The sequence below is a fragment of the Rosenbergiella metrosideri genome (assembly GCF_022602565.1).
Classification (GTDB): domain Bacteria; phylum Pseudomonadota; class Gammaproteobacteria; order Enterobacterales; family Enterobacteriaceae; genus Rosenbergiella; species Rosenbergiella metrosideri.
Window position 1 is genome coordinate 1 of the sequence record NZ_JALBCV010000006.1, and the last position, 115343, is coordinate 115343.

General features: G+C 48.6%; 113 protein-coding genes, 5 tRNA genes, 1 rRNA gene and 2 pseudogenes. 26 read left to right on the forward strand and 95 right to left on the reverse strand.

All coding sequences use genetic code 11. The annotated features are described in order from the left end of the window. The 7 genes from MKR94_RS07535 to ubiD form a co-directional block, all read right to left on the reverse strand. Positions 1–1134: ribosomal RNA gene (locus MKR94_RS07535) — 16S ribosomal RNA — on the reverse strand; the annotation flags it as partial. 377 nt (positions 1135–1511) lie between these two features. After that, complete coding sequence (hemG, locus tag MKR94_RS07540) at positions 1512–2051, reverse strand: menaquinone-dependent protoporphyrinogen IX dehydrogenase (RefSeq protein WP_241646374.1); 540 nt, start codon at positions 2049–2051, stop codon at positions 1512–1514. A 9-nt stretch (positions 2052–2060) separates the two neighbouring features. Continuing rightward, positions 2061–3512, reverse strand: a complete 1452-nt coding sequence (trkH, locus tag MKR94_RS07545; protein WP_241646375.1) for a Trk system potassium transporter TrkH — start codon at positions 3510–3512, stop codon at positions 2061–2063. 34 nt (positions 3513–3546) lie between these two features. Continuing rightward, complete coding sequence (locus tag MKR94_RS07550; protein ID WP_241646376.1) at positions 3547–4158, reverse strand: IMPACT family protein; 612 nt, start codon at positions 4156–4158, stop codon at positions 3547–3549. Next, positions 4158–5489, reverse strand: coding sequence for a Xaa-Pro dipeptidase (gene pepQ / locus MKR94_RS07555; protein ID WP_241646377.1), 1332 nt, complete (start codon positions 5487–5489; stop codon positions 4158–4160). The genes MKR94_RS07550 and pepQ overlap by 1 nt, the downstream gene beginning before the upstream one ends. A 192-nt stretch (positions 5490–5681) precedes the next feature. Then, positions 5682–6383 carry an NAD(P)H-flavin reductase gene (gene fre, locus MKR94_RS07560; RefSeq protein ID WP_241646378.1) on the reverse strand — a complete coding sequence of 234 codons (702 nt, stop codon included), beginning with the start codon at positions 6381–6383 and terminating at the stop codon, positions 5682–5684. Between the two features lie 46 nt (positions 6384–6429). After that, positions 6430–7905 carry a 4-hydroxy-3-polyprenylbenzoate decarboxylase gene (gene ubiD / locus MKR94_RS07565; protein WP_048911255.1) on the reverse strand — a complete coding sequence of 492 codons (1476 nt, stop codon included), beginning with the start codon at positions 7903–7905 and terminating at the stop codon, positions 6430–6432. A gap of 181 nt (positions 7906–8086) precedes the next feature. Here ubiD and rfaH point away from each other — a divergent pair, with 181 nt between their 5' ends. After that, on the forward strand, positions 8087–8581 hold the full coding sequence (gene rfaH / locus MKR94_RS07570) for a transcription/translation regulatory transformer protein RfaH (RefSeq protein ID WP_241646379.1): 495 nt from the start codon (positions 8087–8089) through the stop codon (positions 8579–8581). Here rfaH and tatD read toward each other — a convergent pair. From tatD to MKR94_RS07730, 32 genes are all read right to left on the reverse strand, one after another. Continuing rightward, positions 8576–9364 (reverse strand): 3'-5' ssDNA/RNA exonuclease TatD, encoded by a 789-nt coding sequence (gene tatD, locus MKR94_RS07575; protein ID WP_241646380.1) that lies wholly within the window; start codon positions 9362–9364, stop codon positions 8576–8578. The genes rfaH and tatD overlap by 6 nt on opposite strands. An 85-nt stretch (positions 9365–9449) precedes the next feature. After that, a complete protein-coding gene (gene tatC, locus MKR94_RS07580; RefSeq protein ID WP_099823111.1) occupies positions 9450–10202 on the reverse strand; it encodes a Sec-independent protein translocase subunit TatC in 753 nt (250 codons plus the stop codon). After that, positions 10202–10735, reverse strand: a complete 534-nt coding sequence (gene tatB, locus MKR94_RS07585; RefSeq protein WP_241646381.1) for a Sec-independent protein translocase protein TatB — start codon at positions 10733–10735, stop codon at positions 10202–10204. Before tatB ends, tatC begins: the two co-directional genes overlap by 1 nt. Positions 10736–10738: 3 nt before the next feature. After that, complete coding sequence (gene tatA, locus MKR94_RS07590; RefSeq protein WP_048911250.1) at positions 10739–10981, reverse strand: twin-arginine translocase TatA/TatE family subunit; 243 nt, start codon at positions 10979–10981, stop codon at positions 10739–10741. Between the two features lie 85 nt (positions 10982–11066). Beyond that, complete coding sequence (gene ubiB, locus MKR94_RS07595; RefSeq protein WP_241646382.1) at positions 11067–12704, reverse strand: ubiquinone biosynthesis regulatory protein kinase UbiB; 1638 nt, start codon at positions 12702–12704, stop codon at positions 11067–11069. Beyond that, complete coding sequence (gene ubiJ / locus MKR94_RS07600; protein ID WP_241646383.1) at positions 12701–13306, reverse strand: ubiquinone biosynthesis protein UbiJ; 606 nt, start codon at positions 13304–13306, stop codon at positions 12701–12703. The genes ubiB and ubiJ overlap by 4 nt, the downstream gene beginning before the upstream one ends. After that, a complete protein-coding gene (gene ubiE, locus MKR94_RS07605) occupies positions 13306–14061 on the reverse strand; it encodes a bifunctional demethylmenaquinone methyltransferase/2-methoxy-6-polyprenyl-1,4-benzoquinol methylase UbiE (RefSeq protein WP_048911243.1) in 756 nt (251 codons plus the stop codon). The genes ubiJ and ubiE overlap by 1 nt, the downstream gene beginning before the upstream one ends. Continuing rightward, the gene (rmuC, locus tag MKR94_RS07610; protein WP_241646384.1) at positions 14051–15535 is read right to left on the reverse strand and encodes a DNA recombination protein RmuC; all 1485 of its coding nucleotides are present in this window, start codon (positions 15533–15535) and stop codon (positions 14051–14053) included. Before rmuC ends, ubiE begins: the two co-directional genes overlap by 11 nt. Positions 15536–15561: 26 nt before the next feature. After that, entirely contained in the window at positions 15562–16185 is a 624-nt protein-coding gene (locus tag MKR94_RS07615) for a LysE family translocator (RefSeq protein ID WP_241646504.1), read from the reverse strand. 66 nt (positions 16186–16251) lie between these two features. Beyond that, positions 16252–17013: a uridine phosphorylase gene (gene udp / locus MKR94_RS07620; RefSeq protein WP_099823106.1), complete on the reverse strand. Its 762-nt coding sequence runs from the start codon at positions 17011–17013 to the stop codon at positions 16252–16254. A 107-nt stretch (positions 17014–17120) separates the two neighbouring features. Continuing rightward, positions 17121–17840: a C40 family peptidase gene (locus tag MKR94_RS07625; protein WP_241646385.1), complete on the reverse strand. Its 720-nt coding sequence runs from the start codon at positions 17838–17840 to the stop codon at positions 17121–17123. A 37-nt stretch (positions 17841–17877) separates the two neighbouring features. After that, entirely contained in the window at positions 17878–18765 is an 888-nt protein-coding gene (locus MKR94_RS07630) for a flagellar motor protein MotB (protein ID WP_241646386.1), read from the reverse strand. After that, positions 18762–19631 carry a flagellar motor stator protein MotA gene (gene motA / locus MKR94_RS07635; protein ID WP_214217875.1) on the reverse strand — a complete coding sequence of 290 codons (870 nt, stop codon included), beginning with the start codon at positions 19629–19631 and terminating at the stop codon, positions 18762–18764. Before motA ends, MKR94_RS07630 begins: the two co-directional genes overlap by 4 nt. Next, positions 19625–20344, reverse strand: a complete 720-nt coding sequence (locus tag MKR94_RS07640; RefSeq protein WP_241646387.1) for a FliA/WhiG family RNA polymerase sigma factor — start codon at positions 20342–20344, stop codon at positions 19625–19627. The genes motA and MKR94_RS07640 overlap by 7 nt, the downstream gene beginning before the upstream one ends. Positions 20345–20353: 9 nt before the next feature. Then, the gene (locus tag MKR94_RS07645) at positions 20354–20812 is read right to left on the reverse strand and encodes a flagellar basal body-associated FliL family protein (RefSeq protein ID WP_241646388.1); all 459 of its coding nucleotides are present in this window, start codon (positions 20810–20812) and stop codon (positions 20354–20356) included. Between the two features lie 9 nt (positions 20813–20821). After that, positions 20822–21880, reverse strand: a complete 1059-nt coding sequence (locus MKR94_RS07650; RefSeq protein ID WP_241646389.1) for a flagellar hook-length control protein FliK — start codon at positions 21878–21880, stop codon at positions 20822–20824. A gap of 4 nt (positions 21881–21884) precedes the next feature. Next, positions 21885–22175, reverse strand: a complete 291-nt coding sequence (locus MKR94_RS07655) for a hypothetical protein (RefSeq protein WP_241646390.1) — start codon at positions 22173–22175, stop codon at positions 21885–21887. Position 22176: 1 nt separating this feature from the next. Then, positions 22177–22563 carry a flagellar export chaperone FliS gene (gene fliS / locus MKR94_RS07660; protein WP_241646391.1) on the reverse strand — a complete coding sequence of 129 codons (387 nt, stop codon included), beginning with the start codon at positions 22561–22563 and terminating at the stop codon, positions 22177–22179. Between the two features lie 11 nt (positions 22564–22574). Beyond that, the gene (gene fliD, locus MKR94_RS07665) at positions 22575–23849 is read right to left on the reverse strand and encodes a flagellar filament capping protein FliD (protein ID WP_241646392.1); all 1275 of its coding nucleotides are present in this window, start codon (positions 23847–23849) and stop codon (positions 22575–22577) included. Positions 23850–24038: 189 nt separating this feature from the next. Continuing rightward, positions 24039–24947, reverse strand: a complete 909-nt coding sequence (locus tag MKR94_RS07670) for a flagellin N-terminal helical domain-containing protein (protein ID WP_241646393.1) — start codon at positions 24945–24947, stop codon at positions 24039–24041. A gap of 92 nt (positions 24948–25039) precedes the next feature. Further along, positions 25040–26062 carry a hypothetical protein gene (locus tag MKR94_RS07675; RefSeq protein WP_241646394.1) on the reverse strand — a complete coding sequence of 341 codons (1023 nt, stop codon included), beginning with the start codon at positions 26060–26062 and terminating at the stop codon, positions 25040–25042. A 2-nt stretch (positions 26063–26064) separates the two neighbouring features. After that, a complete protein-coding gene (locus MKR94_RS07680) occupies positions 26065–26964 on the reverse strand; it encodes a hypothetical protein (protein WP_241646395.1) in 900 nt (299 codons plus the stop codon). Between the two features lie 14 nt (positions 26965–26978). Beyond that, positions 26979–28310, reverse strand: a complete 1332-nt coding sequence (gene flgK, locus MKR94_RS07685; protein ID WP_241646396.1) for a flagellar hook-associated protein FlgK — start codon at positions 28308–28310, stop codon at positions 26979–26981. Continuing rightward, on the reverse strand, positions 28310–28681 hold the full coding sequence (locus MKR94_RS07690; RefSeq protein WP_241607451.1) for a rod-binding protein: 372 nt from the start codon (positions 28679–28681) through the stop codon (positions 28310–28312). The genes flgK and MKR94_RS07690 overlap by 1 nt, the downstream gene beginning before the upstream one ends. After that, a complete protein-coding gene (locus MKR94_RS07695; RefSeq protein WP_422047514.1) occupies positions 28678–29778 on the reverse strand; it encodes a flagellar basal body P-ring protein FlgI in 1101 nt (366 codons plus the stop codon). The genes MKR94_RS07690 and MKR94_RS07695 overlap by 4 nt, the downstream gene beginning before the upstream one ends. A gap of 10 nt (positions 29779–29788) precedes the next feature. Next, complete coding sequence (gene flgH / locus MKR94_RS07700; protein WP_241646397.1) at positions 29789–30457, reverse strand: flagellar basal body L-ring protein FlgH; 669 nt, start codon at positions 30455–30457, stop codon at positions 29789–29791. An 8-nt stretch (positions 30458–30465) separates the two neighbouring features. Then, the gene (gene flgG, locus MKR94_RS07705) at positions 30466–31251 is read right to left on the reverse strand and encodes a flagellar basal-body rod protein FlgG (RefSeq protein ID WP_241646398.1); all 786 of its coding nucleotides are present in this window, start codon (positions 31249–31251) and stop codon (positions 30466–30468) included. Between the two features lie 13 nt (positions 31252–31264). Beyond that, positions 31265–31996 (reverse strand): flagellar basal-body rod protein FlgF, encoded by a 732-nt coding sequence (gene flgF / locus MKR94_RS07710; RefSeq protein WP_241646399.1) that lies wholly within the window; start codon positions 31994–31996, stop codon positions 31265–31267. Continuing rightward, a complete protein-coding gene (locus tag MKR94_RS07715) occupies positions 31996–32766 on the reverse strand; it encodes a flagellar hook basal-body protein (RefSeq protein WP_241646400.1) in 771 nt (256 codons plus the stop codon). Before MKR94_RS07715 ends, flgF begins: the two co-directional genes overlap by 1 nt. Positions 32767–32794: 28 nt before the next feature. After that, positions 32795–33454, reverse strand: a complete 660-nt coding sequence (locus MKR94_RS07720) for a flagellar hook capping FlgD N-terminal domain-containing protein (protein WP_241646401.1) — start codon at positions 33452–33454, stop codon at positions 32795–32797. Beyond that, complete coding sequence (gene flgC / locus MKR94_RS07725; protein ID WP_241646506.1) at positions 33454–33873, reverse strand: flagellar basal body rod protein FlgC; 420 nt, start codon at positions 33871–33873, stop codon at positions 33454–33456. Before flgC ends, MKR94_RS07720 begins: the two co-directional genes overlap by 1 nt. Before the next feature lie 15 nt (positions 33874–33888). Then, a complete protein-coding gene (locus MKR94_RS07730; protein ID WP_048911222.1) occupies positions 33889–34239 on the reverse strand; it encodes a flagellar basal body protein in 351 nt (116 codons plus the stop codon). 98 nt (positions 34240–34337) lie between these two features. Here MKR94_RS07730 and flgA point away from each other — a divergent pair, with 98 nt between their 5' ends. The 3 genes from flgA (at position 34338) to flgN (ending at position 35878) form a co-directional block, all read left to right on the forward strand. After that, positions 34338–35093 (forward strand): flagellar basal body P-ring formation chaperone FlgA, encoded by a 756-nt coding sequence (gene flgA, locus MKR94_RS07735; protein WP_241646402.1) that lies wholly within the window; start codon positions 34338–34340, stop codon positions 35091–35093. 66 nt (positions 35094–35159) lie between these two features. Beyond that, positions 35160–35438: a flagellar biosynthesis anti-sigma factor FlgM gene (gene flgM, locus MKR94_RS07740; protein WP_241646403.1), complete on the forward strand. Its 279-nt coding sequence runs from the start codon at positions 35160–35162 to the stop codon at positions 35436–35438. Further along, positions 35435–35878, forward strand: coding sequence for a flagellar protein FlgN (flgN, locus tag MKR94_RS07745; RefSeq protein WP_241646404.1), 444 nt, complete (start codon positions 35435–35437; stop codon positions 35876–35878). Before flgM ends, flgN begins: the two co-directional genes overlap by 4 nt. Here flgN and MKR94_RS07750 read toward each other — a convergent pair. From MKR94_RS07750 to MKR94_RS07780, 7 genes and pseudogenes are all read right to left on the reverse strand, one after another. Then, positions 35875–36300 carry a flagellar FliJ family protein gene (locus MKR94_RS07750; RefSeq protein WP_241646405.1) on the reverse strand — a complete coding sequence of 142 codons (426 nt, stop codon included), beginning with the start codon at positions 36298–36300 and terminating at the stop codon, positions 35875–35877. The genes flgN and MKR94_RS07750 overlap by 4 nt on opposite strands. Then, entirely contained in the window at positions 36297–37613 is a 1317-nt protein-coding gene (locus tag MKR94_RS07755; RefSeq protein WP_241646406.1) for a FliI/YscN family ATPase, read from the reverse strand. Before MKR94_RS07755 ends, MKR94_RS07750 begins: the two co-directional genes overlap by 4 nt. After that, on the reverse strand, positions 37610–38287 hold the full coding sequence (locus MKR94_RS07760; protein ID WP_241646407.1) for a FliH/SctL family protein: 678 nt from the start codon (positions 38285–38287) through the stop codon (positions 37610–37612). The genes MKR94_RS07755 and MKR94_RS07760 overlap by 4 nt, the downstream gene beginning before the upstream one ends. 10 nt (positions 38288–38297) lie before the next feature. Continuing rightward, positions 38298–39329, reverse strand: coding sequence for a FliG C-terminal domain-containing protein (locus tag MKR94_RS07765; protein WP_241646408.1), 1032 nt, complete (start codon positions 39327–39329; stop codon positions 38298–38300). Then, the gene (gene fliF, locus MKR94_RS07770; protein ID WP_241646409.1) at positions 39304–40884 is read right to left on the reverse strand and encodes a flagellar basal-body MS-ring/collar protein FliF; all 1581 of its coding nucleotides are present in this window, start codon (positions 40882–40884) and stop codon (positions 39304–39306) included. Before fliF ends, MKR94_RS07765 begins: the two co-directional genes overlap by 26 nt. 12 nt (positions 40885–40896) lie before the next feature. Further along, positions 40897–41211: a flagellar hook-basal body complex protein FliE gene (gene fliE, locus MKR94_RS07775; protein WP_214217909.1), complete on the reverse strand. Its 315-nt coding sequence runs from the start codon at positions 41209–41211 to the stop codon at positions 40897–40899. 21 nt (positions 41212–41232) lie between these two features. Further along, positions 41233–42225 (reverse strand): annotated as a pseudogene (locus MKR94_RS07780) (sigma-54 interaction domain-containing protein). Between the two features lie 410 nt (positions 42226–42635). Here MKR94_RS07780 and MKR94_RS07785 point away from each other — a divergent pair. The 8 genes from MKR94_RS07785 to MKR94_RS07820 all read left to right on the forward strand — a co-directional run bounded on the left by MKR94_RS07785 (position 42636) and on the right by MKR94_RS07820 (position 49452). Further along, positions 42636–43433, forward strand: coding sequence for a FliM/FliN family flagellar motor switch protein (locus MKR94_RS07785; protein WP_241646410.1), 798 nt, complete (start codon positions 42636–42638; stop codon positions 43431–43433). Between the two features lie 6 nt (positions 43434–43439). Beyond that, the gene (locus tag MKR94_RS07790; protein ID WP_241646411.1) at positions 43440–43820 is read left to right on the forward strand and encodes a FliM/FliN family flagellar motor switch protein; all 381 of its coding nucleotides are present in this window, start codon (positions 43440–43442) and stop codon (positions 43818–43820) included. Beyond that, a complete protein-coding gene (gene fliP, locus MKR94_RS07795) occupies positions 43817–44566 on the forward strand; it encodes a flagellar type III secretion system pore protein FliP (RefSeq protein WP_241646412.1) in 750 nt (249 codons plus the stop codon). The genes MKR94_RS07790 and fliP overlap by 4 nt, the downstream gene beginning before the upstream one ends. A 1-nt stretch (position 44567) precedes the next feature. Continuing rightward, positions 44568–44840, forward strand: a complete 273-nt coding sequence (gene fliQ, locus MKR94_RS07800; protein WP_048911218.1) for a flagellar biosynthesis protein FliQ — start codon at positions 44568–44570, stop codon at positions 44838–44840. Between the two features lie 4 nt (positions 44841–44844). Continuing rightward, a complete protein-coding gene (locus tag MKR94_RS07805; RefSeq protein WP_241646413.1) occupies positions 44845–45630 on the forward strand; it encodes a flagellar biosynthetic protein FliR in 786 nt (261 codons plus the stop codon). After that, on the forward strand, positions 45611–46735 hold the full coding sequence (flhB, locus tag MKR94_RS07810; protein WP_241646414.1) for a flagellar biosynthesis protein FlhB: 1125 nt from the start codon (positions 45611–45613) through the stop codon (positions 46733–46735). The genes MKR94_RS07805 and flhB overlap by 20 nt, the downstream gene beginning before the upstream one ends. Beyond that, positions 46728–48809, forward strand: coding sequence for a flagellar biosynthesis protein FlhA (locus tag MKR94_RS07815; protein ID WP_338328012.1), 2082 nt, complete (start codon positions 46728–46730; stop codon positions 48807–48809). Before flhB ends, MKR94_RS07815 begins: the two co-directional genes overlap by 8 nt. A gap of 133 nt (positions 48810–48942) precedes the next feature. Then, entirely contained in the window at positions 48943–49452 is a 510-nt protein-coding gene (locus tag MKR94_RS07820) for a tetratricopeptide repeat protein (protein WP_241646415.1), read from the forward strand. Between the two features lie 52 nt (positions 49453–49504). Here the strand turns inward: MKR94_RS07820 and MKR94_RS07825 are convergent, their stop codons facing one another. Then, on the reverse strand, positions 49505–49810 hold the full coding sequence (locus tag MKR94_RS07825) for a hypothetical protein (protein ID WP_241646416.1): 306 nt from the start codon (positions 49808–49810) through the stop codon (positions 49505–49507). Between the two features lie 319 nt (positions 49811–50129). Here MKR94_RS07825 and metR point away from each other — a divergent pair, with 319 nt between their 5' ends. The 3 genes from metR to glpQ all read left to right on the forward strand — a co-directional run bounded on the left by metR (position 50130) and on the right by glpQ (position 53604). Continuing rightward, positions 50130–51047 (forward strand): HTH-type transcriptional regulator MetR, encoded by a 918-nt coding sequence (gene metR, locus MKR94_RS07830; protein ID WP_241646417.1) that lies wholly within the window; start codon positions 50130–50132, stop codon positions 51045–51047. Positions 51048–51183: 136 nt separating this feature from the next. Continuing rightward, positions 51184–52533 carry a glycerol-3-phosphate transporter gene (glpT, locus tag MKR94_RS07835; protein ID WP_241646418.1) on the forward strand — a complete coding sequence of 450 codons (1350 nt, stop codon included), beginning with the start codon at positions 51184–51186 and terminating at the stop codon, positions 52531–52533. 6 nt (positions 52534–52539) lie between these two features. After that, a complete protein-coding gene (gene glpQ / locus MKR94_RS07840) occupies positions 52540–53604 on the forward strand; it encodes a glycerophosphodiester phosphodiesterase (RefSeq protein ID WP_422047515.1) in 1065 nt (354 codons plus the stop codon). 39 nt (positions 53605–53643) lie between these two features. Here glpQ and yigL read toward each other — a convergent pair whose 3' ends face one another. The 13 genes from yigL to lptM form a co-directional block, all read right to left on the reverse strand. Then, entirely contained in the window at positions 53644–54450 is an 807-nt protein-coding gene (yigL, locus tag MKR94_RS07845; RefSeq protein WP_241646419.1) for a sugar/pyridoxal phosphate phosphatase YigL, read from the reverse strand. Positions 54451–54498: 48 nt separating this feature from the next. Then, positions 54499–55494: a lysophospholipase L2 gene (gene pldB, locus MKR94_RS07850; RefSeq protein ID WP_241646420.1), complete on the reverse strand. Its 996-nt coding sequence runs from the start codon at positions 55492–55494 to the stop codon at positions 54499–54501. 2 nt (positions 55495–55496) lie between these two features. Continuing rightward, positions 55497–56117, reverse strand: coding sequence for a threonine export protein RhtC (rhtC, locus tag MKR94_RS07855; RefSeq protein WP_241646421.1), 621 nt, complete (start codon positions 56115–56117; stop codon positions 55497–55499). Between the two features lie 35 nt (positions 56118–56152). After that, positions 56153–57976 (reverse strand): ATP-dependent DNA helicase RecQ, encoded by a 1824-nt coding sequence (gene recQ / locus MKR94_RS07860; RefSeq protein ID WP_241646422.1) that lies wholly within the window; start codon positions 57974–57976, stop codon positions 56153–56155. A 16-nt stretch (positions 57977–57992) separates the two neighbouring features. Continuing rightward, positions 57993–58874 (reverse strand): phospholipase A, encoded by an 882-nt coding sequence (pldA, locus tag MKR94_RS07865; RefSeq protein WP_241646423.1) that lies wholly within the window; start codon positions 58872–58874, stop codon positions 57993–57995. Positions 58875–59125: 251 nt separating this feature from the next. Next, complete coding sequence (locus tag MKR94_RS07870) at positions 59126–59362, reverse strand: DUF1471 domain-containing protein (protein WP_241646424.1); 237 nt, start codon at positions 59360–59362, stop codon at positions 59126–59128. Positions 59363–59649: 287 nt separating this feature from the next. Further along, positions 59650–60603: a magnesium/cobalt transporter CorA gene (gene corA, locus MKR94_RS07875; RefSeq protein WP_241646425.1), complete on the reverse strand. Its 954-nt coding sequence runs from the start codon at positions 60601–60603 to the stop codon at positions 59650–59652. A 318-nt stretch (positions 60604–60921) separates the two neighbouring features. Continuing rightward, entirely contained in the window at positions 60922–63084 is a 2163-nt protein-coding gene (uvrD, locus tag MKR94_RS07880; protein WP_241646426.1) for a DNA helicase II, read from the reverse strand. A 46-nt stretch (positions 63085–63130) separates the two neighbouring features. Next, positions 63131–63847 (reverse strand): 5-amino-6-(5-phospho-D-ribitylamino)uracil phosphatase YigB, encoded by a 717-nt coding sequence (yigB, locus tag MKR94_RS07885; RefSeq protein ID WP_241646427.1) that lies wholly within the window; start codon positions 63845–63847, stop codon positions 63131–63133. Continuing rightward, positions 63847–64758, reverse strand: coding sequence for a tyrosine recombinase XerC (gene xerC, locus MKR94_RS07890; RefSeq protein ID WP_241646428.1), 912 nt, complete (start codon positions 64756–64758; stop codon positions 63847–63849). Before xerC ends, yigB begins: the two co-directional genes overlap by 1 nt. Continuing rightward, on the reverse strand, positions 64755–65465 hold the full coding sequence (locus MKR94_RS07895) for a DUF484 domain-containing protein (protein WP_241646429.1): 711 nt from the start codon (positions 65463–65465) through the stop codon (positions 64755–64757). The genes xerC and MKR94_RS07895 overlap by 4 nt, the downstream gene beginning before the upstream one ends. Then, positions 65462–66286: a diaminopimelate epimerase gene (gene dapF / locus MKR94_RS07900; protein WP_214217938.1), complete on the reverse strand. Its 825-nt coding sequence runs from the start codon at positions 66284–66286 to the stop codon at positions 65462–65464. Before dapF ends, MKR94_RS07895 begins: the two co-directional genes overlap by 4 nt. 27 nt (positions 66287–66313) lie before the next feature. Continuing rightward, positions 66314–66478 (reverse strand): LPS translocon maturation chaperone LptM, encoded by a 165-nt coding sequence (lptM, locus tag MKR94_RS07905; protein ID WP_241646430.1) that lies wholly within the window; start codon positions 66476–66478, stop codon positions 66314–66316. Between the two features lie 172 nt (positions 66479–66650). Between lptM and cyaY the strand changes: the two genes are divergently transcribed. Continuing rightward, complete coding sequence (gene cyaY / locus MKR94_RS07910; RefSeq protein WP_241646431.1) at positions 66651–66968, forward strand: iron donor protein CyaY; 318 nt, start codon at positions 66651–66653, stop codon at positions 66966–66968. Positions 66969–66970: 2 nt separating this feature from the next. On the opposite strand, the gene MKR94_RS07915 is transcribed toward cyaY, so the two are convergent. After that, positions 66971–69529, reverse strand: coding sequence for a class I adenylate cyclase (locus tag MKR94_RS07915; protein WP_241646509.1), 2559 nt, complete (start codon positions 69527–69529; stop codon positions 66971–66973). 269 nt (positions 69530–69798) lie between these two features. Between MKR94_RS07915 and hemC the strand changes: the two genes are divergently transcribed. The 5 genes from hemC to MKR94_RS07940 all read left to right on the forward strand — a co-directional run bounded on the left by hemC (position 69799) and on the right by MKR94_RS07940 (position 74786). Continuing rightward, entirely contained in the window at positions 69799–70731 is a 933-nt protein-coding gene (hemC, locus tag MKR94_RS07920) for a hydroxymethylbilane synthase (RefSeq protein WP_241646432.1), read from the forward strand. Between the two features lie 4 nt (positions 70732–70735). Further along, positions 70736–71473, forward strand: coding sequence for a uroporphyrinogen-III synthase (hemD, locus tag MKR94_RS07925; protein ID WP_241646433.1), 738 nt, complete (start codon positions 70736–70738; stop codon positions 71471–71473). A 25-nt stretch (positions 71474–71498) separates the two neighbouring features. Next, positions 71499–72653, forward strand: coding sequence for a uroporphyrinogen-III C-methyltransferase (hemX, locus tag MKR94_RS07930; protein WP_241646434.1), 1155 nt, complete (start codon positions 71499–71501; stop codon positions 72651–72653). 1 nt (position 72654) lies between these two features. Then, the gene (gene hemY / locus MKR94_RS07935; RefSeq protein ID WP_241646435.1) at positions 72655–73851 is read left to right on the forward strand and encodes a protoheme IX biogenesis protein HemY; all 1197 of its coding nucleotides are present in this window, start codon (positions 72655–72657) and stop codon (positions 73849–73851) included. Between the two features lie 110 nt (positions 73852–73961). Continuing rightward, positions 73962–74786, forward strand: a complete 825-nt coding sequence (locus MKR94_RS07940; RefSeq protein WP_241646436.1) for a PhzF family phenazine biosynthesis protein — start codon at positions 73962–73964, stop codon at positions 74784–74786. A gap of 47 nt (positions 74787–74833) precedes the next feature. Here MKR94_RS07940 and MKR94_RS07945 read toward each other — a convergent pair. From MKR94_RS07945 to trxA, 16 genes are all read right to left on the reverse strand, one after another. Next, positions 74834–74910 (reverse strand) — tRNA-Pro (locus tag MKR94_RS07945). Between the two features lie 30 nt (positions 74911–74940). Beyond that, a tRNA-Leu gene (locus MKR94_RS07950) sits at positions 74941–75027 on the reverse strand. Between the two features lie 15 nt (positions 75028–75042). Next, a tRNA-His gene (locus MKR94_RS07955) sits at positions 75043–75118 on the reverse strand. A gap of 83 nt (positions 75119–75201) precedes the next feature. Then, positions 75202–75278 (reverse strand) — tRNA-Arg (locus tag MKR94_RS07960). A 133-nt stretch (positions 75279–75411) separates the two neighbouring features. Then, positions 75412–76164 (reverse strand): lipopolysaccharide N-acetylmannosaminouronosyltransferase, encoded by a 753-nt coding sequence (gene wecG / locus MKR94_RS07965; protein ID WP_422047516.1) that lies wholly within the window; start codon positions 76162–76164, stop codon positions 75412–75414. Next, a complete protein-coding gene (gene wzyE, locus MKR94_RS07970) occupies positions 76151–77530 on the reverse strand; it encodes an ECA oligosaccharide polymerase (RefSeq protein ID WP_241646437.1) in 1380 nt (459 codons plus the stop codon). The genes wecG and wzyE overlap by 14 nt, the downstream gene beginning before the upstream one ends. A gap of 2 nt (positions 77531–77532) precedes the next feature. Continuing rightward, complete coding sequence (gene wecF, locus MKR94_RS07975) at positions 77533–78606, reverse strand: TDP-N-acetylfucosamine:lipid II N-acetylfucosaminyltransferase (protein WP_241646438.1); 1074 nt, start codon at positions 78604–78606, stop codon at positions 77533–77535. Beyond that, on the reverse strand, positions 78606–79853 hold the full coding sequence (wzxE, locus tag MKR94_RS07980) for a lipid III flippase WzxE (protein ID WP_241646439.1): 1248 nt from the start codon (positions 79851–79853) through the stop codon (positions 78606–78608). Before wzxE ends, wecF begins: the two co-directional genes overlap by 1 nt. Then, positions 79853–80983, reverse strand: coding sequence for a dTDP-4-amino-4,6-dideoxygalactose transaminase (gene rffA / locus MKR94_RS07985; protein ID WP_241646440.1), 1131 nt, complete (start codon positions 80981–80983; stop codon positions 79853–79855). The genes wzxE and rffA overlap by 1 nt, the downstream gene beginning before the upstream one ends. Then, entirely contained in the window at positions 80970–81665 is a 696-nt protein-coding gene (gene rffC / locus MKR94_RS07990) for a dTDP-4-amino-4,6-dideoxy-D-galactose acyltransferase (protein WP_241646441.1), read from the reverse strand. Before rffC ends, rffA begins: the two co-directional genes overlap by 14 nt. A 1-nt stretch (position 81666) precedes the next feature. Continuing rightward, complete coding sequence (gene wecC, locus MKR94_RS07995) at positions 81667–82929, reverse strand: UDP-N-acetyl-D-mannosamine dehydrogenase (RefSeq protein ID WP_241646442.1); 1263 nt, start codon at positions 82927–82929, stop codon at positions 81667–81669. Continuing rightward, positions 82919–84055, reverse strand: coding sequence for a non-hydrolyzing UDP-N-acetylglucosamine 2-epimerase (gene wecB, locus MKR94_RS08000; protein WP_338328014.1), 1137 nt, complete (start codon positions 84053–84055; stop codon positions 82919–82921). Before wecB ends, wecC begins: the two co-directional genes overlap by 11 nt. A 6-nt stretch (positions 84056–84061) precedes the next feature. Then, positions 84062–85015 (reverse strand): Wzz/FepE/Etk N-terminal domain-containing protein, encoded by a 954-nt coding sequence (locus tag MKR94_RS08005; RefSeq protein ID WP_241646443.1) that lies wholly within the window; start codon positions 85013–85015, stop codon positions 84062–84064. A gap of 3 nt (positions 85016–85018) precedes the next feature. After that, the gene (gene wecA / locus MKR94_RS08010) at positions 85019–86110 is read right to left on the reverse strand and encodes a UDP-N-acetylglucosamine--undecaprenyl-phosphate N-acetylglucosaminephosphotransferase (protein WP_241646444.1); all 1092 of its coding nucleotides are present in this window, start codon (positions 86108–86110) and stop codon (positions 85019–85021) included. 164 nt (positions 86111–86274) lie between these two features. After that, positions 86275–87534 (reverse strand): transcription termination factor Rho, encoded by a 1260-nt coding sequence (rho, locus tag MKR94_RS08015; protein ID WP_062812156.1) that lies wholly within the window; start codon positions 87532–87534, stop codon positions 86275–86277. Between the two features lie 329 nt (positions 87535–87863). Beyond that, positions 87864–88196: a thioredoxin TrxA gene (trxA, locus tag MKR94_RS08020; RefSeq protein ID WP_048914014.1), complete on the reverse strand. Its 333-nt coding sequence runs from the start codon at positions 88194–88196 to the stop codon at positions 87864–87866. A 116-nt stretch (positions 88197–88312) separates the two neighbouring features. On the opposite strand from trxA, the gene rhlB reads away from it, so the two are divergent. Both rhlB and gppA read left to right on the forward strand, forming a co-directional pair. Beyond that, entirely contained in the window at positions 88313–89608 is a 1296-nt protein-coding gene (gene rhlB, locus MKR94_RS08025) for an ATP-dependent RNA helicase RhlB (RefSeq protein WP_099823046.1), read from the forward strand. A gap of 5 nt (positions 89609–89613) precedes the next feature. Further along, positions 89614–91101: a guanosine-5'-triphosphate,3'-diphosphate diphosphatase gene (gene gppA, locus MKR94_RS08030; protein WP_241646445.1), complete on the forward strand. Its 1488-nt coding sequence runs from the start codon at positions 89614–89616 to the stop codon at positions 91099–91101. Here gppA and rep read toward each other — a convergent pair. Further along, positions 91095–93119 (reverse strand): DNA helicase Rep, encoded by a 2025-nt coding sequence (gene rep / locus MKR94_RS08035; RefSeq protein ID WP_241646446.1) that lies wholly within the window; start codon positions 93117–93119, stop codon positions 91095–91097. The genes gppA and rep overlap by 7 nt on opposite strands. Positions 93120–93201: 82 nt before the next feature. Here rep and ppiC point away from each other — a divergent pair, with 82 nt between their 5' ends. Then, positions 93202–93483, forward strand: coding sequence for a peptidylprolyl isomerase PpiC (ppiC, locus tag MKR94_RS08040; RefSeq protein WP_241646447.1), 282 nt, complete (start codon positions 93202–93204; stop codon positions 93481–93483). Here ppiC and MKR94_RS08045 read toward each other — a convergent pair. The 9 genes from MKR94_RS08045 to eptB all read right to left on the reverse strand — a co-directional run bounded on the left by MKR94_RS08045 (position 93480) and on the right by eptB (position 105253). Continuing rightward, the gene (locus MKR94_RS08045) at positions 93480–94952 is read right to left on the reverse strand and encodes a M16 family metallopeptidase (protein ID WP_241646448.1); all 1473 of its coding nucleotides are present in this window, start codon (positions 94950–94952) and stop codon (positions 93480–93482) included. The genes ppiC and MKR94_RS08045 overlap by 4 nt on opposite strands. A 214-nt stretch (positions 94953–95166) precedes the next feature. Further along, positions 95167–97110, reverse strand: coding sequence for an EAL domain-containing protein (locus tag MKR94_RS08050; protein ID WP_241646449.1), 1944 nt, complete (start codon positions 97108–97110; stop codon positions 95167–95169). Between the two features lie 198 nt (positions 97111–97308). Beyond that, complete coding sequence (locus MKR94_RS08055; protein WP_241646450.1) at positions 97309–98298, reverse strand: peptide ABC transporter ATP-binding protein; 990 nt, start codon at positions 98296–98298, stop codon at positions 97309–97311. Further along, entirely contained in the window at positions 98288–99274 is a 987-nt protein-coding gene (gene dppD / locus MKR94_RS08060) for a dipeptide ABC transporter ATP-binding protein (protein WP_241646451.1), read from the reverse strand. The genes MKR94_RS08055 and dppD overlap by 11 nt, the downstream gene beginning before the upstream one ends. Before the next feature lie 11 nt (positions 99275–99285). Further along, on the reverse strand, positions 99286–100188 hold the full coding sequence (dppC, locus tag MKR94_RS08065; protein WP_241646452.1) for a dipeptide ABC transporter permease DppC: 903 nt from the start codon (positions 100186–100188) through the stop codon (positions 99286–99288). Between the two features lie 9 nt (positions 100189–100197). After that, entirely contained in the window at positions 100198–101217 is a 1020-nt protein-coding gene (dppB, locus tag MKR94_RS08070; RefSeq protein WP_241646453.1) for a dipeptide ABC transporter permease DppB, read from the reverse strand. Positions 101218–101328: 111 nt separating this feature from the next. Next, positions 101329–102942, reverse strand: a complete 1614-nt coding sequence (dppA, locus tag MKR94_RS08075) for a dipeptide ABC transporter periplasmic-binding protein DppA (protein ID WP_338328015.1) — start codon at positions 102940–102942, stop codon at positions 101329–101331. 437 nt (positions 102943–103379) lie between these two features. Beyond that, positions 103380–103456: transfer RNA gene (locus MKR94_RS08080), tRNA-Pro, on the reverse strand. A gap of 87 nt (positions 103457–103543) precedes the next feature. Then, a complete protein-coding gene (eptB, locus tag MKR94_RS08085; RefSeq protein ID WP_241646454.1) occupies positions 103544–105253 on the reverse strand; it encodes a kdo(2)-lipid A phosphoethanolamine 7''-transferase in 1710 nt (569 codons plus the stop codon). Positions 105254–105576: 323 nt separating this feature from the next. Here eptB and MKR94_RS08090 point away from each other — a divergent pair, with 323 nt between their 5' ends. Then, the gene (locus tag MKR94_RS08090) at positions 105577–106281 is read left to right on the forward strand and encodes a DUF3053 domain-containing protein (protein ID WP_241646455.1); all 705 of its coding nucleotides are present in this window, start codon (positions 105577–105579) and stop codon (positions 106279–106281) included. 93 nt (positions 106282–106374) lie between these two features. Beyond that, positions 106375–106737, forward strand: a complete 363-nt coding sequence (locus tag MKR94_RS08095) for a YibL family ribosome-associated protein (RefSeq protein ID WP_048911168.1) — start codon at positions 106375–106377, stop codon at positions 106735–106737. 47 nt (positions 106738–106784) lie between these two features. Here the strand turns inward: MKR94_RS08095 and MKR94_RS08100 are convergent, their stop codons facing one another. From MKR94_RS08100 to MKR94_RS17170, 8 genes and pseudogenes are all read right to left on the reverse strand, one after another. Continuing rightward, positions 106785–107714 (reverse strand): VirK/YbjX family protein, encoded by a 930-nt coding sequence (locus MKR94_RS08100; protein ID WP_241646456.1) that lies wholly within the window; start codon positions 107712–107714, stop codon positions 106785–106787. Between the two features lie 146 nt (positions 107715–107860). Continuing rightward, on the reverse strand, positions 107861–108478 hold the full coding sequence (gene sodA, locus MKR94_RS08105; RefSeq protein WP_241646457.1) for a superoxide dismutase [Mn]: 618 nt from the start codon (positions 108476–108478) through the stop codon (positions 107861–107863). A gap of 238 nt (positions 108479–108716) precedes the next feature. Further along, positions 108717–109517: a formate dehydrogenase accessory sulfurtransferase FdhD gene (fdhD, locus tag MKR94_RS08110; RefSeq protein WP_241646458.1), complete on the reverse strand. Its 801-nt coding sequence runs from the start codon at positions 109515–109517 to the stop codon at positions 108717–108719. Between the two features lie 66 nt (positions 109518–109583). Further along, a complete protein-coding gene (glyS, locus tag MKR94_RS08115) occupies positions 109584–111653 on the reverse strand; it encodes a glycine--tRNA ligase subunit beta (protein WP_241646459.1) in 2070 nt (689 codons plus the stop codon). Between the two features lie 9 nt (positions 111654–111662). Then, complete coding sequence (gene glyQ, locus MKR94_RS08120) at positions 111663–112574, reverse strand: glycine--tRNA ligase subunit alpha (RefSeq protein WP_048911162.1); 912 nt, start codon at positions 112572–112574, stop codon at positions 111663–111665. Positions 112575–112702: 128 nt separating this feature from the next. Beyond that, a complete protein-coding gene (locus MKR94_RS08125; protein WP_241646460.1) occupies positions 112703–113083 on the reverse strand; it encodes a VOC family protein in 381 nt (126 codons plus the stop codon). Between the two features lie 50 nt (positions 113084–113133). Continuing rightward, on the reverse strand, positions 113134–114786 hold the full coding sequence (gene fumA, locus MKR94_RS08130; protein WP_241646461.1) for a class I fumarate hydratase FumA: 1653 nt from the start codon (positions 114784–114786) through the stop codon (positions 113134–113136). Between the two features lie 219 nt (positions 114787–115005). Then, positions 115006–115102: pseudogene (locus MKR94_RS17170) on the reverse strand (winged helix-turn-helix domain-containing protein); the annotation flags it as partial. Between the last annotated feature and the right edge of the window lie 241 nt (positions 115103–115343).

Here is a 115343-nt window from a genome sequence, read left to right on the forward strand (position 1 = left end):
GTGCTGGCAACAAAGGATAAGGGTTGCGCTCGTTGCGGGACTTAACCCAACATTTCACAACACGAGCTGACGACAGCCATGCAGCACCTGTCTCAGAGTTCCCGAAGGCACTAAAGCATCTCTGCTAAATTCTCTGGATGTCAAGAGTAGGTAAGGTTCTTCGCGTTGCATCGAATTAAACCACATGCTCCACCGCTTGTGCGGGCCCCCGTCAATTCATTTGAGTTTTAACCTTGCGGCCGTACTCCCCAGGCGGTCGACTTAACGCGTTAGCTCCGGAAGCCACTCCTCAAGGGAACAGCCTCCAAGTCGACATCGTTTACGGCGTGGACTACCAGGGTATCTAATCCTGTTTGCTCCCCACGCTTTCGCACCTGAGCGTCAGTCTTTGTCCAGGGGGCCGCCTTCGCCACCGGTATTCCTCCAGATCTCTACGCATTTCACCGCTACACCTGGAATTCTACCCCCCTCTACAAGACTCAAGCTTGCCAGTTTCAAATGCAGTTCCCAGGTTGAGCCCGGGGATTTCACATCTGACTTAACAAACCGCCTGCGTGCGCTTTACGCCCAGTAATTCCGATTAACGCTTGCACCCTCCGTATTACCGCGGCTGCTGGCACGGAGTTAGCCGGTGCTTCTTCTGTCAGTAACGTCAATGCATGAAAGTATTAATTTCACACCCTTCCTCCTGACTGAAAGTACTTTACAACCCGAAGGCCTTCTTCATACACGCGGCATGGCTGCATCAGGCTTGCGCCCATTGTGCAATATTCCCCACTGCTGCCTCCCGTAGGAGTCTGGACCGTGTCTCAGTTCCAGTGTGGCTGGTCATCCTCTCAGACCAGCTAGGGATCGTCGCCTAGGTAAGCCATTACCCTACCTACTAGCTAATCCCATCTGGGTTCATCTGATGGTGCGAGGCCCGAAAGTCCCCCGCTTTGGTCTTGCGACATTATGCGGTATTAGCTACCGTTTCCAGTAGTTATCCCCCTCCATCAGGCAGATCCCCAGACATTACTCACCCGTCCGCCACTCGTCAGCAAAGTAGCAAGCTACTTTCTGTTACCGTTCGACTTGCATGTGTTAGGCCTGCCGCCAGCGTTCAATCTGAGCCATGATCAAACTCTTCAATTTAAAGTTTGATGCTCAAAGAAATTATTCTGTTATTCGTAAATGAATTTTCAGTGTCACTCTTCAAGACTTGATACTACAAAGTTTTTTGTGATATCAATCCTGCGAGTGCCCACACAGATTGTCTGATAAATTGTTAAAGAGCATTGCGAATCAACGTTTTAACTCGTTGTCGCGAGGTGGCGTATATTACTCGCTTCACCTCAGGAGTCAATCATTATTTTGATTTTTTCTCCTGGACCGAATCGCTTCAGTCCCTGTCACCGCGCTGCGTATCTCGCTTTGCCGTGTCAGTGGATGCGCATTATAGGGAGTTCCGCTCAGAGCGCAAGGGATTATTTAAAAAAAATTATCGTTCGTTTCTTTTCTAACCTAACCACTCAATTTGCCACCGATTTGCTCTTTTTCTCAGCGATTTTCAGGGCAAATTCGCGAACCTTTTCCCATTGCGTGTATTCAACCTCTTTAGTCTTATCGGTTTCTCCTCCGGTCATCTTCATAATTAATCCGATCATAAAGCGATCAAACCAACGATAACGGGGATAACGTAACGCGCCAGCGAAAACAGCGACCTCATCCGGTACCCAAGAAGAAGCGCTTAAAAACTTATGTGTATAGACATTGGTATCGGGAGACGCTTTGTCGGCTTTCCGCGCCGTAAGGTTTACCGAATAGAATGCACTGTAGCGCTGACCTAATTCGTCAAGATGTGCCTCAACAAACTCTGCCAACTGAGGCGCAAAGCGCCCGTAGCGAATCGACGCTCCGATAATTACTTTATCGTATAGCGACCAATCAATAGGAGGTAACGCCGTTAAATCATAAAGGTCGACCTGTTGCGGAACCATATCCAGCTGGATAGCTTGCGCAATCTTATGAGTCTGCCCATCGCGCGTGGAATAAAGAAGAAGAGTTTTCATTCATATACCTTATTGACGCCAGAAGGTTGGCGTGAAAAGAACGAGTAGCGTAAAAACTTCTAAACGCCCAAACAGCATAGTCGAAATCAGTATCCATTTCGCGGTGTCATTCATTGACGCAAAGTTATCGGCCACTACGCCAAGCCCTGGGCCCAAGTTATTAAGTGTTGCAGCCACCGCGGCAAATGCAGAAAAGTTATCTACGCCCGTTGCAATGATTGCCATCATGCTGACTAAAAAGACCAAAGCATAGGCCGAGAAGAATCCCCATACCGCTTCGATGATTCGCTCAGGTAGAGGGCGATCCCCTAATTTGATGGTGTAGACTGCGTTAGGGTGCACTAGCCGTTTTAGCTCACGGTTACCTTGCTTAAACAGTAAAAGGATACGGATAACTTTAAGCCCCCCCCCTGTCGAACCAGCACACCCACCAATAAACGCGGTACATAATAGAAGGACAGGTAAGAATAACGGCCAATGAGCAATACTGTCTGTAGTGAATCCAGCCGTTGTTGCCATCGAAACAACTTGGAAAAAAGCTTGATCTAATGTCGCCCAAAAGCCGTGATAGACATGGTGCGTCATGAGGATCAAAGTGGCGATGACCACTAAACTTAACTGCACACCAATAAAGACGCGGAACTCCGGATCACGCCAATACACTTTAAGGCTTCTCCCCGAAAGCAGCGAGAAGTGGAGACCATAGTTACAGCCAGAAATCAGAAGGAAGATTGCAATAATACTGTTGATCAGTGGGCTGTTGAAATAACCGACACTCGAGTCATGGGTAGAAAAGCCCCCGATCGATATGGTTGAGAAGCTATGGCTAATCGCGTCAAATAACGGCATACCGGCAAACCAGAGCGCTAATGCGCACGCTATCGTCAGCAATACATAAATCAACCATAAGGTTTTAGCCGTTTCAGCAATCCTAGGCCGCATTTTATTATCTTTTAAAGGGCCCGGCATTTCTGCGCGGTAAAGCTGCATCCCCCCTACCCCTAATATTGGTAGAATGGCTACGGCTAAGACGATAATTCCCATCCCCCCTAACCATTGTAACATTTGCCGATAAAATAGGATTGCCTTAGGTAAGGTATCGAGACCGATGAGCGTTGTCGCGCCAGTAGTGGTGAGGCCGGAGAATGACTCGAAAAAAGCGTCCGTAACAGAAAGATGTGGTCGCTCGGCAAACATAAAAGGTAATGCTCCGACGCTACCAAGCACTATCCAAAATAGGACTACGATAAAAAAACCTTCGCGAGGTTTCAGCTCTCGTCGATGCTTACGGTTAGGCCACCAGAGTAGCGATCCAATCACTAATGCAGTGAGAAAGGTCTGGCTAAATGCTCTTCCTGCCCCATCTCGGTAGATCAGTGCCACAAGCCCCGGCAACATCATGGTGCCTGAGAAGATAATAATTAAAAGACCTACAATACGGGTAAGGGCTCGGAATTGCATGCTGCCTGTCCTATTCGACCTGATTCAGGATTATTTATTGCTGCTGTAAATGGAGTTCACCACGGCTAAATTGACTCAATGCCTCATTGCACTCTGCTAAAAATGCTTCAGGTAAGGCAATATTAACCGTGACGTGTTCGGTGAAACGCGTATCGAGAAGTTCACCTTGATGGCGCTGCACGATACGTTCGATTTCTGCTAACTGGCCATACTGACATTGGAGCCAGTAGGTCTGTTTAGGAATTTTAATCTGCCGCTCGACATGCTTCAGAGCTTGCTGTACCCCACCGCCATAGGCTTTCACTAATCCCCCGGTTCCGAGCATGACGCCACCATAGTAACGCACCACGACAGCGGTGACCTCGCCTAACCCGCTCCCCATCAACTGGGCTAACATAGGTTTACCTGCCGTTCCCGAAGGTTCACCATCATCCGAGAAGCCCAGTTGTTGCGAGTCATTAGGCGCTCCCGCAACAAAAGCCCAGCAATGGTGACGAGCCGTGGGATGTTGTTCTCGAATAACTTGAACAACATTTTTCGCGGCATCAACGCCAACGGTATGCACAATGTAAGTGATGAAACGACTTTTCTTTATCGTCTCTTCAACAATTGTTTCTGCTTGAACAGGGATTGGATAGCTATGCATTAGGGTAGCTGTAAATCACGCGTCATGTTCTCGATACGGTCTGGCCATATAATGACATTATCTTCGATACGAATCCCACCATAGGCTTTTAAATCATCGATTACATTCCAATTAAAGTGTTGGCTGTACGAACTATTACGCCATGGTGCGAGGAGCGACTCAATAAAGTACAAACCCGGTTCGATCGTTAGCACCATACGAGGTTCAATCATTCGCGTGCAACGTAGCCATGGGTATTCAGCCGGGGCAGCAAGGTGTGTTCCCTGCTCATCTTGCATAAAACCTGCAACATCATGAACTTGCAAGCCGAGTGAATGCCCTACCCCGTGTGGCATAAAGGTCGAAGTGATATTTTCACTCACCAGAGCCTCTTCGCTAATACCTTTCATAATACCGGTTTCGCAGAGAATAGAGGCAATACGCTGATTCATTTGCAGATGATAATCGCTGTAATGCTGTCCCACTGTTAGCGTATCAATTAACGCCAGTTCATGTTGATTCACCGCCGCCACCAGTTCGGCATATAACGTGTTCGGTGATGCTGCATAAGAACGTGTTAAATCAGCGGCATAACCATTGAACTCGCTGCCCGCATCTAATAAGAAACTCCGAGGGGTTTTCGGCCGTTGATGATCGAGATGCGTATAGTGTAAGACAGAGGCATGTTCATTGATTGCCACAATATTCCCATAAGGCACATTGGTATCACGCTGTCCTGTCGCCGCGAGATAATCATTGTTGATTTGGAATTCACTTGCTCCCGCGAAAAAACTCTCGCGTGCGGCCAGATGCCCTTTCACCGCACTCTGCTGCGCTTCACGCATGCAATACAGCTCATAATCCGTTTTAAAACTACGGTAATAGTGAAGATAGTCGATGATCTGTTGCGGGTTATGCTGCGAGGCAGGGATCCCAAGCGCTGTTGCGCGATGCGTCGCTGATCCAAGGTAAGCAACATTGCTGCGATCGGTCGGCAGTAAGGTTGCGATATCGTTGGCCTGTTTTAATGCCACAATGGTAAATTCTTGGCTCCAATATGTGTCAGGCAGCGGATCGACTTTGTGCCAATAGTCGGTAGGTGAATAGAAATAGAGTGTCGGGCGTGCCTGGCCATCAATCCATAACCAACAGTTTGCGGTTTCAGTAATGGGCAGCCAGGCTTTGAATAAGGGGTTAACTTTAAATGGATACGCATGGTCATCTTGGAACGCCGTGATGAGCTCTCCAGAATGAATCAATAGTGCATCGCGCTGTGATCGCGCCAGAATAGTGCGTGCGTGAGCGATCAAACTTTCAATATGAGCACGATAGAGTGCGGGTAACGAATTCATTCTGCCTTCTCCAAACGGTTCAAAATCAGCGCATATGGTAGCACAGCTTTTTACTGGAGTGCGCAATGGCTGCTTAGCGGTGCGGGGCAAAATGGCATAGGGTAAAAAGCATCGAATACTAGAAAGAATATCTGTTAAATAAAAAGGCCGATAACGGTAAGTTAATCGGCCTTTGAATACAGAGTCTGCTGCTTATAAGAAAGCGAACGCATCCCCGTAGATATTTTCAGTTTGCGCACCGGCTTCGGCACAGAAACGCTCGCGAGCAATTTTGGCCATTTCGAAGCGGCCGGCAATATAAATATCGTGCTCTGCCAGCGAGACGTGATCGTTAAGCACCGCAGGAAGAACCGTTCCCGTACGCCCTTGCCATTGCGTATCGGGTTGCTCGACTACAGGAATAATTTTGAGCGAAGGGTGACGTACAGCCAAGGCCTCCAGCTCAGTTAAATCATAAAGGTGTTGAGGCTCACGCCCGCCCCAATAAAGCTCAATCTCACGGTCTGGGTTTTCGGCTAAGGCGGTGAGCAGGATTGAACGGGCATAAGAGAACCCGGTCCCCCCAGCAATAAGAATCATTGGTCGTTGACCACCTTCACGTAACCACGCATCACCATGGGGCATGTCGACTTGAATGGTTTTCTGCTGACGGATTTTATCCATAACTGCCATGGCATAAAGGTTCATATCCGAAGCGCCAATATGTAATTCAATAATATCTTTTTCCATTGGCGTTGAGGCCACAGAGAATGGACGTTTGTCTTGATCATCCATCACCACCATTAAGTATTGGCCCGCGCGAAACGTAAATTCGGTTTCAGGAACAATCCTCACCCGATAAACGGTCTCAGTAATGGCTTCTACAGAAATTACGTTACAGCTTAAAATAGTCATTCGTTACCTCTGTCAGGCATTGACAAGTTTATTGTAATGTTCGCCTTCATTGCTTCGGAAAAATCGCTAAGTCATCCCACAGGGCGTCCACTCGAGCGGTGACATCGGGATCTTTGACGATGGGGCGTCCCCACTCACGGTCTGTCTCACCCGGCCATTTGTTGGTTGCATCCATGCCCATTTTGGAACCTAATCCTGAAACTGGCGAGGCAAAATCTAGATAGTCTATGGGTGTATTCTCGACTAGAACCGTATCACGTGCGGGATCCATTCGTGTGGTGATCGCCCAAATAACGTCGTTCCAATCGCGCGCATTGACGTCATCATCACACACTATCACGAATTTGGTATACATAAACTGACGTAAGAAAGACCACACGCCAAACATAACGCGCTTTGCATGCCCTGCATACTGTTTCTTAATAGTCACCACGGCTAAGCGGTATGAACAGCCTTCCGGCGGTAAATAGAAATCGACAATTTCCGGAAACTGTTTGATCAGAATAGGAACCAACACTTCATTCAAGGCCACACCGAGTACAGCAGGCTCATCTGGCGGGCGGCCAGTATAAGTCGAATGATAGATAGGCTTATCACGATGGGTAACATGCGTTACGGTGAAGACGGGGAAATCATCCACTTCATTATAGTAGCCAGTATGGTCACCATAAGGGCCTTCGGGCGCTAAATCCCCGGGTTCGATATAACCCTCCAACACAATTTCCGCGCTGGCGGGGACTTCAAGTTCAGAAGAGAGGCATTTTACGACTTCAGTTTTGGTCCCTCTTAATAACCCCGCAAAGGCATACTCTGACAGGCCATCGGGTACCGGCGTAACCGCGCCTAAAATTGTGGCAGGGTCAGCGCCCAAGGCAACACTGACAGGGAAACGTTCTCCCGGATGAGCTTTACACCACTCTTGAAAATCGAGTGCACCGCCGCGATGGGATAACCAGCGCATAATTAGTCTATTTTTGCCGATGACTTGTAAGCGATAGATACCCAGATTTTGTCGCTCTTTATGCGGTCCACGCGTCACCACTAATCCCCAGGTAATCAGGGGGGCGGCATCTTCTGGCCAGCAGCGCATAACAGGGATTTTATGCAAGTCGACGTCATCACCTTGTGCGACGTGTTGTTGACAAGGCGCTGAACGCAGCCTTTTCGTCGGCATATTTAAGACATTTTTGAAACGCGGGAGTTTATCAAAGAGATCACGAAAGCCACGAGGAGGCTCAGGCTCTTTCAGGAATGCCAGGAGTTCGCCCACTTCACGTAGCGCGCTCACCTCTTCCCGCCCCATACCGAGGGCGACACGACGCGGCGTACCGAACAGGTTACACAATACCGGCATATCGTAACCTTTGGGGTTTTCGAAGAGTAACGCCGGGCCCCCTGCCCTCAAGGTCCGGTCAGCAATTTCAGTCATTTCAAGATTCGGATCGATCGGGAGTGTGATACGTTTTAACTCACCGATGGCTTCCAACTGCTGGATAAAGTCTCTTAAGTCCTGATATTTCATAACGGGTGATATCTACGATTATGATGGGCAATAATGCCATTATATGTATGAATAGCGTCGGGCGCTGCGATTTATTTGGGTCAATTCCAGAATTTACTGAGATCGCTTAGGCTTAACCCACAAGTAAACTATACCAATAAATATCTCTTTGTTATTATTTACCGTTATCTTTGGAGAGATTATGGCTGGTTGGTATTTACTGTATTGCAAGCGTGGTCAGATGGCTCGCGCACAAGAACATTTAGAGAGACAGCAAGTCACCTGTTTTGTCCCGATGATTGAGACGGAAAAGTTGGTGCGGGCAAAGGTGAAAAAAGTCTGTGAGCCACTCTTCCCAAACTATCTCTTTTTACAGTTTGACCCAGAGGTGATTCACACCACTACCATCAGCGCCACGCGCGGCGTTAGCCACTTCGTTCGTTTTGGCTCCACACCTGCCTTGGTTCCCGAGCAGGTCATCGCCCGTTTACAAACTTGCCCTTCAGACAGTGCTTTATGTCCCGCCTTACCGCAAGCCGGTGAAAGTGTCATGATTACTGAGGGAATTTTTGAAGGGATGAGCGCTATTTACCAAGAAACCGATGGTGAAACACGCTCAATCTTATTACTCAATCTGTTAAACAAGACAGTGGCACGCAGCGTAGAGAACGATGCGTTTACCAAACACTCACTATAAACCGCTAAGGCCGAATAACCGGCGGGCATTACTGTCAGTTTGTACCGCCAGACTTTGCGGATCTTCGCCACGCCACGCCGCGACCTGATGGACAATATGCGGAAGATAACAAGGTTCATTACGCCTTGAAGGGGGGCGAGGTCGCATATCTCTTGGAAGCAGATAAGGCGCATCGGTTTCGAGTAATAGACGGTCAGCGGGAATGAGAGGTAAAAGCTCTCGTACTTCAATCCCACGTCGTTCATCACACACCCATCCGGTAATACCCACCATCATGCCTTGTGCAAGATAGTCCTCAAGCTCCTTACGCGTGCCGGTAAAACAGTGCACGACGACCGCAGGAAGCTTATTTAGCCATGGCGTGAGGATCGCCATAAAACGATCATGTGCTTCACGACAATGAAGAAAGACTGGCATGGATAATTCGGCCGCTAATTCAAGCTGCGCGTTGAACGCGTACTCTTGTTGTTCGGGCATTGAGATATTGCGATTGTAGTCCAGACCACACTCACCGATCGCGACTACTTGGGGTTGACTCGCTAACCGGCGAAGAGTACCAGCGGTTTCTTGTGACCATTCACTCGCGTGATGTGGGTGTACGCCGGCAGTAGACCAACAATAGCCCGGGTGCTGAGTAGCGAGAAATTGTGCTTGCTGACTTTCGAGTGCATTCGTGCCAGTAATGAGAATGCCAGTAATACCTGCTTGCTGGGCACGCGTGACGATCTGTTTTCTATCTTTTGCAAACTGCGTACTTGTTAGATTAACACCAATATCAAACATCTTATTTTCCAACGCGAGGCCACCCTAAGGTGGCCTGGTTCAACGTTGTTCCGCAGCATATTCCGCAGAACCTGAGAGTGGGACCTCAGGATTCGCTATCCTGTTCCTTATCCCAACGTCCTTTTCCTACATAATAACGGGAGAAGAATACGCCGACTTCGAATAGGCAGTACATCGGAATAGCGAGTAAAGTTTGAGAAAAAACGTCAGGAGGTGTTAACAGCATTCCCACCACAAATGCACCGACCAAGATATAAGGCCGTTTTTTACGTAGATCGTCAGGCGTGGTTAAACCGGTCCAGCACAACAGAACGATTGCTATAGGTACCTCAAATGCCACACCAAAGGCGAGGAAAATCGCCATAACAAAATCGAGATAGTTACTAATATCCGTAGCAATCTGTACGCCTTGCGGGGCCGTCTTGGCAAAGAAACCGAACGCCAGTGGGAAAACAATAAAATAAGCAAACGCCACCCCAACATAAAACAGCAAGGTACTTGAGAAAAGTAATGGCATTACCAGTTTACGTTCATGGCGATAAAGCGCTGGCGCGATAAATGCCCAGACTTGATAAAGAATGACAGGAACCGCCAAAAACACTGAAACGATGATGGTGAGTTTGATTGGGGTAAAAAAAGGTGACGCGACATCTGTCGCAATCATACTGGCCCCAACAGGCATTTGCCGGATCAGCGGTGCAGCAATCAGTTGATAAATATCATTCGCGAAATAGATTAACGCGAGGAAAATAATAAACACAGCAATAATACAGTTAAGCAGCCGCTTACGTAGCTCGATTAAGTGGCTGATAAGCGGTTGAGTATCTTCGACTTCCATTAACTTTTATCTTCGCTAGGAGTGGAGGTGGCTTCTTTGACGACACCCTGAGCCGGTTCAACCGCTGGGGTTGGCTTGGCGGTAGCAGCCGCCTTTTCGTCTTCTGGGGTCACTAAACGCGAGGAAGTTGCTGTCGACTTAGGCACTTCGCTGGCTGCCTGACTCGACGTCGAGGCTTTCGCTTTTTCGACTGAATCAGTATGAGAGGCTAAATCTTCATCCCGCTCAGTTTCAATCGATTCATGGTAGGTTTGCTTTACAGAATCAGCAGTTTTGCGTAACTCTTCGATCGACTCTTTTAGCTCAGGAGAGAGCATGCCCTTACCGGCTTCTTCCACCTTTTTAACGCTATCCTGCAGTTCTTGCAGCTTTAATTCTTGCGCCAGTTCATGCTGCACGTTCGCAGCCAAAGAACGGATAGCACGGATCCAACCGACGACCGTTTTTACCGCAACAGGCAGTCGCTCTGGGCCGAGTACTACAAGCCCTATCACGAAAACCAACAGTAATTCGCTAAATCCAATATCGAACACGAGTTATACCTGATCTTTATCTTTGTGCTTAACTTCAGATTGCGAAGCGTTTTCGGAATCAGAAAGGGATTTTGTTGAGAAATCGGCATCCTGATCTTTCTTCGTTTCGTCGTCGCTCATTGCTTTTTTGAAACCTTTAATCGATGAGCCTAAATCGGAGCCTAAATTACGTAGCTTTTTCGTTCCGAAGAAAAGGATAACAATAACGGCAATGATGAGGAGTTTGGTAATACTGATCCCAGCCATGATGACCTCAAAATGATAATAGCTTGTTAATTAAAATTAATCATATCAGATGTTCCATTGCAATGCTGTGCTCTGCCATGACTCTTTACGTAGTTTTTCGCCAGCCCGCTATCCAACTAATCAAGGCTCCTGCTAGTAATCCCCCCGACATCCATTTCAATTCCGGATGAACGAGCATTACGGCCGTGCTGCTGAGCAAGCAAATTGCCCCCATTCCCCACAAATATCGCACCTGAGTATGACGGTTATGCTGTTGGTTAAGCTGATCCGCGAGTTTATCGACGCTGTGCTTTAACAGTTTATGATGATGAAGCGTATCAAAAACCAGCTCCGGTAGCTCAGGCAGACGCTCTGCCCACATCGGGGCTTTAGTTTTCACCGTGCGCCACAGCGCAGGCAGCCCCACCTGATCCTTAATCCAGTCCTCAAGGAAAGGCTTCGCCGTTTTCCATAAGTCGAGTTGCGGATAAAGTTGGCGACCAATTCCTTCAATATAAAGCAAGGTTTTCTGTAATAATACCAGTTGCGGCTGGACTTCCATGTTGAAGCGACGCGCGGTGTTGAAGAGATTCAGTAACACATGGCCAAAAGATATTTCAGCCAAAGGCTTTTCAAAAATCGGTTCGCATACCGTTCTGATTGAAAACTCGAAATCCTCGACATTGGTATCTGGTGGTACCCATCCAGAATCGACGTGGAGCTCAGCGACTCGCCGATAATCACGATTGAAAAAGGCGATAAAGTTTTCTGCGAGATAGCGCTTGTCATTTTTATTTAACGAGCCAACAATTCCGCAGTCGATAGCGATATATTGCGGGTCATCAGGATGGTCATGACTCACAAAAATATTCCCTGGGTGCATATCCGCATGGAAGAAGCTGTCACGAAATACTTGGGTAAAGAAGACCTGCACGCCACGCTCGGCGAGGAGTTTCATATTAATGCCCCGCTCTACCAGTGTTTGCGTGTCAGAGATCGGAATACCGTAGATACGTTCCATCACTAACATCGTTTCACTGCCATAATCGGAGTAAACCTCCGGGACGTACAGCAGATTATTGCCTTCAAAATTGCGACGTAACTGAATAGCGTTGGCCCCTTCACGTAGGAGGTTCAGCTCATCAATTAACGTTTTTTCGTAATCTTTAACAACTTCAATCGGGCGAAGACGACGACCATCCGGTAAGATCCTCGGTAACCAGCTTGCTAACCGATAAATCAGTCGCATATCGGCTTTAATAACAGGCAGAATATCCGGACGGATCACCTTAATCACGACATGCTTCTGATTCTCTTTGAGAATAGCCGTGTGTACCTGTGCAATCGATGCCGAAGCTAATGGGTTGATATCAAAATCATCGAAATAGGTTTCAACTGGTCCCCCTAACGATTTTTCAATCTGAGCTTTCGCGCGGACGCCGTCAAAAGGCGGTACACGGTCTTGCAGCGATGCTAACTGGTCGGCAATTTCAGGAGGGAAAAGGTCGCGTCGCGTCGACAACATTTGCCCCAGCTTAATCCAAACTGGACCTAACTGCTCAAGGGCAAGACGCAGACGTAAACCTATCGCCTTATCTTGGTGCTTATTCGGTATCCAAAAAACACCCTTACGCCAAAGCCTAAGCGGTAAGGCTAAACGCGTTCGAGGAATTAACTCATCTAATCCGTAAGTTAAAAATATACGAATAATAAAATAGAGCCGACGCAATTCACCAAACGTCATAGAGTCTCCAATTTCGATAAACGATCTTCTAACACATCACATTGCCGTGCGACCGCTTGTGCTTCTTCACAAAACCACGCTTGTTCTAAAGCACCGGGGACTACGCGCCACTCTTCGATCAGCGTATCACTGACTTGAGACTGACGCCTAAGCAAGGTTCGCTGGACGAAGTGGGCAATATTTTTCCCCGTCTGGGTCACCGATTGGGCGATTAAGTCGCCGACCCAAGGCGCAAGATATTCGGCAGGGTCGAATTCAGCTAAATCGATCAAGGTTGAAAAGAGTTGAATAACTTGGAGATCACCCTCAACGTCAACTTGGCTCGATTTAATCAACGATGTTAGGTTTTTACGATCCTGAAGCTGAGGTAAAACCTTCATGCTGAGCGTAACAGTACAATCACTGTCTGGCGTTGCCGTATTCAATACGTCGATCTGCTGATCGCTAAAGTATAGTACTAGCGGCTGTCCCAGCTCACGAATATTAAGGGTAAGAATTTTCCCTTTTAGGCGCTGCCGAGTACTTTTCGCCCCGCGATCCTGCCAGAGCGTCCGATTGAGCCCTTGCTCAAGAAGCGCCGTGATCATTGGCATGGTTGGCATTAAAATTTATACCCGCGATGCAGTGCAACGATCCCACCGGTTAGGTTGTAATAGGTGCTGTTTTCAAACCCAACGTCTTCCATCATCTGTTTTAAGGTCTCTTGATCCGGATGCATACGAATAGATTCCGCCAGATAGCGATAGCTTTCAGCATCGTTTGCCACCAGCTGACCAATACGGGGAAGAATATGGAAAGAGTAAGCATCGTAAACTTTGCTAAGTGGCTCAAGCAGCGGTTTCGAGAACTCTAGAACTAATAGGCGACCGCCCGGCTTTAAGACACGAAACATCGAGGCTAACGCTTTATCTTTATCGGTAACGTTACGCAGGCCAAAAGAGATAGTAATACAGTCAAAATAATTATCCGGAAAAGGGAGCGCTTCAGCATTTGCTTGTACGTAACTCACATTCCCTGCAATGCCGAGGTTGCGCAGTTTTTCGCGTCCCATTTTTAGCATTGAGCTATTGATATCCGCTAGGACGACTTCACCGGTCTCGCCCACTAAGCGAGAAAATTTTGCCGTTAAATCGCCCGTCCCACCCGCAAGGTCGAGAACGCGTTGACCACGACGCACACCACTGCAATCTATGGTGAAGCGTTTCCATACTCGGTGAATGCCCATCGACATGAGATCATTCATCAAGTCGTATTTTGCTGCGACGGAATGGAATACATCGGCTACTTTGCCGGCCTTTTCATCTTTAGCTACGGTTTGAAAGCCAAAGTGGGTGGTGTCCTTGGAATTATCTGCCATCTGTATTTACCTGCTTAGTCAATGCGTCTGTATCAAGTGTATCAGAGTCCGGCTCATCTGACATGGCTTGTTCGGTTAATTGCTTGTCTATAGGACGTTTTACCTCAACCCCTAACTGTCGGAAGGCTTCGGTTTGTGCCAGCATATTACCACGTCCATGGGTGAGCTTTTTCATCGCTTGATGATAACTGGATTGTGCCTTGTCCAAGGTCCCTCCCAATATCGTCATATCCTCTACGAAGAGTCGCATTTTGTCGTAGAGTTTTGCCGCACGTTCAGCGATTTTTTGCGCGTTCTGGCTTTGATGCTCGTAACGCCAGAGGTTATTAATCGTGCGTAACGCCACCAACAACGTGGTGGGACTGACCAACATAATATTATGAGATAGCGCTTCATTGATCAGCTCGGGTTCCCGGTCCAAGGCCAACAGAAAAGCCGGTTCTACGGGGATAAACATCAAAACGTAATCAAGACTGCGTAAACCCGGTAAGCCTTGATAATCTTTACGACCCAACCCACGGATATGCTGTCGTACTGCCAAAATATGTTCTTGAGCGGCTTGCTGGCGAGCCGCATCGTCCGTGGCATTAAAGTAGCGTTCATAAGCAACCAAGGTCATTTTAGCATCGATAACCACATCTTTCTCTTGAGGTAATCGCACTATGATATCGGGTTGATAGCGCTTTTGTTCACTCTGGATACTGACTTGGGTCTGGTATTCGTAGCCCTCACGTAACCCGGAAGCTTCTAATACGCGTGCTAAGACAACTTCTCCCCAGTTCCCCTGAATTTTGTTATCTCCCTTCAGGGCATTTGTAAGGTTAAGCGCTTCTTGTGCCATTTGGCTATTGAGTTGTTGTAACTGTTTTATTTCATGCGTAAGCGTATGTCTTTCGCGCGCCTCTTGACTGAAGCTCTCACTCACGTGACGACGAAACCCATCCAGTTGCTCACGAAGAGGGGATAGCAATCCGGTGAGGCTTTGGCGATTCTGTTCGTCGACCCGGCGATGGCTCTGCTCGAAAATTCGGCTGGCAAGGTTTTCGAACTGCGTGGTCAGACGCTTTTCACTGTCGGTTAATAGCTGATGCTTCTCTTCCATCGCACGTTGCGACTCTTGCCAACGAGTAGTGACTTCTCTTAGCTCCGCCTCTTGCGCACGATTAAGGTCAAATTGGTGACGTAATTCCTGATTAAGCTGCTCAGTTTGTTGCTGCCAGTAATCCAGTTGTTGAAGCTTTTCCTGTGCGGCCGCAGCTTTCGCATGCCATTCACTTTGCCGTTGCTGTAATAACTGCAGCTGCTGCTGCAGCGCTTGTTCCCGCTGCTCGCTAAGCTGTAGGTTTTGTGAGAGGTGGCCGAATTCTGCCTCACGTACCGCTGTATTCCGCCCTGTACGCAAAATAGCGATTAGCCACCCCACAACAATGCCGCACAACACCAACGCTGCATAGATTACGTTCTGAAAATTCAAGGTTACCCTCTTAATATTTTAATGTATTAGCGCGAACTGAACGCGAGTTTTGCAGCAAACAATATAAATACGCCTGCCGTAACACGATTCATCCACTGAATGATTTTCGGCTGCTGTAAATACCCTGACGCTTTGGCAGCAATATTGATTAGTACCGTTGACCATAAGGTCCCGATCGCGACATGAATAGAGACCAGCAAGAAGGTCCATATCACGGGTGATTGCCCTACCGGGATAAATTGCGGCAGGAAGCTGACGTAAAAAATACCAATTTTAGGGTTTAATACATTCCCCAAACAGCCACGCAAAAACCAATTTGTCGTTTTAAGTTGATGGCTCGCCGGGGTGATCGTCAAGGGTTGGGGGCGGGCAAGAATAAGCTGTATCGCTAACCAGAATAGGTAAGCGGCGCCGATCCATTTTAAACAGTCGTAGGCAACTTGCGAGGCAGTAAGCAGAGCACCCAGCCCTAGCGCCACAATGGTCCCCCAAATATAGCATCCCGCATTAATCCCTAATGCCGCTTTAAAGCCGTTTTTGCGGCCTTCGGCGATAGAGGTTCTGAGTATAAGGGCTGTGTCGAGTCCAGGGGTCAAGGTTAGCAGTATTGCTGCAAGGCTAAACGTTAACAGTGTCGCTATCATTACAATCCACCTCATGGGTTAATTGAGCTAATAGCAACACTATACGTTTTCTACCTAATAAAGCGAGAGCGTTTATAGCAAGCGACGCGCCGCCTCGACGACAATACGTACGGCCATACTTTCCGTATTTTGCATCGTGCTTTCGTCTGGGATCTCTTGCTGTGTCCGGTTGACAATTACGCCTGCGATCATGCCTGCCCGTAGGCCTTGGCTTGCACACTGAGTAAATAGTGTCGCGGATTCCATTTCATAGTTAAGCACCCCCATCAGTTGCCATTCTTGTAGACTCCCTTGAAAAGCACTGACCACTCGACCGGAATAGGTATCGTAGCGCTCTTGGCCGGAGTAGAAGGTATCGGAAGAGGCCGTAATACCAATATGGGTCGAGGCCCCCAAAGCTTTTGCCGCGTCGACTAAAGCGGTGGTACAGCTAAAGTCGGCCACCGCCGGGAATTCTATTGGGGCAAAATGACGGCTTGCGCCGTCAAGTCGGACCGCCCCGGTGGTGACTAATACATCACCCACTTGAATATCCGGTTGTATCGCGCCAGTTGTACCAATACGTAAAAAAGTACGGATGCCCAATTGTGCTAACTCTTCCACCGCAATAGAGGTAGAAGGCCCGCCAATCCCGGTCGAGCAGACGATCACCGCCTGTCCGTCGATTTCTGCCCGCCAAGAGGTGAACTCGCGATGCGAAGCCAGCGGCTGTGGATTGTCCATTAATTCGGCAATTTTCCTGACTCTTTCAGGCGCCCCAGGAACAATGGCTAGTGTCGCGCCCTGTAAATCGGCTTTTGTTAAACCAAGATGAAAAACTTCTGCTTTCGACATACGACCCTCACTTGTGCTGGATATTAATGGCGTTAATTTTATGACACCCTAGCGGAAGGCCAACTAGTGTGACTAGAAAAATCGATAACGTTCTCAAAATTAGTTATTCACTGACTCGCGTTGTCGCCTAACTGGTCACGGAGTGTCCATTCCGTTAAGACACGGCGAGCCCCAGCAAAGTGCTGTTGCCAGAATGGTGCATCAAGCTGACTTATCCGAATCGCTAAGCCGGTGCGTGGCGCTTCAATAAATTGGTGGTTACCTAAATAAACGCCTACGTGGTCGGGAGCGGTTTGTCGATGAATCGTAAAAAACAGTAGATCCCCTCGGCGTAATTGTCCTGGGGCAACGGCGCGCATCCGTCTATCGCTAAATAGCGTACTGGCCGTTCGAGGAAGCGGCCAGTTAACATAGTTTCGGAACGCAAACCAGACCAGCCCACTACAATCAAATCCTTGATTAGGGGTTTGCCCTCCCCAACGATAAGGAAGCCCTATCTGGGCCTGCAAGGTATCGATCACCTTTTCAAGCGTGGCTAATAATTTCGGCGATCCGGTTTCTCGTAGTAACTCATCGGGGGATAATAGTGCCCACCCCAAGCCACTTTCCCCTGGGATAATGCCTCGATTTAACAGCCAAAGTGAGTGCTGCCGACGCCGTTTTTTATCTTCTTCCGCGTCAGGCGCAATCGCGGTGGTATGCATTGCCTGATGATGCGTTACCAGCCGCCACAAGCGCAGCCGATTCCTTTCGCGCTGTTGTTTGTCGGCGCTATGCTGAGGGATACTCGGGGGCATCTCGGCATAAGCCTGGGGGATGACAAGCATTATTATTACAATTAATAAATAACGCACTGCCTACTCACTACTCGTGCGCTGACGATGTCGGAATGGCGTGCGTAGCAGGTATAGCAAAGGAGTTCTCCCAAGCAGATAGCCCCGCCGCAGAGAGAATAATAAATTCTATACGGCGGTTTATCGCATTGGTCGGCTGCTGCGGATCCAGCAGTTTCTGATCGGCCACCCCCGATATCTGGATGATCTTATCGCTTTCAATCCCGGCGCGTAATAGCACCTGCCGTGCAGACTGCGCACGGTTAACGGATAAACTCCAATTATCGTAAAATGGATTTTGCTGATAAGGGGTCGCATCTGTATGGCCGATAATCATTAGATGAGATCCGCTCTGCTTCAATGCTGGCACGAGGCTTGCCAACAGCTGTTGGAAATAGGTCGTCACTTTAGCACTGCCGCGCTCAAACATCATACGGTGCTGGTCATCATTCACCACGACTCGTATACCTTGGGCGAGGCGTTCAATTCGCATATTACTCTGTGCTTGCTTACCTATCATCAGGCTTTGCAGTGCTTGCTGTAAGTGTTGTTGGTCTGCATCCACTTGCTTAGCCGGATCGGTTACCGTACTGGCTACAGGTTGCGGTGAGACACTGGCGTTACCCTCCGCGCTAGGCGTCACTTCTGGCGCATTGGCGGACGCCGGATCGTGAGCAGAAAACGAAATCGGGCTGAAAGAGTGGCTATCGAAGATCGACTGATTATTTAAGGTATACATAATGGCTTTTCGATCTTTCTCTGAGACCTGACCCATAATCCACATCACCATGAACAGAGACATTAACGCTAGCATAAAGTCAGCAAAAGCAACTTTCCATGCCCCGCCATGCCCGCCTGTATGGGCACGGCGTGCACTGCGTTTAATGATCGTCGTGTGACCTTTCTGACGCCCACTCATGCCGCTTGTGCATCCTGACGTGTATCGACCCAGCCTTCCAGCTGCGTGAAAGACGGTTTACTCTCTACAGGTAACATTTTACGCCCCGCATCCACAGCGAGTAGCGGTGGCTTACCCGCCACTTGATTGACCATGATGGTGCGTAAACATTCGAAAGAGGTCATCTTCTTCTTCACCAATTGTTCCATCGCATTGGCTAAGGGATCGATCAGGCAATAGCAGATAAATACGCCGAGGAAGGTACCAATCAAGGCTGCCGCTACTTTTACGCCAATCACAGCAATCGATCCATCAATCGATTGCATTGTGATAACGATACCGAGTACTGCGGCACAGATCCCAAAGCCGGGCATTGCTTCGCCCATTCGTTGTAAGGATCGCGAGGCTTGCAACAGGTTCTCTTCGACCGAGTTAAGCTCTTGCTCTAATAACCCCTCTAGCTCATGTTCATTAATCTTTCCCATCGCCATCATGCGAAAGTTATCCGCAATAAAAGTACAGAGTTCGGGGTCGCTGGCAATAAGGGGATAACGTTGAAACAGCTCGCTATCAGAAGGGTTTTCGATATGGTTATCTAGGCTTCTTAATCCACCATTTTGCACGCTGTCCAGTAGCTCATACATCAGCATCAAGAGTTGTTGCGAATACACCTCGTTGTAGCGGCTCTTACGCATGACCTCTTTGAGTTGTGCGAGGATCTGTTTAAGTACTGAGCCAGAATTGGCAAGCACTAAGGTGCCGATTCCACAGCCCATGATGATCACAATCTCTCCCGGCTGCCAAAAGGCGACGAGGCGACCACCAGAGTGGAGGTATCCCCAAATTAAACAGATAAATACAATAAGTATTCCGCCTATCTTTAACATACTGACTCACTTTGCTTTATATGGGCGACCAATTTATCATTTAATCGCTTGTTTAATTGACAGACACGCGCTTCACTGATTTCCAATACCAAGGCGATCTCTTTAAAATTCATTTCATGATGGTAATAAAGCGTCAGGATTAACTGTTCCCGTGGGTCCAATACCGCTATCGCCTGCGAGAGTTGTTGCTGTCTGGCATAAAAACGTTCAGGGTTATCACGATGCGTACCGAACTGCGCATCGCCCTCCCCCTCCATCACCGCATCGAGGCTTTCTACGCTGGCTAAATATTCGCTTTGAAGATAGTCATGATAGGTTTCTGCATCCAAGGCTAACGCCTGTTGCAGATCGGCAAAATCTGGTTCTCGCCCCAGCTTTTGGGTTATTTGCCGAATTTGATGCGAAAGTTGATGGGTTTTCTGCCTCAACGTTCTGGGCCGCCAGTCGGCCTGACGTAACTCATCAAGAATTGCGCCACGGATCCGGTATTTGGCATAGCCTGGAAATTCCGCATCGGGAATGCCATATCGCCGTAGGGCGGTTAATAGCCCCACTAAGGCAATTTGCTGCAAATCGTGGCTATCGACGACTGTATTGGCGTGATAACTCAGCTGCCGTAAAATTTTATTTACTAATGGCAGATACTGCTGAATATAATCAGCCTCCTGCTGTGCCGTAAGTGCATCAGTTTGCAAATAGCCATTGATTGACATGCTGTCCACTTACTGGAAAACCATCTTACTGATCATGATGTCGTCAAAGGGAAGCGCCTGAAAGCCAAGGTGCGCCGCTTCGTCTTGATAGCGCTTAAGTAATTGATCGTGCAACGACAAAAGCTTACGCGATCGCACCTCTTCGAAAGGCTGATTATTTAACAACGTAACCGTCGCGCTTCTTACTGCCGGTTCAAAGGCCTGAGATTGCGTTGATTGCTCTTCCCCTCGAACCACCAAGACAACATCAAGTAACAGGTAACGTGGGCGGTTCTCTTCCGCCTGTAACGTGATCACTAAGTCTTTTATTTCGATAAAACTGGCTTGAGGGGGCTTACTCTTAAACCAACTGCCCATCCCCTGTGACGCTTTATTTTCCGTTTTATGATCAGCGATTATCCACCATCCCCCTACTCCCATCACGGCAAGCAGGAGAACGATTACGACAATGATCAGGGATTTCTTCATGGTGGACTCTTATAGCGTAATTAAAATGGAGTGGTCGGTCGCCGACGCCTGAGTATCGGTAACGCTAAGGTGATTAGCGGAAATGACCTCGGAATGCTGTGGCTGCGGAGCCTGACGCCGTTGTTGATGTCCCTGCGACGAAACATCGACGGCGACTTGGCCACCTTGGCTCAGGGTTAAGCTCTCTTTCAGGTCATTCACCGTTTGTTGTAACAGTTGCTGGGTTTCAGGTACCTCTGCGTGGATATGCAGTTGTAACGCGCTGGCATTCATATGCAGCGTAATCGTCATCGCCCCGAGTTCAGCTGGGTGCAATTGCAGCTCGACACTCTGCTGTTGTTGAGAAATCTGCCAGGTGATATGACCACTGAGCGCGGTGACTAATGGCTGCGCATACCCCGTTTGATCGAGGTTCAACGTCAGCGGTAAAGTTAACGCGTCCTGTCCGGAGGTTTTCAGCGAAGGATTGTGCGCGGTGTACGCCGTACCCGAAGACGATACAGCCGTTGAGGCCTCGGCTGGCGTATGCTCAACGACCATAGGGGATGGCATACCGTCTGCGCTGAGTAATGGCTGTGAGATATGATCACTTTGGCCCGTTACCGAATGTTCAGCCGGTTGCGGGAAAAAGTAGAGGGCCGGTACAGCGGTTTCATCTAGCGCTTCTGACGTAAGGGCAGCCTCACTCGTGGTTGGATTATCCCTTGTCACCGACTCGTCATTCATTCGACGTTTCACTGTATTCAAGGAAAGGCCCAACACTGGCAAGCTGGCTAGCGGTTGCGTCTCTGTGTCCGCCGCTAAGCGGTCGGTGCTTTGCCTTGGGCCGATGGCCTCACAGTAAGCAAATTGCGCCTGTAAACTGTCCAACAGCGGTTGCGTTTTTTCGACACTCAGGCCACTTTCCGTAACCGGATCAGCCGCATCACGAGGAAGCGAATCTGCCACTGCTGTGGAGAGTAAAAAGGATCCCGCTGACGACTCAGCTTGTCCCGACCCCTCGGAGATCGAGACTACCGGAGCCGAAGACGATATCAAGGTTGCAGAGGCTAACGGAGTTATGTTCATGCAGCTATCCCGAGAAACTCTCGGGATCCCCGAAACAGGCGTATGCAGCCATTGCTTCGCGGTCATCCAGCGTTTTTTGAATTTTCTGCCATAAGGTATCGGCGTGACGTTGGCATTCGGCCAAGCCAATACGATAGAAATGCTGGAGTTGCTGGCGTTGCCGATCCGTCACGCCCTCAGCCTGTAAGCTAGAGGCGAGCCGTTGGTTCGCACAGGACAAGGCATCCCAGTCTTGTATGCGGATAGCCTCGTTTATCGCGAGAACTAACTGTTTCAAGCGCTGATCATCCAACATGTTATACCGCCATCTCGCGCCAACCGGCCTCGATCTCCGCCAATAACGCCTCTACCTCAGTAATTTTTTCAATCGAGAGTTGATGGCTAGCCTCATAGAGGCAACGGACAGCGTAGTCGTACAGGCTGGCCAACGACTTAGCTAATTCGCCCCCCTGTTCAAGATTCAGCGCGCTACTCAGCGCATTGAGAATATCGATGCAACGATTAATACTGTGCGCTTTCTGTTCATAGCGTTTCGCGTGAATATGGCTTTTTGCTCTGACTAACTCATCCATCAGTCCGCTAAACATGATTAGCACGAGCTGATGAGGGGTTGCCGTGGCGACTTGACGCTCCAAATCGGCAGAAAGGTAGTCATAACCATCAAGGGTGTCATTACTGTACATAGTCTGTCTCGTTAACCTAATAAGCTGCTCAGGGTATTGTTCATATCCTGCATCGCGCTCTTTAATTTGGTGAACTGCGTTAAGTAGCGGTTATAGGCATCGTTATAGCGAGTGGTAATTTTCGTTTGCCGATCGGTGACCTCACTCTGCTGCCGATCAAGCACCTCTTGGCGACTTTGTAAGACACCATGACTGGTACTGAGATAGTTATTCATCGATTTATCAATAGTCGAGAGCAGCCCTTGGCTATTAAAAAATTGATTGATCGATTGCGGATTTTTACCCAGTTGTGTTTTCAGCGTATCGCTGTTTAACGTCAACTTGCCGTCTTTATCAGAGGTCACGCCAAAGCGGGTCATATCGAAGCCATTGGCCGTTCCGCGGATCACGCTATTTAACTCAGTATTCAGTGAGGAGACTAAGCCATCGTTACCACCGGTCGCCGAGCCTTGAGTATCTAATACTGTACGTAGACTGTTATAAGCATCGACGAAGCTCTGCAGATTTTTTTGCGTTGTGCTGGTGTCCGTGCCTACGGTAATGGTTAAAGGAGTATCCGTTGCGGTAACCGCTTGTAGATTGATCGTGACACCTTCAATCAGCGAGTCCAATTTGTTAGAACTACTACTCAATGCAAGTGAGCCAATACTGACTTTTGCATCCTTCGCCGCAGAGATCGCTACACCTTGGTTAAGCGCCGCCGCCGTTTGGCTATCCAACTGGTCGGTGGTTAAGGTTAGCGCATTGGCGACACCACTTTCGTCGCTACTCAGCATCAGTTGGACCTTGCCGTCGGTTTTAATTAATGAGGCAGTCACACCCGGGTTATCGGTTGCTTGATTGACGGCATCGGCAAAATCAGCCAACGAGGTTAACTTCCCCATATCAATTGAGATACTTTTATCTTGAATCGCGAGCGTCAAGGATCCACTCCCCTGTTTGACCATCTCGTCGGTTAAGCCGGTATACGCCGTCTGTTGGGCAGAGGCTAGCTGGCTAACGGTCAGTGAGTAGGTCCCGCGATTGGCTTGCGAGGTGGTCGTGACTGTCGCCACGGTTGATTGGCTTAAGGTCGCCGTATTCGCCAACATCCCTTGCGTGGTACTGTTCAAGCTAGCCATACTGCTGCGAAAAGTGGTGAGTGCCGTTTTTAATTTGCTGAGATTATTACTCTGCGTGGTCAGTGACGTTTGCTGCTTAGTGACGGCACTTTGCGACGCTTGAGTATCGTAACCGGCCATTTGCGTCGCGAGGGTTTGCGGATCAAGGGAACTGATATCGGTCATGGTGGTTATACCCGCTTGAAAATCTAATCAACACGCCGTGGCATCGGCTTCACAAGACCATGTTAAGCAAATATCATGCCAACTAGCCAAGCGCCGCACCATGGCTGTTAAGAAACGACAAAGCGGAAGACGATCTTCCGCTTTATTGGCGAGAGGAAAGCCGAGGGTCACTCCCTCTCACTAAAAGTCTTAACCTAAAATACTCATCACTAAGCTCGACATGCTGTTGGACTGCTTAAGCATAGAGGTGCTGGTTTGTGCCAGCATTTGGCTACGAGTCATTTTTGATGCTTCCGATGCAAAGTCGGCATCTTGGATATTACCCAGAGCTTGATCGGTATTGTCTTTCATATTGGTTAAGTTAGCGGAGGCATGGCTAAGGCCATTGATTGAAGCCCCGAACGAAGAACGCAGGCTAGAGACATTATCTAATGCGGTATTTAGAGTATCGATAAGAGCGTTGGCATTAGTTGTACCACTGGTTGTGGAAGTCGTACCATCATCTGCCTTCGTTGTTGTGTCAGAAACTGTCGCCCCAGACAGTGAACTAATGCTTCCCAAAACACTGTTCAATTGACTCGAAACGTCCACTTTAGTGGTTTCACCGCTTTCCGAGCCAGTTTGGAACGTCATCTCTGCGCCCATCTTGGCTGTAGTTGTTTTCCCATCTTTCGTTGTATCGCTAAATAACTTATTACCCGCATAAGAGGTATTGCTCATGATGCTGTTAAGCTCTGTTTTCAGGCTATCCATCTCAGTATCGATCGCTTTACGGCTATCCGCAGTATTGGTATCAGTGGCGCCTTGGGTCGCCAGATCTTTCATGCGATACATGATATTACTGACTTCATCCATCGCCCCTTCCCCAGTCTGCAACATGGTGGACGCATCGGCAATATTACGCTGAGCGACAGCCATACCATTGGTTTGACCTTGCAGACGGGTCGCGACTTGCAGTCCCGCCGCATCATCAGACGCTTTGTTAATACGTTTACCGGTACCTAAATTCTCCATCGCGCTCGACAGGGTCGAGTTCGCTTTTTGTAGTGCATTGCTGGCAGACATCGCGGATGAGTTAGTAAAAAGTGTAATAGCCATCTGACGGCTCCTTCAAAAGTGGACGATAAGTAGTAACAAAAGTTAATAACGACTGGCGTCTCACAAAAATAAAGGGCTAGGCTAAATATTTTCTACTCACCAACAATTAATTGATACACCACAGCGGTCGGTAGATTTGCTTGGCATTGTAAGGCTTGGTTTAAACCTCGAAATCCCCCTTGGCATGCCGAGAGCTGCTGACGAATAAGCTTTGCCATGCGTAAGGCTTGCTGGCCCTCTACCGGGAGGTCGCGTTGTGCAAGCTGTTGATCGACTTGTTGGCGTTGCCGCAGTAATTTTTGCCTTTCCTGCTGTAAGTGTCGAACCGCTTGCTCAGCGTTTAGTCCAGCCGCGGTGGTGTCATTGGTGAGTAGCTGGTGTAGCTGCTGTTCGAAACAGGGGATGGGTTGTGGGCGTAAGACCGTCAAACTGTCGGCCGCGAAACAGTTGCCACCCCCTCGAACGGTCCAAGTTGCCATGGATAACCACTGGCTTTCAGGCAGCGTAAATAATAAACGCTGGGTCGGCAGATCGTAATAACACCAGATCCTAAACTGACCTAACGCACGATTCAGCGCGAAAAGTCGTTGTCCTAACGACATTTCTGCCGTGATTACCAGTGATGCCCAGCGCCGGAATGTCCCTTCGCCCAAGGCAAAAGTGATGATTTCTCGTTGCTCAATCACCAATAAAGGGTCTAACGCCTCGCACTGAAAAATGATCTGTGCTGGACGGTCTAGGCAGGCGGTAAAATTGCGGTCTACCGTCCCACCGGATAACTGTACGCGGCGTTCAACCCATTGACGAGCGCGGTGCAGCTGTCGCTGTCGCTTATCTCGACTCATCGTCTGTGCCAAGCCTCTCAGCGACAGCTCTGCTTCGTTTAAATAGTCGCTGGCGCGCTGTACCGCGGTTATTTGTAGATTTAACTGCGTATTGAAGCGCTGAGGATCACGACTGATCAGCAATTCGTCCGGAAACCGTAGCCCCTGTCGTGATGAAGCAACCCGCTCAAGTACCTCGTGGGTCGTCGGGACAGCGGAAGGTTGGGAGCGCGTCGCCCCTTCACTACTCAGGGGGCGATTGAAGGTTCCAGAAGAGAGTGGTGATAACATGGTTAAATCACGTCAAAGAGAGAAAACTGATTCATGAGACCATACGCCTTACTGCTGTATTCGACCGTCTTCATCCAAGATTGTAATTGCAGCGTCGTTTCAGCAGTGTCCGTGCTTTGCAGATGGTTTAGGACTTCACTGTTCGCTGCGCTCAGATCGGTATACATATCCGAGAGCTGTGTAAGCTGATTTTGCCTGCTACCGATCGATGCTCTGGCACTGCTGACCTTATCCGACGCATCACTGCTCTGTTGAATCAAGGCTGAAAGCGTCGAGCTATCAGGTAAGGACTGGCTCGACGACTGTGTCAGTTTACCGATCTGATTCAACAAGCTCAGCGGGTCGCTCCCCGCAGCAAACAACGAACTCACCGCTGTACCGGCACTCATCCGTTGTTGTTGCCCCACCTGCACGCTTTGCGTTTCATCGTTACCCTGCCATTGGTACTCGCCTTCCACCTTGACCACTGGGGGTTGGGTATTATTGGTACCAGCAAAAATATAGTGTCCCTGGGCATCTTGGCTATTAAGTAGATTGACGATCCCTTCACTCAAACTGGAGAGTTGAGCCATATAACCCGCCGTCTGCGTCGTCGATTGTGTCGCACTATTCATACTGCGCAGCTGATCTTGTAAAGAGAGCACCTGATCACTCATGCTACTGAGTAGTGTATCTTGACGGGTCAAGGCATCGTTTGCCGAGGTAATATTCTGCTGGTACTGCGTGGTTAACGCCTGTTGTTGTGTTACCGCCGCCGTACGCGCGGCATTGAGCGGATCCTCCGAGGGCAGCGTCTGCTTTTGCTGCGTGGCCAACTGATCCTGTAACCTCTGTATCTGAGTATTACTCGCTTCTAAGGTGGCCAACATTCTTTGTGGCTGACTGAGACTGCTGATACGCATAATAATCGCCTCCGCTAGCTAAATAGTGTTAAGAGTTCGCTAAATAGCTGGTTGCCTACTGACATAACCTTCATATTGGCTTGGTAGGATTGTAGGTAGGTTTGCAGGTTCACGGCTTCTTCATCTTCATTCACCGCGCTTAAATTGTCCCGTTGCTGCTGCCACTGCTGGTTGACGGCAGTGGCCACCGCGAGTTGATTACTGCTCTGGCTATTTGCCAAGGCTAAGTGGCTGGTGATCGCCGTGGCCTGATCAGTAACACCGCTTGCCGTTTGCAGCCCGCTTAACGTTGTAAGATTACCGCCGTTTGCGGGCGTTGTTTTATCAAGCGATAGTCCCAACTGTGCGGGAGTTAAGTCGGTGGTCGCAAGTCGAGCCACCCCTGCGCTATCTGTTGAGACAGTGAACAACGCCTTACCTTGATCACCTTGTAAGTCATAGCCGCTAGCCAAGGTGTTATTAACCTGCTCACTCACCGAGTGCATCAAGTCCGTCACCTGCGTTTGTAACGGTGAAAGCACCTGCTGTTGATAGTCATACAAGGCCCCCAGCTGTCCACCCATGGCCGTGGATAAGGTTGATGACGTTTGTCCCATACGGCTCTGTAATTGCGCGTTCCCTTGCGTATCCGTGCTGGAAGAGATCACCGCCGCCTGGTTTCCCGCAACCAATGTCGCCCCTTGAGTGGTTAAGGTATAGCTGCCGGTTTCGCTTTTCTCGACCGATATCGCAATCAATCCACTCAGTGTCTTAACCTGTTGGTCACGCTGGTCCTGTAAACTATTACTCTCGGCGCCATCCCCTAAACGTGCAATCTGCTGGTTAAGGTCCGCAATTTGCGAAGAGAGTTGGTTAACTTGCTGAAGCGTAGACTGCTGTTGTTGGCCAATACTGGTCTGCTGATCAGCAAGATTTTGGCTGGTTTGCGATAAGCCATTAGCTAAACTGGTCGCGCTACTGATCAGCTGCTGCCGATACGCCGTAGAGTCAGGCTGACTAGTTAATGCGCTGACTGAGTTAAAAAAGCTGGTCAATAGCGTTGAGGGCTGTGTGGTGCTGGAGGAGATAACCTTTTCTAATGAGGTTCCCCAACTGTTCAATGACTGGTAATACTCTACCGCACTCTGGGTATGCCATAAGGCTTGATTGAGTGTTTGATCCGTAATACGGCTAGCATCGCTTGTCTTTACCCCGTTGCCAAGGTTGCCCACCACCGATGCGGTTTGCGTGATCGCTTGGCGGGAATAGCCTGCCGTTTGCTGATTAGCAATATTTCCCGCGCTGACAGAGAGCTGGTTCTGGGCGGCTTGTGCACCTTGGGCGGCAATAGTAAAAAGGTTCATCATCAGCGTTGGTCCCTAAATTTCTGTTCTACCGAGTCAGAACGACCGCTCGTGTCGATTTCTGAAGGGGTTATCTTAGGAGAAAGCTGTTTGACGATCATTTCAGCTAAGCCAGTAGAGTGGGTCGCCGCAAGATTGGCACTCAATTGATCATCATAAAAGTCACGCCATAAAGCCTGCTGCTTACTATCCACTGGCGAGTCTTTAACCAGTGCATCCGTTGCATGACGCATCTCTTTAATCATCTGTCTAAGAAATTGATTTTCGAACTGCTCAGCCGCTTGCGATAAGCTGTGTGGCTTTTGCTGGGTACCGATATCGCCAGGTACCAGTGCTTCACCTAGGCCAAGTGATCCCGTTAATGAAATTGTCATATCACCACCAATTCCGCCTCTAACGCACCGGCTTCATGCAAAGCTTGCATAATCGACATAATGTCGTCAGGCGTTGCACCCAGACCATTTAAGGCATTGACAATACTGCGTAGCGTGGTCGCGTTCGGGATCACCACACTATGACCATTGCCTTGGTTAACCCTGAGTTCACTTTGCGGCGTAACTGCCGTGCGACCGTTACTCAATGGTCCCGGTTGGCTAACGGCGTTTGACTCGCGAATGGTCACCGTTAAGCTGCCATGGGAGACCGCCGCAGCGTGGACCACCACATTTTCGCCAATGACGACCGTACCGGTACGCGAATTAAACACGACACGTGGCGACATTTTGCCTGGCGTCACCTCAATATCTTCCAATGCAGACATAAAGGCGACTCGACTACCAGGACTAAGCGGGGCTTTGACGGCGATACGCGTTGCGCTTTCAGCTGTCGCGGTGCCGTAACCAAAGTTTTGATTCAGCGCACTAGCGATATTGTTGGCGGTCTTAAACTCGGGACGATGGAGGTTAAGATAGACCTGATCATTGCTCTGAAAGTCCGTCGCGATCTCCCGCTCGACGGTCGCCCCATTGGGGATCAACCCAGCGGTCGGCGTGTTAATGGTGATGCTTGAGCCGCTATTACCTTGAGCTTGCATCCCGCCGACCACCACACTTCCTTGGGCCAGCGCGTAGATTTCGCCATCTGCTCCCCGTAATTGCGCTAAGAGTAGCGTGCCACCGCGTAAGCTTTTCGCATCGCCGATCGATGAGACGGTCACATCGATCGATTGACCTCGACTGTAACCGGGCGGTAACACCGCACTGACAGCCACTGCCGCGACATTCTTTACCTTAGGATCAATTTTGGCGGGTAACTGTACCCCAAACTGACGCAGCATATTCGTCACAGATTGGTTGGTAAAACGGACTTGGTTTTTATCCCCCGTTCCATCCAGCCCCACCACTAAACTGTAACCAATAAGCTGGTTGCCGCGGATACCTTCCACATCGACCAGATCGCCCAGACGCGCAGCGAAGACGTAGGTGGGAAAGAGTAACGATAGCCAGAACCAGCGTGGAAGTCGATAACGCACTGAAAGCCCCTTACATTGGGAAAAGTGGATGATTAAAGAAGCGCGTAAGCCACCCGGCGCTGTTTGCATCGCTTAATGCCCCACGTCCGGCATAGGAGATACGTGCATTGGCAATACGTTGCGAATTCACAGAGTTATCACGGTCGATATCATCTGCACGGACTAAGCCGGTGATGCGGATATATTCGTCCCCTTGATTGAGGGTCAACCACTTCTCACCGCGTATCACCAACACACCGTTAGCTAGTACCCGGTATACGGCCACCGAAATAAAGCCCTTCAAGCTATTTTGTTGTTGTGAGCTACCATTACCATTGAAAGTTCGATCGCCATCCACTGAGGCTGAAAGACTGTTTACCGAGTGACCGAATACATTCGGGATGCCGAAAGTTGTATCATTTTTCTTATCAAAACCGGTCTTGGCCTGCTTACTGGCTTGTGTCGCTTCATCCAACCTCACCGTCAGAATATCGCCAACGCGATAGGCGCGTCTGTCTTGCGTCAATGACCAATTGAATCCTGTGGAAAATACCCCTCCACCGTGAGTGGTGGGCGTCGGCGCCAAAATTTCATCCGGTGGCGCGTAGGCTTCATCGTCTTTTTTAACTAAATAGGGCGAGCTTTCGCATCCTGAGAGCAAAAAAACCATGGCGATCATCACGAGCAACGGGTAGCGCATTGTCTTTCCTATAGCGTTTGAGTCACAAACTTCAGCATATCGTCCGCTGCAGAGACCATTTTGGCGTTCATCTCGTAGGCACGCTGTACCGTGATCATATCCACCATCTCTTCCACCACTTGTACGTTGGACCCCTCCAGCGCGCCTTGCTCCAACTGCCCCAAGCCATCTTCGCCGGGCGTTCCTTCCGTCGGTTCGCCGCTGGCCGCCGTTTGCTGATAGAGGTTATCGCCTTGCGCCGCTAGCCCGGCGGGATTCATAAAATTAACCAGCGTCAGCTGCCCTAACTCTTCGGGGTCGGTTTGACCGGCAACCGTTGCGCGCACCGTACCATCTTTTCCAATCTGGATATCCGTAGTATTGGCCGGAATATCGATTTGCGGTTGCAGGGGTAATCCTTGTGCTGTAGTGAGTACACCATCTTGATTACGCTGGAAATTTCCCGCACGGGTATAACCGATATCGCCATTGGCGAGTTGCACTTGAAAAAAACCCTCGCCGGTAATGGCGACATCTAATTTTTGTTCGGTATTTTGGATATTCCCGACACTGAACTCTTTTTGAGTGCCTACAATTTTCACCCCTGTCCCGTATTGTGTACCGATGGGGGTATTATCTTGCTGATCGAGTGGACTACCCGGAGCGCGTTGGTTTTGATAGAACAGATCCGCGAATAAGGTACGATCTTTTTTAAACGCCGTAGTATTTACGTTGGCTAAGTTATTGGAAATAGAGGTCAGACGCGCATCTTGAGCACTGAGACCGGTTTTACTTATCCATAATGCTGGATTCATTCTTTACGCTCGCTTAACTATTTCTCAGTAGCTGATTCCCCGCTGACGCTAAATCGTCGGCGGTCTTCATCATTTTGATCTGTGCTTCGAATTGACGGTTGATCGCCATACTCGCCAGCATTTCACCGATTGCCGAGACATTCGAGCCTTCGAGATGCCCTGATGCCAGGCTTATGGTTTCATCCACAGGATTCATACGATTACTGCTCACTAGCAGACCTTGTGCATTTTTCGAAAGACTCGTTGCAGCAGGGCTGGCTAATTTGATCCGATCAACCTCGATTGGCGTGGTATTACCACTCTCTTGCGGCACGATAGAAATGATTCCATCTGCACCGATGCTAACCGAAGAAAAAGGGGGTAAGACGATCGGACCATTGTCACCGGCTACCGGATAGCCATGTGCAAACATTTGCCCTTGTTGGTCAACCATTAGCTGGCCATCTCGCGTATAGGCTTCTCCCGTCGGAGTAACTAACGTGAGATAACCGTGCCCTTGAATGGCCACATCGAGATTACGCCCTGTTGACTGGATTGCTCCCGTCGACAAATCCACCCCAGAAGGCTGCTCTGCACTCAATATACGCGTTTCGTTCTCTCGCTGTGACAACGCTTGCTGCTGTGCCAAGGCATAATCTGCGCGAAATCCTTCCGTGTTGACGTTGGCCAAGTTATTCGCATGGATTTGCTGCTGCTGCTGCGCCACATTCGCCCCGCTGAGCGCGGTATAGAGTAATCTATCCATTAGATGGCTTGGAACAGGGCAGTAAACATGCTGCTGTCGGTACTAATCACTTTGGTATTGGCTTGGTAATTACGCTGCGCACTCATCAAGTTCACCAGTTCACTGGTTATATCAACGTTCGAGGATTCGAGAGAGCCGTTATGTAAGCTACCCAGTACGCCCGTTTGAGCCACCCCAAATTGTGCCGCGCCTGAGCCTTCGGTAGCACGCCATAAGGTACCGTCCTCAGGCTCCAACTGATCCATATTGGCAAAGCTGGCAAGCGCGACTTGACCTACCGTGGCCGTCTCACCGTTACTATAGGTCGCCTGAACATTCCCTTTTTCATCGAGATTAACGTCACTTAAGGAGCCATCATTACGTGTTGAAGGAATCATTATGGACGAGACGGCACCCGTAGTTGTTCCCGCTGGATAGCCTTGATATTTCAGTCCGGCGTTATTAACTAAGTACCCGTCTTTATCGACTTGTACATACCCGGCGCGGCTAAATTTTTGGCTACCATCGGTATCTTGTAAGGCAAAAAAGCCTTTGCCACTGATGGCTAAATCCAAGCTACTGGAACCATTGATCACCGATCCGTTGGTATTTAAGCTTTGCTGAACGCCTTGATCCAGTACACCATCCCCTTTGCCGTTGACGTATAATGCCGAAAAATTTTCGCGACCAGACTTATAGCCAACCGTGTCGGCATTGGCGATGTTGTTTGAGATGGTATCTAGCTGGGCACTGACCGCATTCAGCCCACGAATCGCAATATTAAAACTCATCTTTAGTGTCCTTAAACGGAATCGAAGGCTATGCCATCGTAAATTGGGTGATAGTGCTGTAATCAACGTCGCCAATCCCCTGCAAACTCAAGACTGGATCACTGCCAGACAGCGGAAAACGTACCGCTTTCACCGTCCCTAATAGTTCGGTAGAGAGATTATTTTGATTATTATCTGTCGTAACACTCAGGCTATAAGTGCCCGCCGGAAGCCCGATTGCGTTCGGATCGACAGTAAAACTCATATCACCCGCTGAGGCTGCGCCGAGGGAAAGGGGGTAGCTATTACCGGCCGAATCTTTCAGCGTTAAGGTGACCTGTGATGCGGCATGAGCCAGTGTTAGCCGACCTGTGACCGCGGTGGTACCATCCGTCGATAACTGGTCTGTCGCCACCATCACTTTTTGTCCAGTCAACGCGCCGATGCTCTGTTTTTGTAACGAGCTGACTTGCCGAGAAGTGCTGGTCATTAAACTTGAGATGCTATCCATGGACTGTACTTGGCTTAATTGTGCCAATTGGCTGACATACTCTTTGCCGTCCGTGGGATTAGTCGGGTCTTGGTTTTTTATCTGCGCCACCAGAAGCTGTAAAAACATATCGCTAATTTGACTGTTACCGCTGGTCGAGGTGGTCGTGCCACTGGTGCTGGCGGTGGTCGTTGTCGTTGCGCTATTACTGATATTCATTAGGTCACCTCGCCGAGGCGTAATAAGCTCTGCTGCATACTTTTAACGTTGGTCAGCACATCAACATTAGTCTCGAAGCTACGGCTAGCTGACATCATATCCGCCATCTGATCGACCGTATTGATTGCCGGATAATAGACATAGCCTTGCTCATCCGCTAAAGGATGATTCGGTTCGAAGCGGGCGACAGCACCAGGTTGCTGGCGGATTGCCGTGACAGCAACACTTTCCCCTGCACTCACCTCTGATGAGGCTTGGCTCATCACCGCGCTAAAAACAGGAACGCGCGCCTGATAGACACTGTCTGCCGACGAGGCTGGCGTATCAGCGTTCGCCAAATTACTGGCAACAGTATTTAAGCGAATCATTTGTGCATTCATTGCCGAACCGGCAATTTGATAAATCGCATTAAATCCCATCATCACTCCTCTTCATCAGCTTTTCCCTTCGATGGCCTTTTGTAGGCTCGCTAACTGCATCGAAAGGAACGATAAACTTACCTGAAAACTCTGGCTATTACTGGCAAAGGCCGCTTGCTCGGTATGTAACTCGACCGTGTTGCCGTCCGCCCCGATTTGCTGAGGGACGCGGTACAACACCTGCGCCGGTTGAGAGGTCATCTCTGTACGCTGTCGTTGCATTTCAGCCGAAAAATCAATATCTTTGGCTTGATAATTTGGCGTATCCGTATTCGCTAAATTGCTGCTTAAAATTTCAGACCGTTGTAATCGTAAGTCGATGGCCTGCACGCTATTGCCTAACGCACGGCTGAAAGATATGCTCATTAAAAGAAGCCCTATTCTTAATCCCTAATACCGTTAAGCAATTTCTATGCCAATAAATAAAATATTTTTTTTGGCTTATATTTCAATGGATTAAATCCATGCCAATCAAAAAGAGGAAACGCGACTTCCGCTTTCGCCGCCTCGCCATGATGACGTTCTGCACAAGTCTTATCGGGACATGGGCTAACCTTGCCTGCGCAGCGCTGCCGATCGAGAAGCAAGCGACGCAATGGATCGATCAGCAAATCCAGCAAGTAGGCCAACAGCAAGGGTGGCAATCAGTGAGCAGTAGCGCCAGCGTACAACTGTTCAATGCCAATAACCGATTATCCCCCTGTAGCACTCCTCTCGTCTTCACGGCACCTTTACTTCCTCAGTCGCCTACCCGCTTCCCGCTGGTTATCAGCTGTCACTCGACCAGTGGTTCGTGGAAAATAAGGGCGCAGGCTAATGTCGAAATACATCTGGCTGCCGTGGTAGCAGTCAGCGGTTTGCCAGCCGGGACGACCTTAACAGCCGATGATGTGCAGGTCATGCCGGTGGTACTGAAACCCGGCGCACGGATTGGCGTGATAACGCAAATCGAGGCGGCGCAACAGATGACGCTTAAGCGAGCAGTAACCGCTGGGCAACCCTTGACCGCCCTCCTCCTTAGCTCGCCTACACTCATCCATCGCAATCAAGCGGTTACCCTGGTTATCCAGCAAGAGGGGCTTGAGTTAACGACAGGTGGGGTCGCCTTACAGAATGGCAGCAAAGGTGAGACGATTCGCGTCAAAAATAGTGGCAGCGGCCGAATCATCAGCGGAACGGTGAGGGATGCTCAACAGGTATTGATCCGTATAATTGAATAAAAATGATGAGATGACTTAATTTCTCCGCTCCCCGAGTCGTTGTAAGTCATAAATGGAGATTTTTTTATGATAAAACTAACCCCAACCTTGCCCAATGACAGAGTCAGCATCGCTTCGACTCAGCCGGCGAAAACCGAGAGCAGTGACAACGTTGCGCCGCCAAAAATATCTTCGCCCTCGACAGAACAGACGCTCACGCAGGCGCGTGACCAGTTGGCACAACTGCCTGAGGTCGATCTCGATAAGGTTGCCGAAGTCAAAGCAGCCTTGAGCCGAGGTGAAATTGGACTCGATAGCGAGGCTCTCGCTCGCTCTATGCTCGCGTTCTTTCAGAGGTCGGAATGAAACGGATCGATATTGTTCGCCAGCTAGTGGCCGATTTATTGGATGATCACCAACACTTTCAGCAGATCGAAACCCTGCTCTCCGCGCAGCGTCAGGCTATTATCAGCTTTACGCCTTCGCAGCTTGAAAGCCACACTGAGCAGCTGATGCAACATTATCGACACATTCATCAACACGCTCAGCAACGCATTCGGGGCTTACAACAGCTATCATTGAGTGCCGACCAGCATGGCATGCGCCAGCTACTCGAAGGCCTTGCACCTGCGGCACAGCAGCATTTGCTTACGATCTGGCGTGATCTCCTCACGAAATTACAGCGCTGCCAGCACGCGAATAACGCTAATCAACAACTCCTCGAGATGCAGCACAGCCTCTTTACAGAGTGGTTGCCTGAGAGTGACCCCGCCGCTTGGCTTTATCATCCCGAAAGCCTAGGCTAAGCTTTTCGATTAAAACGTAACGCCGCAACATCGTCACTTACCTTTTGATCCTGCCGCTGTTGTTGCTTCTCCCGAGTCTCGGTTACCCCTTGGCAATACTGCTCAAGTTGTTTTTCTTGACGATGGCTGGCGATAAGCTGAGCTTGTCGTCGCGCTAATTCCTGCTCCGCAGAGTGACATTGTTGCTGTTGCCATTGATATAACCGCCGCAGTTCTTGCACATAATTCTCATGGTTTCGTAACGCGAGACCATTGCTCAGCGAAGGGATGGGAGAATCGATAAAGTGCTGTAAGGTGTTCAACTTAATACGCATCTGCTGTACGTGGTGAAGCTGTGCGTTGACCTGTTGTTGGCACGTTGTTCGGCGCTGCAGCCTTAAGCGCTCTAGCGCCTTGAGCTGGGCTGGAAGGGGGGCACTCATCGCTCACCCTGCATAACAGTGGCGAGTTCCTGCAAACTCTGGCTAAGCGGGCTTAACTGCTGATCCGATTGCTGCAAGAATTGCGTGATCGCCGGGGCGAATTGCATCGCCCGGTCAACGTCGGGATCGGCGCCCGCAACATACCCCCCTAGGGCTATCATCGGCTTGATCTCCAGATAACGACTGTAATGCTGCTTCAAGCTTCGCGCTAAATCACGATGCTCCTTAGTGGCCACTAATCCCATGCAGCGACTTACGGATTGAGCAATGTCGATAGCCGGAAAATGCCCCATTTCCGCCAAGGTTCGCGACAAGACAATATGCCCGTCCAAGACAGCCCGAGCGGCATCGACGATAGGATCTTGCTGATCATCCCCCTCTGCCAATACCGTATAAACCGCCGTTAAGCTCCCCTCACTATCACTATTGCCAGCCGTTTCCACTAAACGTGGGATTAACGAGAAGACAGACGCTGGATAGCCCTTAGTTGCCGGCGCTTCACCAAGAGATAAGGCGATCTCGCGCTGTGCCATGGCATAGCGGGTGAGCGAGTCGATCATCAATAATACATGATAGCCTTGATCGCGAAAAAAGGCGGCGATGGCATGACAAAGTTCCGTCGCTTTTAAGCGCATCAAGGGACTTTCATCGGCAGGAGCAGCCACCACAACGGCCTTTTTTAACCCCTCTTCCCCAAGTGTATGCAACAGGAACTCATTGACTTCTCGCCCGCGCTCACCAATTAATCCAACAACGACTATCTGTGCATCCGTGGCGCGAGCCATCATACCGAGTAACACGCTTTTGCCCACACCGCTTCCGGCCATCAGGCCTACCCGTTGACCACGCCCTAAGGTTAATAAACCATTAATCGCGCGAATCCCGACATCTAGAGGAGCTGAGATGGGGCGACGTCGTAACGCCGAGATGGAAGGTAAGTGGCGGGGAAGCGTCGCACTGCCAGTGACAGGGCCTTTCTCATCGATAGGTTCCCCTAATCCATTGACCACACGCCCCAACCACGCCAGCCCTAGGCTTAACTTTGGATGCTGAGTAGAGGGCAGTACCCTCGCCCCACTCCTTAATCCTGTCAGACTATGAAGCGGCATTAAATACGTAAGTTCACGGTTGAAGCCAACCACTTCAGCGATCACCCTTTTTTTATCGACGGTTTCGACTTCACAACGCTCGCCAATCGCTAAAGGGCAGCCGCTGACTTCCATTAATAACCCAGTGACCCGACATAATTTGCCAAAATCTTGACTTAACGGAATGGCCCCGAGTGAAGAGAGGGCGCGTTCAAGTCCCTTCATCCTTCGTTACTCTTGGGGGTGAGACTCTGTTCAAGCGTGGCTAAACAACTCTCAAGCCGTTGCTGACAGCCCAGATCAAAATGCTGCTCCGCCGTATCGATAACACACTCTCCACGAGGAAGATCCGACTGGGGTTGTAGCTTCCATAGGTCGATTTTCTCTGGGGCCAAACGTTGTAAGGCGTGATAATCCGCCTCAGCCACTCTCACGGTAAAGGTCGCGGCCACCAACTGCTCGTCTGCCACTTTTTCTTCGATCCATGTCAGTAATAGCTCAGGTTGCGTCGCCAACTCGTGTTGGATAACTAGCCCTGCTATACGGGTCACTAAGGCTAAGGTCGCCTCTTTTTGCTGTTGTTCGGCGTGAAGGGTGAAATGGTTGAGTGCCTCGACAAGGTTGGTTATCGGTGAGCTGGCTTGCTCGAATAACGCTTTACTGCTCGCCATGCCTGACGCGTAGCCCTGTTCGTAGCCTTGCTGTGTGCCTTGTTCAAGTCCCTGCGCAACGCCTTGCGCATGCCCTTCTGCCAAACCTTGCTGGAAGCCGGCCTGCTTCGCTTCGTCGATCAGTGAATGACTCTCGACGGTTTCACTCGCCTTATCGGTCTCCTCGACCGAAAACGCCTCATCAGTATGTAACGCGGGAAACCGGTAAGGGATTGGGGTTTTACTCATCGTCTATCCACTATTCGACCGTACGCTCGGCGTACATTTGGATGGTAATTTCACCCTCTTCCGCTAGTTGGCGAAGTGTCGCCATAATATCCCGCCGTACCTGTTCAATTCGGCTGATAGGGATCGGCCCTAATCGCGTTGAGGTTTGTTCCAATTGCCCCACTTGGCGTTTAGGCATGATGCTGAACACTGCATCACGCAGTACCGGCTCGGCACCTTTCAATGCGATGGCCCACTCTTCAAGCGAAACCTCTTCAAACAGACGCTGTAAGGTCTCTTCGCTTTGACGGCTCAAGATGAAGAATTCATACATTTGGTCTTCGAGTGCCTTGAATAAGTCAGCATCCTGCTGTTTCATCTGCGCGAGTAATTGGTTCTGCTGCGCCGGCAGACGATTAATGATATTAGCCGCATGGCGTGCGCCGGTAATGCGGGAGCCATGTTCGGAGATCGTAGTAATCCCGCGTTCGATCAACCGATCCAGTTCGGCAATCACATCGCGGTTAATGTCGTCTAGCCGCGCAATCTTGAACAGGATGTTATCTTGCTGCGCGTGGGGTTGCATCGCCAGAACGTCAGCCGCCACATCGGGGGGAAGAAAGGCTAAAAAGATCGCTTGCAGTTGAACATGTTCTTGGCTAATTAAGGCCGACAGCTGTGAGGTATCTACCCACTGTAACCGTGCCATACGGTAGCGTATCGCATCGCCGTAGATATGGTTCATCACGCTGGTCGCGATCTCTTGGCCCAGTGATTTTTGCAAAATAGTCTGTAAATAAGCGCGCGATCCGCCATGGATACCACTTTGCTGACGGTAATCGTCGAAGAAGTGATTGAGCGCCTGATGGGCCTGCGACACTTTAACACCCTGTAGTCGTGCCATCGTTTCACTCAATACAATCACCTCCTCTCGGGAGAGCTTTTGCATCACCTGCGAAGCGGCATCCTCGCCAATACTCAGCAGAAGGATGGCGGCCTGCTCGACACTGTTACGTTGTCGGGTAAGCAAGGAGACGTTAGACGTTGTCGCGGGATCGGTCATTGCTGTTTATCCACTGTTTGATCACTTCAGCCACGCGGTCAGTTTCATTCGCCGCCAGCTGTTGTAAATAACTTACTTTATCTTCGATGCCCGATGCACGAGGGGGCAGGTCGGCTTCATTTTCAAATTGATGTTTTTCACCTCCCACCGCCGCCGTTTGGTCGGCATTAACGACACTATCCTTGGCTAAGGGCCCTGATCGCGTGCCCACAACGGTTTTCATCACCGGACGTAGAACAAAGAGGATCATCAAAATCACGACGGCGCCGACCCCTCCCCAAATCGCCCAAAATTGGATATCCGGTTGTTGCCACCAGCTTAGGGTGGGAACGGACAGGGGGGCAGGAACGATAAAGGCAAGCTTATCAAGGGTTAAGGTATCACCCCGCTTAGCGTCCAGTCCGGCGGCATTTTCAAGCAAGCTTTTAAGTTGATCCAGCTGGCTTTCCGACATTTTAGCGACCGACTCAGTGCCCGTGTTCAATGCCACCGCAATCTGTAATCTGGCCAATTGTTGAACCGGATAGTTAATATGTTTAATTTGGTGGTCGTAGGCGTATTTACGTTGCGTTTGGCTAACGGAACGTTGGGATTTCTGCGGTTCTGCGCTATTTGATGTCTCAGTGGTGGGGCGATTGCTTAAGGTGCCTGGTACGCCAGTTGCCGCCGCTTGATCGCTGCTATCATTGTTGACTTGCTCTTCGAGTACCTTGGGATCGCCTTGATAGGTCTCTTGGGTTTCTTCAGTACGACGAAAATCGATCTCTGGCATCACCGTGACACGGTAATTCTTTTGCCCGACGGCTGAATCAAGCAGTTGCGTTAAGTTCTGAGTAATAGGTTGGCTAATGCTACGAATACTATCCGGTGAGAGACTGGCGGTATCTTGCGTGGCTTCATTCAGTAGTGCGCCAGTTTGGTCGACAATATGAATATTACTCGCCGTTAATCCTGGAACACTGCCGGCCACCAGCTGAGTTATCGCCCGAACTTGCTGGCCGGTTAAACGAATACCAGGTGCCAAGGTCACCAATACTGAGGCACTGCTTGCCGGTTGAGTGGACAGTACAAAACCGCTTTCGGCTTGAATCCCCAGATGTACCCGAGCCTCCTCAACCCCTTGCAGTGACATAATACTGCGAGCCAACTCTCCCTCTAACCCACGTTGATAGCGGATATTTTGGATATATTGGCTGGCCCCCAGGACTTCATCTTTATCCATTAGCTCGAAACCGGGCGCTACGATCGGCTGGATATTCTTACTCGCCAAAACCATCCTAGCTCGAGCTAACAGTTTATCGGCAACTAGTACTTGGCCATTATCAGGATTAACACGAAAATCGATCTGTTCCGCGGCTAATGCACTGGCGACAGCATCATTGGGGACGCGCTGATGAGCGCCGTACAACGGGACATAATCTACCTGGCCACGCCATAATGTCGCGACGATAATCAGGGTTAACACCCCCCCGGCGCTGGCAAGTACCCACGGTTTTTTTAATAACTCTAGGGTGAGATTGCGTTTTGCAAACCACGCGCTAAATGAATCAAACATGATGGCTCCGCATCAGAGAGGGGTATTTAAGATATCGTCTAGCGCACTCGTCAACTTGTTGCGCACTTGCAATAACGCACTAAAGCTAATATTTGCTTGTTGGCTGGCTACCATTGCCCCCGCCAAATCGTCGCTTTGACCGGCGTTGATCGCTTGCTGCTGTTCACTTGCCGCGACCTGCAATTGATTCACCTGTCCAATCGCGTCAGCCAGTACCGACTGAAAGCTTTCGTTAGTATGATTTGCTGGCATAACCGGGGTTTGCGGGAAACGTTCTCCCCCCTGAAGGGCGGGGGAAAATAGTGAAAAGGTGGGATCAATACTCATTTATCCATTCCTCCAAGGGAATTAACGACATAAACCGGCTTGACGCATTGAGCTAAGGCGGTAACGTAACGCTCGTGGCGTAATGCCAAGCTTTTCGGCGGTCAACGTTTTGTTGCCGTTAAACTGTTTGAGGACATCCAACACATATTGTTGTTCCACCTGCTTACCTAAGTCTCTAATTGCCGGAATACTGTCGACCCCGCTAGTCGATATTGTTTGCGGTGGACACGTCTCAGGTAGTCCAAGATCTTCACTGGTCAGGCTAGCGCCCTGGCAGAGGATCAGACCGCGCTGCACTTAATTTTCCAGTTCTCGAACATTGCCGGGCCAGTCATAGCTCAGTAATGCCTGTCTAACCGAGGCAGGAACCGTAATCTCTGATGAGGTAAATGCCCGATACTTCTGCATAAAATGATTCACTAAAGGCAGAATATCTTCAGGACGTTCGCGTAGCGGCGCAATGGTAATGGGTAAAACGGCGAGTCGATAGAAAAGATCTTGCCGAAACCGCCCTTCTTTCACCGCGAGCGGAATATCTTGATGTGTCGCAGCAATCACTCTGACGTTAAGCTTAATACGCCGAGTGCTTCCCAGCCGCTCGACTTCCTGCTCTTGCAAGACTCTCAGTAGCTTAACTTGCAGTGATAGAGGCATATCCCCAATTTCATCGAGGAGTAAGGTTCCACCGTTCGCTTGTTCGAATTTGCCGGGCATGGTTTGAACAGCCCCCGTAAAGGCGCCCTTCTCATAACCAAACAAGGTAGCTTCTAATAGACTTTCGGGGATGGCCGCACAGTTAACGCCGATATAGGGTGCGGAGGCCGCTGCGCCGAATTGTTGTCGATGGATGTAACGAGCAATACACTCTTTACCGGTGCCCGATTCACCGTAAATCAGAACAGGCACACTCACCTTGGCTATTTTTTCAGCTAGGCGTAAAGTGTCGATACTCTTTGCAGCGCATGAAATAAGATCAGCATCAGCAGTATTTATCCCAGAAGAATAAGTACTCATTGATATTTCCCAAGTGTAAAGTAAATGTTTTGATAATTTTTATTTATATTTGAAATTAACAATGACAAATTTATCTGTTCGATTTATAGGCAAACCCCTACGTGAGAGGACGCTTTTCTTGTTTATAATTTATTATTATTGGCGATATTTTATTCATAAATAGGTCTTATTACCCGATATCGCCGTATTTTTAAGCGAAAACTGATTTTTTTTAGATCAACTTTCAGGAATCTTCTGATACAAATCTAAACAAAACCCTTGCAAGCCGCAACCAATATCTCATAATATTCTTAATAATTCCTTACGAAATGCTTAGTATTGCTTATCAGATACAGCATCAGAACGCCGGACAGAACATGGTTTTCGCTAAAGATACACTGAAAAAACTAAACATTGACGGGGAGGATAATGTGCTGCCTCTGGCGGTCAGTCAGCTCGGCAAGCCTTGGCATAAGCTCGCAGAACATTTTAATAAAAATTATGATAATTTCGATGTGAGCGTCAGTCGTTATTTTTTGAATAAATTCAGAATTAATACTTCGCTAGCTAACATTACTTTTTCTATTGAAGAAAATAAGAAATGCCACCAACTTTATTCCTGCTCTGCCGGAAAAATAGCCTTCGAAATAGACCGATCTTTATTACTAACATTATTAAATGACTTTTATGGCGTCACCGATAGCGCTGACCTGAACGAAACGAATGAGATCACTCAGACAGAGTTACGGTTACAAGAGCGGCTTGGGGATGAGATCAGTCAAATATTTTTAACGCCCGAGGTGGTTGGGTTACCTATTAGCTTACAGCCTCATCATAACCAGCAGCACAGCCATTGGGCTTGGTCTCTCTCCTTTCAACTTCGCGGCTACCCACAAGGTGTCATCACGTTACATTTTGATCATCAACTGATTGATCAGATGTTAAGTGGTTTACGCCAAGAAAATGGACAGCCTGTGCACACGACGCTATCCGGCGACCAGTTGGAGCGGCAATTACGGCGGGTTCCCTTTACCTTAACGGCTCAGCTGGCCAGTGTTGAAACAACGCTGGAACGTCTACTGGCCTTACAGGTTGAAGAGGTTTTGCCTATTTTTCTGAATGAGTCAGTGCCAGTTATTTTGGGTGATGAAGTCCTCTTCCAAGCTAAAGTTTCTGAGCATCAAGGTCAGCTCGTCTTGTCAGATTTTATTGATCATTACACCAGGTAACGCAGTATGAACTACGACAATAATACGACGCCGTCCGCGTTTAATTTGGACGATATTCACTTGGACGATCTTGGCCCGCAAGTGGCAGATCCCGCCTCAACTGCCGACTACGCACAACAAAAAGCAGATGAGCGTAAACGGCAGCTTTTTAACCGAATTCCCCTCACCTTAACGCTTGAAGTGGCCTCGGTGAATGTCTCCCTCGCCGAGTTATTGGCGATCGATAACAGTTCAGTCATTGAATTAAATAAGATGGCAGGAGAGCCGCTTGATTTAAAAGTTAACGGCGTGCTGTTTGGTAAAGCCGAGGTCGTGGTGGTAAATGACAAGTATGGCCTACGTATTATCGAGTTTACTGGACAATCGTTGAGTGATCTGACCTCATGAAGCTGACTGCCAAAGCTGGTTGCTTTATAGCCAGTATCGGGCTGTTAGCCTCTGCCACACTCTTTGCCGCCGAACCGGGATTAACCCTGTTCGGTACACAAGCGGCCAATGGTTCACAGCAATATAGTGTCAATATTGAAGTGCTAGTGCTGATGACCCTGCTCGGTTTATTGCCGATCATGGTGTTGATGATGACCAGTTTTACCCGCTTTATTATTGTGTTAGCGATTTTGCGCCAAGCATTAGGGTTACAGCAAACGCCGCCAAACAAAGTCCTCACGGGTATCGCATTATGTCTTACCTTGTTGGTGATGCGTCCGGTTTGGACCACCATCAATCAACAGGCCTTTCAGCCTTATCAAGCACAACAGATTTCATTAACCGATGCCCTGCAGCGCGCCAGTGACCCTTTGAAGAAATTTATGCTCGCGCAGACCAGTAAACCGGCGCTCGCGCAGATTATGAGTATCGCAAAAGTAAGCGGTAATCCCGAAGATCAAGATCTTACAATCATCACCCCCGCTTATCTGCTGAGTGAGCTTAAAACCGCCTTCCAGATTGGTTTTATGATCTATCTGCCTTTCTTGGTTATCGATCTGATCGTCTCGAGTATTTTGATGGCGATGGGGATGATGATGCTATCGCCTATGGTCGTCTCCTTACCCTTTAAACTGCTGCTGTTTGTTTTATGTGATGGGTGGACATTAATTACCGGTACGCTTACACACAGTATTCAGGGGTTTTAAGATGTTTACGCTGGATAGTATTAGCGATCAGATGGGAGGTGCCATTCAACTGGTTCTGCTCATTTCAGCCGTCATTATCTTGCCCGGTCTCGTCGTCGGCCTCTGTGTCAGTATCTTTCAAGCGGCGACACAAATTAACGAACAGACGCTGAGTTTTCTACCGCGCTTAGTGGTGACACTCCTAGTATTAATCGTCGCGGGGAAGTGGATATTGATCAAATTGATCGATTTTACTGAGTTATTGTTCCATCAAGCGGGTTCCCTGACTGGATAGCAGCATGTTGGACTTAACGGGCTTCTACAGTCATCTCCTTACCCTATTATTGCCTTGGGTGCGCATACTCGCCTTTTTACAGTTCAGCCCCCTCGCCGAAAGCGCGCTGATCTCGCGAAAAGTTCGGTTGCTCCTCTCTCTCGTGCTCACCGCGCTTATCGGCCCATTACTCACGCTCCCCCCTTTACCCCCACTACTTTCGACCACTCTGTTGATACTTGTCGCAGAACAGATCGGCTGGGGGGCGATTTTTGGTCAACTGCTGCAGTTCGCCTTCTCGTCGTTACAAACGGCAGGGCAAATTATTGCGATGAATATGGGCTTATCGATGGCAGTGCAGAACGATCCGGTGAATGGCACAAGTAATACCTTGGTCGCACAATTATTCAACTTAACGGCGATCCTGATTTTCTTCGCGGCAAACGGGCACTTACTGCTGATCACTCTCTTATACAAAGGCTTTATCTATTGGCCTATCGGCGCTGCCTTAAGTTGGCCCAGCTTACAGGTGCTGATCAGTAGTTTTGGCTGGATTATCTCTGCAGCGGTAATTATTGCACTACCTTCGACGATCATTATGTTGCTCATCCAAGGCGTATTTGGCTTACTCAACAAGGTTTCGCCAAGCCTTAATTTATTCTCGCTAGGCTTTCCGCTCGCAACCTTGGCCGGTATTGTCAGTATTGTTTTATTGATCCCATCCTTGTCTGAACATTACCTATCGTTGACCAACCAAATTATTCACCAGTTCGATCTGTTGCGAGGGGCCAATGTCTCAAACCAGCGATAAAACGGAAAAAGCGACCCCGAACAAACTCAAAAAGGCACGTGAAAAAGGGGATACTGGCCGTGCGAAAGAGCTCTCCTCTGCGGCGTCCTTAGCGGTCGCCTTCGCCACCTTAATACTGTTAACGCCATGGTATTGGCACCTGATTGCTGAATTATTTCAGCGCCTCCCCCAGTACCGGGTCGCCCCGTATTCAAACGAGGAATTACTCTCCTTAGTGGGTAGCGGCCTGCATACCGTACTAATGATAGTGCTCAGTTTTTGTATCGTGCCCTTGGCCGGAAGCGTAATCGCGCTCTTTAGCGGCGGGTGGATCTTTAGCCTGCCTAAGCTACTGCCCGATATTAAACGCCTCAATCCCCTTACGGGGATTGCACGCCTTGTCGCCTTAGATAACCTGATCGAGTTAAGTAAGGTGATGGTGAAGAGTATCATCATCTTGGTGATGTTAGTCATCCTGCTGCGCCATGCCCTGCCTGAGATCATGTTGCTGTCTCGCCTAAGCTGGCCAACGGTACTCTCCACGGGACTGCTGTTAGCAGTGAAGCTTTTTGGTTATTTTGTGGTACTGATGGTGGGCTTTGCGCTGGTTGAGTGGCCATTAAGCCGCTACCAATTCCAGCGTAAGATGCGCATGAGCCGCCAAGAAGTCAAAGACGAATTTAAAAACACAGAAGGTAACCCGCAGATTAAAGGGCGTTTACGCCAGCTACAGCGGCAGATAGCCCAAGGTCAATTACGTCAAAGCGTCCCGCAAGCCAATGTAATTATTACGAATCCTACTCATTATGCTGTGGCGTTAAAATATGATCCGCAAGCCGCCGCCGCCCCCTATGTCGTCGCGAAAGGTATCGATGATCTCGCGCTGTTTATCCGGCAGTTGGGGCAAGAGCATGCGATTGAGGTGGTCGAGTTTCCGCCATTGGCTCGTGCGGTATACGCCTCAACACGAGTGAATCAACAAATTCCCCATCAGCTCTATCAGGCCATCGCCCATGTCTTGACCTATGTCATGCAGTTACGCCGTTGGCGGGAAGATCACACATTACAAAAACCAAAAATAAATAAAACCTTAACGCTGCCAGCCGAAGGACAATTTAGTGAATAAATTCCAACTCACGCCATGGATAAACGCTGCCAAAAAGTTTCCATTAGGCCTACCGATCCTGCTTTTATCGGTACTGTCGATGGTAATTTTGCCTTTAAGTCCTTTGGTTCTCGATTGCCTATTTACCTTCAATATCGTGCTGGCCATCCTGATACTGCTCGTGTCAGTCAATGCGCAACGGCCGCTCGATTTTAGTATCTTCCCGACCTTACTGTTAATCACTACCTTGCTACGGCTATCATTGAACGTTGCCTCGACTCGGGTGGTCTTGCTGCACGGGCATGAGGGAGAAGGTGCAGCCGGTAAAGTGATCGAGGCCTTCGGTCAAGTGGTGATCGGCGGCGATTTTGTGGTCGGTTTAGTGGTTTTCATTATTCTGATGATTGTTAACTTTGTGGTCATCACCAAAGGGGCTGAACGGATTTCTGAGGTATCGGCTCGTTTTACCCTCGATGCCATGCCCGGAAAACAGATGGCTATCGATGCCGAATTGAATGCCGGAGCCATCACGCAAACACAGGCTCGTGAGCGACGCGCGGAAGTGACCCGAGAGGCTGATTTTTACGGTTCGATGGACGGTGCGTCGAAGTTTGTCCGCGGTGACGCTATAGCAGGGATGTTAATACTGCTGATTAACATGGTCGGCGGGATCATGATTGGGATGGTGAAATACCATCTCGATGCCAGCCAAGCGTTCCAACAATATGTGTTACTGACCATCGGTGATGGCCTGGTTGCACAGCTTCCTTCGCTACTTCTCTCGACGGCGGCTGCAATCATCGTTACCCGTGTGAGTGATGGGCAAGATATACGCCACGAAGTTCGCGAGCAGCTACTCGCCCAACCCACAGTTCTTTATACGGTAGCCGGCATCATGTTTGTCATGGCCTTGGTGCCCGGCATGCCGCATATCGCTTTTTTAAGTTTCACCCTCTTATTGGCCTTTACTGCATGGCGTCAGTCGAAACGTATCGCGGCGGCGAAGGTCATGCCCACCGCCGAGATTGACCGTCATCTTGAGGTTCAGCCTCCGTCAGTCGATTGGGAGAGTCTTACCCAGACCGAGGCGCTCGGCCTAAACTTGGGGTATAAGCTGGTGACGCTGATTGATCCAGCACAGGGGAGCTTGCTCTCGCAACGTATTACCGGGGTACGGCAGATTCTATCTGAAAACAGTGGCATGTTGCTTCCTGAAATTCAGGTAAGAGAAAACTTCCGCTTAAAACCCACCCAATACAGCATTACAGTGCAAGGCATCCAGGCCGCGACGGGGGAAGTCTATGCCGATAAGCTCATGGCGCTGGCCAGTAATGAAATTTACGGTGAGCTTGACGGCATTCTCGGCACTGATCCCGCTTATGGGATGTCCGCTGTCTGGATTGACCCAACACAAAAAAGCCAAGCCTTACGCTTTGGCTATCAAGTGGTTGACTGTGCCAGTGTCATTGCTACCCATGTCAATAAAGTGGCGAAACTTCACCTGCCAGAACTGTTTCAATATGACGATATTACCCAACTGCATAAACGTTTAGCCGCACAAGCCCCTCGTTTGAGCGATGACCTGCAGCAAGCCCTCAGCTATGCGCAACAACTACGTATTTACCGTACGCTACTTCTTGATGGCGTGAGTTTAAAAGATATTGTGACCATCGCCACAGCGTTGTTACTGGGTCATCAAGTTACTAAAGACCCACTCCTTCTCGCCGCCGATGTGCGATATGCATTGCGTCGACAGATTATGCAAGGGATCAACAAAAATCGGCCACAACTCGCGGTATTCACGCTTAGTGATGAGCTGGAGAATCTCCTATTAAGGGCGCAGCAAGCCTCGGGAAATAAAGAGTTAGATAACATTCCTCTCGATCCGCATTTGTTATCTCAGCTACAAACCAATATGCCGTTGATTACTCAGCAAATGAAGGCCGAAAACTTACCGCCTGTATTGATCGTACCGCCAGCATTGCGTCCCCTGCTCGCCCGCTATGCGCGTTCTTTTTCAACCGAACTGTTCGTCCTGTCCTATAATGAAGTGCCTGAAGACCGAGAAGTCACGATACGTGGGCACTTAACGTAAAATGTCCTTTTACAGCGATAAGCCGCTCTTTCGGAGTTAGGCGCAAAGCCCCCAAGTGATTATCGGCGTACACTCTTTTCACTTTCCCTCAGGGAGTCACTCTTTGAGGGCACTATATTGAATGAGAGGGCCTATGAAAGTATTGATTCCTGCCACTCTGGCAGCATTGGCATTAACCCTGTCGGGCTGCAGCACTTACCATCGATTTGTGGATTATTTTTCCTCATCCTCGCCAGCCACCCCTTATGCACAGCAAGCGGAACTCGACCAACATATTAAGGGCTGTGAGTCTCAACAGGGGGAAGCCTGTTTGGCCGCGGGAACGATGTATGAAATGCGCGGTAGCAACTATTACTCGCAAGCCTTGCGTTACTACCAGTTAGGAACGGGGTTGAAACAGCCTGCTGCCTACAGCGCACTGGGGCATATGTTTGAGAACGGTTATGCGGTCCCGCAAGATCTCACGCGCGCGCGCGAGCTTTATCAACAAGGGGCTGACCTGGGCGATGCAACCTCTTATCTTTACTTATCGAACCTTTATCGGTATGGGCGTGGGGTAGATAAAAATCTGCCTAAAGCGCGCCAGTACGCCACACTTGCCTGTAAGAAAGGAAATGTCATGGCATGCAGCACCCGCCGCTAGAGCGACTTATCCTCGCTAACCAGGATGCCCCGCATTAAGCTAAGGTGGGGTATTACAGTACCTTATCCAACCGATCGGCCATCCAATCGATATCGGCGAGACACGCCCCATGGATATCATACACACTGGGACCTATCTCATTAGGGTACTCGTACTCTTCAAAGGATTCGAGCTGTTCGAGGTCATCATGGGCGACGTGTGGCGATACTACCTGAATCAACTTGGCAAGGGCGTTACCTTCCAACCGAGTCGCGTTATGGTTCAGCTTAAAGCTATCCGCCGCCCACATAAGATAGGTTTCCCACTCTAAGTGATGGGCTCGTGCGGCTTGACCGAGTAAGACATCATTCTTTTTCATCGTGCAGTCACTGCTCCTTCGTTCTGATTACCTTGCTGAGGTCCTGTCGAAGCGCCCTTCCCAGCATCCTTATTAATACACTCATTAAAATCTAGGTAATCAATGACTCAACGTCAAGATCAGTAAGGCGTTCGGCGAAGCAATTCTACGCAGCCACGCTAAGTCGCCATCCATTTATTAGGTGATGAAAAAAATGCGTGATCAAATTGAAGAAAAATAACATAGATGTTTAGCCATCCAGATGTTTACACGCCTGATAATAATCAGTACATTACCTGCTAAATAAATAAAGTGATGATTTCTCCCCTTAAGGCACACCATGATTGAGATTAAGCATCTGAAAACACTGCAGGCATTGAAGCAGACGGGATCATTAGCCGCGGCAGCCGCTTATTTGCATCAAACTCAGTCAGCCCTCTCCCATCAGTTTAGTGATATCGAGCAGCGTTTAGGCTTTAAGCTTTTTATACGTAAGAGTCAGCCGCTACGTTTTACGCGGCAGGGCGAAGTATTATTACAACTGGCTGATAGCGTACTACCGCAGGTGCACCAGGCGCTACAAGCGTGCCAAGCCCCACAGCAAACGACGTTACGCATTGCGATAGAATGTCACAGCTGTATTCAATGGATGACTCCAGCGTTAAACAGCTTTCGCGAACAGTGGCCACAGGTTTCCGTCGAATTCGCATCAGGGGTGACTTTCGATCCACAACCGGCTTTACAGCAAGGTGAATTAGACCTCGTATTAACCTCCGATATTTTGCCAAAGAGTGGACTACACTACACCCCACTCTTTGATTTTGAGGTAAGACTGGTCGTTGCCGTGGGTCATCCTTTAGCGACCAAGGCGGTGATATTACCGGAAGATTTGACCGATGAGACGCTGCTTATCTATCCCGTACAGCGCCAGCGTATGGATATCTGGCGGCATTTTCTGCAACCGGCTGGCGTGAGTCCATCCTTAAAAACCGTCGACAATACCCTACTACTGATCCAGATGGTTTCTGCCAATATGGGGATTGCGGCCTTACCGCACTGGGTGGTCGAAAATGTTGAGCGGCAAAAGTTAGTGGTGACACGAACGCTAGACAACGGTATCTGGAGCCGTCTATATGCAGCAACGCGGGAAGGTGAGAATCGCCAACCGATGTTGGATGCCTTTATTACACATGCCCAGCAACACGCGCGACAATTACCTTTCGTGAGGGACGCCTCGGGCGCTTTGGTCACCGCTTAGCCCTCCAATACAATTATTTAAATATTTTGTAACATTTGTGTGATAGGTCAACGTTGTTGGACCCAATAATCGTTACCCTTGCGGCCTACACACACGGAAGCCTTACTTTCGTGTCCATCCGATTAGGGAGAAGACGATGTTTAATCTATTTAGACCGGCTGCACATGCCGTACCACTCGCTGATAAGCTTATTGACCCCACCTATCGCCGACTACGTTGGCAGATTTTTATCGGTATCTTCTTCGGTTATGCCGCTTATTATTTAGTCAGAAAAAATTTCGCTTTGGCTATCCCCTCGCTGGTTGAACAAGGCTTCAGCCGTGGCGACCTAGGCTTTGCCCTCTCTGGGATCTCTATCGCCTACGGTTTCTCCAAATTTATTATGGGCTCGGTCTCTGACCGTTCGAATCCGCGCTATTTTTTGCCAGCGGGGCTAATCTTAGCCGCACTGGTAATGCTAATGATGGGCTTTATCCCTTGGGCTACTTCAAGCATTATGGTGATGTTTTTCTTACTGTTTCTATGTGGCTGGTTCCAAGGTATGGGCTGGCCACCCTGTGGCAGGACCATGGTGCATTGGTGGTCACAAAAAGAGCGTGGCGGTATCGTTTCGGTATGGAACTGTGCGCATAACGTCGGGGGCGGTATTCCCCCCTTACTCTTTTTATTGGGCATGATGTGGTTCGGTGATTGGAAAGCCGCGTTTTATATGCCGGCTTTCTTGGCGATCATCATCGCCCTGATCGCCTTCGTTCTGATGCGAGATACCCCACAATCCTGCGGATTACCCCCCATTGAAGCCTATAAAAATGATTACCCTGCAAACTACAGTGCGGAGAGTGAAACTGAATTAACCACCAAACAGATTTTTTGCCAATATATCCTGCCTAATAAGCTTCTATGGTACATCGCGTTAGCGAACGTTTTCGTCTATTTGCTGCGTTACGGTATTCTCGATTGGTCACCCACTTATCTGAAAGAAGTCAAACATTTCGCCTTAGATAAGTCGTCTTGGGCCTACTTCTTTTATGAGTATGCTGGCATTCCGGGAACGCTATTGTGCGGATGGGTTTCCGATAAAGTCTTTAAGGGGAATAGGGGGATCACCGGCGTTATCTTTATGAGTTTGGTCACCCTAGCCACCATCGTTTACTGGCTTAATCCCGCAGGTAATCCGAGCGTAGACATGGCGTGTATGACCGTGATTGGCTTCCTCATCTACGGCCCAGTGATGCTAATCGGTTTACATGCACTGGAACTGGCACCGAAAAAAGCCGCTGGCACCGCTGCAGGATTTACCGGCCTATTCGGCTACTTAGGAGGCTCAGTTGCTGCCAGTGCTATCGTGGGCTACACCGTTGATTACTTTGGCTGGGACGGTGGATTCCTCGTCATGATAGTCGGGTCAGTGTTAGCCGTGCTCCTGCTGCTGCTGACAACGATCAGTGAAAAGAAACACAAACGCATACTGCTGCAGAATGACTAGGAGAAGATAGTGAAATATTTATTAACTGGACTGGCATTATTTACCTGCAGCGTTATGACGCATGCCAGCGAGGATAAGCTGGTCATTGCGCATCGCGGAGCAAGCGGCTATCTCCCCGAACACACGCTACCTGCTAAAGCGATGGCTTACGCGCAAGGTGCCGATTATCTTGAACAAGATGTGGTGATGACACGCGACGACCAACTCGTCGTACTGCACGACCACTTTTTAGATCGCGTCACCGATGTCGCTCAGCAGTTCCCAAACCGCCATCGAGCAGATGGCCGTTATTACGCTATCGACTTTACTCTCGCGGAAATCAGGCAGTTACACTTTACCGAAGGTTTTCATCTCGAAGGTAAAAAACAGGTTCAGAATTACCCTGGCCGCTTTACGATGAATCGCTCGGAATTCCGCGTCCATACCCTGGCAGAAGAGCTGGAGTTTATTCAAGGCCTTAACCACTCCACGGGTAAAAATATTGGTATCTATACCGAGATAAAATCACCGTGGTTTCATCGCAAAGAGGGAAAAGATATCAGTAAAGCCGTGCTAATCACCCTAAAACAGTATGGTTATACTAAACCGACGGATAAAGCGTGGTTACAGTGTTTTGATTATGATGAGCTTCAACGGATAAAACAGACGCTGGAGCCGCAACTGGGTATGGATCTCAAACGGGTACAGTTAATCGCTTACACCAAGGATAACGAGACGCAGACCTTACAAAATGGCCATTGGCGTAATTACGATTACGATTGGATGATGACTCCTGAGGGGATCGAGAAGTTATCGAAAACAGTGGATGGCATTGGCCCTGATTATCATATGCTTATCGATGCACAGTCGACACCAGGCCATATCCGCTTAACCCCGATGGTTGCCGCAGCGCATCGCTACAAGCTCCCCATCCATCCTTATACCGTTCGCGCGGATCAGCTGCCGAGCTATGTCAGCAACGTCGACGAGTTATACCAAATTCTTTACCAACAAGCCGATGTTCCGGGGTTATTCACAGACTTCCCCGATAAAGCCGTCTCATGGTTAGCCCGTCATCCACAGGCTGAGTAACCTTAGCAGGCTGCTGATCCCTCAGCAGCCTTTACCCGATTACTCCGTAACGGCAAACAGTTCACGAAGATAATGTGGCACAGCATCTTGACCATTAGTGCCGATAACGGCGAGCTCCGGTAATAGGTCTTTCAGTCGCTGTTGACCGTTTTCCATGATACAGCCTTTACCCGCCATACTGAGCATCTCTTTATCGTTCATGCCATCACCAAAGGCGATACAGTCTTCAAGGCGGTAACCTAAGCGGCGCGAGACACTGTCTAGCGCATGACCTTTCGACACCCCACCGGCCATTACTTCTAGGCATATTGGTAATGAGAAACTGACGTTAACGCGATCGCCAAAACGGGACACTAGTGCTTCTTCAAGTTGAACGAGATGCTGGTGGTCATTACAGGTGAAAAAGACTTTACTGACCCCCTCAACAGAGAAATCCGCTGGGTTGTAGAGCTGATAGCGGAAGTCTGATTCCATAAAGAATGAGGCCTCATCACGGCTTTCCCGGGCGATAAACCACTCATCATCTCGATAAATTTGTGTGAGGATCTCAGGATCGTTATAGCGGAGCGAGATTAACTCTTCGGCGATCGCAGTTTCGAGATTGTGTGCAAACACGAGATTGCCTTCCATATCGTGGACACGTGCGCCATTTGACGTGATCATATAAGCCTCTATCCCGAGTTTCTCACGGATTTGTCCCACATCCACATGGTGGCGGCCGGTCGCAAAGACGAAGGAAACGCCTTGTTCGGTAACGCGTTGTAATGTTTTAGCGGCAAAGTCAGTCAGGGAGTGCTCTGGCGAGAGCAACGTCCCATCAAGATCAGAAGCAACGATTTGGTACATGATGACCTCTCAAGGGGACAGGTTGAAAACCCTTTCGAACCTGTAAAATTAACGACTAAAGGTTGAAAAATATTCCGTGATCTTCTGTAAGGCTTCGGCACGGATCTCATCTTTTTCAAATAAAATTTCATGGCGCGCCCCTTCCATCACCTGTGGATGGTCGCCATAACAGGGGAAGCCCGCTAAGCTTCTCGCAAGCGAAAATCGGTCCTGAGCTTGGTTATCCACCACTTGATCCTCGCTGGCTTGCAGCAGCAGTACAGGATGGTGTAACTCTGGGGCAATGCTCTCGATATATCGGCCGGTTAAAATTGCCTCTCGCACCCAGTGCGTGGTGGGTCCACCCAGCTGTAATCCTGGCTGATCGGCATAACACCGTAGACTACGTTGGTAACGCACTCGGCTGTGAGTCAGCGTATTTATGCCGAACGGCGTCGCATGCCAGCGCCCCGTCCCAAAGGCAAAACCTTCCCGTAGATGCGGTCGTGTGGCGGTCCAATTTAGGATCCGCTCAACCACCCATTCGGGCATCGGTAGGACAATACCGAACATCGGGGCAACCAGCGCCGTTGCGGTGAATAGGGAAGGATGTCGCTGAGACAACAGGGTCGCAATAGCCCCGCCCATGGAGTGGGCGAGCGCAAAGGTCTGCTGATAACGTCCCCCTGACAACTCCAACTCACATAACGTTTCTAAATCGTCTACGTAATCCGAGAACTGTGCCACATGCCCTAGCTGTGGATCGTCCAATAGTCTTCCCGATAGGCCTTGTCCACGATGGTCTATCACAAAAATATCGTAGCCACAGTTGAACAGATCCCATACCACTTCTGGGTATTTGCTATAGCTTTCCGAGCGGCCCGGTACAATAAAGATCGCCTTCTTATGCGAGGCGGCAGTCATGCGCATGTAGCGAATAACCACCCCATCTTTACCGACGAATTGGCGCTCTTGTCGCTGACGCCAAAACGACAATAAGGGACCGGTAACGAACGCGGAGAAAGATTTCTCTCGATGCGTCCACTGTGACGGGTGCTTTTTCATTTTTATCGTGAAAAGATCAGGTGTAAGCCAAAGGCGACAAATAACGTTCCTGCGATACCATCAATCCATTTCGCCAGTTTCTGATATTTTGCCTTGACCCAAGGAAGTGAGAAGAGTGTGGCAACCAAGCTAAACCAAATCAATGTTTCCGCCACGATGAGGATAAAGATTGCGGTACGGGTCGCATTGCTCACATCATCGCCGACAATTAACGAGAAGATACTACCAAAATAGATAATCGCCTTCGGATTAGAGAGGTTGGTTAATAAGCCTCGAAGAAAGATATTTTTCTTACGCGATGGGTTGACCGAGGTAACCTCTGCGCAGGCAGGTTGCGGTTGACGCGCTGACTTAATCATTTGAATTCCCATCCACATCAAGTAAGCCCCTCCAGCCAACAGGATCAATTGATGTAACCAAGCCATCTGTTTCAGAATGAGGTTCAAGCCGAGCAGAGCGACCGCCGCCCAAATCGCGACGGCAAGCGTAATACCGATCACGCCTTTAAACGCATCACGTCGTGATTGGCTCGCCGCCGTCTGTGAAATAAAGAAAAAGTCAGGACCGGGACTGGCCAGAGCCACGATCTGAACAACGGCAACGGTAACAAAAAGGGATATCATGATAACTCCTTGTTTAGGCCTCGCGGCAGAATGAATTACTCATCGTCTAAATGTTGCTTAATCAACTGCATAAAAGGACGTCCAAAACGTTCCAATTTACGTTGCCCAATACCATTTATCCCTAACATTTCAGAGGGCGATATCGGTTGAATCTCCGATAATTCAATCAGTGTTGCATCGTTGAACACCACGTAAGGAGGAATATTCTCCTCATCGGCAATCGCCTTACGTAACTTGCGCAGTTTAGCGAAGAGCTTTTTATCATAATGGCTTCCCGACAAACGACTCACCACCGGACGAGTCTTGGTAACGATAATGCGAGGTACCGCTAGTTGTAAGGGTGACTCACTGCGTAATACCGGTCGAGCACTCTCTGTGAGTTGCAGTGCGGAATGCTGACTAATATTTTGCGTCACTAATCCGAGGTGAATCAGTTGCCGTAATACGTTAACCCAATGTTCATGACTCTGGTCGCGGCCAATCGCATAGACCGGTAACTTATCGTGCCCGAACTCTTTTATCCGCTGATTCGCGGCACCTCTTAGCACTTCGACAATATAGCCCATGCCGAAGCGTTGGCCTACGCGGTAAATGGTAGAGAGCGCTTTTTGTGCATCGACTAAACCGTCGTAGCGGCGAGGCGGATCCAAACAAATATCGCAGTTACCACAGGCTGCTTGACGATTTTCGCCAAAGTAATTGAGAAGCACTAGGCGTCGACAGGTTTGGGCTTCGGCAAAGGCGCCCATAGCATTCAGCTTATGCCGCTCAATATCTTGGCTTAATCCGGGACTTTTCTCATCCAGGCAGCGACGCAACCAGCCCATGTCTGCGGGATCGTACAACATCATCGCCTCCGCAGGTAATCCGTCGCGCCCCGCCCTTCCCGTTTCCTGATAATAGGATTCGATATTACGCGGGATATCGAGATGGAAAACAAAGCGGACGTTCGGTTTGTTAATTCCCATACCAAAGGCAACGGTCGCCACAACGATTTGCAGATCATCGCGTTGGAAGGCTTCTTGTACCCGTGCTCGCTCAGCTGCGTCAAGGCCTGCATGATAGGCGCCGACACTCCACCCGCGACTCTGTAATCGGGCGGTGATATCTTCCACTTTTGCACGGCTGTTGCAGTAAATAATCCCACACTTACCTCGCTGGTCGCGTAAGTAAGTGAGCAACTGGTCCGTGGGTTTGTACTTATCGACCAGCGTATAGCGAATATTAGGGCGGTCGAAACTACTTACCTGAATAAAGGGGTCATGAAGCTGAAGACGCTGCAAGATATCTTGGCGAGTGGTACTGTCTGCCGTTGCCGTTAAGGCCATGATCGGCAGTGTGGGAAATCTTTCTCGTAGGCGGCCTATTGCGCCATATTCGGGACGAAAATCATGTCCCCACTGTGAAATACAGTGTGCCTCGTCGACTGCAATCAGTGCGGGATGCCAACTGCTCAAGGTGTCGAGAAAGCTCTCCATCATCAAACGCTCTGGCGCAACGTATAGAAGCTTAACCTTACCTTCTCGACAGGCTTGATAAATCTGTTGCTGAATCTCTTTCGGTTGGCTCGAATTTAGGCTCTCGGCGCTGACACCGTTCGCGCGCAGCTGGTCGACCTGATCTTTCATCAGGGAAATCAGAGGGGAAACCACCAGCGTTAGTCCGCTACGCACTAACGCGGGTATTTGGTAACACAGTGACTTACCACCGCCAGTAGGCATTACCACAAGACAGTCTTGTCCAGAGATCGCCGCTTGTATAATACTGTCTTGACCGGGACGGAACTGCTGGTAACCGAACGTTTCCTGCAATACCTGAATGGCGTCAGCCTCCCGGTCCGCTTCTAGCACTGTTGCCACACGCTACCTGTTTTAATCAGAGAACATCATTAAGAGTTAGACCAATACCAACCCGCGTTTGACGGTGGTTATAATCGATCAACGATTCACCATAACCACTGTAGACTTGGGTGTAAAATCTGACGTTATGAGTGATTGGATAACTCCAGCCGAGTTGAGCGCCACCGTAACCGGAATTCCAGTTATATTGCCCTTCCACGCTGAAGACACTTTCGCCCCACTTATAGCCTAATTTAGCACGATAATGCCCCATATATTTGATGATATCTGGGTTATCGTCGTCACCACCGCCCGTATCAAGACGCACCCAAGGCTTGATTTCGGCTGTCATGTTACCATTTTCCGCCATTAAACGCAGGTAGCCACGGTTCCAACTACGGGAGGTCGGATCGCTGCGCCCATTGGATTCATGGTTAAAGCCGGTTTCGACATCGCGTAAGGTCCAGTCACCGAGTGAGTAATCTGTCGCCCAGCCAACGAAGAGTTGTGGTTCATAATTTGTTTCGCGGAAGGGGGAAGACTCTTTGCTGTTCGAGATTTGCCACCAAGAACGCTGAGTATAAGATGCCGCTAAGACTGAGTTATCACCCAAGATACCTCGCCAGATTGGGAAGGCTAAACTTAATTGGAATTTTAGCTCATCCTTACGGGCATTATTGCCCCAGTTATAGCTCTCAATCGCGGTCTTGTTGATATTACTGGTGTAGGTATACAACACATAGTTACTTTCGTAAGGATAGAGAACGAAAGTGCTATCGTGAGGTTGTAATAGATTGGAGATGATGCTGCCATGAACTGGCGGGTTATTTTGAACGCCCACATCATACCCACTACTTTCTGCATTAGCCCCTAGAGGTAACGCCAGCGCTGCCGCTAATACCAAACACTTTCGTTGCATAGTTGTCCCTATCACCCGTAATTGATCAAATTCGTCAGATATGACTAAAAAAAATTTCGATTAAGGGCGTAATTTTGACCTGAAATGGCTTTTTATGACAGCAGAATATGATGATAAAACAGAACTTCGCTGCGCTAAGTGAAATTGAGACTTATTTAAGCAGAAACCGAAAGTAAGCGAGAAAGGTGACAGGGTAGAAGAAAGGATTACAGTGGAGGATGAAAACGTGTATCACCCCCCAAAACGATTGATTAATTCTTACGGCCTAATCCTGAAACATCTTGGATATTGTGTAACACAGCCGTCATTCTGACGAAGTTACCAGAGCTCGCACCGGTAATTTTGTAATCAGCATCGTGGTTATCGGCAATCTTCATAATTTTATTCTCAGCGCCTTGTAACGAGATATCGGTTACGGAGATGCTTTTTGCAAAAGAAGCAGCCGGTAGTGCAAGTAAAGCGAGCATAGCGATAGTTGTTTTTTTCATAATTAGACTCCCTTGGTGTGAGTCCTAAAGGTACATCTTTGGTCGTAATTAAGCGTTTCGTTTTGTAAAAAACTGAATTAAATATTATCAATTATGAATAATGTTTTTGACAATATGTGGATTGAATCACATTAAAAATCGACTTTTGAATTAGAAAGTTGATTCATGTCAATAAGTTAAACTATTTATGATTAATTGTATTTATGTAAATAAGACGATGTCTTGGCCAGTGTTACACCATTACGCGAATCCCCATAAAAACGGCGCCTTGGGCGCCGTAGTGAAGGTTATAACCAGTTTTTACGTTTAAAGTAAAGATAAGGTGCCAAGCCTGCCACTATCATCAATAAGATAGCGCCGGGGTAACCAAAACTCCACTTCAGTTCTGGCATAAACTCAAAGTTCATCCCATAGCTGGATGCCACCAGTGTTGGCGGCAGGAAGACGACTGAGACGACCGAGAATATTTTGATGATACGGTTTTGCTCAATACTGATAAAACCCATCGCCGCTTGCATCAAAAAGTTAACTTTTTGAAAAAGCGATTCATTGTGTGGCAGTAATGAATCGATATCGCGTAGTACCTCACGGGCTTGTTCTAATTGATTGGCCGGTAAGCGAGCTTTACGGATTAAGAAGTTTAAGGCACGTTGAGTATCCATCAGACAAAGGCGAACTTTCCAACCAATATCCTCTAATTCTGCCAGACGAGAGAGCGCGGCATCATACTCTTCCCCCTGCTGCCCTTCCATGATCACGCGGCTTAATTTTTCTAAGGCGCTGTAAATATTCTCTATTTCGTCGGCCAGCTGCTCGATTTTGGTCTCGAACAGGTCCAACAACACTTCGAAAACATTCCCATCGATTAAGGTTTGGCTGCGGGCACGCATCCGGTATAAGCGGAAAGCGGGAAGCTCACGTTCACGTAGGGTGAAAAGACGTCCATCACGGATAGTAAAAGCAACTGTCGCATTACCCGCGTGATCGTCAGCGTCTTCATAAAAGAAAAATGAGTGGATATGTAGCCCGTCTTCATCTTCGAAAAAACGTGCCGAGGCTTCAATATCTTCAAGTTCAGGCCGTGTTGCCAAACCTTGACCTAGGGTTTGTTGTACCAGATCGCGTTCATCTTCTTCTGGTTCGATTAAATCGACCCAAACGGCATTGGAGAGTGCAACATTGCTCTCTTCAGGTTCCATCCGGCTTAAGCGATTTTCTTCGAGTTTGAAAGCACTTAACATAGCAGTATGACTCCCCTTGCTTTATCGGCAGGGACAAGACAAAGCCATTCCTCACTTATCTTAGTGAGTAAAGTAGCGTTACTTGAACACGGGGCTCACAGATTGTGAAAATATCAGTGCTGACGATCATGATGACGGGAAATAATCACCGGTAAACAGCTAAGTTCACCGGCCAAAGAACGGTAACCTTAGCAGTTTTTCCTAATCAGTAGGAAATTGATCCAGCATCGACTGGGTGTGTCCAAGGTCATTGTCCTCTAAGAATTATAGTGCGCGCATGGTACGACGAGACGAAAATATCGTCAAGAACCCTAACAATTAAACTGTTTCTAAACGTGCATAAGCCGCAACAAGCCATTTTACGCCTTGTCCTTGAAAAGCGATTTGTAAGCGACAATGTTCGCCACTGCCCTCAAGATTGATGATAGTCCCTTCCCCAAACTTACTATGACGCACTCGCTGCCCTAACGTCCAGCCGCTGTCATTGGCTAGCACGGGCGCGCCCATTCGTTTAGTGTCGACTGGGCGCGTAATATTCGCACGAGATCTCACCTCTTCGACGCACTCTTCCGGTAACTCACCAATGAACCGTGATGGACGATGACTGACTTCCTTACCATATAAACGTCGGCTTTCGGCAAATGTTAGCGTCAGTTTTTTCATCGCTCGAGTGACCCCAACATAGGCCAGGCGACGCTCTTCCTCCAAGCGGCCACTCTCTTCAATAGACATCTGGCTCGGGAACATCCCCTCTTCCATCCCGACAATGAAGACTTGGCTAAATTCTAAACCTTTCGCCGAGTGCAGAGTCATCAGTTGGACCGCATCTTGCCATCTATCCGCTTGCCCTTCGCCAGCTTCCAGCGCAGCATGAGAGAGGAAAGCTTGCAGTGGCATCAAATCTTCATTTTCGTCTTGATAACTGAATTGACGCGTTGCGGTGACGAGTTCTTCTAAGTTCTCTATCCGGGCTTGACCTTTTTCCCCTTTCTCCTGCTCGTACATTATCCATAGTCCGGAATCTTTAATCACCCGATCGGTTTGAACGTGCAGCGGCATTTCTCCGGTTTCGTAGACTAAGGACTCAATCAGTTCGATAAAGCGTTGTAAGGCAGATGCCGCGCGACCCGCCAACACTCTCTCTTGCAGCAGTTCACGGGCACTTTGCCAAAGGGTCATTTGTCGGTCGCGTGCGAATTGGCGAACAACATCCAGCGTCCGGTCGCCAATGCCCCGCGTAGGGGTATTAACGACGCGTTCAAACGCCGCATCATCATTACGGTTCGCCATCAACCGTAGATAGGCTAAGGCATCTTTAATTTCTTGTCGCTCGAAGAAGCGCATCCCCCCATAAATACGGTAAGGCAAAGTACTTTGTAGTAAGGCTTCTTCCAACACCCGTGACTGGGCATTACTGCGATAAAGTATTGCACAATCGGCCAGTGCACCGCCCTGCTCATGCCATTGACGAATACGGTTAACGACAAAACGAGACTCGTCCAACTCGTTAAAGGCACAATACAGCGAAATCGGCTCACCGGAATCATCTTCCGTCCAAAGCTCTTTACCGAGTCGTCCCGAGTTGTTAGCAATCAGAATATTTGCGGCTTGTAGGATATTGCGCGTAGATCGATAGTTTTGTTCCAAGCGAATGGTCTGTGCGCCAGGAAAATCGCTAAGAAAGCGTTGGATATTTTCGACTTGTGCACCGCGCCACCCATAAATCGATTGGTCATCATCGCCGACAATCATCACTTTGCTACTGTCGCCCGCTAGCATGCGGATCCAAGCATATTGAATATTATTAGTATCTTGGAATTCGTCGACCAACAGATTCGTGAAACGTTCGCGGTAGTGATTCAGTAAATGAGGTTTGTTAAGCCATAACTCATGGGCGCGCAGCAGCAGTTCGGCAAAATCCACCAGCCCTGCCCGGTCACAGGCTTCTTGGTAGGCTTGATAGATGGATAACCAGGTTTTTTCGACCGGATTGCCATAACTATCGATATGCTTTGGCCGTAAACCTTCATCTTTTTTGCCATTGATGTACCACATGGCTTGCCGCGCTGGCCACTGCTTATCATCGAGGTTTAATGCTTTGATCAAGCGTTTTAGAAGACGTAACTGATCTTCACTGTCGAGAATTTGGAAGTCGGCGGGTAAGCCAGCGTCAAGCGGGTGTGCACGCAGTAGACGATGCGCCAAGCCATGGAACGTGCCGATCCACATCCCGCCTTGGCTTGTTCCCACCACTTCCTCGATCCGATGACGCATCTCCGCAGCGGCTTTATTGGTAAAGGTTACCGCCATGATGGAATATGGAGAACAGCGTTCAACCGTGAGTAACCAAGCGATACGATGGACTAGTACCCGGGTTTTACCACTGCCTGCGCCAGCTAGAACCAATAAGTTACTCCGCGGGGCGGCTACCGCCTCGCGCTGTTTATCATTTAAGCCGTCGAGCAGTTCAGAAACGTCCATAAGCACCGTTGCATTAGTAAGAGGAGGCTGTATATATCTACAGCCATTATAGCAAGCTGGTCAGTGAATCCAACCGCGAAATTTCGAGATGAGGGAGAAGCCGCGCCGAGCCAGCAGAGAGCAGGTTCTGCTGACGATCATTGATCCAGCAGGCTTGAAATCCTGCCACCAGTGCACCTTGTACATCAGTAATCAGATCATCGCCGACATGTAGAACTGTATTAGGCGCTAGGGAGAGATGCGTTGCAGCAACCTGATAGAGGTCACCATAAGGTTTCGCTTTACCGTCAGGCCCCGCCCGTAGCACTAAGGTAAAATAGTGGGCGATACCCAACAACTCTGCATCGGCATTACCATTGGTGATGGCAACTAATGGGATTTTAGCCGCTAATTCCGCCAACACTCGGTGGGTCATTTCGGGAATATGCGCCGCACTGCGCCATCGATGGAAGACAGTCATGACTTCAGCAGCACCCGCTTGGGCCTGTTCGAGGGTTAATCCTACGCTCTGGATAAGGCTCACTAAGGTTGCGTGGCGCCACGCTGTGACATCATGAACAATCTCTGGATATTGCAGCTCAACCGACAGCCGTACGCGGTCATAATCTTGTGGCGTAATCGTCGCCAAGCTAGGATGCCACGCTTGCAGTGCCTGATGGGTTTTTTCAACTGTGGTGAGGATGACTTGGCGATTGTCATAAAGCGTATCATCCAAGTCGAATGTCATTGCCTGCGGGCGGTTAATCGGTCGATAGAAGCGCATTAGGGTTTACCTCGTTTAGCACGGGGGTGGGCGGCATCATAGACCGAGGCTAGATGCTGGAAGTCTAAGTGCGTATAGATCTGCGTTGTCGAGAGATTCGCATGACCTAAAAGCTCTTGCACGGCGCGTAAATCTCCGCTCGATTCTAACATATGCGTGGCGAAAGAGTGGCGCAGCTTATGCGGATGGATATGCGTTGTGATGCCTTGCAAGACGCCCCACTGGGCAAACCGTTTTTGAACGTTACGCGCCGAGATACGCTTCCCCTGTTGCGAGATAAAGACCGCCTGATCTTCTGGCAGAAAGAGTTCACGCATCGCGAGCCAGCGCTCCAGCCACTCTATCGCCGTGCGACCAATGGGTAGGCGTCGTTCTTTATTCCCTTTCCCCATCACCCATACTTCGCCCGATTCTAACTCGAGGTGCTGGCAGTCTAAGTTCACTAATTCGGAAAGACGCAGTCCTCCGCCATACATCACCTCAAGCATGGTGCGATCGCGAACCGATAGCGGATCATTGAGATCAATTGACAGTAACTGATTTACGGAATCGACATCAATATTCTTGGGTAACGGACGCCCCGCCCGAGGCGTCGCGATCCCTTTAGCAGGATTCGCCACTAACAAGCCCTGTGAGACTTGCCAATCAAGAAAACTCCGTAATGAAGAGAGCCGAAGGGCAAGACTCGAGGCTTTTAACCCTTCTCGCCGCGATGCCGCTGCCATAGAACGAATATAGACTGGGGTAAGCTGCGACCAATCACTTAAGGATGCCGCCGTAAAGAAATCACAGATGACCTGTAACTGCCGCTGATAATTGGAAATGGTCAAGGGACTGAGCTGGCGCTCGACCTGTAAATAACGCAAATACGCTTCACAGCGTTGAAACAATACGTTGGCTTCGCCCGTCATGATCGACTAATCCAACGCGTCAGTAAATGGGGAAGAAAGCCTGCGATACAATCCAATAATTCCGTCCCCATGCCTGGATGATAGTGATCTTTATTACGGCTACTAAAGATCAAAACGCCGACATCTCGCCCTTTGTCCGTCAGTAAAGAGAGTGCCACCGAGCCAATCGCTTTCGCTTCAGGGATCAGCAACAGCAGTTCTGGGCCTTGTAAGCGTCCAAGATAGTGGTTGTCGTGAGTAAAGCGTTGCAACTGTAATGGCGTGAAAGCGTTGCGATCTAACCCCAAATGGTGGAATCCAGAGGGGGCGGCCAACTGCCAGCTGTCATTAAATAAACGAAAGGTTGCCCCTGCTAAACCCAGTCCCCTCGCCCAATAGTGTAAACGGCTTTGTAATTCAGCGAGATCGCTAGCGGTAGCAAGGTGCGATTGCAAATGGAGCAGCTGCCCAAACAGATGCTGATTCGCTTGCGCTTGTTCCATTAACAGCGTGATTTCTTGCTCTAGATTCACTATTTGTTGGCGTTGACGGGTCAACTGCCATTCGACCAAAGACACACTGCCTTTTACCGGATGAGGAATAACCATCTGTTCGACTTGACGCGCATTATGAATAAAAAAATCGGGGTGCTCGCGAAGGTACTCGCTCACCCGCTCATCATCTAGCGGTTGACTCGGTAGGGCCGTCTGTTCTTGGTGATTGGTCATAAGTGAATAAATCCATCATAAACGTGAGTGGCTGGTCCGGTCATAAACAGCGGCGTTCCCGGTCCCTGCCAGGCAATATGCAGGGTACCACCCGGCAGATCAACCCGAACATTCTGACTCAGCAATCCTTGTTGAATTCCGCTCGCTACCGCCGCACATGCACCACTGCCACAGGCTTGTGTCTCGCCTGCGCCACGCTCATAGACGCGTAACCGAATATGTTCGCGGTTGACCACTTCCATAAAACCGACGTTGACCCGCTCCGGAAAGCGGTCATGGCTTTCAAGAATAGGTCCGAGGACTTCCACTTCTGCGGTCGCGGTCGCTTGAACTTGAATCACGCAGTGGGGGTTACCCATCGAGACCGCGCCAAACATCACGGTTCTCTCTTCAACACGTAACAGGTAGAGACTTTCTGCCTTATTGGCCCTAAACGGTACCTCTGACGGTTCAAACTTGGGTTCCCCCATGTTGACCTGCACCAACTCGTCGCGGTTAACCGTAAGCACCATCTGTCCAGCTTGTGTACTGACCCGAATACTGTTCTTGTTGGTCAACCCTTTTAACCGAACAAAACGGGCAAAACAGCGCGCTCCATTTCCACACTGTGCCACTTCACTGCCATCCGCATTATAAATGCGGTAGTGGAAATCAAGGTCTGGGTCATAGGGCGGCTCTACCACCAATAATTGATCGAAACCAATCCCTAAATGGCGATCAGCTAAGCGTCGTATCAGTTCTGGAGAAAAAAACACATTCTGAGTAACGGCATCAACCACCATGAAATCGTTACCTAGGCCATGCATTTTAGAAAACTGCATGCTTCACCCCATTGCCAAGTTGGCTAACTATAAGTTATTGGATTTTTTATTCGATTTTTTGAAAATACTTTGGTCGTAACCGGTATTTTGACCCTGTTGCTTACCCGCACTATCTTTTGGGAAATAGAGAGGGCCTTTTAATCCACAGCCTGTTAACGCAATAACGGCAATAAACAGAGTATATTTAGCCACAGCATTCTTCATTGTTATTTACTCACTTAACTTTCTATTCTACGTATCATCGCAGTTGAAACGGGAAAAGCAACAGAAAATCGTGGAATTCAAGGATGAACCCCTCTACTCGCTAAAACTCAGATGATCCATTGTTAAGCAATCGTTATACTAGTCAAAAAGAGGAGCGAGCATGAACGACAGCGAATTTCATCAACAAGCAGATCAACTATTATTAACTATCGAAGAGCGCTTAGACGAGCACGATGGGGATACCGATATTGATTACGAAACCCATGGGAATGTGATGACCCTGAGCTTCGAAAATGGCACCAAAATCATTGTCAATCGCCAAGAGCCATTACATCAAGTCTGGTTAGCCACTAAAGCAGGTGGCTATCATTTTTCTTTTAATGATGGGAAATGGGTGTGTGATCGCACTGGCAACGAATTTTGGGCGTTACTCGCCGAAGCCTGTACGGTACAAGCGGGGGAGTCTGTTTCGTTCTAATGCTAAGGACGATAAGGCGACCGCGGAAGAATATTTTGGCCGAGTTGCGGGGATACTCTCTCCGTAACTTCATCTTGACTTGGGGAGTGGAAATTGATGATCGTTGAGCGCCCTTGTTGTTCCACGACCTGATAAAATTGCGGTAAATTGAAATTAATCGATGACGTCCCGAACGTTAAACGATCGTGAGACGAAGAGTAAAATCGGCACACGTCACGCATCAGTTCTTCTTTACTCCCTTCGCAGTGCTGATAAACCTCTGCATGATTCTGTTCATCGAGGACATAAATACTAAAGCTTTCTGCAGGCGCATGGTCTTCGAAGAAAAACTGGATAATGCCTTCACTGGCATAATTTTTGACTACCGTAGGAAGATTCGCCTGTTTCGAGTCCATCTGGATCGATAAGCCTTGTAATTTGTTATTTGAAATCGCACCATAAAACTCTACCGCATTTTTGAGCTTCTGCACGGAGACTCCCATCCGCTCAAAGAAAAGTCCCCAAGTATCACTCGCTAATTTCAATGCTTTGAAACGCCCGGTTTCTTGACGATTACTGGAAAGGCGTAAATCGATACACTCTGAAACCAGCTGCAAGACTCGAGTCCGAATGAGCGCACGTAAATACGGGCTGTAACAGAATACTTCGACCGCCTCCGGCGGCAGTGCTTCTTGATGCATTTTGCCTAAGATAGTCTTTAACGCTTCAATCATCGCGGACTCACCTTCGAAATGCAGCGTTCTTACCTCGTTCCACGAGTTACGGTAGAGGAGATCGACACTGCCAATCAGGCACTGCTGCTGCTGACCGAAGCTGAAAACATCCATCTTACGAAAATCAAACAACACCACTTGATCGCGTAATGCCTGAGTCGGATCAGACTCTACGTTCACCATCAATGCCAGATGTCGTATTTCGCAAGGGCTGTAAAGCGCTTTGGGCGTTGGAGCGGGGAGACGTATCGGGAAATGCATCGTAATATCATGAACCAGTTCTTGCAGACGAGACAGATCACACAGACTCGTCCCTTTAATATGGAGATGTGTCTTTTCCGTCAATAAGCCATTAAACCACGCCCATGCCACCAGCTTATTTAAATAGCGGTTATATTCGAGCGGTTGATGGCTAATTATCGCATTCATCTCAGGAGCCTGGTTATACAAATACCATCCACGACGGTTAGCGCGCCCTTCGGCCACATAAATAAACGTGAGATGGTCTTCTGAAAGGTCTGGAGAGATTTGCGGGTTAAGCAGCGCCACCTTACCGGGTAAGGCCTCAAAGGCAGCATACAGCTTACGCGTAAGGACACCAATGTCTTGCGGGCTTGCACTGACACTCAGGTTATTACGGCGTGCAAAACGAATCAGGTTTCGATAGCTTTGCATCATCGCATCGAGTAGCTCGTTATGGGCAATACGGACCTGTTCTATCTTCCAGTGCGCGCGCTCATCCAGTTGAGCGAGCAAGTCACTCTGCCATCCCCAGCGAGTCACCAACTGTGCCAGAATTTCTCGTCGCCAAGGCATCAGCTCGCCATGGCTCTCTGACGTCAACTTTTCAGAGACTTTCAAGTAAAAACAGCGGCGGACTAAATCTAGCCGAGCGGTATCATTGATGGCTTCTAAATAGGTAGTCACGCGTTCCAGCATCATACAATAAGGGTCGAGACCAAAATGAATAATCTCCCCATCATGTAAGCACTGTTTAATTTCTGTCGCTAACAGGCGCGTATTAGGGTACTCCCAGCTATAAGCTTCCAATAAGAGGGTTTTCAGCACGGCCTTATAGGGGGAGTCGATACTTTTATACAGCTGCCACAAGCTGGCCCCGAAATACTCTTCCGCAGACAGTGTCCCTAAACCGCCGAGGTCGATCCATTCGTTTGGTACCAGTGCCCCTTTGGCGTAAAGCTCCATCACGTACTCATCGTAATGTGCCTCGTGCTCACTGGGGACCATATTCCAAAGAATACGCTTACCCGCCAAGCGAACCGCACTACGGTAAAACTCATCCAGCAGCAGAATATGTTGAGTAGTGCCACAATCCTCTTTGCCAAGCGCACCGCTCTCGTTCATCCGAAAACGGTTTTCGTCAATCAGAAAGAAGCTGATCTCAACTCCCTGCTGTTTACACCATAGCTGGAGTTGATGACATTTATTCTGTAGGGCCTGACGTTCAGCACTATCCAACCAGGATTGGTGACAGACCCAGATATCGAGATCAGAGTCACTGCTCTGACCGATAGAAGAGGTACTGCCCATAGAATAAAGCCCCAGAATGGGGGCATTTTCCGGCGGGGGCGTCAGTATATAGGTTCTCTCTGGAAAAAGTGTTGCGAGTAGCGACTGTTGGGTCTCATCCGGCGTGAAGAAACTAATACCATACGGGGTGTTATGAGAAAGGTAACCTGGCATATCAGGGTGATGGTAATGCAAGAGCACAGGAAGCAAACTATAGATGTGACGAAACGCCGCGCCCATCGCCGCGGTGGCACGATCAGTGCGTAACTGATTAATCGCATCCAATCGTTGTTTCAGTGTCTCTATATAAAGGTACAAGGCATCACACCCGAACTCATGACAAGAAGTTGATAAAGGTTCCGCGCGGCGGTGCTGCATTCTCTACCACGGTCGGTCAATCTAACACTGCCACCCTGTCCGGTAAAGCGTGTTAGTACCTCCACCCTAGCATGTCTGCGTGGTCAACATTGAACAATCTATGTGTTGTGATTAAAAAATAAGCGATAGGGGTTTTCGTTGGTGGAAAGTGCCACATCCTAAGTTTAAATGTTAGGATAATAGATAAACGTAAAAGCATGGTTACGAGTATGACTGACAAAACAATCCGAATTGCCACCCGTAAAAGCCCGCTCGCCCTATGGCAAGCGGAATATGTGCAGCAACAATTAATCGCTCATCATCCAGGTTTACGTGTTGAGTTAGTCACTATGGTGACAAAAGGCGACATACTGCTGGATAGCCCGCTATCGAAAGTGGGCGGGAAAGGATTGTTTGTCAAAGAACTCGAATCGGCGATGCTGGAAGGTCGTGCTGATCTGGCGGTCCACTCAATGAAAGATGTCCCCGTCGCATTTCCTGAAGGATTGGGGCTTGTGGCCATCTGCCCACGAGAAAATCCTTTGGATGCCTTTGTCTCTAATCACTACGACAGCATTGATGCACTGCCACAAGGCGCAGTCGTCGGTACCTCCAGCCTACGCCGTCAATGCCAGTTGAGCGCACTGCGCCCCGATCTGATTATTCGTTCATTACGTGGTAACGTGGGGACTCGTCTGTCTAAGCTGGATGCAGGGGAATACGATGCGATCATCCTCGCCTCAGCCGGTCTTATTCGTTTAGGGTTAACTTCCCGGATCCGTTACTCACTGCCTCCGGAAGTCTCTCTCCCGGCCGTTGGCCAAGGTGCGGTAGGCATTGAGTGCCGTAATGACGATACGGCGTTACATCAATTACTCGCGCCGCTTAACGACTCGGCGACGGCAGTGCGTGTCATGGCTGAACGCGCAATGAATACTCGCCTAGAAGGCGGATGTCAGGTACCGATTGCAAGCTATGCACTGCTTGAAGACGGTAAGTTATGGCTTAGAGGGCTGGTCGGCACACCAGAGGGGGACGTCATCATCGCAGGAGAACGTCACGGTACGGCTGAAGAAGCTGAAGCGCTAGGAATTTCACTGGCCGACGAGCTATTGGCACGCGGGGCTGGCGATATCCTTCGCAAAGTTTACCAAGGGCAGTAATACGATGAGTATTCTGGTCACTCGGCCTGCCCCTGAAGGACAACAGCTCGTTGAACGGTTACGCTGGACCGGACGTCAGGCGTGGCATCTGCCCCTTATCGAGTTTCATCCAGGCCGGCAGTTATCAGAGTTCTGCTCATATCTCGCCACACTCACTCCCGGTGATCGGATCATCGCGGTATCGGCGCGGGCCCTCACGTATGTCGGCCCTTTTTTGCAGGCAGCGGATACATCTTGGCCCGCCGAGGTACACTATTTCGCTATCGGTAAAAATAGCGCCTTAGCGTTACACCACTATTGTCAACAACTGGTTGAATTCCCTGAATATTCAATTAGTGAAGAACTAGTAGACCTGCCCTTATTAGAGAATATTGCTGGTAAAAACTGTGTCATATTGCGGGGAAATACTGGCCGAGAACACCTCGGAAAAACCTTGCAGTCTCGCGGCGCGAACGTAACCTATTTCGAATGTTATCAACGAGTCGCTATAAATTATCATGGCGCAGAGCAGGCTTTTCGCTGGCGACAAAAGGGGATATCAACCATAATTGTGACAAGTGGTGAGATGTTGAACCTACTCTATGAATTGATTCCCGCTCTCGATCGGAACGAATGGTTACTCCACTGTCGGCTAGTTGTCGTCAGTAAACGCTTGGCAACGCTTGCCACCGATTTTGGTTGGCGAGATATTATTGTTGCTGATGGTGCGGATAACGATGCGTTATTGCGCGCATTACGCTGAAATTAAACTTATGGGATAAGCCTCTATGACGGAACACAAAGCCCCCTCCGCCATGCCGGAAGAAGTGAAAGAAGATAACACAGCAACACCTTCTCCGAAGTCGACTCGCACAGCTGACAATGGTAAAGCACTGGCGAGCCTCGCAATTGTTATTGCGTTAGCATCAGGCCTAGGTAGCGCTTGGTATATCACGCATACTCATCACGCACAATTGAGTTCAAATCAAGCGTTACGCGAACAACTTTCGCAAGCTCAGCAACAAAATGGTAAAGATCAACAGCAGCTGGTTCAACAGCTGTCTACTACCGAACAAGCATTAAAAGACTCACAGTCCCAGCTGCAAGAGACTGAAAAAGATCTACAGGGCCTGCGCGATAAAGTAAATTCCCTGACCGGGAATGATGCCAGTGTCTGGTTAGTCTCCCAAGCCGATTACCTCGTGAAACTGGCGGGAAGAAAGCTATGGAGCGATCAAGACGTCACTACAGCACTGGCCTTACTGAAAAGTGCTGACCGTAGTCTGGCGCAGATGGATGACCCAAGTATCATCAATGTACGCCGTGCGTTAAACCAAGATATCTCTACCCTAGCCAATATCAATCAAGTTGATTATGACGGCATTATCTTACAAGTCAGCCAATTGGCGAATAGTGTTGATAATCTGCGGTTAGCCGACGATAGCGATAACGATTCACCAATGGATAGAGATAGCAATGATATTTCAGGCTCCTTATCCGAGTGGCGCCATAACTTAGTGGCGAGCTGGCACGACTTTATGGATAACTTCATTACTGTTCGTCGTCGGGATAATAGCGCACAGCCATTATTGGCCCCTAATCAAGATATCTATTTACGCGAAAACATCCGCTCGCGCCTGCTTATTGCTTCGCAAGCCATCCCTCGCCATCAAGAAGATATCTATAAACAATCCCTCGAAGCGGTATCGACTTGGGTACGGGCTTGGTACAACACGGATGACCCAACGACTAAAGCTTTCTTAACGCAGATAGATCAACTTTCACAAACCCCTATTGCGATGGATCTTCCTGAGTCGCTCTCTAGCCAAGGGTTGATCGATAAATTAATGCAGAATCGCGTCCGTGGTTTAATGAGTAGCCCAAGCAATAACGATCCACAGCCTGCGCCAACACCGGCTACTACACCGCAACAAGGAGGTTAAGGTGATTAAAGTCTTAGCACTCTTTATTTTACTGATTGCCGGTATCGTTTTAGGCCCGGTTTTCGCGGGTAAGCAAGGCTACGTGCTGATCCAAACCTCTCAATGGAATATCGAAACCTCCGTGACAGGATTGGTGATCATCCTGCTGGTCGCACTGATCGTGATTCTCCTCATCGAGTGGGTGATACGTCGTCTGTTTAGAACCGGCTCACGAGCTCGTCGCTGGTTTGCTGGCCGAAAACACCGCTTGGCGCAGAAACATACCAGTACAGCATTGATTAAGTTAGCAGAGGGCGATTATCAGCAAGTTGAAAAGCTGATGACGAAGAATGCTGACCATTCTGATACGCCTGTCGCTAACTACTTACTCGCAGCAGAAGCGGCCCAACAACGGGGTGATGAAATCCGCGCGAATCAACACCTTGAACGCGCATCAGAGCTGAGTACCGATAATCAAATCCCTGTGGAAATTGCACGTGCACGCATCCTCTTAGCCCGGGAAGAGAATCATGCTGCCCGCCACACGATCGACCGTTTACTGGATGTTGCCCCGCGTCACCCGGAAGTGCTGCGTTTGGCACAAACGGCGTATCAACGCACGGGTGCCTGGTCGGCGTTACTGGATATCATGCCTTCGCTTGAGAAAGACCAAGTCGTCAGCAAAGAGGAAGCAGAAACGCTCACACAGAAAGCGTGGTTAGGCCTAATGGAACAAGCTATGGCGTCTGGCGGTAGCGAGGGTTTAAAACAATGGTGGGGCCATCAAGCCCGTAAAACACGTCAAGACTCACGTTTACAGGCCGCAATAGTGACACACTTAATCGAGTGTGACGATCATGAGATGGCACAGGCCATCGCGATGGAGGGGCTTAAACGCCACTACAACGAAAGTTTAGTGCTCTCTATTCCAAAGATTAAAACGGCAAACAGTGATGATTCCGAGAAGTTAGTCCGTCAGCTGATCAAACAGCATGGATCAACGCCACTTTTAGAAAGTACCTTGGGACAATTACTGATGCGTCGGGGCGAATGGCAGCAGGCTGCAGACGCGTTTAAGTCAGCCTTAGCACAACGTCCAGACAGTTTTGATTACGCTTGGTTAGCGGACGTTTACGATAAAATGCGTCGTCCAGAAGAAGCGGCGAAAATGCGCCGTGAAGGACTCCATCTCACGCTAACAAAATATCCTGATCAGTAATCTCTCCTACCTTTAGGCGGCTGTTTGCAGCCGCCCATTCCTAACACTTATTGCTAAGAACGCCAAACCGTGATGTTATCAGGGATCCCCACCCCTTAGGTATTAACGTTATGAAATCGCGTTTTGAACAAATCAATGTCTTTGCTAACCATTCCTTGAAAGGTAATCCTTTGGCCGTTGTCCATTGCCAAGAGGGAGACTACTCCACAGAGACCATGCAGGCGTTGGCACGCTGGACCCAGCTTAGCGAGACTGTCTTTATTACGCCATCAACAGAGGCCGCTGCGGACTATAAGGTGCGTATTTTCACGCCCGTCGAAGAACTTCCTTTTGCTGGACATCCAACATTAGGGTCCTGCCACAGTTGGTTGAATGGGCGTAAGCAGGCCGTAGTCCATCAGCAATCCGCGATAGGTATTGTTGAGATCCGCCAAGAGAACGACCTATTATTTTTTGAAGCTCCCCCTTTAGTGGTGCAACGTCCTTTCTCCGCACAAGAACAACAACAGCTTATCGCCTCCACTGGACTGCTTGCCGAAACAATCACCGCTACCCAAGTATTGAGTAATGGTCCGGTATGGCACTGCGTTCGAGTAGATTCAGTGGAAACGCTACTCAGTATCACGCCAGATTATTCCGCGATGGGCGATCTTAAGTTAGGGATCTGTAGCCTTAATCCGGAGGGAGATGGTTTGATGGTCCGCGCCCTGATGGGCTTAGAAGCCACTGAAGACCCGGTGACGGGTAGCTTACAAGCTGTGTTAGCGCAATGGCTGATTGAAACAGGTGAGTTACCAGAGCATTACCGTGCTCAACAGGGGATTTGTGTGGGTGCTGAAGGGGAAGTCACGATAAAAAAAATAGACGGGAAGATCTTTGTCGGTGGACATTCAACCACGGTAATAAGGGGGGACATCACACTGCCAACGGAGTAAAAATGACAAAAACAAAAAACCCCGCCGAAGCGGGGTTTCTCAAAATTTGGTCGGCGAGAGAGGATTCGAACCTCCGACCCACTGGTCCCAAACCAGTTGCGCTACCAAGCTGCGCTACTCGCCGAAATACTGCGGTACTACTTTATTTTTTACCTGGTGCGAGGGGGGGGACTTGAACCCCCACGTCCGTTAGGACACTAACACCTGAAGCTAGCGCGTCTACCAATTCCGCCACCGTCGCTCATCAGATAAAAATTGGGGTGGCTAATGGGACTCGAACCCACGACAACTGGAATCACAATCCAGGGCTCTACCAACTGAGCTATAGCCACCACCCCTAACTTCTTACTACCACTGATGTTAACACATCAGCCTAACGCGGTAAAACACCACCGCAGCTCGACACCTAAAAAACTGGTGCGCCCGACAGGATTCGAACCTGAGACCTCTGCCTCCGGAGGGCAGCGCTCTATCCAGCTGAGCTACGGGCGCTTAGCGCCGTTGCGGATGCGGATATTACGGTAGTGTTGCCTAGCTGTCTAGTGGTTTTTTAAATTAAATTATCGTTTGCTTACGCTTTGTTCACTTTGCGTGAAGTTTCGGCGATTTAGCCTCTTTTGGGGCCTTATAGCTCACCGCGCCAGTGGTAACCTTGATACTTAAGCAACTTTAGTTGACGCTTTAATCGAGAAGGTTGCTTAATCAGTCGATACAGCCACTCAAGCCCAAGTTTCTGCCACAGCAATGGTGCACGCTTCACTTTACCAATAAAGACGTCGTACGTGCCACCTACCCCCATATATAGCGCATCCGGGTATTTCTCATAACATCGCTGAATAAAAAGCTCCTGTCGTGGCGATCCCATCGCCACAGTAACCACTTTCGCCTGGCTCGCTTTAATCCGTTGGATCAGCGACTCGACCTCAGCTTCCGTAAAGTAACCATCTTGTTGGCCCACAACCGGCACCTGCCATTGTTGCTTAAGTTTATGGGTGGTCTGCACCAACACATCGGGTTGACTTCCAACCAAATAAACGGGAACAGATAATGCGCCGGCACGTTGCATTAATGACTGCCATAAATCCGCCCCCGCGATGCGCGTGACTTGGCTGTCGGGGTACTTTTTACGGATCGAACGGACGATACTAATGCCATCAGGATAGTTAATTCCGCCGCTGGTCAGGATTTGGTGCAATAGCGCATTATGTTCTGCCGTTAAAATCTTTTCAGCATTCAACGCAATTAGACGCCCAGTGTGTACCCGCAGCCCATCAGGCAGCAGGAAATCGGTAAACGCTTGCATTGAAGGAAAGCCATATACCGGAATCTGGCGAATAGTAAAACTTGGCAGCGTTATCGGACGGTTACTCACAGATATCCTTTTGTTTTGAGTAGAAGGGAGTGACGGAAGGCACTGATGTTGCCCCTACTCGTGATTTGACGAGCCCTGCGCGTTGTAAGAACCAAAATAAGAGTTTTGTCACCAGTAGACACAGCAGAAAAATAATCGCGAAAAAAACCACTCGCGAGCCAAAAGCGTCGAGTCCTTCACGCGCTAAGACAATCATGTTAAACACTGCACCGAAACAAAAACTATTGATTAAGGCTGCGGTATAACGATTTGGCTCTTGGCGAGCGCGATAATAGAGGCTATCGAATCCTTTAATGATCAGGCCGACTAACAATGCGCCAGGCAGCAAAGCCCCTACCCCACCCATGACGAGTAACGAACCGATTAGCGTCGGAGATATCGCTAACCCTGAATGGTTATCTAAAATCTGCCAAGTAAAATAATTTGCGCTATTCAAGATGGCAGAAGGACGTTCTGGCCATAACCAACTTGGAATGAAGACATAAAAGTCTCGCCACATCGGGGCCGGACCTTGGAAGTCGAGCTGCGAATAATGGCTGAAGATCAAACCCAAATTTTCCCAAGGCGAAAACGTATCGCGTGTCAGATAGAGAAAGGTATACCAAGCCTCTGGACCCGCCACATTCAGATTATAGCGCCGCAACGCTAACCAAAACATTCCCACAATCGACATCGCCCCAGCACCAAGTAACATCGATAACGTAATCCAGCCACGACTAATACCAATAAATAAAAATAGCGCAAATGCAATGATGATATTGGCGCGTGTTCCCCCCACCACCATGTAAGTAATCAGACCAAAAGTCACTGTCACCACAAGAAATAGGCACCACTGCCGTAACGTGGGCTTAAGGAAATACACCACCAACATGCCAGGGATAAAAAAGTAAAAGAAGCGTTTTAAAGCAACACCAGAAACCTGACTGGAAAAAATTTGGCTATAGGAGGTCAGTCGAAAGAGTAATAGCCCATTGTGCGCAAAGAAGATCCCTAGGCTAACCAGCGCAACCAGGACTAACAATCCTGAAAAGAGATGAGTCTCTAAGCGAGTCATGGTAAAAAAGCCGCTGACGGGTGCCACGGGTTTACGGGTTAATCGAACCTTATACGTCACATAATAGATGGCATAAAATCCTGTAGCCGATAACAAGGCTTGTAACAGATAGAGAGGATCAACCACCGGCTCTTGGAAACCAAAGACTAATATCGAGGTTAGCGGAAAACCAAAATAGAACGTCAGTACAAAGAGTAAGGAAAAGAACAGATGAAAATTAAAGCGTTCACGACGGAACTCTTTCACCATTACCGTTAAGATAAAGCAAAGCGAAAGCACATATACCAAGGCTAAGCCTGTAAACTGCCCACCCGTCATGATCACTCCATCCCTTCCAATCGCTGTAACATGTCACGCCAGCCTTGCAGATAGCCGGGTGAGAAAAACTCAATAGTCGCTTTATCGTGGTGGACTAATTGCTGGCGAGCACGCTGAATAATCTCTCTATCCAGTGGGTCTTCATCAAATAAGACCGGTAAGTGTTGTTCAGCCAGATCGCGCCAAAACGGATTTTTTCGACTAATCACAAATGGAATATTTTTATCAATCAGTATACTGAGCGTGCCAATACCTTGTTGCCGAGCAAAGATAAAGTAGCCCAGATGACAACGATCAACCACCTTCAAATAGGCATCGAAGTTGAGCTTTTCTGTGACTATCTCGACCTGTCCGGAGCTAAAGAGCTGTGAGGCATGTGCACTTACCTTGGCAATATACTCTTGATTATTATCAGGATAGCCCATAGGAACGATCACCTTGACCGCTTGGCCAAAGCGGTGCGCGATATGTGTTAACGCCTGACAGTGTCGATTAGAGGGATCGCCCGAATTCCCCACCAATAGGGTCAACGGTTGGTTTGCAGGCTCCCCTACCGTGGTTTGCGGAGTTGTCGCCATTTTGGTCGGGAAATAAAGCTTATGCCCGGGGACCTTCGGGTATTTTTGCTGATAAACACTGAGGTCACCCAAGGTGGCATAGACCGCCGCAACGCGTCTCTGCGCGCGACGTCTTAGCGTATAAAAAAGCCGAAATTTCAGCGACCGTGACGCCTCATATAAATCAGCCCCCCAGATATGCCAATGTAACTGGTGCCTTCTTATCCGGCCACTGAGTAAGGCCAACCATAAAAGAGGATTAAATTGACCATGACAGAAAAATAAAGTTTGTCGATTTTGGGCCAATCCGATAACTTCTTGCGCTAATTGCTTCTTCGACCCTACACAGTCGATTGATAGGTTCGGAAACTGCTCAGCGAGTGCCATATCCTGAGTGACCACAATAAACTTCCTCGCTTGTGAGCAGGGAACCTCTGTGGTCAACACCTCATTAAAAAAGGCTAATAACGTCTTGTTGTGGTGAGGGATATCGGCCCCCAGTACATGAATAATCGCCATTATTTTCGATACCAATAAAAAAATGCTGCAATAACCAACAGTAAATAACAGACGTAGGTGATGCAATATGCTTGTACTGCCCCTAATACGCCGTGCTCAGCAATAAGCCAGTGGCTGGTGGCTAGCAGTAAACAAAATTGTGTGATTTCCGTCAGGACATAGGCACGTAGACTGCCGCGAGCAATCACCAGATAACCAAATACATAAGCAGCTACTTTGCAGATATCACCCGGAAGTTGCCAAGCAAAGAGGTCTCGCATCGCGGTGAATTGGTGAGAAAAAAGCAGAGCGATCACCTGATCGCGCAATAACCATACGCCGAAACTCAAGACGGCCACAGCGGGGATAACGCGCAAGAGTGTCCGGCGGATCTCTCCCGCAATCGCCTTCTTTTCCTTTAACCGACTCAATGCTGGCAGTAACCACACACTAAAGGTCGCCGTAATGAACTGTAAGTAAGCATCGGAAACGCTTGCCACGCCCTGCCACAGCCCCACCGCTTGCCAATCATTATAATCTGCTAACTGATGACGCATCACGACCCAGGCAAGGGGGAGTGTTACCGCGGTAATCCCGGTCATTAACGTATACTTTAATAAGCGGCCGGCCATTTCGCTATCCCAGCCGAAACGTAGCGGCCCCAAGCGCTCGGACGTCGAGCGTTGATAGAAATAGGCCGCGGGTAACAGCGCGATCGCCGGTACCACTGCCAACCCCACCAAAGCGCCTGTAAATCCCCCTATCGCCCAGCACGCTAAGTAACCTGGCACAGCGAGCAGACATCCGACTATGATAATCAGGGCGTTACTCCGCGCGTCCTTAATTCCCTTCAATTTTGCCTGTAAGAGATTTGCCCAACCGATTCCACACTGTAAGAAGGCGAGATAACGAATCACTGGGGCATAATCAGAATGGCCAAAAAGCCCTTGGCTGATAGGGTCTGCACACAGTAAGAGAACGAGGGCAATCAGCATCCCCGCCCCCACTACTAGGGTCGAGGCAGTGGCAGAGAGCTGCTGCAACGGGTGGGGAGCGTCTTGGTATTCCGCCACGTAACGCGTGACACCGTTGAAGATACCGGCCCCCGCCATTACGCTGAGGACAGTAATTAATTGCCGATAATTACTTGCCAGCCCGATACCTTCGGGCCCGTAAGTGACCGCCAGCAATTTGATAATCACCAAGCCGCACAGGATCTTGGTGAGGGTAGAACTCGCGGTCCAGACAGAGGCTCGAGCAAATGACATTAGGAGAAGAAACTCAGTAGCGACCCTATAACAATTTTTTGCTGGTTATCCGTCAAATTGTAATACATAGGCAACCTAACTAAACGCTCGCTCTCAACGGTGGTATAGCGATCCTCGCCATTGAACTCACCGAACTGCAGACCTGCGGGTGAGCTATGCAGAGGGATGTAGTGGAACACGCTGAGGATCTCGGCTTCTTTTAACCAGGTAATCAGTTGGTCGCGGTCCTGTTGATCACGCAATTTAAGATAGAACATGTGCGCATTATGCTGACAGTCCGTCGGGATCGTCGGTAGAGTGATCCGCCCCTGAGCAGCAAAAGGCTGTAATGCCTGATAATAATTTTGCCATAACGCCAAGCGTCGCTGATTAATCTGGTCGGCATTTTCTAATTGCGCCCAGAGATAGGCGGCTTGGAGATCAGACATCAGGTAACTGGATCCCAAATCACGCCATGTATACTTGTCGACTTGCCCACGGAAAAATTGGCTACGATTCGTCCCTTTCTCGCGAATTATCTCCGCCCGCTCGATCAAGGTAGGATCATTAATGAGTGTCGCCCCTCCTTCACCGCCTGCCGTATAGTTTTTGGTTTCATGAAAACTAAAGCAGCCGATATGACCAATCGAGCCCAGGGCGCGTCCCTTCCAGTAACTCATCACACCTTGCGCGGCATCTTCAATCACATACAGCTTATATTTCTCCGCTAACGCCATGATTTTATCCATATCACAGGCAACTCCGGCGTAATGAACCGGTACGATGGCGCGCGTTTTCTCGGTAATCGCTGTTTCGATTAATGTTTCATTGATATTCATAGTATCTGGACGAATATCAACGAAGATAATTTTCGCCCCACGCAACACAAAGGCATTAGCCGTCGACACAAAGGTATAGCTTGGCATAATGACTTCATCACCCGGCTGAATATTAATCAGCAAGGCCGCCATTTCGAGTGAAGCGGTACAGGAAGGGGTGAGTAAGACCTTGGGCACATGACAACGTTGCTCAAACCATTGCTGCACGCGACGGGTAAAGCCCCCATCACCACATAGTTTGCCGCTTGCCATGGCTGAGTGCATGTAATCGGCTTCACTTCCCGTTACCGGAGGAGCATTAAACGGAATCATCTCTTTTCCTATAGAGCCAATAACTCGTAGACGTTAAACGTGCACCGTGACGCAGGTAGAGACGCATCGCGGAGACATTACTGAGTTGGGTCGTGATATGCAGTTCCGACAGGCCTTTGCTCCGCGCCCAATCGGTCGCGGCAAGCAATAGCTGCTGACCGAGCCCTGCCCCTTGGTGAGTGCTCGCCACCCCTAATAGACCAATGCGAGCAATGTGCGCGGAGTGTCTTAAGCTCACAAAGCCCGACACGCCACCCTGCTCATCGAGGGTGAGTAAACATTGATCGTCGAAGGTACCTTGAACTGCGTTTTCAATCCACTGCGCATAAAACTGTTGAGTAAGAGAGTGATCAAACCATGGCGCGCGAAAACGGCTTCCGGTAAATAGGCTCCCTGCCAGATGACGTAAGGCATCGATATGGGCCGGACGCGCAATACGTATCCCCGGTTGTCGCGTTGTCTCAGTGATAGGGATAACCAGTTCAGCTTCCCCTTCCACTAACGCAAAGCCTTTGCCAGTCAAGGTATCTAGAGATTGATAATCTGTACTGGATACCTTGGCCTGAACCATGTCCCAGTCAGCACACTCCTCCACGCTCAAGCGATCGAGCTCAGCGAGATCGACCTTACCTATTCGCTGAGAGAAAAAATCACTTTCCCATGCTAAGAGATCAATAGTCATTTCAGTTACGCCAAACGCCGCGAGTGTCGATCACAAAGTCGGTCGTTAACTGTGACCTATCCAGTGCTTTAAACACCTTATGGTCGGTCAGGAGCACGACAATCTCTGCAGATTGCAAGGCTTCATCCACACTGGCTAAAGTGGCTTTACCTGTGAATGTCTGAGGTAACTGGCGAATATGCGGCTCGACTAATAACGTCTCGCCTTGGTGCCATTCACTAATCAACTTCGCCACCTGCATCGCTGGGCTTTCTCGAAGATCATCAATATCGGGTTTGAAGGCCAGGCCAAAGCAGGCAATTTTTATCGCCGACGCGGTCTTACCGTTCGCCATCAAGCAATCAGCGACCGCTTGTTTTACCTGGTCGAGTACCCAGAAGGGTTTACTGTCATTCACCTCACGGGCCGTACGGATTAAGCGGGCGAGTTCCGGCGTCTGCGACACGATAAACCACGGATCAACCGCAATGCAGTGCCCACCCACACCTGGGCCAGGTTGTAAGATGTTCACGCGAGGGTGGTGGTTGGCGAGCTGAATCAGCTCCCACACATCGATATCCAGTTCATGACAGATTAACGAGAGTTCATTGGCGAACGCAATGTTCACATCACGAAAGCTGTTTTCGGTAAGCTTACACATTTCTGCGGTACGCGCGTTAGTTGTCACGCACTCACCCTGTAAGAATAGCTGATAAAGCTGACTCGCCCGTAGCGAACAGTCAGGCGTAATTCCACCGACTACCCGGTCATTACTCACTAATTCTGCCATGACTTTGCCAGGTAGCACGCGCTCAGGGCAGTATGCGATAGCGATATTAGGCTGGTCGCTGTGTCCAGGAACTTGCAGCTCTGGTCGCAGTTCAGCAATCCAAGCAGCCACTTGTTCGGTTGCCCCGACAGGTGAAGTGGATTCTAAAATAACTAAGTCTCCCGCTTTCAGCTGTGACGCGATGGCGAGTGTAGCGCTCTTGACATAGCTAAGGTCTGGCTGATGTTCCGCCTCAAACGGGGTCGGTACCGTAATGATAAAGGCGTCAGCTGGCTCCGGGGTTAACGTTGCCCTCAATCGTCCTGCCGCGACATTACGCGCCACCACATTGGCCAATTCGGGTTCAATAATATGGATTTCACCCCGGTTAATGGTCTCGACTGCCACTGGATTAACATCAACACCTATGACTTGGCATCCCGCATCAGCCAAAATCGCGGCGGTAGGTAATCCTATATATCCAAGACCAAAAATGGAGACTGTTTTACTGTGCATGCTCAACCCATGAGTGTTTAATAAATTCGATAATTTTCTGACAACTTTGACCCGTGCCGTAAGGATTTTTGACCTGACTCATTGCTTGCCACGCTTGCTCATCATCCAGCAGTCGCGCTGCTTCCTTAACAATGGTGTCACTCTCAGTGCCGACTAAGCGCACGCTTCCCGCCTCCACGGCCTCGGGGCGCTCAGTAGTCTCGCGCATCACCAACACTGGCTTACCGAGTGAAGGTGCCTCCTCTTGGATGCCACCTGAATCGGTAAGGACCAAGTAAGCACGATTCATCAACCATACAAAAGGTAAATACTCTTTCGGCTGAATAAGATGGATATTTTCAACGCCCTGTAATAAGCGTTTCACTGGCTCACGGACATTAGGGTTCATGTGCACAGGGTAAACAATATCGACGTGTGGATAACGTTTTGCCAGTGCCACCAGTGCCTGACAGATACGCTCAAATCCGCCGCCAAAACTCTCCCGACGATGTCCCGTCACGAGGATCATCCGGCGTCCATGCATTAAATAGGGGAATTCTGCGGCAAGACGCTGTTCTAACGCCTTATCGTCGACGATTTTATCGCGTACCCATAACAAGGCGTCAATAACGGTATTTCCGGTAACAGTAATAGCGCTCTCGCGGATATTCTCCGCAAGCAGGTTACGCTTTGCATGGTCGGTTGGCGCAAAGTGCCAGTGAGCTAAATGCGTGGCAACTTTACGATTTCCCTCTTCAGGCCAAGGAGAAAATAGGTTGCCGGTGCGTAAGCCAGCTTCAATGTGTCCAACTTTTATCTGATGATAATACGCGGCTAAGCTCACGGCCAAGGTCGTGGTGGTATCACCATGGATCAGGACCAAGTCAGGTTGGTAATCATTGAAAATATCAGCCATCCCCACCAAGATACGGCTCGTAATGTCACTGAGCGATTGACCGGGCTGCATAATATTTAAATCGAAATCAGGAACCAACTGAAAGACATGTAGCACTTGGTCAAGCATTTCACGATGTTGTGCGGTAACACAGAGTCGAGACTCGATTTCCGTGGTGTTCTGTAACGCTTGCACCAGAGGCGCCATCTTAATTGCTTCAGGTCGAGTACCAAAGACTGTTAATACCTTCACGCTTTCCTATTCCTTTTTCTTTACACACTGAGTGAGGGCAACACCTGCACCAATAAGAATACCCACTAAGCCCCACATCACCATCAGTAGCGGTAAACGAGGACTTTGTCGGCTGATAGGTGGCTCGGGTGATTGCAACATTGTCCAGCTTGTGAAAGGTTTAAGAGAAGCTGGGCCGCTTTGAAGTGCGGCGAGTCGAGCTTGCTCATGCAGTAAGTTATCGGAAGCCACGGGACCAGTTTGCTCAATCACATTAATAGCAGTTTTGGTTTGATTATCGTCGGACTGTGCCGCTTCGTTTTTCAGCTGCTTAACCTGTTGGTCATAAGCTGCCTGCGCGACCGATTTTTCAAAAGCAATTTGCTGTGCGATCTTCGTCATTTCAGATTGCCACGCTGCGGATAATTGCTGTTGGACTTGAGCCATCACCTGCTGGTCAGTGAAGGTAAGATAGCGCTTAAGCAATTGGCTACTGGTCGCTGCACTTTCTGCGGTCAAGCTCAAGGTATCAACCGTTCCATGCAGTTTATCACCCGCAGTGAATTGAATACTGGCGACTCTTCGGTCCAACAGTGTTGGCGTCAGAGAAGTTCCTCTATCAGCTTTTTCTTGCTCCAACCAGAATCGACGGCGATTATCGACAGAAGCCAGCTGTTGTAAGAAAGTTTGGTACACCGCATCTAATACGGTGTCTACATCATCGTTATTGGCTGTCGACGCTGGGTCAGAATTGGTGCTGAGCTGATTTAATTTTGAGAGTTCTTGGTAATAACGCGTCACTTTCGATAAATCGGGGCGGCTAAATTGTGCCACGGCAACCCACTTTTGCGTGGCAAACATCGTGTAAGCCCATGCAAGCAGAATCCCTAAGATCAGGCCTAGACCGATCCATTTTTTACCGCGCCACAAACGCTGCACACAGCTTTCGACATCAAGCTCATTATCAATAGAAGAATGCATGATTTAATCCTGTGTTTGTTCATCACGTGCTTTACGGCGTAACTGCCATGCGCGTTTATTACGACGAATACGTCGAGCCACACGCCATGCGTGCTTTAAACAGTACCCATAAACGAAGAAGGCCATGAGAAACAGTACCATCATGAACCACTCTGGAATAAAGCTGAAAAATTCGCCCACCATTCCAATTCCCGCCAAGATCGCTGCCGCGAGGGTAATCAGGACAAAGGCTTGGCGAGAAGTGAAGCCAGCTCGCATGATCAAGTGATGAATATGCTGGCGATCGGCGGTGAAAGGGCTTTGCCCTTTACGTAATCGACGATACATGATGGCGACCATATCCATTAGCGGAATAGCAATCAACCATAGTGCTGTCACGGGACGTAACGGGTGATATTCCCCTTGGCTTGCATCCAGTAATACCCAAATCACTGTAAAACCAATCATGGTACTGCCGGCATCACCCATAAAGACTTTATAGCGCCGTCCGAGCATGCCGAGGTTGAGTAAAATATAGGGGATGATTGCCGCTATCATCGCAAAACACCAGAAGGCCAGACTGGGCTGACCTTGGTTATAAAGAATGAGTCCTAACGCGCCAAAGGTGACACAGGAGAGGCCGCCCAAAAGCCCGTCGATACCATCGACCATATTGAAAGCATTAATCGCCGCCCATACCGCAAACAGTGTAATGACATAGCCAAATGGCCCAACGCGAAGTTCGATGGGGCCAATAATAAATCCTAAGGAGTGCAGATACAGGTTCGCAACAGCCATCATGATTATCGCAATGGCAGCTTGTACCGCAGCGCGGATTTTAACGCTTATATCGAATTTGTCATCGATTACCCCGACCAGCACCAATACCCCAGCACAAGAGAGGTATAACATATCATTTGGTTGATAATAATTGGTGATCAAGAAAGCAAAGCAAACTCCGGCATACACCGAGATGCCTCCCACTAATGGTACTGTTCCCTGATGGCGTTTTCGAAAATTAGGCTTATCAACTAATCCGACTTTTTTAGCCACTTTGCGGGCCAAGAAAAGAAAGGTTAGAGAAAAGAGAAATGTAAGTCCTAATTCAACACTCATATTGAGCATATTCACATTCAAGCTCTCTATCGTAACACTTGCGGAGTAAATCCATTTCAGATTGTTAATGCTATATGCATTAAAAAAAAAACGCCACGTAAACACGTGACGTTTCTTAACTTTACAATAAATCTGACCTTAACGCGCGGTTAAGCTTCTCAGAATTACGAACGTTTCATCATATCGAAGAATTCATCGTTGGTTTTGGTCATCGCCAACTTATTGATGAGGAATTCCATCGCATCAATTTCACCCATCGGATGGATAATTTTACGCAGGATCCACATTTTTTGAAGTTCTTCAGAAGAGGTGAGCAGTTCTTCTTTACGTGTACCTGAACGATTGTAATCAATCGCTGGGAATACACGCTTCTCTGCGATTTTACGCGAGAGATGTAATTCCATGTTGCCGGTACCTTTAAACTCTTCATAGATAACTTCATCCATCTTCGAGCCGGTATCGACCAGAGCGGTGGCAATAATCGTTAAGCTACCACCTTCTTCAACGTTACGCGCCGCACCAAAGAAACGCTTAGGACGATGTAATGCGTTGGCATCCACCCCTCCTGTCAGCACTTTACCTGATGCAGGCACAACGGTGTTGTACGCACGGGCTAAACGCGTAATGGAATCGAGCAGAATGATAACGTCTTTTTTATGCTCGACCAGACGTTTCGCTTTTTCGATAACCATTTCAGCGACCTGAACGTGGCGAGAAGCTGGCTCATCAAAGGTAGAAGCAATAACTTCACCCTTCACCAAACGTTGCATTTCTGTCACTTCTTCAGGACGCTCATCAATCAGCAGGACCATTAAGACACAGTCGGGGTGATTATAAGCGATGCTTTGCGCGATATTTTGTAACAGCATCGTTTTACCCGCTTTAGGCGGCGCAACGATTAGGCCACGCTGGCCACGCCCAATTGGCGACGCGAGATCTAAAACACGTGCGGTTAAGTCTTCGGTCGAACCGTTTCCTCGCTCCATGCGTAAACGACTGTTTGCATGCAGAGGCGTAAGGTTTTCAAAGAGGATTTTATTACGGGCGTTTTCAGGTTTATCGAAGTTAACTTCGTTGACTTTCAACAGGGCAAAATAGCGCTCACCTTCTTTAGGCGGACGAATTTTACCGGCGATGGTATCACCTGTTCTTAAGTTGAAACGTCGAATTTGGCTTGGAGAAACGTAGATATCATCGGGACCGGCGAGGTAGGAACTGTCTGCAGAGCGGAGAAAACCAAATCCATCCTGCAGTATCTCCAGCACACCATCACCGAAGATGTCTTCGCCACTTTTCGCATGCTGTTTCAAAATTGCGAAAATAATATCTTGTTTGCGCATGCGCGCGAGGTTTTCTAACCCCATATTTTCACCCAGTGAAATTAATTCAGACACTGGAGTATTTTTTAATTCGGTAAGATTCATAGTGATGGGTTCTTGACTTGGGGTACTTCTTGAAATGTTAGTCATGAGTGGTCGGAAACGTCCCACGCCTGTTATAGATAATATCGTTTAGGTATCAGCCCTAGTCATTCATAGGAAGAAATGAGGCTGCGTAATTTATTAATTAAAGTGGAGATTCCACTGATGTTACCAAACCTGTTAATTGGGTAGTGATGGACAACAAGTTCGATTAGAAATCTAGATTCTGACTACAGGTAAGATCGTAATGCAGTGTTTATAACTTAGCACGCCACTTATGAGACGTCCAGTGATAGCGCAAAAATAAACCATCACTGGCATCTCTAAGAGTATTAACCGAGGTTAGCGTTTAAAAACTCTTTCAGTTGACCCTTAGACAGTGCACCGACTTTCGTTGCAACCACTTCGCCTGCTTTAAACAGCAGTAACGTTGGGATGCCACGGATACCGTATTTCGGTGCAGTTTCTGGGTTATCGTCAATGTTCAATTTGGCGATAGTCAGTTTGCCTTCGTATTCGTCCGCGATTTCATCAAGAATCGGGGCAATCATTTTACAAGGGCCACACCACTCTGCCCAGAAATCGACCAGGGTAACGCCTTCAGCTTTAAGTACATCAGTATCAAAGCTACTGTCGGTTAGGTGAACAATTTTTTCGCTGCTCATAGTTGGCTCCACAAATTTATGCCTGGTGATTCGGCTTCTATTAAATCAATATAGTTAACTTTATTTCAATTTATACGCTTTCGTAAAGCGCCAATAAGCTGATATTCTACCACACTATGAGCAAAACACACTTAACAGAAAAGAAGTTTTCCGACTTCGCCCTGCACCCTACGGTGATTAAAGCCCTTGATACCAAAGGCTTTACGCAATGTACGCCTATCCAGGCGTTAACATTGCCTTATGCTCTTGCTGGGCATGACATCGCAGGTCAGGCGCAAACCGGTACCGGAAAAACGATGGCGTTCCTAACGTCAACGTTTCATTATCTCTTATCTCGACCTGCTGCCGAAGGGCGTCAAGTCAACCAACCTCGCGCCTTGATCATGGCCCCTACGCGTGAATTAGCGGTACAAATTCACGCCGATGCGGAGCCATTAGCGCAGGAAACAGGTTTAAAAATTGGTCTCGCTTACGGTGGCGACGGCTACGATAAACAACTGAAAGTGCTGGCCCAAGGCGTTGATATCCTGATCGGCACCACTGGCCGTATCATCGATTACGTCAAACAAAACCACGTCGACCTCGGCGCTTTACAAGTATTAGTTCTTGATGAAGCTGACCGTATGTTTGACCTCGGCTTTATCAAAGATATTCGTTGGCTGATTCGTAAAATGCCACCGGCGACAGAACGCCTAAGCATGTTGTTCTCTGCAACCTTATCTTACCGTGTGCGTGAACTGGCTTTTGAACATATGAACAATGCTGAGTATGTCGAAGTCGAACCCGAGCAAAAGACCGGACATCGCATTAAAGAAGAGCTGTTCTACCCTTCTAATGAAGAAAAGATGCGTCTGCTTCAGACCTTGATTGAAGAAGAGTGGCCTGATCGTGCGGTAATCTTTGCTAACACTAAATATCGTTGTGAAGATATTTGGGGCCATTTAGTCGCTGATGGTCATCGCGTTGGGCTACTGACCGGTGATGTCCCGCAGAAAAAACGTCTGCGTATTTTGGAAGACTTCACTCAAGGTAATATCGATATTCTGGTTGCAACGGACGTTGCCGCACGGGGGTTACATATCCCGGAAGTTACCCACGTCTTCAACTATGACTTGCCTGATGACCGTGAAGACTATGTGCACCGTATTGGCCGTACAGGCCGTGCTGGCGCGAGCGGACACTCTATCAGCTTAGCTTGCGAAGAGTACTCGCTAAATCTTCCCGGCATCGAAGAGTATATTGGCCACAGCATTCCTGTGAGTAAATATAATAGCGATGCATTGATGACGGACTTACCGGCGCCAAAACGTTTCTCACGCCCTCGTTCACAAAATAACCAGCGCCGTGGAAACAATAATAATCGCCGTGGTAATCAACCACGTAATAACAACCGTAACAAACGTACAGGTTAACCACCATGCGAAGCGCATCATCACTCCATGCTGCCATTGATTTGGGTTCAAACAGTTTCCACCTGTTGGTGGTGCGCGAGATTTCAGGGTCGCTGCAGACAGTGGCCAGAATAAAACGTAAGGTACGTTTGGCCGCAGGATTAAATGCGGATAATCAGCTCTCTGAAGAGGCGATGCAGCGTGGCCTTAACTGCCTAGCACTCTTCGCTGAGCAGCTGGAGCACATCCCCCTCTCACAAATTCGGGCTGTCGCAACCGCGACACTGCGTATTGCCAACAATGCCGATGCCTTCCTTTGCCGTGCTCACGAGGTGTTAGGACTTCCTATCGAGGTGATCTCCGGTGAGGAAGAGGCAACGTTGATCTATCAAGGGGTGGCACAAACCACCAGCGGATCAGATCAGCGTTTAGTGGTGGATATTGGCGGAGGGAGTACAGAGTTAGTGACCGGTATCGGCACCGACGCTACCGCTCTCTTCAGCCTGTCCATGGGCTGTGTGACTTGGTTAGAGCGCTATTTTACCGACCGTTATCTTACTCGGGAAAATTTTGACCGTGCTGAAGCCGCTGCCCGCGCTGAAATCAGTAAAGTGAAAGCGACCTTACTGGCTAAAGGCTGGCAGATCTGTGTCGGGGCCTCAGGAACGGTGCAAGCGTTACAAGAGATTATGGTTGCACAAGGAATGGACGAGCAAATCACCCTCGCCAAACTTGAACAGCTTAAACAGCGGGCGATTCAATGTGGCAAACTCGAAGAGTTGGAAATTGAGGGGTTAACCCTTGAACGCGCCCTGGTTTTTCCTAGCGGCCTTTCGATTCTTCTCGCGATCTTCCACGAGCTGTCCATTACTCGTATGAGCTTGGCTGGGGGGGCATTACGCGAAGGCCTTATCTATGGCATGATCACCCTTCCGGTGGATAAAGACATCCGTAAAAGAACGCTAGAAACGACTCAACAGCGTTTTGCCGTCGATCTCGAACAAGCCGAACGTGTCAAAGCGACCTGCGCTGTCCTTATTCAACAGGTCAACGACAGTTGGGGATTAAGTGAGTATTGCCAACAGCTACTGTCTAGTGCGGCGGCTTTACATGAGCTAGGTTTGGCGATCAATTATCGCCATGGTGCAGAAAACGGCGCCTATTTAATTAGGCAGCTTGAGTTACCTGGATTTACTCCAGCACAGAAACAGCTGGTCGCGGCGATCGTGATGAATCAGAAAGGGAACATCGATCTGCCAAGCTTAAGCCAGCAGAGTGCACTGCCGTTGCAACAAGCCGAGCAACTCTGTCGACTTTTCCGTTTAGCCGTCATCCTTTGTAGCACGCGTTCACCGAGTGAAGTGACGTCCTTTCACCTCTTGGCAAAAGGGAACAATCTGGCGTTACAGATTGATAATCAGTGGGCAATCCACCACCCTTATCGCTTAGAGTTACTGCAACAAGAAGAACATCTGCAAAGTTATGTTCACTGGGGATTTACACTGAATTATTGAGAAGACTTAGCGCGATTTAACATATCTCTTAGCCCTGCGACACGACTCTGACTGTTCACCATTCGCTGCTCGCTGCTCATCGCTTTTTTCTGGTCTTCGTACTGCAAGTCGTCCTGTGGCAGTTCAAATAAGAAACGGCTTGGTTCAGGGCGATTAATCTCACCATACTGCCGACGTTCACGGCATAAGGTAAAGGTGAGTTCTTTCTGAGCGCGCGTGATCCCTACATAAGCTAATCGGCGTTCTTCATCAATATTATTTTCATCAATACTACTTTGGTGTGGAAGTAACCCCTCTTCCATCCCCACTAAATAGACGTAAGGAAATTCCAGCCCTTTCGATGCATGTAAGGTCATCAACTGAACTTGGTCAAGCTCTTCCTCACTCTCCCCTCGCTCCATCATATCGCGCAGAGTGAAGCGCGTGACCACTTGAGTTAAGGTCATTGGCTCGTCTAGCTCAGACCCTGAAAGCATTTCCGTCATCCACTGAAACAGGGTATTGACGTTTTTCATTCGCATTTCGGCCGCTTTGGTGCTGGCGGAGCTTTCGTATAACCAACTCTCGTAATCGATACCACGGATTAAATCTCGGACCGCATCAATCGGTTCGCGCTCACTTAAAGTAATAAGCGAGGCAAACCACTCGGTGAAGCCTTGTAAGCTTTTCAGCCCTCGTCCCGAGAGAGTCTCGGCTAAACCGAGATCAAAACTGGCGCGAAATAAACTCTTATTGCGTAAATTCGCCCATTCTCCGAGTTTCTGTAGCGTTGCTGACCCAATCTCACGCCGTGGCGTATTAACGATACGTAAGAAGGCGCTGTCATCGTCGACATTGGTCATCAGCCGTAAGTAGGACAAAATATCTTTGATTTCGGGACGAGAAAAAAAGGAATTTCCGCCGGAGATTCGATAGGGAATACGGTTTTGCATTAACAGCTTTTCGAAAACCCGCGATTGATGGTTACCACGATATAAGATCGCATAGTCACGATAAGCTGTCTTATTAATAAAATGGTGTGCGATTAACTCTCCGGCAACACGCTCGGCCTCGTGATCTTCATTATTGGTATGGATCACTTTTAATTTATCGCCTTCTCCTAATTGAGAAAAAAGTTTCTTCTCAAATACGTGGGGATTATTGGCGATAAGTATATTAGCGGCACGCAAGATACGTTGTGAGGAACGATAATTCTGCTCGAGCTTAATCACTTCCAATTGTGGGAAGTCTTCTTTCAGTAATACCAGATTTTGCGGTCTCGCTCCCCGCCAAGAATAAATTGATTGGTCATCATCGCCGACCACGGTGAAGCGCGCTCGGGTACCCACCAATAACTTTACCAGTTGGTATTGACTGGTGTTGGTATCCTGATATTCATCAACCAATAAGTAGCGTATACGTTGCTGCCAACGCTCCCGTACCTCAGCATTATCCCGCAGCAATAACGTCGGTTTTAGAATGAGGTCATCGAAATCCAACACATTACAGGCACGTAAATGTTGCTCATACAGATGGTAGCATTTCGCAAAAATTTGATCGCGCTCTGACCGTGCTCTAGCAGTCGCTTGCACTGGGTCAATCAGATCGTTTTTCCAGTTTGAGATAGTCGAGGTGAGTTGTTGTAACAGGTCCTTATCTTCCTGTAGCCAAGGTTGGGTCAGCTCTTTTAATAAAGCGAGCTGATCCTGATCGTCAAAGAGCGAAAAGTTCGCTTTCATCCCTAACGCACTGACTTCACGCTTGATAATCTCCAATCCTAACGTATGGAAGGTAGAGATTTGTAGCCCCCGAGCCTCTTTACGGCCGAGCGTCTGTGCAACACGCTCTTTCATCTCACGAGCAGCTTTATTGGTAAAGGTCACTGCAGCGATATGTCGAGCTTGGTAACCACTTTGTCTGATCAACCAAGCAATTTTATTAGTGATCACGCGCGTTTTACCGGATCCTGCGCCAGCTAAAACTAAACAAGGTCCGGTGACGGCTTCTACCGCGTGCTGCTGGCTGGGATTAAGACGCATAAAAAAAATCGCTCAGTGAACTGTGAAGAAAGTGGTATATAAGGCAGCAAGTATACACTCACGACGCTTAGGAAAAAATGTTATGGCGAAAACAGCAGCGGCCTTGCACATCTTAGTCAAACAGAAGGCGCAAGCCGAAAAAGTATTAGCCGACTTGGAGAAAGGCGCTCATTTTCAGACGCTGGCAAAGAAATATTCTACCTGCCCCTCAGGGAAACAAGGTGGCGATCTCGGCGAGTTTCGACGTGGACAGATGGTACCTGCTTTTGATAAGGCAGCCTTTAGCTGTCCGCTATTAATACCTTACGGACCGGTAAAAACTGCCTTTGGCTACCACATTATCAAGGTATTATGGCGTAATTAATTGCTCTCTGACGAGGGAGCGATAGCGGTATCGTTCGCGCCCTCTTCACCCTCGGTAATCAAATCATTATATTGCGCTTGTAATTGCTCAACGCTTGGCCCTTGCGTCGTCTCTGGATGCAGTAAGATAAAGCTCGCGGGTTGAGAGAGCAGCTGGCGTAACTCATGGTTTACGGCATCAAGCGTTAGGTTAGCTAAAAACTCCTGGCGTAGCTTCTGATATTGCTCAGGCGCAATATCGACCATCCCATTTTGCTGAGAACGTAAGCGCTGCATCATTAACATCTCTGTAGGAGTACGCGCATAGGTCGCGAACAGGCCACTCAGTTCAGTGGTTTTTTTCGTCAGCAATTGATCGAATTCACTTTGCGTTAATCCTTGATCCCGTAGTCGAACAATCTCATTCGCCACCGAGGTCAACTGTTTTATTAACGCCTCACCTCGCGCGTCAATTTTCAACCCACATTGCGCACGAGAAAATAACACTTGGCATTGAAGATCCACTGGCTCCAGAGCGGCTTGTTTTGAATCAGCCCCGGATTGCAGGTGCCAATATAAGGCTTCTCGAGTTAAGTCAGAGAGCCAGTAATGCTCAAGGCTTTGTGAGTCTTGGATCGGTAACCACATCGCATCCCAGTTCATCACTAAACGTGGGGTGTGTAAGCTATTATCCACTAGGTTGGTAGGTTGAGTTGGCAACGGCGACAGAACGGGTACGGGCGTTGGCAACTTACGTTTACCCTTAAGCGTACTGAAGGTTTTAGTAATCTGCTCGATGATGGCACGGTTTTCGACGTTACCAACGACGTAAAGGGTCATCGCATCCGGGGTATACCACTGATGATAATACTGTGCGAGAGGCTGAGGATTAGTCATCTCCGTCGGCTGCTCACTCGGATCATGATTTAACAGTGCCGAATTCTGTAAGCGATAACGCCACAATTGATCTTGGGTGTTATCCGGCCAGGTTGCCGTCGGATCCGTGGCTTTCAGTGCGGTCGCGATAGTCGTTGGCGTGACTTGCATATCGCCCGCCGTTGCCGCTAACCACTCCAGCGCCGACTTGATCAGTTCTGGCCGATTGATAGGCAGACTCAGATTATATTGCGTGTAATCGTATGACGTAATAACCGGCGGTAAGGCCCCGGACTTTGACATATCCGCATGCCAAAGCGTTCGTTGTTGTTCAGGCGTCAGCGCAAGATTATGTACCATGGCTAGACGAGCGATAAGATGGCTGAAACCTTTCTGTGCCGGCGTTTCACTTAACGACCCTGTCTTGACAACAAGTCGTAATTCAACGCGATCGGAGGGGCGCTGGGGCGTCGTCAGCACTTGCCAACCAAAACCATTACTCAACTGACCTTGTTGCCAAGCCGGATCAGGATGTAAAGGTTCTGCTTTGACCGTTAGGCTAAGTGTTGAAAAAAACACTCCACCAACCCAAAGCAGTGATTTAATGCCCGGCATGAAGACCTCTGAGAGTAGTAGTGAAATTAGGAATAGATAATGCTTAAGACCACAGAAAACGCCAAATATCCACCGGCGAATAAGAATAGTGTGTGTCTCTCGCCATTATCCTAATCTCAGCCATGAGGGCAAGCCTCATGCGTCGCAATAAACATCTTTTAACGAAAAAACTGCAAAAGCGGACAAAAAAACGTCTATCGCCAAGTATCAAACATCAGGATAGCCAATGTTGCGCAAATTCAGCTTCCGGAAGTGCGGGAGAATAGAGGTATCCCTGTGCGATACGAATACCACGCTCGAGTAACCAATCACGTTGTGCTTCGGTTTCTACCCCTTCGGCGACGACATCGACGTTGATAATGTCTGATATTGCGGCAATCACCCGTACCATTTTATCGTCAACCGGCAGTTCCGAGACGAAGCTGCGATCCAGTTTAATCCGACGCACGGGCAACGATCGGAATTGGTGAAGGTAATGCAGATTTGAGTAACCCATCCCAAAATCGTCGAGTACCATTGATACCCCTGCTTGCTCAATGGGACGCAACACTTTCATTACCCATGCAGTGTTGGTAATCTGTGCCGTTTCCGTCAGTTCAAGAACTAAGGTCCCTGGTTGGATATGGTATTCCGTCAGGAGTTGCTTTAAAAACTCGACCGTGGAGCTATCTCGTAGCTGCGCCGCAGAAAGGTTCACGCTTAGAGGAAGAGTAATCCCTTTTTCTTGCCAACTGGCCAACATACGGCAGGCTTCTTGGAAGACCCAGCGTCCGATTTCCGGCATCGCCCCAATCTCTTCGGCTGTAGTGATAAAGTTTTCAGGAAGTGAGTAACGGCCATCGTCGCGACAAACGCGTAATAAGGCTTCGGCACCACTGAGTTTGCCCGTTTGCATATCAATTTGCGGTTGAAGAAACAGCGCATACTGTTTCTGCTGAATCCCCTTCAAAATCTCTTTTATCTGTACCAAGCGTTTGTGTGAATTCTCGGTCATTTCCTGATCAAAAAAGAGTGCCTGATTTGCCCCTTTCGCGACCGCGCTTTGCATGGCTGCCACGCCGGATTCTAGTAACGACTCTGCGCTCATCTCCTCGGGCGTTGTGTAAGCAATACCGATATGAGCCTGCGCCTGTAAATAAAGATTTTCAATATGAAAGGGCTCAATCAGTGCTTCAATATAAGCCTCGGCATATCCCATCAAGGCGATGGGCGTTGGGGCATATTTGAAAAAGAGAATGAACTGATTATCCGCGAGTTGGCCAACCAAAATATCGTCGTGCACCAGTTGGCTAATTTTCTTGGCGAAGAGCCGTTTTACTTCACGTTGGTGTTCAGATCCCAACAGACTATCCAGCGGCGCAACTTTTACAGCCATCAATGCCACATGGCTTGATTGCGAAGCCATGTGTTGTTCCATGATGCCTAATAACAAGGCCTGCGAGGGTAGCTTAGTTAACGCATCGTGCGTGGTTGCCTGTTCTAGCTGCTCATAGATTGTGCCGCTCATCCGCTGGCGATGGTTGATACCGCGAACCAGCACACCAATTTCATCACCTCGGTGTCCTTCTGGCAGGGGGACTTCGACATCCGCCCCGCAATAAGGCAGGCTTTGTAAAGAACGCGCAACATGACGTAATGGATAGACCACTAAGCGGTTAATAAACCAACTAATTGATATAGAGAGCACGAGTGCCAGCAACAGATAGGTCACCACCATTGTGCCAATCGTTGAACGAATAAACTGATAGACCCGAGTCGAGTCAGCCTCAAGCACTAAGGAAGCCAGAGGTTTAGGCATCACGGTGTGCTCAGGGGAATAGAGTGGCAGCGAAATAATTACCGGCAGATTAAAAAGCCGCGCAATCACTTCGGGGACAGTATCGTAATCGGTAAAATCGACCTGCAGTGCCTGAAAGCCATCGGGAAGTGTAATTTCGGCTTTTCCCAAAACACCCGCTGGTTTAAGCGAGTTTAGTAAGCGTTGAGCATCTTCGATATTTCCACGCAAGACAGCATCCGACAAAGGTTGACGAATTGTATGTGCAATATTTTCCATTTGTTGTGCGTATTCAATACGACGCTGGCCAACAAAATGAAAGAGCTGAATAAGGGTAAAAATACAGACAACCACAATGACAACAGAGGAAACTGTCGCCATTTGTTTAATTGTCAGTGAGCGATGCACGCGCAATGGATAGCCGTCCTTCTCAAATTGCAGAAATTTTTCGATATTGAGTATATCTCAGCCTTTTACCTTAATTGTCAGGAATTATCCATTAATCTGGATATTTTGATTAAATTTTTTTAAATGATAAGCGATAAACCAGCATCCTTGCTTTATGGTTAATCCTTATATTCACGTCTCAGCTTGCTGTACGTAAAAGCAGGCCACTTGTTGACCATTGTATGACGTCAGAGGCGGCGATGCTTGCTCACACTTCGGCATTTTATAACGACAACGCGCAGCGAAAGCACAGCCCATTGGTGGGTTTAACGGGCTGGGTAACTCTCCACTAAGCTTGATACGTTCTTGCTTAGTCTGACTGTTCAACCGCGGCGTTGCTGAGAGTAATGCTTGAGTATAGGGGTGTTTAGGTTGGTTGAATATTGCCTGCTTGGTGCCCTTTTCAACACAACGTCCTAAGTACATGACCATCACCTCATCGGCGATATGTTCGACCACAGACAGGTCATGAGAAATAAACACATAGGATAATCCGAGTTCCTGTTGCAGCTCCATCATTAGGTTAAGCACTTGCGCTCTCACCGAAACGTCCAACGCCGAAACAGGTTCATCTGCAATGAGAACCTCAGGGTTTAACATTAATCCCCGGGCAATCGCGATACGTTGCCGCTGCCCACCCGAAAACATATGTGGATAGCGATCATAATGCTCCGCTTTAAGTCCTACCCTACTCATAATCGCCAAAACTTTTTCGCGACGCTGCACTTTGGATAGATCGGTATTAATAATTAAGGGTTCTTCTAAAATTTGACTGATCTTCTTACGTGGATTGAGAGAAGCATAAGGGTTTTGGAAAATAATCTGGATTTTTTTTCGACGAAGGGCTTCTGCTTGTCGGTCCGCTTCAAGCAAATTCTTTCCATTCCAATAAAGCTCGCCCGCGGTAGGTGTTTCAATCATTGTCAGCAAACGCCCAAGTGTAGACTTTCCGCATCCTGACTCGCCTACCACTGCTAATGTTTTCCCTCGCGCGAGGGTAAAGGTAATACCATCCAGCGCTTTAACGTTGGCAGTTTTGCCCCATAAGCCTTTCTTGACTGAATAATGCTTTTTAAGATCCCTTGCATCAATTAGCAACGGCTGTTCAAGGTTATGCGTCATAGCTTGGTCTCCCTGAAGCATTCAACGGGTAATGACATTTCACTTGCCGGCCTTCAAACTCAACAATATCCGGTTCTTGCTGGCGACAAGTCTCTGTTACGTAGGGACAACGAGGGCTTAATAGACAGCCTGCTGGTCGGTCGTATTTCCCCGGTACCACACCCGGTAATGAAGCTAACTTCGCTTTATCCGTCGAAAACTCAGGTAAAGCGTTGAGGAGCGCTTGGGTATACGGATGACGTGGGGTAGAAAAGATTTCCGAGGCCTGACCGATTTCCACGACTTGTCCGGCATACATAACAATGATTTGATGGGCCGACTGAGCGACTAACGCTAAATCATGTGTGATGAGAATCAGCGCCATATCCTCTTGCTGCTGCAACGCTAGCAGTAGCTCGATAATTTGTGCTTGGATGGTGACATCAAGCGCTGTCGTTGGCTCATCCGCAATTAATAATTTTGGCTTACACGCGATCGCCATCGCGATCATAATTCGCTGGCTCATCCCTCCCGAAAGCTGATGGGGGTACACGTTCATTCGTGAGGCTGGATCAGGAATTCCAACGCGCTCTAGCAATGTTATCGCCTGTTGCCGTCTTGTTCGACGACTGCCACCTTGATGGACCTTAATGGCTTCCATTATTTGATAGCCGACGGTAAAACAGGGATTCAAGCTCGTCATTGGGTCTTGGAAGATCATCGCGATATCTGACCCTACGATCTTACGACGCTGCTTAGCCGAGATTTGCTGTAGATCACTCTCAGCAAAATGAAGATCTTCCGCGATGACTTTACCCGGAAAATCAATTAATCCCATGATAGCAAGTGAGCTGACAGATTTCCCTGACCCAGACTCCCCAACAATACCAACGACTTGCCCGGCGTGAATGCTGTAGCTAATACGGTCTACGGCTTTGAATGGAGAAAGGGGATCGCCAAACTGCACCGATAGCTTATTTACGTTTAATAATGCCATGTCGATGCCTCTTATTGTTTAAGTTTTGGATCAAGGGCGTCACGTAAACCATCACCCACCAAATTGAACGCAAGGACAGTCAGGAGAATGACAATACCCGGGAACGTCACGACCCACCAAGCGCTGGCCGCATACTGCAACACATCTGAAAGCATCGTTCCCCATTCTGGTGTAGGGGGTTGCGCCCCCATACCGAGAAAGCCTAATGCCGCCATATCTAATATCGCGTTTGAAAACCCCAAGGAGGCTTGCACAATCAGTGGCGCTAAGCAGTTGGGGAGAATATTAATAAACATTTGACGACTGGCACTCGCCCCCGCAACCCTTGAGGCGATGACGTAGTCTCGCTGAGATTCGACTAATACTGCCGAACGCGTCAATCGAATATAATGGGGTAACGCAACGAAGGTTAATGCTAGAGAAGCATTCCAAATCGACGGACCAAAAATCGCCACTAATACTAAGGCGAGTAGCAAACTGGGCAACGCCAACATGATATCGACGATACGCATAATCGCCGCATCGACCGCGCCACCAAAATAGCCTGCTATCAAGCCAAATACCACACCAAATAAAAGAGAGAGTACGACGACAAGGCAGCCCACTAATAAGGACAAACGTGCGCCATACATAAGCCGGCTAAGAATATCGCGTCCGACATCATCGGTTCCTAAGATAAACTTCCACGTCCCCCCCTCTTGCCAAACGGGTGGATGCAAGAGTGCATCACGAAATTGTTCAGCAGGACCATGAGGTGCAAGAAAATTGGCAAATACCGCCACTACTAGCATGATGCCGATAAATATTGCGCCGACCACTGCCCCGCGGTTTTGGCAGAAATAAACACGAAACTCCTGAAGAGGGGTCAGAGGCTTAGACGGCATTATTTTACTGCGAGTATCTTGAATAGACATAAATGCCCCCTATTTCTTATGTCTAATACGGGGATTAACCACCCCATATAAAATATCGACAATAAAATTCACTACGATAATTAATATTGCGATCAACAATACCCCTCCCTGAACGACCGGATAATCTCGGCGTTGTAGGGCCTCAATCAGCCAACGGCCTAATCCTGGCCATGAGAAAATAGTTTCGGTCAGAATTGCTCCCGCCAATAAGGAACCCACTTGTAAACCGATAATGGTGATAACGGGTAACATCGCATTGCGCAATGCATGAACTAAAATCACGCGAAACGGCGTCAAACCTTTGGCCCTCGCCGTGCGGATATAGTCCTCACCCAATACCTCTAACATGGCGCTACGGGTCATACGCACTATTACGGCGAGAGGGATGGTTCCTAGCACAATGGCTGGTAAGATTAAATGTTGGATAGCGTCTTTGAAGTCCCCTGGTTCACCCCATAGTAAGGTATCAACCAACATGAAGCCGGTCAGTGGTTTACTATCATCCAAAAAGACAACATCGCTAATACGGCCCGAGACGGGCAGAAGATTAAGCTTTACCGACACAAACATAATTAACATTATTCCCCACCAAAAAATCGGCATGGAATAACCCGCTAAAGAGATACTAACGGCAGTGTGATCGAAAATAGACCCGCGCTTCACCGCAGCAATGATTCCCACTGGAATACCGACGACAATCGCAAATAGCATCGCGCAGATACCGAGTTCTAAGGTTGCTTGGAACCGGGGAACAAACTCATTCCATACAGGCGTGCGGCTACTCAACGATATACCTAAATCCCCATGCAGTACCCCTTGGATATAAATAAAATATTGTTTCCATATCGGAAGGTCTAGGCCGAATTGATGCATTAATAAGGCATGACGTTCTGGAGAAATTCCCCGCTCGCCAGCCATGATCATGATCGGATCACCGGGAATAAGATGCACAAAAGCAAACGTCAGTAAGGTAATACCGATAAAGGTAGGAATAACCAACCCCAATCGTCGAAATATAAATTGCAGCATTTGAAATCTCGTTCAATTCCCAATCGTCACGTTGGGTTATCGCTCATCTTGCTCAAAAACAGATAGTGGTCGAGAGATGCACCTGACATAAGGTTGCCAGGTGCAGGATGATTAATCTTTTAGATCGACTTCTTCGAAGTGATGTTTACCGAGAGGATCAACACGATAGCCAATCACTTTATTACTGACTGGCTCATACACCGTTGAGTGGGCAATAATAATGGCAGGAGCTTGATCATGCATAATGACTTGCGCCTGTTGGTAGTAAGCAATTCGCTTTTGATGATCGCTTTCTGAGCGCGCTGGCTGAATCTGATCTTCGAAAGGCTTATAACACCAACGTGAGTAATTTGACCCATCCTTCGCCGCCGCACAGCTGAATAAGGTTGCGAAGAAATTATCCGGATCCCCATTATCTCCCGTCCAGCCCATCATGACGGTTTGATGTTCTCCAGCCTTGGCTCTCTTGAGATATTCTCCCCATTCATAGGTCACAATGTTGGCTTTCACCCCAACTTTTGCCCAGTCAGCTTGAATCATCTCCGCCATACGTCTTGCATTCGGGTTATAAGGACGCTGCACGGGCATTGCCCAGAGATCAATGGTAAATCCTTTTTCTAAGCCCGCCGCTTTGAGAAGCGCTTTCGCTTTTTCAGGATCATATCCATAATCTTTGATTGTAGGATTGTATCCCCACATAGTCGGTGGAATTAAGTTCTTAGCTGCCTCGCCAGCCCCTTGGTAAACCGCTTTAATAATTGCTTCTTTATTTACCGCATAATTTAATGCTTGGCGAACTTGCACGTTATCCAGCGGTTTTTTCTCCGTATTAAAAGAGAGATAACCGACATTTAATCCCGGCTGCTGCAACAAATTAATCGCTTTATTTTGCTTCATACTGGCCAGATCGGCAGGATTAGGGAAAGCCATCACTTGGCATTCGCCTTTCTGTAATTTTGCATACCGTACTGAGGCATCTGGCGTAATAGAGAAAACTAAACGTTCAATTTTAGGATGAGGTCCCCAATAGCTTGGGTTTGCTTTATACAGAATGCGGGAGTCTTTTTGATACTGTTGTAAAACAAATGGCCCTGTCCCTACCGGATTAAGATCCACTTTCTGTGGCGTCCCAGCTTTTAGCATTGCATCCGCGTACTCTTTTGACAGGATAGAAGCAAAATCCATTCCTAAATCGGCTAAGAAAGGGGATTCTGGGCGATTTAGCGTTATTTTTACCGTTAAATCATCCACTTTTTCAACACTTTTGATTAATTTAGGCATATCCATACCTTCAAAGTATTCGTAGCTGCCACCCGAAACATTGTGGTACGGATTATTTTTATCCAGCTGCCGCTCGAATGAGAACACAACATCGTCGGCGTTCAGAGTGCGACTAGGCGTAAAATCTTTAGTCGTTTGCCACTTAACTCCTGGACGAAGGTGGAAAGTATAGGTTTTACCGTCCGTGCTGACTTCCCAACGTTCAGCTAGCGAAGGTTGGAGCTCAGTGGTGCCCACTTTAAAGTCGACTAAGCGGTTATACAGAGGAACAGAACTCGCATCGTAAGTGGTTCCACTGGTGAATAATTGGGGGTTAAATCCTTCGGGTGAGGCTTCTGAGCAATAAACCAAGGTTTTGGCACTGACTCCTCCACTCACCATTAGCGCGCCGGTTAACATACTGAGTGTGGATAACTTACGAAGATGAGACCGAGTCTTTTTCATTGTCACTCCATGGATCATAAATGTTGTGTGCATAAGTCAGCAAGAAGTTCTGCTTGATAAATTATTTTTATTATTGCGCAGGCTCAACGAGTGAGATGCCATCAGCCAAATGGTGGCTGAGTAGCTCAATGTGATGAAAGAGAGGGGAGGAAGTCAATATATCTTCTATCGTTAGAAGCCCAGATTTGGCCGAAAAGATAGTGGGTTTCGCTTATATATAACACCACTTGAGTAGCATTAACCTCATTATGAATAAATACCAGCTTACCTATCTCAAAATTGGCGATTATTCAGTTTAAAGCTTTTATAACAAAAAATTCTATCGATGAGGTGGAGACGACTAGAGATTAACCAAATTGAGTTGATTGAAGGATGTGGTAACGTGACTATTTACAGACAAAAAAAAACCTGAACAGAATGTTCAGGTTTCTTAAATTTGGTCGGCGAGAGAGGATTCGAACCTCCGACCCACTGGTCCCAAACCAGTTGCGCTACCAAGCTGCGCTACTCGCCGATGGGGGCGCATATTACTGCGCTCCCCGCTCAACGTCAACCGCTTTTTAAGCCCCTCGGTTGCGAGTGCCTAAAAACCCAGCAAGCCTTAATGCTGTGCAGTCGCGGCCTTAATCGCCGCATCGGAGGTTGCACGGTCACACCAATTATTTTTTGCTTCAATCCCACCATCGTCAGAATGGTAGCCTAAGCATCCCATTAACGAGTCGAAGATTTCAGTGTGTTTATGCATAACACCGGCTTTAGCCTGCTGTTGTAGCAAGCTAAAGCGCTGTTTATTATCGCTATCTGCCAAGAAAGGTGTAGAGGCCCAGACAATCATCGGCACGCGGAATTGCTCGGGAGGAGCCATCTCTCGGGGTGTGCCATGGAAATGCATATTGTCACTGATCGACTCACCATGATCCGCTACATAAAATACTATCGCTTTCTTATCGCGCAGCTGATCGTAAATCGCCGCTAGAGTGTGGTCGACATATCTCACGGAGTTATCATACGCGTTGATCAATTGGTCTTTAGAGCAGAAATCGTTACTGCCAATACACTCTGGTGTGTATTGGGCAAAACTTCTCGGATAACGCTGCGAATATAAATAATGAGACCCTTTAGTATGTAAGATGATCAGGTGCTTTCCTTTTGGAAAATGACTGACTGATTGGGCAACTTTAGGGACCAGCAACATATCATCCACAGTTTTACCGCGGTTTTCAGGTTCTGAGCCAATTTGTTCACGGAACTCGATATTGTTGGCATCAGTCTTACTGTAGAACCAGACTTCACCCTGCATCGCATACAGCTCTGAGGTAAACCCTAGCTCGCGTAGGACTGAGAAGACATTTTCCTCTTTAAGGGTACGGCCTGGGTCATTGGCTGCCCCGCCCTCACGTACAAACATACAACGTAACGACAACTTCGTTGCTGTATCGCAAGACTCACCTCTAAACGCCGCTAAATTAGGCTCTTTTGCTAAATTTGGCGTGGTATCACGGCCGTAACCAAAAATCCCCATATGGTCCCAGCGAGTGGTCTCACCGATGACGAACACTACGTAGGTATCATCAAGACTTTTAGGGGCGCTGTAATGAAAACGCTCAGCGGGGTCGAGAAGTTCCTCAGAAAAAACATCTTCGTTTAATCGTGACCATGCAAAAATACCCAATGAAGATAACCAGTTTGCAGGCAGATAGGTATGGGCGACAGTGCCCCCATAACTTGGCATATCACGATTCGTTTGATGTTCTTGCACTTTATAGGCTTTATCGAGAGTTCGGATGGGTAACCAGGCTAACGCCACCGCTAAGCATAACGTCCCCCAACTTACTAGTGCTGATTTCACCTGACGTGACTGTACCGCCAAACTTGCACGGCACTGGTTTACCCAGATTAAAAACAGTGGTGGTAAGCCTAAAAGAATCAACCAAAGATAAAACCATACGCCGACAACTTCAGTTGTTAAGTCTGTATCAGTCGTGGTGAGTACCGAAGCGATAATCCCGTAACCAATAATGACATTGAACATAAACATATAGTAGGCACTGGCAACAGAGACCAGGGCAATAATGGAGGAGAGTATTTTAAAACACCACCTTCCTCCCAACGAGGTCAAACGTAAGAGCAGAAAAGTCGCGAAGAAAGTCGCCAGAAACTCGGCGAGAATGGAACACCAAGTCAGCATAGAGGGTTGCTGAAACGCTAATTTGATATGTCTGTAAAAGATTACACTGTTTAGAAACCATCCCACATATATCGCGAGAAAGAGAGATACTTGAGTTTGACTCAATGTACGAACTTTTATCATTACACCCAACTTGTAAAAAAATATGCCATCTATCAGGACAAGACTGAGAGTATTAGAATAAAAATGAGTTCGAAAAAAAAGAAAAAAAGCACAAAAAAATAAGAAAAAGTCACAAATTAAGATTAAGCGACTGCTATTTTCTTAGGTTAGCGGGGGAATACGGCGACGTAACTTTAACGCGACACCTCATCTTTACCCCCTACTTTTTAGCGTAATTTTCGTATTGCCCCGTTGGCGTTGGACGCTGTTTGCTCTATTCTACTGATCACGCGCTTGAGATATCTCATAGGCTGCAAACCGATTTAATACAGGAGTTGTAATCAATGGCATCAGGACTTTCACAAATGATGAAAAAAGTAGGTGGGTTAATTGCGTTACTGATGGTGATGTGTCAACTCACTGCGTGTGGCGATAAAGATGCGGACCAACGTAAAGCATTTAGTGATTTCTTACAAAATACGGTTATGCGTAGCGGAACGCAATTACCAGCACTCAGCGAGAACCAAAAGAAATCGTTCGGTAATTATGTGGGCGACTATGCCATCCTTTATGGGTTCTCACAACAGCTTACTCGCGCGTTAAACGATGGTATCCGCCCAGTCACTGATCAACTTTCCATAATTCACACTCCACAGGATTACCTAGCCCAGCGTGATGCGTTACGTCAGGCAGGTGGTGCGCTCAATGTCGTCTCTCAACAAGTACAAAATGCGCGTAACTTAGCCGATAGCAGTAAAAGCTCGTTAAAACTGCCAGAAGATCTACAAAAAGTGTATGAAGACGCGTATAAAAAGACGGTAACCACCCCAGCGGATAACTTACAGCCGATTTTACCGGAGCTGCAAGCATTAACCCAGGCGGTATTGGACACTGCTGACTTTTTACAAGCACAAGACTCTCGTCTGAGCTTCAATAACAATGCAGTGCAATTCCCTACCCAAGATCAAGTCAATCAATACAACACCTTAGTCGGCAATATTAGCAGCCATGCTAACTCTTTAAGCCAAGCTAAAGGTTTACTCCAGTAATAAAGCGTTCTCCGTAGGTGGATTCTGCTCCACCTACGCTGCTCCCATCACATTTTTCGTGTATCCTATCTCTAAGCAGAAAGGAGCCCAATTATGAAAGATCCCATCAAGGCTGAAATTAAACGTCTCAGCGATCAACTCGACAGCATCAACCACAAATCACAGCCTCTATTAGAAAGCGGTAATGTGGAAAAGCTTGGCGAGTTAATGAAAGAAAAAGTCACGATTGAAGAAGAACTTCAACGTCTTCGTGAAGCTCATACCGCTAGTTTGAGTAAAGAAGCGCAGAAACTACAGAAACTCGGTTTTCAGCGGGCAATCACCAAGAAAGAGCAAGCAGATATGGGGGCACTGAAGAAACGTGTTCGCGGGATTATCGTTGTTCACCCGATGACAGCACTAGGCCGTGAAATGGGCTTAGAAGCTGTAACAGGCTTTGCACGCGAGAAGTTTTAATGCGTTCACGAGGAGATCGTCGCTCGCCGACGTCTCCTCATGCGTAGTCATACAGATTTTTGCTCGATTTGCTGCTGCAAATCATCCAGCAATTGATAACGTCTACGGTATTCAGCCCGCTTTTTACTCGCAATATCTTCAATATTTTTTCTTGGTTGAGTTAAAGGCAATAAGAACAGTTTATTAGCTTGCTCTTCCCCACCTAAGGTTGTCCAAAACTCGTTATATCGCGCATGTATCAATTCCCGCTTGCTTAAGCGGTAGCGCAACTCTTTAACGAAGATATGAGATTCATCGCCTACTGCGCAGATTTGGGTAAGATGACAAGCCTTTGCTATCAACATCAGCGTTTCGACAAGCAAACGCTTCGGAAAAATCCCTTCACAAGCTTTGGTTGCGTCCCGAATAATATTCTGGTCAAGATGGCGCCCTGGCCCCTGCAGGCCAGCAATGATAATACTTGGCTTATCCTGATAATCGGCTAAGGAGAAACTGAGACTCGTAATGGCTTCGTTACGGAAGTGAAATATGAGTGTCAGTTCGCCCTCACGATCAAATATTGCCGGCACGCAATAGATAGTAATCGGTTCATCGTTTTTGCCTAACCAGCTCAAGAGAGGGATTTCACGCCGTTGCCCTGATAAAAATGCACTCAATTCACTTGGGTGAAGATGTTCAATACGCTGATAGTGAGAAAGAATTTTCTCCGCTCGTTGTGACGCTTTCAATCCGCCAATTAAATAGGGGCGATGAATTTTTGCCGGCACGATGCCGTGAGTGTCTAAAATAAGCGGTAAATTTTTTAATCGCGTTAGCGCGGAAAAATAGCGGTAGCTCACAAGTGGCGCGCAAGCGCTACGAAAAACAAACTTTCTATAAAAGCGCCCACGTTTCCAAGCTCGGTGCGGCTTGTATTTACGCTTCAGCAAATCAACGAGTAGTTGCTTATGAGTCAAAGACTCGTTCGAAGTAGACATAGGTCTCTCTGGACTAAATAATGTGTGTTGAGTCGATTTTATGCCTTATTAAATAAACTTGTGCTAAATAAAATGCGATAACAACTAAAAATACAAAACCTCATGCAAATCTCTCAATCTGCATGAGGTTAAATCGAACCTTACCGTTATTTTGCGTTAGCAAAACGGGCTGCAGCTTCGTCCCAGTTCACAACATTCCAGAATGCTTTAATGTAGTCAGGGCGCTTATTTTGATATTTCAGGTAGTAAGCGTGCTCCCACACATCTAAGCCAACAATTGGGTAGCCTGATGCGCCAGAGATTGCTTCACCCATTAATGGGCTATCTTGGTTAGCCGTAGAAACTACCGCTAATTTGCCACCTTTTTTAACCAGCCATGCCCAGCCAGAACCAAAACGAGTCGCCGCGGCTTTTTCGAATTCTTCTTGGAATTTTTCGACGCTACCGAAATCTTTTTCGATCGCTGCTTTTAATTCACCTTGCAGAGTGGTGCCGGTTTTCAAACCTTTCCAGAAGAAGCTATGGTTAGCGTGACCGCCCGCGTTGTTACGTAAGACAACCTTTTTATCAGCAGGAACGTTGTCTAATTGAGTGATCAGCTCTTCAACGGGCAGATCCGCAAATGGCGTCCCTTCGAGGGCAGCATTAGCGTTATTTACATAAGTCTGGTGATGTTTAGTATGATGAATTTCCATTGTTTCTTTATCGAAATGTGGTTCCAACGCATCATAAGCATACGGCAGGGATGGCAGTGAATAACTCATGTTCAACCTCTCCAATTAAGTGTTTATCATACAGCGTCAATTGAGTGACACTGTTCAGACTGTCCTTTCATTATAGTTAAATAATTGATCTGGAAAAGAAGAAACAATGCCCTACGTTGAGTAGGGGTTTTGCGGGTTTTCGAGTAGTTGGCTAATATTGACCGATGTTCGTGCTATTTCACCGCAAATGGTGACGAGCTACCGCGCTAATCTCTTTTTTTGACTAAGCTTATCGTAGTTAATCGCCGGACTGACTGATTACTCTCTGAGCATGGGTATAGATGATTGCTCGATGTCCTCGACTAAAGCCCACTAGGGTTAAGCCCTGTGACTGCGCCAGATCGACGGCACGCTGGGTCGCGGCAGAAGCCGCGCACAGCACTTCAACGCCACAGCTAATTGCCTTCTGTACAATTTCGTAACTGGCTCGACTGGAGATCAGCACGCATCCCTCTTTTCCCCACTCGGCTTTGGACCGAGCACCCAACAATTTATCCAGTGCGACGTGACGACCAATATCTTCATAGCCTGCGCAAACCCGGCCTTGGCCATCAACCCAAGCTGCAATATGGGTGCAAGCGGTCTGCTGGCCAATGGGTTGCATCGCCTTGAGTTGGTCCAATGCCGAGGCGAGGTGGGATAACGCAAACTGCTGGGTAAAGGAAAGAGGCCGTAGGGGATGCTCGACCATCGCCAACTGCTCCGTTCCACATAGGCCACACCCGGTACGCCCTACCAGGGCGCGGCGACGCTGTTTTAGAGCCATAAAGCAGCCACTGGCTAATTCAATATGCACCTCTATCCCTAAGGCTTGTGGGCAGAGGGTAATACCATAAATCTGTTCGACTCGTTCGATTATCCCTTCTGACAGTGAAAACCCCCGCGCAAAGTCCTCTAAATTCTGCGGGGTACACATCATGACGACATGAGAGATACCATTATAGACTAAGGCCACCGCCACTTCTTCGGCGAGGGTATCGTCATGATACTTCACCCCCTGAGCAGACCATTCGACGATGGAAAAGCGTTTCACTGTCATGCTGTTACCCTATTAAAAAAAAAGCCCGAAGAGTTTCTCCGGGCTTTATTGATAGACGTCTAATGCCTATTGAAGCAGTGAAATATCCGCGACTTGTAGGAACAACTCACGTAATTTGACTAACAGGGTTAGACGGTTAACCCGTACTGCCTGGTCTTCAGCATTGACCATCACTTGCTCGAAGAAGTTATCGACGGCTTCACGAAGTTGTGCCAGGTCGATTAGCGCTTCTTGGTAGCGGCCTTGCTCGAAATAAGGCTGTAACTTACTGTTCAACGCGCTGACGTAGGTGGCGAGTTTAATTTCAGCATTCTCTTTTAATAGAGAAGCTTGAACTGCTGTATCAACCTCAACATCCGACTTAGCAAGAATATTGGAAACACGTTTATTTGCTGCCGCTAAGCTTTCCGCTTCAGGCAAGGTACGGAAGTGAGAAACGGCCTTCATTCGCGCATCAAAATCCGCAGGGCGGGTAGGACGACGCGCTAATACGGCTTGGATGGTATCAACGCTATGACCCTCTTCCAGATACCAGCTTCTAAAACGTCCCAGCATGAAGTCAACCACATCCGTGGTAACCGCGGTATTCGTCAGTTTATCGCCATAGAGTTTCACGGCTTCTTCGGTCAGCGACTGCAGATCTAAGTTTAGATCTTTCTCGACGATAATCCGTAATACACCCAGCGCCGCGCGACGCAATGCAAAGGGATCTTTATCCCCTTTTGGATGCTGACCAATACCGAAAATTCCCGCTAACGTATCCATTTTATCAGCGATAGCCAACGCACACGCGACAAGACTAGAAGGTAAGGCATCGCCAGCGAAACGCGGTTGATACTGTTCATTCAACGCGACGGCCACGTCTTCGGCTTCTCCGTCGTGACGGGCATAGTGCATGCCCATGATGCCTTGCGTATCAGTAAACTCGCACACCATGTTCGTCATCAAATCACACTTAGAGAGCAACCCTGCTCGCGTCGCATGGCTGACGTCGGCTCCAATTTGTCCTGCAATCCAGCCTGCAAGAGCTTGAATCCGATCAGTTTTATCCCGTAATGTCCCCAATTGTTTTTGGAACAGCACAGTTTCGAGACGTGGAAGTTGGTCTTCTAAGCGTAACTTACGGTCAGCATTAAAGAAAAATTCAGCATCGGCCAAGCGTGGACGCACCACTTTCTCATTACCAGAGATAATTTGCTGCGGATCGCTAGACTCAATGTTGGTGACGAAAATAAAGTGAGATAAAAGCTCGCCCTGTGCAGAATAGACGGGGAAGTATTTCTGATCGCCTTTCATCGTGTAGACCAAGGCTTCTTTCGGCACCGTAAGGAATTTCTCTTCAAATTGTGCCGTCAGAACAATGGGCCACTCGACAAGCGAGGTAACTTCTTCCAATAGGCTATCGCTCAGGTCCGCAATACCTCCGACCTGCAAGGCGGCCGCCTTAGCATCGGCCTCGATCTTCGCTTTACGCTCAGCGTAATCCGCCATGACCTTACCACGTTCGGCAAGAATGGTTGGGTACTCATCGGCATGAGCAATGTCAAAAGCGCTCTCGCCCATAAAGCGGTGCCCGCGTAGCGTTCGTCCAGACGCCACGCCAAGAATGGTCGCAGATAAGACTTCCGCCCCTAGCAGTAGGGTGACTGTATGCACTGGGCGAACAAATTGCTCGCTACTCGCTCCCCAACGCATGAGTTTCGGTACGGGTAATTTGGCTAAGACTTTAGCAACCATATCCGGTAATAGCGCGGCCGCGGATTCACCCGGCACCTGCGCACGGTAAACCAGCCACTCGCCTTTGTCGGTCGCCAGGCGCTCGGCTTGATCAACAGTGATCCCGTTGCCACGCGCCCACCCCTCAGCGGCCTTGGTCGGCTGACCTTCGCTGTCGTAGGCCGCTGCGATAGCGGGACCACGCTTTTCAACGATACGATCGTCTTGTTTGTCACTAAGACTCAGCACTTTGACGGCTAAACGACGAGGGGTCGCATACCACTCTACGGTTTGATATGAAAGTCCGGCTTGGTCAATCTCTTGCGTTAATTGATCGGCAAAGGCCTGCGCGAGTTGGCGCAACGCTTTAGGTGGTAACTCTTCAGTTCCAATTTCCACCAGAAAAGTATTTTCGCTCATCCCCATCCCTTATTTGGTTTTATGACACATTGGGAAGCCCAAGGCTTCACGAGAAGCGTAATACGCTTCAGCAACTGCTTTTGTCAGGGTACGGATACGCAGAATGTAGCGTTGACGCTCTGTCACCGAAATCGCCTTACGGGCGTCTAACAAGTTAAAGCAGTGTGCGGCTTTCAGGATCCGCTCATAGGCAGGGAGAGGTAACGGCGTTTCTAACGCCAGAAGCTGTTGCGCTTCTTTCTCGTGTTGCTCAAAGCAGGTGAACAGAAAGTCAACGTCGGCATACTCGAAGTTGTACGTCGATTGCTCCACTTCGTTTTGATGGAAGACATCCCCATAGGTGGTTTTACCCAGCGGACCGTCACTCCAAACGAGGTCGTAAACACTGTCAACGCCTTGGATATACATGGCCAGACGTTCTAAACCGTAAGTAATTTCACCGGTAACAGGCTTGCATTCGAGTCCACCTACTTGTTGGAAATAGGTAAACTGTGTGACTTCCATTCCGTTTAACCAGATTTCCCAGCCTAAGCCCCACGCACCGAGCGTTGGGTTTTCCCAGTTATCTTCAACAAAACGGATATCGTGTACGGTAGGGTCCAGACCGAGTGCTTTTAACGATCCTAAATAGAGTTCTTGGATGTTTTCAGGCGACGGTTTGATGACCACTTGGAATTGGTAATAGTGTTGCAGGCGGTTAGGGTTTTCACCGTAGCGGCCGTCAGTCGGGCGACGAGAGGGTTGCACATAGGCAGACGCCATAGGCTCTGGCCCTAACGCGCGCAGACAAGTCATTGGATGAGAGGTGCCGGCGCCGACTTCCATATCCAAAGGCTGGATAATAGTACAGCCCTGGTTTGCCCAGTAGTCCTGCAATGTCAGGATCAGTCCTTGAAAGGTTTTGGTATCAAACTTTTGCATTATGAGTTCCGCACGCGATACGCTAAAAAAAGTGAAGGCTAGTATACCCTCTGGCTGTCAGATATGCAGCCGTAAATCCTTAGCAAATACGAACGAAACTCAACAATAAGGCAACCTTGGGTCAGTTATTATACCTTACTGTACAATGCGCAAAGCTTATTACCGAACGGATCGCGCAGATAGGCAAGGTAAAGCTCACGTTCACCCACGGTTCTTATACCAGGAGGGGATTCGATTGCCGTTCCCCCTGCCTGCGCACCAACTTGATGCCATTGATTGACCGCTTCTTCGTTGGGCAGCGCCCAGCCGATCGTGCCACCGTTCGCTCCACTTGCGGACTCACCATTGATTGGACGCGTCACTAAGAACATTTGCTGCCCTTTGATGTAATAGAGACGTCCTTTATCATCGATACCTTGCGCGTCAGCACCAATCACGGTGAATAACGCGTCATAAAATTTTTGCGATACAGCGATATCATCAGAACCTAGCATAACGTGACTGAACATTTTATCCTCTCTCTGCATAATGAAGGCGTGTCGACACACGCCTTTTGGGGCTACCCTTTTATCGCGCATCCTTGGCATTTACTGTTCTGGATGTTTTGGAAGAAATCATTACCTTTATCGTCAACTAAAATAAAAGCAGGGAAATCGGTGACCTCGATCTTCCAGATTGCTTCCATACCTAATTCAGGATAGGCGACACACTCTAATTTGGTAATGCTTTGTTGGGCAAGTACTGCGGCCGGTCCACCAATACTTCCCAAATAGAACCCGCCGTGTTGATGGCACGCATCCGTCACTTGTTGGCTTCGGTTCCCCTTCGCTAACATAATCATACTGCCACCATTCGCTTGCAGCTGATCGACATAGGAGTCCATACGACCGGCGGTGGTCGGTCCTAGTGAGCCTGAGGCATACCCCTCCGGTGTTTTAGCTGGCCCTGCATAATAAATCGGATGGTCTTTGACATATTGCGGCAGCGGTTCACCGCTATCCAATAACTCTTTTAATTTGGCATGCGCGATATCGCGGGCAACGATGATGGTGCCAGATAAGGATAGGCGAGTAGAGACCGGATAATGTGAGAGCTGTGCTAAGATTTCGGTCATCGGACGATTCAGATCGATACTGACCACATCCCCTTCGCCCTGTTGACGCATCGCTTCAGGAATATAGCGACCAGGATTAGCTTCAAGCTTCTCAATCCAAATCCCTTTACGGTTAATTTTCGCTTTGATATTGCGGTCGGCCGAGCACGAGACGCCCATGCCGATAGGACAGGATGCGCCGTGTCGGGGTAAACGAATAACGCGAATATCATGCGCAAAATATTTACCGCCAAATTGCGCACCAATCCCTAAATTCTGTGCTGCATCTAACAGCTCTTGCTCTAATTGATGATCCCGGAAAGCTTGTCCATGCTCGTTACCACTCGACGGTAAGTTATCGTAATAGTGGGCTGATGCCAATTTCACCGTTTTGAGTGTCGCTTCCGCAGACGTTCCTCCAATCACAAAAGCAATATGATACGGCGGGCACGCAGAGGTGCCTAAACTGCGCATCTTTTCGACTAAATACTCTTTAAGTTTTCCCGGCGAGAGTAAAGCTTTGGTTTCTTGAAAGAGGTAGGTTTTATTGGCTGAGCCTCCGCCTTTCGCCATACAGAGAAACTTATACTCGTCTCCCTCTACGCTGTATAAATCAATCTGAGCTGGAAGGTTGGTGCCGGTGTTGACCTCTTTGTACATATCCAACGGCGCATTCTGCGAGTAACGTAAGTTATCTTCGGTATAAGTGTTGTAGACGCCTTGTGCCAGCGCAGCTTCATCCCCGCCCCCGGTCCACACTGCTTGCCCTTTTTTCCCAACAATGATCGCCGTTCCCGTATCTTGACAGGTTGGCAAGATGCCACGCGCCGCAATTTCAGAGTTACGCAGGAACTGAAGCGCAACGTAGCGATCGTTTTCACTGGCATCGGGATCATCGAGGATCGCAGCAACTTGTTGCTGGTGTGAGGCGCGTAATAAAAATGACGCATCGTGAAAAGCGTGTTGGGCGAGTAACGTTAGCGCAGCAGGATCAACCTTTAGTACCGATTGTCCTTCAAATTCAGTGACAGAAACATGGTCAGTGCTCAGTAAGTAATATTCAGTTTTATCTTCAGATAGGGGGAAAGGTTCTTGGAAAAAAAACGGTTTATTCGACATTCTTCAGCTCACTTGACTTTTTATTAGGACAGCCCGTTGCGCTCCTCATCATTGAGACGTTAGGGCAAACTTACTGGGAAAACATTTATGGAGTGATTATTAACATATTTATTACAAATGTCATCCCTGCTCTCCTCTCACTTAATCACACTCCTTACCCTCGGATAGTGATCTCCGTCGATAAAAACAGCGATTAGCCAGAGTCTGCTCAGGGTAGTGCTATTCAACAAAGCGATACCCGATACCATATTCGGTAATGAAGTGTTGCGGCCGTCGCCGATCGGGTTCGAGTTTTTTTACGTAGATGACCAATATAGGCTCACAAGTTTTGTGATAGTCCGCGTATTGGCGGCCGCGACACAACGACAGGATAAAATATTACGCGAGCACTTTTTCAGAAGGGTACACCATTAACGCGATTAACGTATATCCCTCACGGTAAAGTAAACAATTATCGATACTTCGTTATAGGTAATAAAAAGCGAGTGGCAGTAGTAGGCTTTCTACAACATCTATTTAACATGAATTAATAATATGTTTTTTACGTAAAAATGATA

What these genes read in the sequence shown, in the direction of transcription:
- hemG (WP_241646374.1), bottom strand. Translation starts at nt 2,051, where the DNA reads ATGAAAACTCTTCTTCTTTATTCCACGCGCGATGGGCAGACTCATAAG.
- trkH (WP_241646375.1), bottom strand. Translation starts at nt 3,512, where the DNA reads ATGCAATTCCGAGCCCTTACCCGTATTGTAGGTCTTTTAATTATTATC.
- MKR94_RS07550 (WP_241646376.1), bottom strand. Translation starts at nt 4,158, where the DNA reads ATGCATAGCTATCCAATCCCTGTTCAAGCAGAAACAATTGTTGAAGAG.
- pepQ (WP_241646377.1), bottom strand. Translation starts at nt 5,489, where the DNA reads ATGAATTCGTTACCCGCACTCTATCGTGCTCATATTGAAAGTTTGATC.
- fre (WP_241646378.1), bottom strand. Translation starts at nt 6,383, where the DNA reads ATGACTATTTTAAGCTGTAACGTAATTTCTGTAGAAGCCATTACTGAG.
- ubiD (WP_048911255.1), bottom strand. Translation starts at nt 7,905, where the DNA reads ATGAAATATCAGGACTTAAGAGACTTTATCCAGCAGTTGGAAGCCATC.
- rfaH (WP_241646379.1), top strand. Translation starts at nt 8,087, where the DNA reads ATGGCTGGTTGGTATTTACTGTATTGCAAGCGTGGTCAGATGGCTCGC.
- tatD (WP_241646380.1), bottom strand. Translation starts at nt 9,364, where the DNA reads ATGTTTGATATTGGTGTTAATCTAACAAGTACGCAGTTTGCAAAAGAT.
- tatC (WP_099823111.1), bottom strand. Translation starts at nt 10,202, where the DNA reads ATGGAAGTCGAAGATACTCAACCGCTTATCAGCCACTTAATCGAGCTA.
- tatA (WP_048911250.1), bottom strand. Translation starts at nt 10,981, where the DNA reads ATGGCTGGGATCAGTATTACCAAACTCCTCATCATTGCCGTTATTGTT.
- ubiB (WP_241646382.1), bottom strand. Translation starts at nt 12,704, where the DNA reads ATGACGTTTGGTGAATTGCGTCGGCTCTATTTTATTATTCGTATATTT.
- ubiJ (WP_241646383.1), bottom strand. Translation starts at nt 13,306, where the DNA reads ATGCCAACCATGCCAATGATCACGGCGCTTCTTGAGCAAGGGCTCAAT.
- ubiE (WP_048911243.1), bottom strand. Translation starts at nt 14,061, where the DNA reads ATGGCAGATAATTCCAAGGACACCACCCACTTTGGCTTTCAAACCGTA.
- udp (WP_099823106.1), bottom strand. Translation starts at nt 17,013, where the DNA reads ATGTCGAAAGCAGAAGTTTTTCATCTTGGTTTAACAAAAGCCGATTTA.
- MKR94_RS07625 (WP_241646385.1), bottom strand. Translation starts at nt 17,840, where the DNA reads ATGCTTGTCATCCCCCAGGCTTATGCCGAGATGCCCCCGAGTATCCCT.
- MKR94_RS07630 (WP_241646386.1), bottom strand. Translation starts at nt 18,765, where the DNA reads ATGAGTGGGCGTCAGAAAGGTCACACGACGATCATTAAACGCAGTGCA.
- motA (WP_214217875.1), bottom strand. Translation starts at nt 19,631, where the DNA reads ATGTTAAAGATAGGCGGAATACTTATTGTATTTATCTGTTTAATTTGG.
- MKR94_RS07640 (WP_241646387.1), bottom strand. Translation starts at nt 20,344, where the DNA reads ATGTCAATCAATGGCTATTTGCAAACTGATGCACTTACGGCACAGCAG.
- MKR94_RS07645 (WP_241646388.1), bottom strand. Translation starts at nt 20,812, where the DNA reads ATGAAGAAATCCCTGATCATTGTCGTAATCGTTCTCCTGCTTGCCGTG.
- MKR94_RS07650 (WP_241646389.1), bottom strand. Translation starts at nt 21,880, where the DNA reads ATGAACATAACTCCGTTAGCCTCTGCAACCTTGATATCGTCTTCGGCT.
- MKR94_RS07655 (WP_241646390.1), bottom strand. Translation starts at nt 22,175, where the DNA reads ATGTTGGATGATCAGCGCTTGAAACAGTTAGTTCTCGCGATAAACGAG.
- fliS (WP_241646391.1), bottom strand. Translation starts at nt 22,563, where the DNA reads ATGTACAGTAATGACACCCTTGATGGTTATGACTACCTTTCTGCCGAT.
- fliD (WP_241646392.1), bottom strand. Translation starts at nt 23,849, where the DNA reads ATGACCGATATCAGTTCCCTTGATCCGCAAACCCTCGCGACGCAAATG.
- MKR94_RS07670 (WP_241646393.1), bottom strand. Translation starts at nt 24,947, where the DNA reads ATGGCTATTACACTTTTTACTAACTCATCCGCGATGTCTGCCAGCAAT.
- MKR94_RS07675 (WP_241646394.1), bottom strand. Translation starts at nt 26,062, where the DNA reads ATGTTATCACCACTCTCTTCTGGAACCTTCAATCGCCCCCTGAGTAGT.
- MKR94_RS07680 (WP_241646395.1), bottom strand. Translation starts at nt 26,964, where the DNA reads ATGCGTATCAGCAGTCTCAGTCAGCCACAAAGAATGTTGGCCACCTTA.
- flgK (WP_241646396.1), bottom strand. Translation starts at nt 28,310, where the DNA reads ATGATGAACCTTTTTACTATTGCCGCCCAAGGTGCACAAGCCGCCCAG.
- MKR94_RS07690 (WP_241607451.1), bottom strand. Translation starts at nt 28,681, where the DNA reads ATGACAATTTCATTAACGGGATCACTTGGCCTAGGTGAAGCACTGGTA.
- flgH (WP_241646397.1), bottom strand. Translation starts at nt 30,457, where the DNA reads ATGCGCTACCCGTTGCTCGTGATGATCGCCATGGTTTTTTTGCTCTCA.
- flgG (WP_241646398.1), bottom strand. Translation starts at nt 31,251, where the DNA reads ATGAATCCAGCATTATGGATAAGTAAAACCGGTCTCAGTGCTCAAGAT.
- flgF (WP_241646399.1), bottom strand. Translation starts at nt 31,996, where the DNA reads ATGGATAGATTACTCTATACCGCGCTCAGCGGGGCGAATGTGGCGCAG.
- MKR94_RS07715 (WP_241646400.1), bottom strand. Translation starts at nt 32,766, where the DNA reads ATGAGTTTTAATATTGCGATTCGTGGGCTGAATGCGGTCAGTGCCCAG.
- MKR94_RS07720 (WP_241646401.1), bottom strand. Translation starts at nt 33,454, where the DNA reads ATGAATATCAGTAATAGCGCAACGACAACGACCACCGCCAGCACCAGT.
- flgC (WP_241646506.1), bottom strand. Translation starts at nt 33,873, where the DNA reads ATGGGATTTAATGCGATTTATCAAATTGCCGGTTCGGCAATGAATGCA.
- MKR94_RS07730 (WP_048911222.1), bottom strand. Translation starts at nt 34,239, where the DNA reads ATGAGCATATCTTTCAGCCGTGCGTTAGGCAATAGCGTGCAGGCCATC.
- flgA (WP_241646402.1), top strand. Translation starts at nt 34,338, where the DNA reads ATGCCAATCAAAAAGAGGAAACGCGACTTCCGCTTTCGCCGCCTCGCC.
- flgM (WP_241646403.1), top strand. Translation starts at nt 35,160, where the DNA reads ATGATAAAACTAACCCCAACCTTGCCCAATGACAGAGTCAGCATCGCT.
- flgN (WP_241646404.1), top strand. Translation starts at nt 35,435, where the DNA reads ATGAAACGGATCGATATTGTTCGCCAGCTAGTGGCCGATTTATTGGAT.
- MKR94_RS07750 (WP_241646405.1), bottom strand. Translation starts at nt 36,300, where the DNA reads ATGAGTGCCCCCCTTCCAGCCCAGCTCAAGGCGCTAGAGCGCTTAAGG.
- MKR94_RS07755 (WP_241646406.1), bottom strand. Translation starts at nt 37,613, where the DNA reads ATGAAGGGACTTGAACGCGCCCTCTCTTCACTCGGGGCCATTCCGTTA.
- MKR94_RS07760 (WP_241646407.1), bottom strand. Translation starts at nt 38,287, where the DNA reads ATGAGTAAAACCCCAATCCCTTACCGGTTTCCCGCGTTACATACTGAT.
- MKR94_RS07765 (WP_241646408.1), bottom strand. Translation starts at nt 39,329, where the DNA reads ATGACCGATCCCGCGACAACGTCTAACGTCTCCTTGCTTACCCGACAA.
- fliF (WP_241646409.1), bottom strand. Translation starts at nt 40,884, where the DNA reads ATGTTTGATTCATTTAGCGCGTGGTTTGCAAAACGCAATCTCACCCTA.
- fliE (WP_214217909.1), bottom strand. Translation starts at nt 41,211, where the DNA reads ATGAGTATTGATCCCACCTTTTCACTATTTTCCCCCGCCCTTCAGGGG.
- MKR94_RS07790 (WP_241646411.1), top strand. Translation starts at nt 43,440, where the DNA reads ATGAACTACGACAATAATACGACGCCGTCCGCGTTTAATTTGGACGAT.
- fliP (WP_241646412.1), top strand. Translation starts at nt 43,817, where the DNA reads ATGAAGCTGACTGCCAAAGCTGGTTGCTTTATAGCCAGTATCGGGCTG.
- fliQ (WP_048911218.1), top strand. Translation starts at nt 44,568, where the DNA reads ATGTTTACGCTGGATAGTATTAGCGATCAGATGGGAGGTGCCATTCAA.
- MKR94_RS07805 (WP_241646413.1), top strand. Translation starts at nt 44,845, where the DNA reads ATGTTGGACTTAACGGGCTTCTACAGTCATCTCCTTACCCTATTATTG.
- flhB (WP_241646414.1), top strand. Translation starts at nt 45,611, where the DNA reads ATGTCTCAAACCAGCGATAAAACGGAAAAAGCGACCCCGAACAAACTC.
- MKR94_RS07820 (WP_241646415.1), top strand. Translation starts at nt 48,943, where the DNA reads ATGAAAGTATTGATTCCTGCCACTCTGGCAGCATTGGCATTAACCCTG.
- MKR94_RS07825 (WP_241646416.1), bottom strand. Translation starts at nt 49,810, where the DNA reads ATGAAAAAGAATGATGTCTTACTCGGTCAAGCCGCACGAGCCCATCAC.
- metR (WP_241646417.1), top strand. Translation starts at nt 50,130, where the DNA reads ATGATTGAGATTAAGCATCTGAAAACACTGCAGGCATTGAAGCAGACG.
- glpT (WP_241646418.1), top strand. Translation starts at nt 51,184, where the DNA reads ATGTTTAATCTATTTAGACCGGCTGCACATGCCGTACCACTCGCTGAT.
- yigL (WP_241646419.1), bottom strand. Translation starts at nt 54,450, where the DNA reads ATGTACCAAATCGTTGCTTCTGATCTTGATGGGACGTTGCTCTCGCCA.
- pldB (WP_241646420.1), bottom strand. Translation starts at nt 55,494, where the DNA reads ATGAAAAAGCACCCGTCACAGTGGACGCATCGAGAGAAATCTTTCTCC.
- rhtC (WP_241646421.1), bottom strand. Translation starts at nt 56,117, where the DNA reads ATGATATCCCTTTTTGTTACCGTTGCCGTTGTTCAGATCGTGGCTCTG.
- pldA (WP_241646423.1), bottom strand. Translation starts at nt 58,874, where the DNA reads ATGCAACGAAAGTGTTTGGTATTAGCGGCAGCGCTGGCGTTACCTCTA.
- MKR94_RS07870 (WP_241646424.1), bottom strand. Translation starts at nt 59,362, where the DNA reads ATGAAAAAAACAACTATCGCTATGCTCGCTTTACTTGCACTACCGGCT.
- corA (WP_241646425.1), bottom strand. Translation starts at nt 60,603, where the DNA reads ATGTTAAGTGCTTTCAAACTCGAAGAAAATCGCTTAAGCCGGATGGAA.
- uvrD (WP_241646426.1), bottom strand. Translation starts at nt 63,084, where the DNA reads ATGGACGTTTCTGAACTGCTCGACGGCTTAAATGATAAACAGCGCGAG.
- yigB (WP_241646427.1), bottom strand. Translation starts at nt 63,847, where the DNA reads ATGCGCTTCTATCGACCGATTAACCGCCCGCAGGCAATGACATTCGAC.
- xerC (WP_241646428.1), bottom strand. Translation starts at nt 64,758, where the DNA reads ATGACGGGCGAAGCCAACGTATTGTTTCAACGCTGTGAAGCGTATTTG.
- MKR94_RS07895 (WP_241646429.1), bottom strand. Translation starts at nt 65,465, where the DNA reads ATGACCAATCACCAAGAACAGACGGCCCTACCGAGTCAACCGCTAGAT.
- dapF (WP_214217938.1), bottom strand. Translation starts at nt 66,286, where the DNA reads ATGCAGTTTTCTAAAATGCATGGCCTAGGTAACGATTTCATGGTGGTT.
- cyaY (WP_241646431.1), top strand. Translation starts at nt 66,651, where the DNA reads ATGAACGACAGCGAATTTCATCAACAAGCAGATCAACTATTATTAACT.
- hemC (WP_241646432.1), top strand. Translation starts at nt 69,799, where the DNA reads ATGACTGACAAAACAATCCGAATTGCCACCCGTAAAAGCCCGCTCGCC.
- hemD (WP_241646433.1), top strand. Translation starts at nt 70,736, where the DNA reads ATGAGTATTCTGGTCACTCGGCCTGCCCCTGAAGGACAACAGCTCGTT.
- hemX (WP_241646434.1), top strand. Translation starts at nt 71,499, where the DNA reads ATGACGGAACACAAAGCCCCCTCCGCCATGCCGGAAGAAGTGAAAGAA.
- MKR94_RS07940 (WP_241646436.1), top strand. Translation starts at nt 73,962, where the DNA reads ATGAAATCGCGTTTTGAACAAATCAATGTCTTTGCTAACCATTCCTTG.
- wzyE (WP_241646437.1), bottom strand. Translation starts at nt 77,530, where the DNA reads ATGACGGGTGGGCAGTTTACAGGCTTAGCCTTGGTATATGTGCTTTCG.
- wecF (WP_241646438.1), bottom strand. Translation starts at nt 78,606, where the DNA reads ATGGCGATTATTCATGTACTGGGGGCCGATATCCCTCACCACAACAAG.
- wzxE (WP_241646439.1), bottom strand. Translation starts at nt 79,853, where the DNA reads ATGTCATTTGCTCGAGCCTCTGTCTGGACCGCGAGTTCTACCCTCACC.
- rffA (WP_241646440.1), bottom strand. Translation starts at nt 80,983, where the DNA reads ATGATTCCGTTTAATGCTCCTCCGGTAACGGGAAGTGAAGCCGATTAC.
- rffC (WP_241646441.1), bottom strand. Translation starts at nt 81,665, where the DNA reads ATGACTATTGATCTCTTAGCATGGGAAAGTGATTTTTTCTCTCAGCGA.
- wecC (WP_241646442.1), bottom strand. Translation starts at nt 82,929, where the DNA reads ATGCACAGTAAAACAGTCTCCATTTTTGGTCTTGGATATATAGGATTA.
- MKR94_RS08005 (WP_241646443.1), bottom strand. Translation starts at nt 85,015, where the DNA reads ATGCATTCTTCTATTGATAATGAGCTTGATGTCGAAAGCTGTGTGCAG.
- wecA (WP_241646444.1), bottom strand. Translation starts at nt 86,110, where the DNA reads ATGAGTGTTGAATTAGGACTTACATTTCTCTTTTCTCTAACCTTTCTT.
- rho (WP_062812156.1), bottom strand. Translation starts at nt 87,534, where the DNA reads ATGAATCTTACCGAATTAAAAAATACTCCAGTGTCTGAATTAATTTCA.
- trxA (WP_048914014.1), bottom strand. Translation starts at nt 88,196, where the DNA reads ATGAGCAGCGAAAAAATTGTTCACCTAACCGACAGTAGCTTTGATACT.
- rhlB (WP_099823046.1), top strand. Translation starts at nt 88,313, where the DNA reads ATGAGCAAAACACACTTAACAGAAAAGAAGTTTTCCGACTTCGCCCTG.
- gppA (WP_241646445.1), top strand. Translation starts at nt 89,614, where the DNA reads ATGCGAAGCGCATCATCACTCCATGCTGCCATTGATTTGGGTTCAAAC.
- rep (WP_241646446.1), bottom strand. Translation starts at nt 93,119, where the DNA reads ATGCGTCTTAATCCCAGCCAGCAGCACGCGGTAGAAGCCGTCACCGGA.
- ppiC (WP_241646447.1), top strand. Translation starts at nt 93,202, where the DNA reads ATGGCGAAAACAGCAGCGGCCTTGCACATCTTAGTCAAACAGAAGGCG.
- MKR94_RS08045 (WP_241646448.1), bottom strand. Translation starts at nt 94,952, where the DNA reads ATGCCGGGCATTAAATCACTGCTTTGGGTTGGTGGAGTGTTTTTTTCA.
- MKR94_RS08050 (WP_241646449.1), bottom strand. Translation starts at nt 97,110, where the DNA reads ATGGCGACAGTTTCCTCTGTTGTCATTGTGGTTGTCTGTATTTTTACC.
- MKR94_RS08055 (WP_241646450.1), bottom strand. Translation starts at nt 98,298, where the DNA reads ATGACGCATAACCTTGAACAGCCGTTGCTAATTGATGCAAGGGATCTT.
- dppD (WP_241646451.1), bottom strand. Translation starts at nt 99,274, where the DNA reads ATGGCATTATTAAACGTAAATAAGCTATCGGTGCAGTTTGGCGATCCC.
- dppC (WP_241646452.1), bottom strand. Translation starts at nt 100,188, where the DNA reads ATGTCTATTCAAGATACTCGCAGTAAAATAATGCCGTCTAAGCCTCTG.
- dppB (WP_241646453.1), bottom strand. Translation starts at nt 101,217, where the DNA reads ATGCTGCAATTTATATTTCGACGATTGGGGTTGGTTATTCCTACCTTT.
- dppA (WP_338328015.1), bottom strand. Translation starts at nt 102,942, where the DNA reads ATGAAAAAGACTCGGTCTCATCTTCGTAAGTTATCCACACTCAGTATG.
- eptB (WP_241646454.1), bottom strand. Translation starts at nt 105,253, where the DNA reads ATGATAAAAGTTCGTACATTGAGTCAAACTCAAGTATCTCTCTTTCTC.
- MKR94_RS08090 (WP_241646455.1), top strand. Translation starts at nt 105,577, where the DNA reads ATGGCATCAGGACTTTCACAAATGATGAAAAAAGTAGGTGGGTTAATT.
- MKR94_RS08095 (WP_048911168.1), top strand. Translation starts at nt 106,375, where the DNA reads ATGAAAGATCCCATCAAGGCTGAAATTAAACGTCTCAGCGATCAACTC.
- MKR94_RS08100 (WP_241646456.1), bottom strand. Translation starts at nt 107,714, where the DNA reads ATGTCTACTTCGAACGAGTCTTTGACTCATAAGCAACTACTCGTTGAT.
- sodA (WP_241646457.1), bottom strand. Translation starts at nt 108,478, where the DNA reads ATGAGTTATTCACTGCCATCCCTGCCGTATGCTTATGATGCGTTGGAA.
- fdhD (WP_241646458.1), bottom strand. Translation starts at nt 109,517, where the DNA reads ATGACAGTGAAACGCTTTTCCATCGTCGAATGGTCTGCTCAGGGGGTG.
- glyS (WP_241646459.1), bottom strand. Translation starts at nt 111,653, where the DNA reads ATGAGCGAAAATACTTTTCTGGTGGAAATTGGAACTGAAGAGTTACCA.
- glyQ (WP_048911162.1), bottom strand. Translation starts at nt 112,574, where the DNA reads ATGCAAAAGTTTGATACCAAAACCTTTCAAGGACTGATCCTGACATTG.
- MKR94_RS08125 (WP_241646460.1), bottom strand. Translation starts at nt 113,083, where the DNA reads ATGTTCAGTCACGTTATGCTAGGTTCTGATGATATCGCTGTATCGCAA.
- fumA (WP_241646461.1), bottom strand. Translation starts at nt 114,786, where the DNA reads ATGTCGAATAAACCGTTTTTTTTCCAAGAACCTTTCCCCCTATCTGAA.